The sequence below is a fragment of the Lentimicrobium saccharophilum genome, from assembly GCF_001192835.1.
Lineage (GTDB): Bacteria > Bacteroidota > Bacteroidia > Bacteroidales > Lentimicrobiaceae > Lentimicrobium > Lentimicrobium saccharophilum.
Genome location: NZ_DF968182.1, coordinates 3,014,839 through 3,101,385 on the forward strand (window position 1 = coordinate 3,014,839; position 86,547 = coordinate 3,101,385).

Consider the following 86,547-nt stretch of genomic DNA (forward strand, 5'->3'; position numbering starts at 1 on the left):
CCACGGGAGAGTTCCTGAATCAGTGCAAGAAAAAAGGCTATACTGCCACCGGGGTTGAACCAGACGAGCAGGCCAGGGGATACGCCTCCGGGGTTCACGGACTGAATGTGTCGGATACCGGCAACCTGAACAGTATGTCTCCTTCAACCTTTGATGTAATCACCCTGTGGCATGTACTCGAACATGTCGGAGACCTCAATGAGAGAATGGAGCAAATCTACCGCTTGCTTAAACCGGAGGGCTATGCATTTATTGCTTTGCCCAATCCCCGCTCTTATGACGCATCTTACTACGGCAAATACTGGGCTGCCTGGGATGTGCCCCGGCATCTCTTTCATTTTAACCGGAGCTCCGTAAAATATCTGGCCCGAAAACACCGGTTTGAAATTGCAGATATCCGGCCCATGCTTTTTGACTCTTACTATATTTCACTATTAAGTGAAAAATATATGAACCATTCTCTATATTTTGTCCGGGCCGCTTACCGCGGATTTATCTCAAATTTTATGGCCGGTATGGGGAATAACGAATACTCAAGCCTGATTTATATTTTAAGAAAGCCCGGAGTTAAAATAAAGGCCGCTGACGCAACTTAACCCTTCTTTAGTATATTTACCCTCGGAAACAGAAATCGTCCCGTATATGGCCTGATTTTTGCTTGCACTTATTTATTTGATTTTCTGGTATTTATAAAATTTTCGCCATGAAGAATGGTTTAACCCGGAAAATTCCGTTCTGGCTTTTCCCCTTACTTTCACTTTTAAGTATCCTGATCGCTTTGCTGGCTGTTCACTTTTCGGACAGAAGCAGAAGTCCGGAATTACTGGTGAAGCATTTCAATGAAGCACTGAATGAAAATTTCAACAAAGCAGAAGGAATCCTGAAAACTTTTCCGCTTGAAGAGTCCGTTCCGGAAAAAGCGCTTCTTGATTCCGTGGCCGGTGAACTTCCTGAAGGTTTCAGCCTTTACCTGTTCAGGGATATGGCACCGGTATATTGGTCGGATAACGATTTTCTATTCGATCAGATCGATCATGACGCCCTCCCCAACAGGCGCATTCTGAAATTTACCAACGGTCATTATCAGGTGCTCAGCAGAAGCTCCGGCCCGAATAAGCTACTGATCGCTAACCTTATCAAACATGAATATCCTTATGAGAATGACTACCTTCAATCGGCTTTTGGCTCCTCGTATAACCTTCCTGCATCATGGATCATAACGGGTGAAGTCACCCCTTATCCGGTTATTACCGGAGAAGGAGAGACCCTCCTCTATATTCAGCCCTCCCCGGCAGAACGATTGACAAATGCATCAGGCATGATGATATACAGCCTGTACCTGTTTGCCTTTGTCTGCCTTATCCTTGGACTCTATCACCTATACCTGAGATTTGCTCCTTTCGAAAACAAGCGTATACTTATTTTTCTTTTCATCGCTGACGTTGCCATCCTGCGTGCAATACTCCAGTACTTCCGAATTCCTTCAATTCTGGATGAAACGGAACTTTTCAACGCCGTTTATTATGCCTCGTCACGCATATTTCCTTCCCTTGGTGATCTTCTTACAACTGTAACCGGAATGTTTGTTACATCTGTGTTGTTTTACAAATACTATCAGAAAATCTCAAAGCCTGAAAATCAGACAAAACCCGGCACACCTTACCTCATCCTGGCTCTTGCATTCACCATAGCCCTGTTCTTCGTTTCCTGCTACCTGATTGAAACCATATGGGTAAATTCCACCCTTCAGCTTGATTTCAGCAAAATACTTGAATTTACCGTGTTCAGTTTTACCGGATTTCTGATCATCGCCCTGATCCTGGTTTCCTTTTTCCTTATCAGTTTTCCGCTGCTCAGGGATACTTATGCGTACAGCGGAAACAGGTTTATCATGATTACTTCTGTGCTGATTACCATTTTATTCTCACAGGTTTCCTCCATGCTTGACCTGTATTCCCCTGACTGGAAAATTTTTATTCTTCTGCTGATCTACCTTCTATTGCTGATGCGGATATATTCCGGCAGATTAAAACACCCCTCAGTGGTATCTTACTTCTCTGTTATTCTGGTCCTTACTTCTATATCCTCATACAGCTATTACCACAACAGAAAAATCAAGGAAAACAGCCAACGTAAGCTTATGGCTGTCAGGTTATCATCAGACAGGGATAAAATAGCAGAATATCTGTTTACTGACCTTGAGAAAAAAATGGCGGCCGATACCCTTCTCAGGCGTAAAATCAATGAATCATGGTATTCTCCTGCCCGTGAGCCCGCGTGCACCGACTACATCCTTCAGACATATTTCAGAGGTTTCTGGACAAAATACAATTCCCAGGTTACCCTCTGCTTTCCGGAAAAAACACTGATTATAAAACCTTCGAACCTTATCATCAACTGCAATGAATACTTCGAAGGCATTATATCCCAGCTGGGCGAAAGGACTGCTTCGGCTAACTTTTATTATATCAGGGAATCGTATGACGAAGGTAACTATATTGCCAAAGTGCCCATCAGGCAATCTGACAGGGAACCGGCCAGGATATCTGTGGTGATTGAGCTGATAAAAAAATACGCACCTAAAGGACTGGGTTATCCCGAACTGCTTCTGGACCGCTCACAGACCGGTATTGCAGAAACAGGCAATTACTCCTGGGCAATCTATTCAAGAAATGAACTGGTGAAAAATGTGGGTGAATATTCGTACAGCATTTATGAGTCAGCCTATCAGAACAACCGGGAAGATTTCCGGTTCTTTGAAAAGAACGGGTATACTCATCTTTATCATGTGATTGATGATGACAGTTCAATCATTATCAGCAAAAAAGCAGACGGATTGCTCGATATACTGGCTCCTTTCACCTATCAGATTACCTTTCATGTATTCCTTGTTCTTATCATATTCGGTATACTATGGCTTTTCAGAAAAGGGAAAAAGAGAAACCTTGATCTGAGCACCCGTCTCCAGATTATGCTGATTATGCTCATTCTTTTTGCATCTACCCTGATCGGTTTCACGATTCTTGAAAACATCAAAAGCCTGAATGCAAAGAAAAACAGGGATATGCTGAGCGAAAAGGCCCATTCGGTGCTGATTGAACTGGAACATAAACTGGCTGCGATGGATTTGCTGGAAAAGTCTCAGCAACCCTATCTTGAGGAGCTGCTCTCCAAGTTTTCGCAGGTGTTCTTCAGCGATATTAATCTTTACAATGTTGACGGATCGCTGCTTGCATCCTCCAGGTCGCAGATTTTCGAAGAAGGACTGAAGTCGATGCAGATGAATTCCGATGCTTACAAACAACTCGCGATCAACAAACGGACCATGTTCATTACGAATGAGCAGATAGGAAATTACAATTATCTTTCTGCCTACCTCCCTTTCCGAAACGACATGAATAAACTGACTGCCTACATCAATCTTCCCTATTTTGCCAGGCAGCAGGAGTTGCGTCAGGAAATTTCAACATTTCTGGTTGCATTCATCAATATTTACGTTATTCTCACGGCCATAGCAGTGGTTATTTCGCTGTTGGTAGGCAGTTACCTGACACGGCCGTTGCAATTGATCAGGGAAAGGTTCAGCAGTCTGAACCTGGGAAAGAGGAATGAAAAAATAGATTACAACAGGCAGGATGAATTGGGTGATCTGATCAATGAATACAACAACATGGTTGAAAAACTTACAGAGAGTGCTGAAAAGCTGGCCCGTTCGGAACGCGAGAGTGCGTGGCGGGAGATGGCCAGACAGGTAGCCCATGAAATCAAAAATCCGCTTACCCCGATGAAATTAAGCATACAGCATCTTATAAAATCGTGGCAAGAGCAGGCCCCGGACTGGAACAAGCGATTTGAAAGGACCAGCCATACCCTCATTCAACAGATAGATTCCCTTTCATCCATTGCAACGGCTTTTTCGGATTTTGCAAAGCTGCCCCAGGCAAACAACAAAAAGGTTGAACTGATCGAGATAATCCGCTCAACCATGGCTTTGTTCACCGAACATCCGGAAACAGATATCATACTGACCTTACCGGATAAGCCCTGTTATGTATTTGCCGATGAAAAACAGCTATCGAGGGTTTTCATCAACCTGCTGAATAATTCAGTTCAGGCCATTCCTTCCGGAAAGAGAGGGATTATCAATATAATTCTTGAAAATCAGGAGGACAAGCATATTGTCAGTATCAGAGACAATGGAACAGGCATCAGCGAAGAACAGAAATCCAGGATTTTTTCGCCTAACTTTACCACCAAATCGGCAGGAATGGGACTGGGGCTGGCTATGGTGAAAAATATCATCAATTCAACCGGGGGTGATATCAGTTTTACTTCTGAGGACGGCCTTGGAACCACATTTATTATTGAACTTCCTGCGCTGAAAAACTAATTTAAAAGGGGACGCCTTTGAATCCATTCAGGAAACTTGCAGGGCAGACTGCCATCTACGGACTTCCTACCATTGTGGGCCGCCTGCTGAACTATCTGCTTGTCCCGCTTTATACCCGGGCTTTTATTCCAGCCGAATACGGTGTTGTTACCGAGGTTTATGCCTATGTTGCCTTTCTGTTTGTATTGCTCACGTACGGCATGGAAACAGCATTTTTCCGTTTTGCCTCGCGCGAGGAGCAGAATAATACTGTATTTGCTACAGCCATGGCATCTCTGGGGGTCACTTCCGCGCTTTTCTCGGTTGCCGGACTGCTGTTTGCCCCTGAAATTTCGGCCCGTATGGGCTACGGCAACCATCCTGAATACATCAGATGGTTTATCCTGATACTCGCTACAGATGCATTGAGTACCATACCATACGCTAAGCTCAGGCTTGAAAACAGGCCGTTGCGATTTGCCCTGATCAAAATCGTCAACATCGGGGCGAATATCAGCTTCAATCTCTTTTTTATTCTTCTGTGCCCGTACCTGCTTTCAAAACACCCTGATACGGCCATTTCCGGCCTGATCAGCCGTATTTACAATCCGGAAACCGGCATAGGTTATATTTTTATATCAAACCTGATTGCCAGCCTGCTTACCTTTGCGCTGCTGCTTCCGGATATTCTGCATAAAAGCATGAAGCCCGACCCGGCATTGTTAAAGAAGATGCTTTCTTATTCCTGGCCCCTCCTGATTTTTGGCATGGCGGGGATCGTGAATGAAACCTTCGACCGGGTTATTCTGAAACACCTTCTGCCGGGTACTACCACCGAAGCCATGGCGCAATTGGGAATCTACGGGGCCTGTTATAAAGTTTCCATTCTGATGACGTTGTTTATCCAGACTTACAGATACGCTGCCGAACCATTCTTCTTTGATCAGGCCAAAGGTCAGCATCCGCAGGACACCTACGCCAGGATGATGCATTACTTTTTGATCGTTTGCCTTTTTATATTCCTTTCGATCATGTTGTTTCTGGACATCGTGATGCTCTTTGTGGGTGAAGCTTACAGGGAGGGCGCCCCGGTAGTACCCGTATTACTCCTTGCCAATCTTTTTCTCGGCATCTTTTACAACCTGAGCATCTGGTTTAAACTGACCGATAAAACCACCTACGGAGCGATTATATCAGTGATCGGAGCCGTCATCACATTGCTGCTGAATTATGTGCTGATTCCCAAGTTCGGTTATATGGGTGCCGCATGGGCGACCTTTGCATGCTATGCTTCAATGATGGTAATTTCATATTTCCTTGGCCGGAAGTACTATCCCGTAAAATATAACCTTGCGGGAGCGGCAATCTATACCATCATAGCCCTGCTGCTCTATGGGTCATCACTGCTGATTCTGACCGATGATCTGCTGGTCAGGTATGGCAGCAGCGCCGTTTTGCTGCTCTTCTTTATTGTCTTCGTTGCATACAGGGAAAGTAAAGTGTTTCGCCGGGTGATTCACAAAGCCTGATGTTCAGAACCTCAGAATGATTAATTTTGTGCACACCAACACCATGGTGAAAACTAATCCGTTTAGCTGTAATGAAAATCAGAATAGTCAACCACTCAGCCCACCCGCTGCCGGCATACGAAACCTTGGCATCTGCAGGTATGGACCTAAGGGCAAACAATGAAGAACCGGTCGTACTGGCTTCGCTTGAGCGCGCCATGATTCCGACGGGGCTTTATATTGAACTTCCGGATGGTTATGAAGCCCAGATTCGTCCGCGCAGCGGATTAGCCGCTAAATATGGCATCACCATCCTGAATTCGCCCGGCACCATCGATGCCGATTATCGCGGTGAAATCAGGATTATTCTGGTAAACCTTTCCAGGGAACCTTTCACCATAAACCGGGGGGAGCGCATTGCACAAATGATTGTCAGCCGCCACGAGCAGGCTGAATGGGTTGAGGTTGAAGAACTGAACCATACCGAAAGGGGGGCGGGAGGCTTCGGACATACCGGATTACACTGAGGTTACCGTTGCTCATTGCAGATTAACAGGAAATAATTACAACATGCATTATTACAGGATTATAGCGCTGATATTGATTTCGTTCCTTTCTTTCCGGCTGAATGCCCAGGAATTGCCTGAAGGAGGCGAAGATTCCATCAGTAAGGAAGATGCCCGACTTTACAGGGAACAGCAGAAGGCAAGAAATCTCTTTTTTGAAGCCAACAAAGCCAAGCTCACCGGCAACGCTGAAAGAGCGCTGGAGTTGTTTAACGAATGTGTTAATCAGGATCCTTTGAATGATGCCGCCTGGTACGAACTGGCACAGCTCTATTTTCAGAAAAATAATCCTGAAAAATCCATCGAATCTGCCCGTAAGGCTTATGAAATATCTCCCGATAATACCTGGTACAGCCTGACTTTAGCCAGTCTGTATGCAAACAATAACCAGCCTGAACAAGCCGGGCTGATTTATGAGAAACTTCTGCTTTCAGACCCTCAGAATACTGAGTATGCAATAGAACTGGCAAATATATGGCTTCAACTGAACAAGCCGGCCGAAGCCATAAAGATATACGACCAGCTTGAATCGCGCCTGGGAATAAATGAAGACCTGTCGATGCGGAAGCACCGCATCTACCTTGCAACCGGAAAATCGAAAAAGGCCCTGGAAGAACTTGAAAAACTTGCCGAAGCAAACGCCTGGGACAGCCGTATCCTTTCGATGCTGGCTGAATATTACCTGCTTCAGGGAAAGAGTGATGAAGCGCTGGCTACCTATAAAAAAATTCAGCTTGTAGATCCTGACAATGCCTATATCAACATATCCCTTGCCGACTATTACCGTCAACAGGGAGATCTGGAAAAGGCCACAGAATCGCTGAAGGCTGGTTTCGCCAATCCTTATTTGGATGCCGATACCAAAATTCAGGTCATGATGTCCTATTATTCACAGGTTAAAGATTACGATGGCATTGAGGATGATGTGCTTGAGCTTTCAGAAATTCTGGCGGAAATCCACCCCAACGACCCCCGCGCGCTAATGCTCAGGGGAGAAATGCTGATGATGTCAGATGAATACGGGGAAGCCAGGGAAATGTTCAGAAAAGTGAATCAGCTGGATCCGGGAAAATACCAGGTTTGGGAAAATCTGCTGCGCACCAATGCAATTCTTGAAGATTACGGTCAACTGGCCCTGGAAAGCCTACAGGCATCAGAACTGTTCCCCATGCAGCCAATGCCATATTATTTCAACGGTTTTTCAAACTATATGCTGAAGAATTATGAAATGGCTGTGCAGTCGCTTACCAACGGGGTTAAACTGGTCGCCGGAGATAACAGGTTGATCTCGGATTTTTACAGTATGATCGGTGACGCCCACCATGCACTGGGAAATCATGCGGAATCATTCTCGGCATATGAATCATCGCTTAAAGCCAACAGCGAGAATGCCCTGGTACTGAACAACTACGCCTATTACCTTTCGCTCAGGAAAGAAAACCTTGAGAAAGCAAAGGAAATGTCGGAAAAAGCCAACCGGCTTGTTCCGGGAAATGCATCATACCTGGATACCTATGCATGGGTATTGTACCAGATTGGTGATTACAATTCCGCATTGATATATGCAGAACAGGCCCTGAAGGCGGATGGATCTGCAAGCGCCGTGGTTATGGAGCATTATGGCGACATACTGTTCCGTCTTGGTCGTAATAATAAAGCCATAGACGCCTGGGAAAAGGCCAGGGCTGCCGGCGAGGGTTCCGCCCTTCTTGAACAAAAACTGAAAGACGGAAAATTATATGAATAGGCAAATCAGGGGAGCAATAATAAAAATTTTACTGTCAGGCATAGTGCTGCTGATCGCGGGCTCATGTTCATCAACCAAACGCTTGATAAGGGAGCCTTTAAAGGAACAAGGTGCCGAATACCTGTTTGATAACCTGAAACAGAATGAGTTGAAATACAATTACTTTTCGGCCAGGTTTTCTGCCGGTTTCCGGCAGAATAAGAACAGCAATTCCTTCAGCGGACAAATCAGAATACAAAAAGACAGCCTGATCTGGATATCCATTTCACCGGCATTGGGCATTGAAATGGCCCGTGTGCTTATTTCGAACGATTCGGTGAAATATATGAACCGCATTGAAAATACATACTTCATCAGTGATTTCAATTACATCAATTCCCTGATCAACAGCACCCTCGATTTTGATATGCTCCAGGCTTTTCTGACCGGAAACGACTTTTCATTTTATGAAAATTCTTCTTTCAAAGCTTCCATTGATAACCGGGAATACAAACTGGTGACCACCGAACGCAGAAAACTCAAGAAATATCTGAGGCACAACCAGAATATAAGTATTCCCCTGCAGAACATCTGGCTCAATCCCGATAACTTCAAAATCACCAGGGTATTGGTCAAAGAAGTGAACCAGAGCGGCAGAAAGCTGGAAGGCCGTTACGAATACCAGATGACGGAAGGTCAGTTGGTTCCTTCTCACCTGAATTTCCAGCTCGAAACCGCTGAGAATAAAAATGCGGTTGAAATTGAGGTAGATTATTCAAAAGTCAATACAGGCGAGACGCTTCAGTTCCCATTCAGGATACCTGAAAAATATAACCGTGTTAATAAATTCTAAACATAACTTCAATGAACCTGCCTTTTAGCTGTGCGCCCCGTAAATATGTGAATGCATTCATTCTGTCCGTTATGCTGATCTTAACAGCGGGCGTGAATGAATTACAGGCCCAGGACAAAAAGAGCCAGCTTCAGCAGCAAAAGGCAAAAATTGAAGAGGAAATCAGTTACACAAACAGGTTGCTTGATGAAACCAAGAAAAGCAAGCAAACGTCGGTAAATCAACTGGTTTTGTTAAATAAGCAAATCAGCAGGAGGCAGGAGCTGATCAATGCCATCAGCGGTGAAATCAGAAATCTTGACAACCAGATTAATCAGACCAACGACACCATCAGGCACCTGACCAAAACCATCGAACGTTTGAAAAAGGAATATGCATCCCTGATATACTATGCCAATAAAAACCGGAATGCATACTCCCGCCTTATGTTTATTTTTTCTGCCCGTGATTTTAACCAGGCTTATCAACGATTAAAATATTTCCAGCAGTATGCCGGTTACAGGCAAAACCAGGTAAGGGTAATCAGACAGAACCAGGAGGAATTAAATAAAAAACTTCTGCTGCTTGAACAACAGAAGCAAAGCAAACTGGAGTTGAAGCGGATGGAAGAAGGCGAACAGCAGAAGCTGGCAAAAGAGAAAAATCAACAGGATCAAACGGTAAAAAACCTGACCAGGAAAGAAAAAGAGCTGCTGAAAAAGTTGCGCGAAAGCGAGAGGGCAGCCCGCAGGTTGCAAAAGGCCATTGAAGACCTGATTGCCGAAGAGATCAGGAAAGCCAATGAAGCCGCAAAAAAGGCCGGTACCAAACCGGCACCGGAGAACAAATTTGCCCTCACACCGGCCGAGCTGGAGCTTTCATCAAATTTTTCCGGCAATAAGGGACGTCTTCCGTGGCCGACTGAAAAAGGAGTGATTTCTGCTTCCTTTGGTGAGCACCCGCATCCCGTACTAAAGGGCATAAAAACGAAGAATAACGGCATCGACATTGCCACAGAAAGAGGGGGAAAAGCCAGGGCTGTATTTGAAGGGGTGGTAACATCTACTATGACCCTTCCAACCTACAATAATGTAGTGATTGTAAAACACGGTGAATTTCTTACTGTATATTCCAACCTGGATCAGCTGTTTGTTAAAAAAGGCGATAAAGTAAAAACCAAACAGGAAATAGGGGTGATCAATACGGATGAAACAGGGAAAACCCGCCTCCATTTCGAGCTATGGCACGGCAAGAACCTGCAGAATCCCGAGGGATGGATTGTAAGGTCACGATAAACCCGGATTAAGCATTTGACAATGCTTAAACGATTAAGTACATGTAATCAGCACAATCAGCATTGCACTGACAACCAATAATCCGGGTTAAACATTTAAACATAGTTCACCTACAGATCAAGTTAATCATTAACTTTGTAGTAGTATTTAACTGCACCAACATGATGACACAGGTTTTACTGGGCGTAATCGGTCCCTGGCAGGTAGTAATTATTCTGGCAATTGTTCTTCTGTTATTCGGCGGAAAGAAAATTCCCGAACTGATGAAAGGGCTTGGAAAGGGAATTAAAGAGTTTAAAGACGGGATGTCGGGAGAGGACGCTGAGGAGAATAAAAAGAAGGACGAAAAATAGGGTTCACCCAACCGGTACCAATGAAAATAAAAGCCCGTAAATCAGTGATTTACAGGCTTCCTTGTGGAGCGTAGGGGAGTCGAACCCCTGACCTTTAGACTGCCAGTCTAACGCTCTAGCCAACTGAGCTAACGCCCCGGAGATCAGGCTTCATTGCTGAAACGGGATGCAAATTTAGAATATTTTCCTGAAAACAAAGAAATATTTTTCAATTCTTTTCCATCTTTGCAAAGTCAATTCGCGTTACGATGGAAACCAAACGACTTTTCGCAGCAATCAGGATTGAACCGGATGAAGCTTTCTCCGACATTTACCATAATCTCCGGCAGGTCCTTGGTTTTCATATCATTAAATGGGTCGAACTTCATAACATTCATGTAACCCTCCGCTTTTTCGGGGAAACCCCTGATACCGAAATACCGGTTATAACAGAAGCACTGCAGAAAGCTACCCGCGAAATTCCTCCTTTTAACCTTGAACTCGCCAAAACCGGCATCTTCGGCAGCTATTACAATCCCCGTGTTATTTGGTTTGGCATTACCGAAAATCCGGTTCTCACAAAACTCATTTCCAATCTCAATCTTTCTCTTGAAGAGGCCGGATTTATCAGTGACCGGCAAAATTTTGTCCCTCACCTCACTGTCGGCAGAATCAGGGAGATCAGGGACAAAAATCATTTTCAGGAAATCATTGCCCACTTCAGGGACGTGAAATTCCGGGTACAGCGGATAGAGGGTTTTGAACTTTACGAGAGCGTACTGAAAAAAGAGGGGCCTGAATATACCATTTTACAGGAATTCAGGTTCGGGTAATCATCCGAAATTTTCTCCCGCGGTACCGGTACTTTCCTGCTTTTGTTTGTTGTTTCTTTTGGTAATACTCACTTCAAGCATATAATCAATGATGAGGGCAATACCACCAAAGAGTGAAACCAATGAAAAATATGCGGCCTCCCGCTCCATCGCCCCGACTGAAACAAGAATATTTGCCAGGAGCAAACCAAGACCGATACCGGTAAAGAGCAGGCCGTATTTGAGTGAGGAAAAACCGGTTTTGTCCGATTCGAACGATCTTGGATCCAATCCACGGTCGAGCAGGGCCATCCGCTCCCTTTTGCGGATAAACAAGTAAATCACGCCATAGATGGTGGCAAAAACTGTGGCGGGTATCAGAAAGTCATTCATGGCTTAAATGTTTTTGGGTTCGTTGCCAGTTTGACGCAGAATGAATTTGCCGGTTACAGAACCTTGAATAAATCACATGATGAATTGCCAATGAAATGAAATTGTAAAATTTCCTGTCCGTTTGTAACCCCGTCACCTGCCTGACGTCTAAAACACAACGATGAACCAGAACGACGATATAAAAATTATCGGCAGCATACTTGAAGGCAATACTGCAAACTATTCAGTATTGGTTGACAGGTATAAGGACATGGTGTTTTCGTTGATTCTGAAGGTCATCAGAAACAGGGAAGAGGCCGAGGAAGCCGCCCAGGATACTTTTCTCAAGGCATTCCACGCCCTCCCGGGTTTTAAATATGAAGCCCGGTTCAGTACCTGGCTTTTCAGGATTGCATATAATACCGCTGTTTCCAGAACAAGGAAAAAAAGTATTATCACGCAGGCTATTGATGAGCGCATGGTTGAAAACTACAGCACGGACGAGGTAAGGGAGAACGCCGGAATGCTTGACGAACAACAAAAGATTGAACTCATGAATGCCGCGCTGAAAACGCTTCAGAAAGATGAACTGATGCTGATTAACCTGTTTTATCAGCATCAGCAGAGTGTGGAAGAGATCGGAATAATTACCGGACTTTCGGTTTCAAATGTAAAAGTCAAACTTCACCGCATCAGAAAAAAACTTTATGCAGCTATGGCTGAGCGGATGCAGTTAAAAATTGCGTGATAGCATTTATCACAGGTTGATTAAATTTGCAGATTATGACAAACGATAAATTCAGTGAAACGGAAAATGACAGGTTCCTGACACAGCTGATGGCCAATCTGCCGCTTGAAAAGGCTCCTGAAGGTTTCACAAGCGGAATTATGCAGCAGATTCAGTCAGGAATTGAGCCCCTTACCGACACACCGGAATACCGCAGGCAAATGCTATGGGGGTATCTTTCTTTGTTTGCGGCTTTGGTAATAGTTGTAATCATGTTGTTCGCCCAGTGGCCATTTATGAAAATCAATCTTTTCTCAGATACCGACCAGTTGCGGAACCTGCTGAATGCTTCACTGGGAATTCTTGAAGGTTTCAACAGCATCGTTTCATACCTGAAAAATTCTTCAACCATGATCATTATCTTCCTTTCCGTGGGTTTGTTGCTTTTGTTTGAACGACTTATCAGAAACGGATTTCAACAGAAACGTTCCTTTCTTTTCTAAACGAGGTCTCCATGATTCCACCGGCCATCCGGGAGGCAGTTGAGAACTGGTTGGGTAAAGTCCATCCCGGCCACCGTAAAATAACCTCGGTTTCGCCCGTTTCCGGCGGATCCATCAACCGGGCATTCAGTATACGCACAACATCGGCCGTATATTTTATCAAATTCAACGATGCCGCCCGTTATCCGGGCATGTTTGAAGCGGAAAGCAAGGGACTGGAAATAATCCGTAATACTGCCTGTATTAAAGTTCCGGAAGTATTCCTGTGCACGCAGGCCGGTAAATTTTCCTTTCTGCTGATGGAAGATGAGGCTGGCGGTGGAAACCAGCCAGACTTCTGGGAAGATTTCGGGCGCCGGCTGGCCTGCCTGCACCGGGTAAATGCAGGCTACTTTGGCCTGGATCATGATAATTACATAGGTTCCCTCATCCAGCAAAATACGCCCTGTGATCAATGGGCGGGTTTTCTGGCAGAACAACGCCTTCAGCCAATGGTAACTATGGCCCGGAGATCAGGATTACTCAACGGCCAGGATTGTAATTCTTTCGACAAGCTTTTTCTGAAACTTAAAGACCTGATACCGGCAGAACCACCCTCTTTGCTGCACGGAGACCTCTGGAACGGAAATTTTATATGGAGCAAAGATGGTCATGTTTGTCTGATAGATCCGGCTGTTTATCATGGACACAGGGAAATTGACATCGCCATGACCAGGCTTTTCGGAGGATTTGATTCCCGCTTTTATGCTGCATACAACGAGTCATTCCCGCTTGCATACGGCTGGGAAGAACGGATATCGCTGAATCAGCTCTATCCGCTGCTGGTGCATGTAAATCTTTTCGGAGGAGGATACGTTTCAGGTGTTAGGCAGGTACTCAGGCAATATCTCTGAATTCTTTACAGGACACCTTTCTGCTATTTTCTGATTTTTCCTTCCCTGCGTTCTTCCCACAACTGTTTGAAATTATCAGCGGCTATCTCCGGTAATTCCCGTTCAGGACCCCACAAACCGGAAAAAGCCTTTTTAAAAACCATATTTTTCATTTTTGCGCTGCCTGTATCCATCCATTTCCGGTTCAACATGATCTTCTTCCAGGTAAACATGGAAAACGCATCAAACACGGTGTAGCTGCCCTGCTTCACGCTGTCGTTGCGGTTATATAGCAGCAATTCATGAAGATTGATTTTTACCGGACAGACTTCGGTACAGCTTCCGCAAAGGGTAGAGGCGAAGCTCAGGTGTTTGTATTCATTCAGCCCTTTCATCCAGGGAGTGATGACCGATCCTATTGGTCCGCTGTAAGTGGTTCCGTAGGCATGTCCGCCAATGGTTTTATAAACAGGACAGGTATTCAGACAGGCCCCGCAGCGGATGCAGCCCAGCGCACGCCGCTGGTTTTTCCGCGACAATACTTCCGAGCGGCTGTTGTCGAGCAGAATCACGATCATCTCCGCCGGCCCGTCAGATTCGCCTTCCTGACGGGGTCCGCTGATAAGGCTGTTATAGGCAGTCATCTTCTGACCCGTGCCGTGGGTGGCCAGCAAAGGCCAGAAAAGATCGAGGTTCTTTACCGATGGAATCACCTTTTCAATCCCGGCTACTACAATATGCACATCAGGAAAGGCGGTACTCATTAAACCATTGCCCTCATTTTCGGTAAGGCAGACAGAACCGGTATCAGCCACCAGAAAATTGGCACCGGTAATTCCCACCCTGGCATGAAAGAATTTCTCCCTGAGCCTGCTGCGGACAAATGCCGTTACCTGTTCCGGGGTACTTCCCGGAGGAAGTCCGAATTTCTCATTAAACAGCGCTGCAACATCTTCTTTTGATTTGTGCATTGCCGGGGTTACGATGTGGTAAGGCTGTTCGCCCGCCTGCTGCACGATAAATTCTCCCAGATCGGTTTCAATTGCCTCAACGCCGGCTTCGACGAGGTGTTCATTTAACCCGATCTCCTCGGTAACCATGCTTTTGGATTTCACCACATAGGCCGCATCATATTTCTTAACAATTTCAAGAATTTCCCTGATGGCATCCCCCGCATCCTGCGCCCAGATAATTTTTCCCCCGTTTTTTTCAAAGTTTACCTCAAATTCGACGAGAAACTTTTCGAGGTCACCGATTACCTTGTTTTTCAGATAAGCCGCCCGGGTCCGGGCCAGCTCAAGGTTGGCATATTGCTGCTTTCCCGCTTTTACGGCCAAATCATACCGGCTGATATTATAACTTATCTTCCGGTGATGCTCAGTATCGGCAGCCTTTAAGGATGAATCCTTTCTGAATTTGTTGTAAACTTCAATCATCAGCAGAATCAGCCAATTATATTGATTTTGTCCACCCTGGTTTTATGTCTTCCACCCTCAAAATCAGTATTGAGAAACAATTTCACCGCTTTGATGGCATCATCAAAATCAATGAATCTTCCGGGCAAACATAACACATTCGCATCATTGTGCCGGCGGGTAAGTTCTGCCTGTTCACTGTTCCAGCAAAGCGCGCCGCGGATACCCTCATATTTGTTCACAACCATACATACCCCATTTCCGCTTCCGCAGATTACGATACCGCGCGTGTGCAGCCCGGCATGAACCGATTTTGCAAGTTTATGCGCAAAATCAGGATAATCAACACTTTCTGTCGAAAAAGCCCCGTAATCCTGAAATTGATATCCTTCTTCCTTAAGTATTTTTATCAGAAATGACTTTAATTCGAACCCTGCATGATCGCTTGCCAATGCCAGTATTTGTGATTTATCCCACATTGTTAATAAATTTAATCACAAAATTAATCATTAATTGAGGTTATCAGCAGAGCCGGTTAGAAATAAGACACTTAAAAATTACGGTTTACATCTATGACAATTTAATTAACTAATAATCAATAAAATATAGTTTATTAACAAAAATTTGTTAATTTCCGTTTGACATTGTTACAAAATCCTGAAAAATTGCCTGACCTGTTAAGAATTTTCGGGATAGCATGCATTATGAATGAAATTAGTCTTTTTTGTCAAAAACAATTAACAGGCAATCAACAGAAATAAACATCTTTCAGATACTTTTGTACCTGTTGGAATCATATTATCAACAAAATGTTAATAGTTGGCTAAATATTTGTGATACAACATTAATCTGAATTTTTTCCGGTTAACCGGTTGTTGATAAACTACTGATAAGGAAAAAAGCAAGAAGTAAAATCAACAATTTTCCAACAGAATTAACAGCAGTAATAATAATAATGATTTTTATTTAAAGATTTCATTATTAAAAACCGAAATGACCGATTTATTCACAAAACAATAACGGGATGCAAACCAACGAAGAATTGCTGAGTCAGATTGATAAAATGCGGAAGGAAAAGAATGCGGTAATTCTGGCGCACTATTATCAGGTACCGGAAATACAGGATATCGCCGATTTTGTAGGTGACAGCCTGCAGCTTTCGCAAAAAGCAGCGGAAACCAATGCTGATATAATTGTTTTTGCAGGTGTGCATTTTATGGCTGAAACAGCAAAAATACTCAGTCCTGATAAAAAAGTGTTATTGCCCGACCTTGAAGCCGGCTGCTCATTGGCCGACAGTTGCCCTCCGGACGATTTTAAGCGCTTTATTGAGGCTCACCCGGGGCATAAGGTGGTTTCGTATATAAATTGCTCTGCAGCCGTTAAAACGATGTCGGACGTAATATGCACTTCCAGCAATGCAAAAATGGTTGTGGAATCTTTTCCGCAGGATGAAAAACTGATATTTGTCCCTGACAAAAACCTGGGCGCTTACATTAACGGACAAACGGGGCGCAACATGGTTTTGTGGGACGGGAGTTGTCATGTGCATAACCAGCTGAGTGACGAAAAAGTGATACAGCTGAAAATGCAAAATCCGGATGCAAAATTGATCGCACATCCCGAATGCCGGGGACCGGTGCTTGCACTGGCCGAATTCATCGGATCTACCGCCGCTTTGCTCGAATATACCAGAAAGGATTCCTGCAAACGGTATATAGTGGCAACCGAAGGCGGTATCATTCATCAGATGCAGAAAGCTTCTCCCGATAAGGAATTTATTGTTGTGCCATCGGATGAAACCTGTTCCTGTAACGATTGTCCTTATATGAAAATGAATACGGTACAGAAATTGTATCTCTGTCTGAAAAATGAATCTCCGGAAATTTTACTGGATACCGCTGTTATAGAACGGGCCAAAGAACCGATTATCAGGATGCTGGAAATTTCAAAAGCAGCAAAACTGATCAGATAGGAAAAATTCCGCTGATTTGCGTAATTTTACAAAATGCGAAAATCACTGCTGTTTCTGGTTTTAGTGATGATTGCCTTTCTTCTGAAAGCGCAGGACAACACCGTTGTACCCAACGGATTCAACCGCTTTTACCATCCCGATGGCAAGGTTTCCAGCGAAGGGATGATGCGCGACGGAAAACCTGATGGTTATTGGAAAACTTACTGGGAAAACGGCACCCTGAAATCGGAAGGAAACCGTAGAAATTTCGAACTCGACAGCATCTGGAGTTTTTATGACGAAAACGGTAAAACCACCCTGCAGATTACCTATCTGAACGGCAAAAAGGAAGGCATCCGACGCACTTTCAGGGAAAATGAAATTATTGAAGAGAATTTTTCGAATGACGTGAAACACGGACTAACCGTTTATTTTTATCCTGACGGGAAAATAATGCGGACGATTAATTTCGAAAACGGCCTCGAAAACGGGTATGCGCGTGAATACGACCAGGATGGAACGGTGATTACCATGATAGAATACCGGCGCGGTTTTGTGGTGGATCGCGAAAACATCAACCGCCGCGACCGCAACGGACTGAAACAGGGTAAATGGAAATTTTTCTACCCCGACGGGAAAGTGAAAACCGAAGGCAATTACAGGGATGATAAGCGCAACGGCTATTTCAAAGAGTATGACGAAAAAGGCATGCTCATTGATATTGCCAAATATGTGAATGATGTTAAGCAGGAAGAGCCGCCCGAACTGGTCAAACTGGATGTACGCACCGATTATTATCCTGACGGAAAAGTAAAAACCAGGGCCAGCTACAAGGGCGATACCCCCGAAGGCATAAGGCGGGAGTACGATGAAAAGGGACAGGTGGTTGCCGCTTACACCTTTACCAACGGAGTGATTACGGCCGAAGGGATTATTGACGATGAAGGGGTAAAAGACGGGCCGTGGAAGGAGTTCTATGCAGACGGGACACTGAGGTCGGAAGGTGTATACCGGAATGGCAAACGCATCGGCAAATGGCGTTTCTACCATCAGAACAGAAACCTGGAACAGGAAGGCAATTACAACAACCAGGGGAATTCTGATGGTCTGTGGAAATGGTATTACGAAGATGGATTGTTGCTGCGTGAAGAGAATTTCCTGAACGGAAAGTCGGAAGGATTATTTACGGAATATGATGAAAATGGAACCGTGATTATTCAGGGTGAGTATGTTGACGGACTGGAGGAAGGATTCTGGAAATACCAGCACGGCGACCATCGCGAAGAAGGCACCTACCGCAGCGGAATGCGCAACGGTGACTGGAAATATTACTACGACAACGGGGAGTTGAGTTTTCAGGGCGCTTATATCGACGACAATCCCAACGGGCGCCATATCTGGTTCTGGCCAGATGGTAAAAAGAAAGACGAAGGCGAGTACCTGATGGGTATGAAAAACGGCGACTGGATTCAGTATAATACCGATGGAACGGTATTTATGGTGATCAGTTACCAGAACGGCATCGAAAAGAAATACGACGGCGTAAGGATTAAACCGGAACCCCTGGAGTAGATTTCGGATTTTAGATTTATGATTTTAGATTTATGATGCTGTTTTAACAGGGGAAATTGAGGTTAAAAGAATTTCTAATTTCTAATTTTTAATTTCTAAATAGATTGATATTTAAGTATATAGGTGGTAATTTGCATTGAAATTGCCAGTTATTGATTTTAGATTCCGGATTTGGTGATTTGACCGGGCATTTCGTTACATAGATAATTTTAGGCTTTTCAGATGGGCAAGGGACGAGGGACGCCTGAAGAAGGAGAGAGAGGGATAAGGATCCACCTGACAGGTTTTCTTCTGACCTGTTAGGTGTTTAAAAGACGATTAAACCTTGATAAGTTGAATACCGCGCACGGAAGGGACATCTGCGTCAGCGGGAGCGCGTCTTCCCGCGAAAAGTTGCGACAGGGCCTGACGCGTGCCATAGAATGTCAGGTGGATTAATAAACCACATAAGACACAACTTGTCCAGGCTACATTGCCGGGAACAGGCCACAATTGATTGTTTTCAGGAAACTCAGCGTTCAATGATTCGAGGCTTTGAAATCTTATCAACGTTAAATTAATGCATGAACCTAATGTGTTCTAATGTGCCTGCTGTGGTTATTTTTTAGTAGATTTTGGAAAATGTGGCAAGTTTCTTTTCACCACAATAGACACAATAGGACACATTAGATCGTTTTCAGGAAACGCAGAATTCAATGATTCATGACAATGAAATCTCATCAACTTTAAGTTAATGCATGAACCTAATGTGTTCTAATGTGCCTGCTGTGGTTATTTCTTAGTAGATTTTGGAAAATGTGGCAAGTTTCTTTTCACCACAATAGACACAATAGGACACATTAGATCGTTTTCAGGAAACGCAGAATTCAATGATTCATGACAATGAAATCTCATCAGCTTTAAGTTAATGCATGAACCTATTGTGTTCTAATGTGCCTGCTGTGGTTATTTCTTAGTAGATTTTGGAAAATGTGGCAAGTTTCTTTTCACCACAATAGACACAACTTGTCCCGGCTATTTTGCCGGGAATAGGACACAATAGGGTACAGTTTTCCCGGCTACTTTGCCGGAATCAGATAAACTGCATTACCGCATTTTTATGACTTGTCCCGCAACAGGCGGGATTTTTAAATTTACACAATGCTACGCACCTATGCACCTGGTAATCATTGTTAATTTTTTAACTTTCTGTTATTGCAATACTCCGTCCATTCTACGCGCTCAACCTTAACCCTGGTTGCTGAGCGACTTGTGGTGAGCGACGGTGGTCGAGCGGCGGTGGTCGAGCGATTCCGATAGCCATCGGAACGAGACCAGCCGAGACCAGCCGAAGCATAACCTCAACCTTATCCTCCTGCCTCTGTTTGCTAAGTTTCGTTATCTTTGAAAAACCGGAAACGCCTGATCCCGGTTTCAAAAAAATTATTTGTTATGAAAGAATTGTTTTTTTCCGTTTTATTCGCGTTCAGCCTTATGACACCAGATTTTGTCTTTTCCCAGGAGGGGGAGATTCCTTTATCCCCGCCTGATCTGAAATCGGGCAAGCCGCTGATGCAGGCATTGAGTGAACGGAGTAGCCACCGTGAATTCAGTGAAGAGATGCTTTCGCAGGAACATCTGTCTGGATTGCTGTGGGCTGCCTGCGGCATCAACCGTCCGGAAAGCGGAAAACGCACCGCACCCTCGGCCCGCAACTGGCAGGATGTGCAGGTATATGTGTTTCTGAAAGAAGGAATTTATCTTTATGATGAAGCGGGACATAAACTTGTGCAGGTTGTCGCGGGCGATCACCGGAAAGCTTCCGGGATGCAGGATTTTGTAGAAAAAGCGCCTGTAAATCTGGTATATGTTTCCGACTATGACCGTATGAAGGAAGCACAGGATAAATCTTTGTATTCCGGTTTGAGTGCGGGATATATTTCACAGAATGTTTATCTCTATTGCGCTTCCGAAGGACTTAACACTGTGATGCGTGCCATGGTGGACCGTGAGGCTATGCACAGCCTGATGAATCTGAAGCCTTCACAGCATGTGGTGGGGGCCCAGACAGTGGGTTACAGGCCCTAGAAATGGCCTGCATTTTATGGTGATTTAGTACACATAAAGGCCTTGCTTATCATCTGTCATTGCGACATTGATTCCATCTGCACAAGATGTGAACTTCTGCGCAGATAATGTATACCTGTGTGTGTTTACAGGAGTATTCATTTATGATAAAGCTTGTAACTGTGATTATTTTTCCGGGAATTTTATAATAACCGGAAATCCTGGAAAATCAGGCAGGGTGAGAATCAGGACAGGAATATCTGATTCACGGTGGTTTCAAGTTCCAGCGCCATTTTCAGCAACGGGTTTCCGTGTTCGTTTCCCCTTTTTACCAGTACCCCGGCCAGGGAAGAATAGTACCATTTTTGTTCGTCTTTACCTGCTTTAAAACGCGACCAGAGTTCTTCGCCCTTTTCCCGGTAATCGTGCAGAATGGCCCTTGCATTGTCGAGCTTGTCGGCGCAGGATATCATCAGGACCGAAAGGTCGGATTCCTGCTCCAGGTGGTGCAGGGTCCGCTGCTTGCGTACTTTCCAGTCGGGTTCGGGCAGGTGTTTGTCTGTAATTTTATCCTGTTCCGAGGCGCCGGCCACCAACCGGGCCACCCTTTTTCCGAAGTGTTGTTCCACCATTTCAAGGGTAACGGGCGTATCTTCCACCACATCATGGAGAATGCCGGCGGCAATGGTTTCTTCATCACATCCCTGTTGACACAGGGTTTTCATCACATTTACAGGGTGGGAAATATAGGGGATATTGGTGCCCTTTCGGTATTGTCCTGCGTGGGCATCGGCAGCGAATTGAATGGCATTGAAGATCATAGTGCAAAATTGTAGTTTATGTTAGTTTATCCGGTTTGCCTGGTTTGGTGGATGCTGTGAATGATTGATATCTGTCACCGGGTTTGACATACGAAAAGCAATTGTTTTATATATCTTCATTATCATGTTGCATTACAATCAAAGCACAGCAATAAAACTGAATTTATTTCAAGCCTGACGGTTGTTATATCCGGTGTAAGCATACATTGAAATTATATTCTGTCAATCCGGTTTTGAGGGATCAAATTTCCAGACATCATTCCTGTTTGCATAATGACTTCCTGAGAGCCCCAGGAGAATATACCCCGTATTCCCTATTGTAAAAGTGGAAGCATTTCTTCTGTAACCGCCGGCAAATACATTGTCCGAATAATTCCAGGTATTTGAGGCGATGTCGTAATCAATCCAGACATTTGAACCATCAAAGCTGGAAAACAGACCCAAACCGGCATAAATTTTATTATTTATCCTGAATCCGCTCATTTCTCTGCTTCCGATCGGACAATGGGATAGTTCTGTCCAGCTGTCATTCACTTCATCGTATTCCCAGAAATACCTGCTTCCGCCATAGCTTCCGTAATATTTCGCAAGAATATGCGCCGTATTTGAAGAGGAGATCGTGAGCATATCTTCGTTCCAGATGCCATAGTAAATATCGTTTAATTGACTCCAGGTATCCGTAACCGGATCGTATTTCCAGAAATCCATTTTTTCTTCGTAATTACCATAAGCGCCGCCTCCGGCATAACCATAACTGCCGATTGAAAATCCGAATGGACTGAATCTTGCTCCCCCCGGAAAATCATTTTTCCGGGTCCAGGTGCGGGTAATTCCATTAAACTCCCAGACTTCGCTTAAGTTGTAGTCCGGGGTATATTGATTGCCTTTTGTACCACAAATTATATATGCCTTTTCTCCGATTACAAAAGTGGCAAACTTATTTCTTGCATCACCGGGAAAATCTTCAAGCCGGATCCATATATCCGTAACAGGATCGTATTCCCAGAAGTCTTTGTACCAGCTTCCAAATTCACTACCACCTCCCAGTCCAATGTATCCTTTATCGCCTATTGAAAAATACGCACCATATATCCTTGGATTACCCGGGAAGTCCCTCATTTTTGTCCAAGTACTTTTATAATCAACTCTTAACGCTTCTTCCAGGGTAAAGTTCTGATCAAGAACACTTACTGAAACATCCAGGGTTTCAAAAACACTGACTTCCCTGAGAGGAATCAGACTTCTCGGGAATTCAACGACTAATTGGGTGCCGGTTGATGAAATAATTTTTACCTGGTGCTCACCAAAAGAAACTTTGTTTTTCTGAGGTAATGGATTAAAATTTTCACCGGTAATTGTCATATTTTCAACATCGAACGTCTTAATCAGATCGCTATTTATTGAAAAAATTGCTGGTGGTTTAATCAAAACGGATTCGAAAACGGCTTCTCTCCCGCCTAAAACGATCCGGAGTTCATTGGAAGATTTTTCCAGTTCATTAGGCACAATAATCTTTAATCTTTTTTTGGAAGACGTTATAACACTGGCTTGTGTATTCCCAAGAAAGACCTTGTTTGCTTCAATCAACTGGCTGAAACAATCACCGTTTATTTCAATTGTATCTGCAAATGTTACTGATTCAGGATGAACAGAATAAATCAGGGGAGTTGTGATAATGAAAGAATCCGGGAAACCAGCGGAATTACCGGTAACGCTGACTGAAATAATATTGGTCGGAGTGGTAATTTCAGGAACTACAACCAGAATCAGGGAATCAGTGCTTGCTAATGCTTTTGTTTTAAAGTTGTTGAAAAAAATATCGTTGTTTTGGTTAACATAACTGAAGTTTTTTCCCCTGATTGTTAATGTATCTCCTACTGTTCCTTCAAGCGGAAAAACATCCTGTATTTTGGGAGCCTTGCTCCCCAGGCTCAGGAAGCTTATATTCTCCCCGTAAACGATAAAATCCTTTGTTTTAATAAATGCCCGAACATAATAGGAAACATTTTCTTTCAAGGCAGTTTCTATTGTCTCTGTAAAATTTTTAGAATCAATATTATCTGAGTATATGACCCTGTCGCTGTTTTCTATTGCCGGATTTATATATTCACTCCATACAAATCCGTAATTAATTACTTCAAAATTGCCCCGAAAAATTATTTCTGCATTAAACCTTGCACCATCCGGGGTAATTTCGGTAACGGGAAGTGTTTTTATTCTTGGATAATCGCGACCGGTAACCTCATCTTTATTACACTTTACCAGCAAACTCAGCAATGAGATCAACAGAAGGTTCCTTAAGATTGCTTTCATTTTGTGATAAGAATAAGATTTATCATAATGCGATTGTTACTTGCTTTGAAAATTCCGGTACTGTTAAGTGCGGACATTTCAAAATAGCGGACAGCGATGCCGGCTTTAAATTTTGGATATGATTTAAGAATACCAATTCCTGCCCAATATCCGATTTGATTGTTATTAATCTTAAACGCTGATCGCTCAGGATATGTATTTACAACATTTCCCGAAACAATCTCAGTCATCAGTTTCGTCTCTGAATTCAGATGATAATCATAGTTGATCCCACCTTGTAAATACAATCCGTATTTTTTTTCAGGGAAAGAGTACTTTAATGAAAGGGGCATTGATAATGTTGTCAGGTCAATATAAGTGTCATAATATTCTGTTGATGACTGATTCAGCACAACCAGGGATGAGTAACCGGATTTTATGTAATGAATTTCCCCCTGGAAAGCAAATTTTTCTGTAATTCGGGGTGAAGAAATAGTGAAAAGAATTCCTGCTGAAGGATCAACGGAGCAATAGGAGTCATCAAGATATAGATAATACGTTGAATATTTACTTATTTGAATCTCAGACCTTGCCAGGCCAACAGCAGCTCCCCAATCATAATTTATCCACGGTTTTTTTGTCTTGAATTCTTTAAACGCTGAACCTTTGCATTGATTATATTCGACAACTAAGTTTGTTAAACTCTTCTCATTCAGATTAATATTCGAAATAATATCAGTCGTATTATAATAACAATCGCTAATCAAAGCAGATATTATACCACGCCATTTATTGCTTTCCCTCACATAGACTTTCCTGCCTATTTTCACTTCTTCACGGGAAGATTCCAAATCATAAATGCTCGTGTCTTTTTTTATATGATATTTATCTTTGGATTTGTAAAGGCTGATATCACCAATTACTAATGCTTCCACAAAAGAGCCTTCAATAATTTGAGATGCGAAGAATTTATCATTATTATATCCAAATCCTTTAATTTCATGCGGATAGTACTTCCTGCCTTCTTGTTCACCTATGAATATACAAGATTTATAATTATTCAGGTTTGACCGATAATTTACCTGACCATAAATCGTATCATTCTCCGGAGTTATTATAAATCCGTTCCGGAAGTCACTCTGGCTGAAAGAACTATTAGCCAGTAATACAAAAAATGTAATTACAAATATGATTTTATTTTTCATTATAAAACTAGTTATAATTTTCAGGTTATTCTTATATGTATTCTCGGCTTTACCACTTTAATAACTTTCAAAAATACATATTTTTAATAAGGAATTGTTTTTGATGTATTTTAAAAAAACTTACTGTGATTCGGCTAAGCACCGGGCATCGGCAGCGAATTGAATGGCATTAAAGATCATATTGCAAAGATGGAGTTTTTTAGCTTATCCGTTTGTGTGGTTTTTTGGATGGTGTGAATGATATTCAGACTCCGGCGCCTTGCCCAAAAAACTTTCTGTTTCAATTCCAAAGATGGTGCGATTGATAGTGAAAGCGGATCAGCTGATAAAGGAGCTGAACGAAGTTTCAATTCCAAAGATGGTGCGATTGATAGCTGTTGCTTACTTCTGACCTGTCGTAGTAGTTCAGTTTCAATTCCAGAGACGGTGCGATTGATAGCGCTTAGGTCGGTGGCCTCCGGAAGCTCAACACCTTCGTTTCAATTCCAGAGATGGTGCGATTGATAGATCGAGCTGTTGATGAGTCAGAGCAAAAACCATGTGTTTCAATTCCAGAGATGGTGCGATTGATAGGCGGGATTGCGGTCGAGAAAAACATTGCCATCCTCGGGTTTCAATTCCAGAGATGGTGCGATTGATAGCGTGAAACGCCTGTTTTTTGTCCCGTCAGGGAGATGTTTCAATTCCAGAGATGGTGCGATTGATAGAACTTACTGCTACTCAACAACCTTGTCAATTTTGATGTTTCAATTCCAGAGATGGTGCGATTGATAGCTCATCGATGGAATCCAATGCGGTTGTTGCATTGGTAGTTTCAATTCCAGAGATGGTGCGATTGATAGGCATTGAAGGCAATCACAACAGAGGTTGCATTCGGAAGTTTCAATTCCAGAGCTGGTGCGATTGATAGGCCGCCCGGCAAAAGAGGCCGTTCAGCAGCTTTACAGTTTCAATTCCAGAGATGGTGCGATTGATAGACTCAACCTGGGCAGAGAGCCAAAAGGATGTGGATCGTTTCAATTCCAGAGATGGTGCGATTGATAGTATAGTTCCAATCCTGAACATACTTCATCAGGGTTGTTTCAATTCCAGAGATGGTGCGATTGATAGTCCTTGAGTTCCGCGCTAACTGGATGAACCGCAATATGTTTCAATTCCAGAGATGGTGCGATTGATAGAGCGACAGCGGCAGGCCGAGGTATGCGGCTTTAACCAGTTTCAATTCCAGAGATGGTGCGATTGATAGCCCAATCCCGAAGAGCTGTTTGAGATTGTAAAACGTGGTTTCAATTCCAGAGATGGTGCGATTGATAGTATGAAGCGCTTGGCGCATCGGTAGGTCTGTATCAAGTTTCAATTCCAGAGATGGTGCGATTGATAGTTAGCCTCCCCTGTTGCTACAAAAAGACCTATCAAGTTTCAATTCCAGAGATGGTGCGATTGATAGAAGATTATAGAGAAGGGTGAGTTCTCGCTCGACTTCGGTTTCAATTCCAGAGATGGTGCGATTGATAGAAGGACCTCTTTCACGAGCCTGATAGCCCGCTGCCTGGTTTCAATTCCAGAGATGGTGCGATTGATAGACTGCCGCTACACTTAAACAGGCTGAAGCAGATCTGCGTTTCAATTCCAGAGATGGTGCGATTGATAGGCGTAACCCCTTCGAGGATCCCAACATCGTCCAGTTCGTTTCAATTCCAGAGATGGTGCGATTGATAGCAAGTTTTTGTAACGTAGCCAAAGCAGATATAACACGTTTCAATTCCAGAGATGGTGCGATTGATAGAATCTCCTGAAGCCTCAATTCTTTTTGTTCTTCTGTAGTTTCAATTCCAGAGATGGTGCGATTGATAGACAAGGACAAGGTTTCCAACCATGCCGCCAAACATCTGTTTCAATTCCAGAGATGGTGCGATTGATAGTATCGTAACCCTGATTCCGCAGGTCGTGAATCCTTCGTTTCAATTCCAGAGATGGTGCGATTGATAGCTGATCAATCTTTTGTAGTATAATTTCGTGTTCGCTCAGTTTCAATTCCAGAGATGGTGCGATTGATAGTATGAAGCGCTTGGGGCGTCGGTGGGGTTGTATCAGGTTTCAATTCCAGAGATGGTGCGATTGATAGTTCACTTGAATCTGAAATAACATGAAGTACCTTTTTCGTTTCAATTCCAGAGATGGTGCGATTGATAGACTGGCGTGCTTATAAGTCAAAAGAATATGTTCTTAAGTTTCAATTCCAGAGATGGTGCGATTGATAGCTCCACTGATTATTATCAGGACTTTCTTGATACCGGTTTCAATTCCAGAGATGGTGCGATTGATAGTTTCCCACCGCACCCAACACAATCAGCATTATTCTTGTTTCAATTCCAGAGATGGTGCGATTGATAGATATGACGAGGTTGGGCTTCGACCACAAGTTTGTTTCGTTTCAATTCCAGAGATGGTGCGATTGATAGTAAACCCTATAAACTTCCTGACCATCACAATCAATTGTTTCAATTCCAGAGATGGTGCGATTGATAGCTTTAATTCACGGGAGCAGTGTGGGCTTTTAACGCTGTTTCAATTCCAGAGATGGTGCGATTGATAGGATGTAGTGTTTCCCTTAATGAGTAACACCGACACCCGTTTCAATTCCAGAGATGGTGCGATTGATAGCAGAAGCATCTCATCCCTTACTACTCATCCATAAAGTTGTTTCAATTCCAGAGATGGTGCGATTGATAGTGTATTTGAATTATAAACCCAACTCACTACTTTATCGTTTCAATTCCAGAGATGGTGCGATTGATAGTCAGGCAGAATAAAAGTATTTTGGAAATTGTTGAAAGTTTCAATTCCAGAGATGGTGCGATTGATAGGAGCTGCTGCGAGAATGATTCGAATGCTTTCTCCTTCGTTTCAATTCCAGAGATGGTGCGATTGATAGCGAAGCCATCATTCCAGGGGGCGTAGCCAAATTCAATCGTTTCAATTCCAGAGATGGTGCGATTGATAGTCAATAAGTACTGGTATGCTTACAACTCATCATCGTTTCAATTCCAGAGATGGTGCGATTGATAGTCGCCTGTTCCTGCCCGGTGGCGTCGAGATCCATCACCGTTTCAATTCCAGAGATGGTGCGATTGATAGTTGCTGATCCGGTTTCCGCGATTATCGCGCTTATCTCGTTTCAATTCCAGAGATGGTGCGATTGATAGGTTGAGACTTGCTACTTTTAAAATACTTGATTTGATGTTTCAATTCCAGAGATGGTGCGATTGATAGTTTAACCGGGAGAGCCGGCTACTCGGAGGCATGTTTAGTTTCAATTCCAGAGATGGTGCGATTGATAGACTCGCGGCAGAAGGTACCTATCAGGCCGGACTTCTGTTTCAATTCCAGAGATGGTGCGATTGATAGGAAGTCCAGGGGCCATCCTGATAGTGGTAGATGTAGTGTTTCAATTCCAGAGATGGTGCGATTGATAGTTAAACTTTCCCATGTTTCAAATTATATAGTATGTCGTTTCAATTCCAGAGATGGTGCGATTGATAGTCGGTCAGTATCAGTCAGCCTTCCCTTTCGACATGCGTTTCAATTCCAGAGATGGTGCGATTGATAGGCTTGTGCTTAACAACATAAAGCTATACAACACCCGTTTCAATTCCAGAGATGGTGCGATTGATAGACTTGATGCAGCCAACTGCCAGGCATTGTGCTTCGTTTCAATTCCAGAGATGGTGCGATTGATAGCCCGGTTAAGGTTGTGCCCTACCCGGTTTTTGCTCGTTTCAATTCCAGAGATGGTGCGATTGATAGGCATCTTTTAAAGTGAACTGAAGCAGGGTGTCATTCGTTTCAATTCCAGAGATGGTGCGATTGATAGATAACCTCTCCGGAAAGGAAAGGGTAAAGGATGCCAGTTTCAATTCCAGAGATGGTGCGATTGATAGACAGGCTTGGTTGTCAAACTCATTACATAATTACCAAGTTTCAATTCCAGAGATGGTGCGATTGATAGACGAACCCACCGCCGACGACGACCGGTATACCTACGTTTCAATTCCAGAGATGGTGCGATTGATAGGATGCCGTCTATGGTGTAGTTGATGATGTCGATGATCGTTTCAATTCCAGAGATGGTGCGATTGATAGGCATTACTATTTCGTAACTGAGGTCGAGCTTCAGCAGTTTCAATTCCAGAGATGGTGCGATTGATAGGTTCCGAGGTCCTGTTGAGGCTGTCGGTATTAATGATGTTTCAATTCCAGAGATGGTGCGATTGATAGTTAATCAAGTGGAATGTAGTGAGCCGGTTTCTTTCGTTTCAATTCCAGAGATGGTGCGATTGATAGTCACTTTAAAAGATGCCATCCGACAGACCTGGGAAGTTTCAATTCCAGAGATGGTGCGATTGATAGATAGCGATTTTGCTGTTATGTCGAAAATCTTGTCTGGTTTCAATTCCAGAGATGGTGCGATTGATAGTCCTTTATGATGCAGGGTGAAATTAATGCTGTATTTGTTTCAATTCCAGAGATGGTGCGATTGATAGTGCGTATTGCTTCCAGTTTTTGCGCTTGCCTCCTATGTTTCAATTCCAGAGATGGTGCGATTGATAGTAATGAGCAAATCAAAGAGCTTGTTGATAGTAGTGTTTCAATTCCAGAGATGGTGCGATTGATAGGGTGACCAGCATATTTGCGAACCTTTCAAAAATTACGTTTCAATTCCAGAGATGGTGCGATTGATAGTTAGTGCCATCAAGGCTCTGAGCTGCTTTAAGCGGTTTCAATTCCAGAGATGGTGCGATTGATAGTTGATCATTTCATCATCTTTGGCACCTTCGCCAAAATGTTTCAATTCCAGAGATGGTGCGATTGATAGAAAAGACAAGCAGATAATAAGACCATTCTTTCCTGGGTTTCAATTCCAGAGATGGTGCGATTGATAGCCCGGTCTTATGAGTGCGAAAGTCAGGTGATCGCTTGTTTCAATTCCAGAGATGGTGCGATTGATAGTTAAGGTTGTTGAAAAAAGATTTATTCCGCTTGTTGTTTCAATTCCAGAGATGGTGCGATTGATAGCAGCTATGTGCTGGATCTAAATGCTTCCGCGGCAGTAGTTTCAATTCCAGAGATGGTGCGATTGATAGGCAAGGCGGTTGATTTTGACGTTAAGGGCATGACAGGTTTCAATTCCAGAGATGGTGCGATTGATAGGTTAAATTTAAAGTAATGGAAGCAGGAACAAAAGAAGTTTCAATTCCAGAGATGGTGCGATTGATAGATACATACTCGAGAAAGTTGCTGAAACCCTAACCGGGTTTCAATTCCAGAGATGGTGCGATTGATAGAAGACAGCATTATCAAGGAAAAGGAAACTATCTACGTTTCAATTCCAGAGATGGTGCGATTGATAGACTCCAAAGATTTTGCACAATGGTTTGAACTTAACTGGTTTCAATTCCAGAGATGGTGCGATTGATAGTGTAAGGTTGAAAAACCTGACCCGCAATGTCCTGAAGTTTCAATTCCAGAGATGGTGCGATTGATAGATTCAATGTCAATCATTAAAATGCACCTGAAAAGCAAGTTTCAATTCCAGAGATGGTGCGATTGATAGTCTGTAAAAGAATATCAACGGCTTTGCGGTATCACTGTTTCAATTCCAGAGATGGTGCGATTGATAGATTGTTCTTTTGCCTGTGTCCTTTGCCCGTTTATTAGTTTCAATTCCAGAGATGGTGCGATTGATAGTAGGCCAATCTATTCAAGCAGGTAAGTGGAGTAATAGGTTTCAATTCCAGAGATGGTGCGATTGATAGCCTGCATTAGCGACATAACACCATTGCCCCATTGTGTTTCAATTCCAGAGATGGTGCGATTGATAGGAGAACAGACACAGCAGGATGTATAAAAGTAGTTTCAGTTTCAATTCCAGAGATGGTGCGATTGATAGGTTCAGGTAAACGCTGTGGGCTGCTGCGGCTGTTAGTTTCAATTCCAGAGATGGTGCGATTGATAGGTGTATTGATTTTGCTGAACAAATGCGGTGCTATCAAGTTTCAATTCCAGAGATGGTGCGATTGATAGAAAGGATACGGGCTGTGGAAGGACGATTTTGTCAGCAGTTTCAATTCCAGAGATGGTGCGATTGATAGCCGGATCTCAAAGAGCGTAGCCGTTTTGTCAACATCTGGTTTCAATTCCAGAGATGGTGCGATTGATAGATTTTATAAAGTGCTGATAATTAAAGATATAAAAACGTTTCAATTCCAGAGATGGTGCGATTGATAGTTTATTCCGCTTGTTTGGAAAATATTTGCTATATTGTTTCAATTCCAGAGATGGTGCGATTGATAGTTATGTAAATATAGAAAGAAGCGCAAATACCAAGGGAGTTTCAATTCCAGAGATGGTGCGATTGATAGCTATACTGCCTATCGTGATGACAGCCGGAATTTGAAGTTTCAATTCCAGAGATGGTGCGATTGATAGCGAGGCACAGGGAATGTTATTGACATCGAGTACAAAAGTTTCAATTCCAGAGATGGTGCGATTGATAGACTTTTGAAAATAAATGATTATATTTATACCTCGTAAGTTTCAATTCCAGAGATGGTGCGATTGATAGACTGTGTTTGTAGCCTGTAAATCTTTGGTAAGACCAGTTTCAATTCCAGAGATGGTGCGATTGATAGCCGTCCAAAATTTTAAAATTACGCTCTGTTTATCAGAACTTTACCTTTATAATTTTGTACTTTTTTGTCATCGGTTGTAGTCGATCGCCAATGACTGCTTTTTACCCTTTCTTCGACTACATTAATAATATGCACATTTTCAGCGTACTAACAAAATTCTAATGTCCTGTCGATCACGTTATATGCATCTAATGTTAATGTATTGCAGGCAACGACAACCCTCAAATGATAATATCTAAATTACTCCGCTCATTTCCAACTATTTCCTTGTACAGCCATTTGCTGTCACGCGATTTAAAAAATATCAAACTGTCGCACTCTTCATCCATAAATGCCCTGGCCTTACTTTTTAACTCTTCCAGCTTTACTTCGCTAATCTCACCTTCAAATACCGAATTCTGAATCCAATTCAAATATTTGCGACACAATTTAAGCATTTTTCCAACACGTTTCTCACCAACATCATAAACCAATATCACATACATGCAATTTCTCCTTCCTACCACCAGGCTTTAAATGGTTTATACTCCTCAATTTCAAGTATATGTTTGCTTAGCTTGTAACATTCCAGCTTGATCAGATGCCGGTAACTTACACTCCGCTTTAACGTTCTGTGCTGAATGGTCTCATTCAACTTCTCCTCAAAAGAGGAAATAAATGTCTTTTTCCCCTTTTCGTTCAGGATAACACGGTTAAGCTTCTGATCAAAATCTGTGCTTTGTATCTCTCTTTTATTCAGCACTTTAAAAATCACCCGATCAACCAACAGCGGCTTAAATACTTCGGCAAGATCAAGAGCCAGCGAATACCTGCGGTCGCCCGGACTATGCAGATAGCTTATCGTAGGATTCAATTGTGTTTGATGTATCGCCCTTAAACATTGGGAATAGCACATCATATTGCCAAACGAAATCAACGCATTTATTTCGTTTTGTGGAGGTTGCTTTGTGCGGTTTCCCATCTCAAAATTATTGATAATGAGATTAAATGCTTCGTAATAGTATTGCCTGATGTTGCCTTCTAACCCCATCAGTTCATCGGTCTTTTTACATAAACCGATTGAAGATGCAAGATTTTCAATCGCGGAAATTATCTCTGAAAGATCCTTGCCCCGGTTATGATAGTACTTCAGGTTTTTTATCATATTGTAACTGGCCCCATCAATAAACTTGCGGGCAATTTCAATCCTTTTGGCTGAATTGGTGTATGTCTCCACCTGCTTTACAATCATTCTGCCTGATAATAATCCGTCGCGAGGCATAAATGAACCGGTGTAGTTTTCGTAATAATCGAAAAAGTGAACACTTATTCCATTCTTACCCAAAAAGTTATACAAACTGCTATTGGCCTGAAGTGAACCGAAAGTGTAAAACTCCGCCACGTTTTCTACCGGAAGATAGCGGGGCGGACCTTCGTTGCCTTCTTCATCCGTAGGAACAAATTGCAGGGTGTTGTCTTTGCGCGACAGATTCCCGGGATTAAACAAGTAGTAGGTCTTCTTCATATGAACAATATAAACCGGTTCTCAGCATCCTTGCTAAGTTGATAATTCTGTACTGCGCTGAAAAAATACAATGACAATACCGCAAAAGAACGTTCCTGCATCATCATTCTTCACCACTCCAGCAAAAATCATAATAAGAGCAATGTTTGCAAATGCTCATTTTTTCTTTTTCCGGGCAATGTCCTCTCTGGCATATTTCCTCAATTTCGGCCATAATGCCTGGAAACTCCGCCCTGTCAACATCACTCAGAAATATTTCTTCCGTTTTTCTGAGTTTGGGGTATTCAAGTATTCCGTGACTGGCTTTGATGCCATGCTGCTCAAAAACCCACAAGTAATACCTGAGCTGCATTTCATGTGCAGCTTCAATTTTGTCTGACTTTTTTATTTCGTGAATCACCCCTTGCCGTGCATCGTAATAATCTACCTTAATTCCACCGATTTCTACCTCTTCGTAACGGTTGCTGCGGGAAGGATAGGATGTTTCATGGATAAGTTTTCCCATTTCAACCAGCTCTGAGGTATGTTCCATTTGCATACCGTTGGCAAATAACCACAATTTGCGGTGGCAGATGATGTAATAGCTAAAGTGGGTACCGGTGATGCGCATCTTTTATAACAGGATTAGCAGGATTCATTTCTTTAAAGAGGACCTACAGGATTAACAGGATTAGCAGGATTCAATTTTCTTTGGTACCATGACTTCTTGTGGAGGGACTGAAGTTTTGGGATAAAAAAAAAGATACTTTCAGGGGCAATCATTTTCTTCGTTTTCTTCAAAGGCGCCGCATTCAAACTCATCGCTGTCTTTCTGATCGTTGCGGTTAAGGGTGCACAGTATATTGTCTTCCCAGTCATCAGAAAGGTAATTGCGGCAACGGAGGCAAAGGTCCGGAATGGGAATTTTCAGCGGATCAATGCGTGTGCCGTCATCGTTGAAAAATCCGCCAATAAAAGGCTCCGGCATTTCATCATCTTCCGGTTCAGGGGCATCCGGACCACAAAGAAAGCAATCGTCACCATAAGGACAGGTTTCGTTGTCCCCGGTACACCACTCCATTTCAAACCCACCCAGCGGCAGATACTGAATGGTATCATCCCAATGGAATATAATCTGATCGATAAATGCATCATCCGGAAAATTATCCGGCAAATCGATAATATCTATATTCAGCGCTATAAACAGCCTTTTAAAAGCATCGGCAAGCGCCGGCCAATCCTCATAGGTTAACTCAAAGGATGGCGGGAATTCTTCATACGAAATCCCGGTAAGCGCTTCCAGGGTGGTAAAGGGCGATAACGCCAGTTCCGCCATATCCGGCATATCTTCCAAATGCGGGGGCACTTCATAATATGGCGCGGGAGGCGGATCATTGATCAACGCCTCAATGTCGGACAACAGGTGGGGGAGGTAGGGGTGCATGAGGGGGCGAGATTAAACTAAGCCAACTCTGCATAAGTGAAAATATGCAGAGTTGACCTTGGAATAGTGTTAATCATTATAATTGATTTTCGTAATCGAAAGCCATCATCAGGTCGATGAGTTTTTGCTTGGCTTTTTCCAATGCATCGTAGGTTTCTGATTTAGTTCGGATGTAGCCACCCGCCGCAAGTGAAACATAAGTAGAAACGCCATCCAATTCTTCTTCAACAATCGGATAGGCTTTGTTTTCTTCCTCCTCTGATAGTTTGGCACGGATGCTGGCAGCAATTTTGTTGGCATTATCGCTGATGGTTATGGCTAAAGTTTCCATCAAACTAAATGTACGTGCCTGATTTGATGTAATGCTCCATTCTATAATGGCTTCGGCCAATGCTGGTATTAATTTTTCGCGAACAGTCACTGGCGCAACCAAACAAGGTCCAAAAATATTAGCCGATGGTATCCATTCTGCTTCGCGTAAACGGGCTTCGGTTTCTGGTGATATTTCGGGTTCAAAAGTATTTAAGGTTACAGAAAATAACCGGCGCAAGTCGATAGCAATATCCTGAACGAATAAACCTCCAGCACGACGGTTGTCAGGAATCCATTTACGGCTCAAACTACGATCTTTTCCGGTGAGCAATGCTTCAATTTGTTCAGTCGTCAATGCTTCTCCTTTTTCATTCCGAACAATTACCTGATTATTTGGGCGGTCACTACGATCAAAAGAGATGTTTTCACTATCAACACCAGCCAAAAGCGGATGCAATCCACGCATTGCCGAGATTGAAAGTGGACTTCTACGTTTTACAGTTTTTTCATTTCCTCCTTTTGCCGCTTTCATCCATCCGCCAAATAATTGATCTGGATATGCGGGATCGCATGTTGTAAAAACTTCCCCTTCCTTCAATTCACCTTTGGTATTGACATCGAATAGAAAGGTAGTTGGAGCAGGTTGCTCGCTAATCAAGTTGCTCAGTTTATCGAGAACCGAACGTTTTATTTGTTGACCACTTGAATAGGGAATGCGGCGGTTAAACTGTGAGTCGTAGTAATATTTTTGTCCGTCCTGAACACAAAAAACAGTGTGTTCTGCTCTTTTAAGCGTTCTGATGTAAATAGTTGTCATGATATTGATTTTTTAAATGATTTATGAATTCTTTTCCTGATAAGCGTAATCGAATTTTAGCAGTACAACAAAGTAGCCAAAATCTTCAGCAGTCATTAAGTGTACCTTGTCGCGCAAGGTTTTGAAGGTTTCCAACAATTTTGGATCAACATCTTTTATTAATGTTGCCAATCCATCTAAAAACTGTTTTTTTGTTTTTGCCTGAAGCAACTCATTTTCTAATAAGTTAGCCCTATCCCGTTTTTTTGCATCAGCTCTGTATTCTTTCAGAGCTTTTGCCACCTCCTCGGAATAATGGAGGTCTTCTTGTTTGTTTTTTGTAATCATTGCTAATAGCCAAGTTTTATAGGTTCGAAATGAAATTATATTCTCGTAATTTTTTTGATTTGCTTTTTGCTTGCGCTCTTCAAATGCATCGGGTCCTTCGCCATTTTTCTCTGTTACGGAAGTTGTTGAAAAATTAGGCATTTTGGCCTTATCAAAATATTCACGAAGACCGTGAGGTTCCAAAGCTTGTAGCCCTACTGTCCCCAATTCACAAGCGCGTTTAATATGAATCCCGAACATGTTTTCGTAGTCTTTCTTTTGGGTAAGAGCATCGCTTTCACCAAAAAGAATTTTGTAAATGCTCAAAATAGATCTTCCTTGATAAAACCGGAAAGGAATAAATCCCATGGTTTTGTTGGTTTGACCTAAACTATAGATATATGCGGTAACTGTTTCATTGCTTAGTTTTTCGGTAAGGTTAAAATAGAGCTTTGCCCAAAAAATTGTATTTATTACTATCTCTTTTTCGTCTTGTTTAAAGAAGTTGCAATTCGATAAAAATCCAAAATCGGGATTTTCTTCATAATCAAGACTGTATGCAAAACTTAACCATTGCCCATTCCATGAGTTAATTTTGTTTCCAGCAAGTTTATCCAAAGTAGGGTCATTTAAAAATTTTCTATAAATTTTCCAGCCATCATAAATAGTTAGCAAGATATGAGGATGATCGAAAAAAATAGAATACCCGCCAGCGACACCAACCCCTAAACCACCACCTATCCAGGATAAATAAACCTCTTCGGCATCGGTTTGTAATTTCAGATCGGTTACCAAGCCAGATGTTGTAGCAAACTCCTTTTCTTCAGAAGCGGGAAAGCCAATGGCTATACTCGCATCTCTGTATCCTGAATCGATGTTGTCATGCAGGTTTTTAAGTTTTTCTAATCGCTCATTGTGTGTTAAAAGTTCTGGCTTTTGTCCTTTTTTCATCTGAACAAATGGTGAATTTTGAACCCATAACAGGTATTTCGGATGATCATAGAATAGTCGGAAGAATTCTTCATCAAAGAACTCTTTGGCCGCGTATTCTTTCTGATATTTTTCATTCCAGGCGTTCAGAAACGTTCGCCCAATGGATGCTGCAATCATAGTTTATAGTATTTGATAGTTTATATCTGATTTAGATGTTTTCAATGTTTCCAAATTCAGCCCGGCTTCTTCAGAATAGGCCGAATCGGGTACAATAAACGGTTTGTTCCCTTCCCTCAATTGATTAAACTTATGTACCGACCAGTATCTAATAGGTATTTCCATTTGCATCCGAACCTCGAAGTTGGCCGTTAGATAGGGTTGTTCATCGGCTTCCACAATACAAGTTACACTGTCAATCTCCAACCGTTCAAGTAAAAACGATTTAGGGCGGTGGGTCAGGCGGTTGATCGTCCATTCTCCAGTTTTCTTAAAAATGGCATGTTCTTCAATTTCGGGCATTTCAATCTTAGGGAACACATTATCTATTTTTCTCTGAATGTCACGTTCGTGCAGAACTTCACCATTGGGTAGTTGGCCAAAGCTATCTTGCAGAATTTTCAAATCGTAGGGTTTGGCTTCATCAGTGGTTTCAGGGGGTTGTATCACATACACTGGTTTCCGAATATCTTTTGTTTTTTCATTTCTTATCCGGTTGATCCGCCCAAAACGTTGGATTAAGGCATCAAGTGGGGCGCACTCTGTCACCATTAAATCGAAACTAATGTCGAGGCTAACTTCAACAACCTGTGTCGCAACCACAATACAAGTTTTGGTAGAGGTGTTGAATTCCCCTGTTGTTCTGCCATTTTTATCTTTTCCAATCAGTTGCTTTTCCTTTTGTTCACGAGCCCCACGCTTAAAGCGGCTGTGTAAAAGAATAGCCGGTATATTTGGATGCAATTGTGTAATGGAATAAAAAGCCTGTTGTGCCGACTGCACCCTGTTACAAACCAACAAAACCTTTTTATCTTCATCGATTGCCTGATTGATCAACGGGAAAGCCGATTCCCATGAATCAAGTTTATGAACGGTGTGCCTATCAAATTTGTCCAGTTCTTCATCGTCAAGTTGCACTTCAAATACATTCTCTTTCCCCAATAATTCAAGAATCTGATTGTACAGGAAAGTGGGCATGGTGGCTGTTCCAATGTGAACGCGGCATCCCAAATCTTTCAGAACATGAACGATCTTTAAAACAATAGCCCGGGTAATGTCGGTATAAGTGTGGATTTCATCCAAAATCACATCGCACCCTTTGATGTCGATTAATGTAGCTTCGTATCCGCTTGTTCCGAAAACGATCCCGGCAATCTGATGTGGGGTTAATATTTTGATGGATGAACCAATATGTCCTTGTATGATTTTCTCCTCAATTGAATTTCCTTTAATCGCCAAAGTAGAAGCAGAGTGCAGCAATCGGATATCCAGTTCCGGGTTATCACTAGCCAGATCGTTCGAAATCCGGTAAAACATGGCATTAATTGAAGCCTGAAACGGAAGCGTATAAAACACACGTCCTTCGCATCGCCGAAAAAGAAAATCAGTTTTCCCCGCTCCGGTGCAAGCTACCACAATAGTATGAGGTTTATCAGATTCTGCCGATTTTAACGAAAGCGGATAAAGCGGATGAGTACGGGCGAAAAAATTTAAATTGGGCTTTTTAAACAACCGTTTTGAATAAATTTCTGTTTTATCGATTAGTGCTGAAGCAAAATGGTCGGCAGCCTGCAACAGTCCACGATTCATGGAATAACCTTTTTGCTTAAAGATCTTCAGGCAATAGTCGTACACAAAGAAGAATTTCGTTTTTGCTTCCTGTTTTGAGATTGGGTTTACAACAATTCCTAACTCTGCAAGAATATCCAATGCCTTAGTACTCCACCCCTCCCAATCTCCAGCATGAAATTCGAATATTTCTTCCGGCTCTCTTTCTTCGGTTAAATCCAACAATCCTTTATCACGAGCGTCTTTTCTGATAGACTTGTGATGGGCAATTACCATATCAATCATGGCAGGTTGCATCTCATCAGGAAACAAAGACAGGAACAGGCAAGAGCTGATTTCGTGGCGAAAGGGCAAATCACCCATGCGGAATTCTCCATCCATCCTTCGTTGAAATTCAGGATGGGCTTTGCCAATGTCATGAAGAATGGCGCCATAACGAGCTAAAATAGGATCAACACCTACTCCAATAGCTACTTGTTCAGCAACAACAGCTACCTGTTGCAGGTGGGTAACCAATGGGGTAAAGTCAGGTTTCCCTTTTGCTTTGATTTCAGGCCAAATCATTTGAATTCGTTTTTAACCGGATTGCCAACTATCTTCAGCCAACCATACATTGGTTTGTTTCCATCCATTCGGTTATAGCCCACTAAAAAAGATTGTTCGTTCTTTTCCACAATTAGCTCGAAGCCATAAAAGAGCTCATCATTGGTGTCGAATTCTTCTTCTGGAACCTCAATTATTTCGTCTTGAGGATAAAGTACATCTTCATTTCGAGCCAAACAGATGTGTTGAGCTGAAGCCTTTTCAGCATCTTCCAACATTTCGAAAGCAAGAAAAAGAACGGGGTTCACCATCACGCCACGAGTTAATATGGAATAAGGACGTTCAATTGTCCGATTGTTTGGTTTTCCTTTTTCATTCCACCCACGTGGTTGAGTTTGCTCCTGTTGTTGTGATATCTGTTGATAGGTCAGTCGGTGTCGTTTGATTTTGTAGATACCGAAATCAGTGTTCAACAATTCAGGAAACAGTTTTCGTTCAATACCTGCTAAAATTGATGGAGTCAAAAACTGCTGACTATATGTTTCGCTATCTCTTACTGCTGTCCAGGGCTTTATAAAACCGAATGGCCCAGCATATTTCACAACGTATAACATTTTTCTCCTTTTTAAATGATTCATTTGATTGCCCCAAATCCGATTCCGGTTGAATTACCCAATCCGACGTTCCAGGCAAACAGTTTTGTTTCCGATTTTCCTTCAATGATTACAGGACACCAGTTGGCCCGGTTTTTAATACCGTTATAATTTACCAACTTAGATGAAGCCTTGTTATATGTGCTGTCAAACTTAATGTTCAGTGTATCGTCGCTTATCCCTGCTTTTTTCATCTTTGTCTGTAAGGTATGCTCCAGATATTCTCCCGATTTGGGATCAGTATATAGAATATGTTCAACCTTATCTGATACCTGCCTTTTAATGAAAATCGGACTGGCAACGAAAAAGTGATTTCTATTTTTTAAATCAGGATCTTCCTGAATAACTATTTCAACTACTGATAAGCCATCGAATATCTGTGGGTCTGACTGTATTCCAGAAATCATTTTCTTGATCAAATCAATACTGTGGCTGCTAAAAAAGAAGGATGTTCCATTTTGAAATAGTAATCCTTTTGAAGTCGCTTTCCCATTTTCTAAATTGGAAAATGAATAGAATGATAATTTCCCGTGTTCATCATTCAAGCCCAGCCATTTATGAATTGTTCCAACAAGTTTGGGCTGATGATCAAATGGCACAAAGATTCCATTTCCATCTACTTTTAAATGTATTCTCATGATTTTATAGTTGTTAACAAAAATTTACCTCAAACACTCACCTCCACCCAAACCCTTCCTTCTTCCTCTTCCTCTTCATTAACGTATGCAATGGTTGCGCTTACGTTTGCTTGCTGATCCATCATTAAGGCAATCACGGGATTATGCCGGCGTGGGATGTATCCGATTTTTTGCCCCATAATGTAAACAGCTATGGCATCGCGGTCGTACTTATTTTCGGGTTCACGCTTCAGCCGGGCTTTATCCCCGGGTTTTATCCTGTTTTCAATCTTTTTTCCATCATAGTACCTGTAACCGGCTACCGGCATTATACCGAGCGAACCGGGTTCCGGTTTCTCCGCCGGTTTTTCATCAGCACGCTTTCCTGCCAGCCAGAATCCGCCGGATACTGCCAGAATCTGTTTCAAAAATTCCAGTCTGTTCATACATCAGGGCATTTATTACGGTACAAAATAATACCCTGATTTTGACAATTTCTGTCACGAAATGTCTTTTTTCAGATTATTTTTCAAATTTATCAGGTTGTTTTCCAATTTACTGATGATGTGTTGTTTAAATTCATCGGGTTCAATCTGAAAAATTTCGCCCAGCAATCCCGAAACAAAGCGGCCAACGCCGTCGTAACTGCATACCCCGGCTTCAAATACCCAGTGATTGTCATTTATACATTGCAGATACTTTTCGGCCAGAGGGTACTCTTCTGTAAGCAGGCTGGCCGCCCTCAGACTCATGGTAAGCTTAACCGGAAGTGATTCGGTGCTGCTGATCCTGAAAACATCAATACGGGCAGTTGCATGCCGCGCCTTTGATTGCCAGGGTGTTTCACAAACTTCCACACCGTTCATGCGCGAAATTTTAAACAGTTTATTGGTTTCAGATACTGTATCGAATGCCCACACCTGAATGTAATTGGTGGTAAAGGCAAATGGCTCTATCAGTCTGTCGCTCACCCTTTTGCTGTTGGCAGAACTGTATCCCCTGATAATTACCTGTTTTTCTTCTTCCATGGCTTCTACCAGGGCATTGATGTTTCTGGCATTTTTTCCCTTTGAAACCGTATCGGCCAGGATACGGTAATTGTAGACTGTATAGAGTTTCTTTTTCAGGTTTTGCTTGATCAGGTTATTTTCGTCAATGCTTTCTATGGCGCTTTTAAGCACCCAGGCTTCTTCTTCGGTAAAATGCACCAGGTTGCTGATCTCTTTAAAATATGGCGAGGATTTATCAATTCTGAAATAACTGCCGTCTTTCTTAAGCACAAATCCTGCTTCACGCAAGGTATCAATGTACCTGTAAACGGACCTTTCTGTGATCCCGAGCCTACCCGACAGATCAGAAACCGTATTGCTCCGGTTGGAGGTCAGAAGCATCATCAGTCTGAGCAGTCTTTCCACTTTTGGCTGATCCATTTTATGACAGGTATTTTACAGAATAATATTCATTTTCTTTAATTTCCATCTATCTTCACACATCCGAGGCCCAGGGCGTTTTTCTCACCAAACCCGGCTGTATAACCAGTATAGATCAATGGCTGAGGTGCGGTAATTTCAAAATCGAAGGTATATCCCTTTATTTTAGTCTGATGGGGAGTCCCCGCTTTTATCGTGATCAGGTGACTCCGGGGTGTATTCAGAATTTTTAACAGCATGGCTGAATCATCCTCTGAGTTTGCTGTCATTGCTCCGATAAGTCTGTGTGTCAGCGCTGCAGTATATTTGTTGATCAGGTTGTCAAAGAATATTTTCTGAAAATCATTGTGTTCCGGGGAAAGATATTCAGCATTCCGGCTATCATGTCTCTCTTTTGATACCAGAATCGGCGATATACATTTGAATTTCATGGATCCGCTGAAACCGGGATTTGGAAGAATCTCAACCGATTCCACCCTAAGGCCGGCCGCCGATAATTTATCTCCTATACGAAATCGCTGCCCTCTGAATAACCCTGCAATAAACGTTTCCAGGGCAAGCGGAGCCATAAATGAAATTTCCAGCCGGCATTCTCCCTTCAAAATTGAAAGCCTGTCACCTTCTACTTTGAATCCTTTTTCAGGAAACTGAAGCTGAGAGAAACAAAACAGCTTGTACTGTTTGAGACCTGTTTTAAAACCTGAATCGTGCAGAAAACCTGCAAATTCATGATTGCCCGAGGCAATGGTCCGGTAGATCCAGGCACTCAACGGATAGGAGTAGTTAACCGGAATTACATTCCCATGTGGTTCGTCGGTTCTAATATTCAAGCGGATACGCATACTGTTATAACTATAATTTTCTGTTATATTTCTTTGATCGGTAAGCCCGGGAGAGAATGTCCTTTCTGAAGTTCCCGTATTTATTGCATCTCCTCTATTGCTTCCTTATGAATAGTGAAAGCCAAATTTAACTAAATATTATATTTCAGCGAATAATTATCTGCACAAAAAATTTTAATCTTCTCAATTTTTTACTTTATACCTCAATGCCCCCGGATAAACTACCCGGATCTCTTGTTGGCTTGATTTTAAAGGTTCGGAATTACTTTGCATCTGCAAGTTAATTCATACTTATTCTTTTGCCTCCGTAGCGGAATAAAGGTTTAATCCGGATCCAGGGGAATTTATCAGGAATGGAGGCAGAGATGTCGGTGACTTAACCTGTTTATATATATTTATTCCACCGTCACCACCGGCCAGGGCCGGGCGGTTTTCCAGGCGCCCCGGGTGAAGTCGGGAATGTCCACGCTTCCGCTGCGCTGATTTACCGATTGTTCGCTCAGGGGCACTATGCACGACCAGGCGGCCGCATCATAAACATCCTGATCAAGCGGAAGTCCGTTGCGCAGACAATAGATCAGCCGGTAGTCCATAATAAAGTCCATGCCGCCGTGGCCACCGACTTTTTTCGCTTTCTCACCGATCTGTTTTACCAGTGGGTGCTCATATTGAGCGATCAGCTGATCATAGGCTTCGGGTTTCAGAAACTGATGGGCGTTGGGTTCCAGGGCAATGGCGGGGCGGGGCCATTTGCGGGCCATGCCTTTGGTTCCGCTGATCAGGTGGAGGCGGTCGTAGGGCCTGGGACTGGTGGTGTCGTGCTGAACCATCAGGGTGCGGCCGTTAACCGTCCGGATCAGGGTGGTGTTCATATCGCCGAGCTTGTATTCTGCCAGTGCTTCGGGTGAACCGGCACCGAACTTATCCTCCGCATAAAGGCTTAATCCGGCCTGTTTGGTCGACATGGAGGTAAGGTAATCGAAACGGTCGCTGCGGTTGATGCCCATGATCTGGGCGATGGGTCCCAGTCCGTGGGTAGGGTAGAGGTTTCCGTTGTGTTTTTTGCTGTATTCCAGGCGCCAGAAATTGTAATAGCCGCCCTCGTTTTGTTTCAGGAATTTCAGCGACCTGAGGTCGTGGATATAGGCGCCTTCGGCATGGAGGATTTCGCCGAAAACATCATTGCGCGCCATATTGAGGGTGGCCAGTTCAAAAAAGTCGTAGCAGCAGTTCTCGAGCATCATACAATGCCGCTGCGTAGCTTCGGCTGTATCCACCAGCTGCCAGCACTCTTCCATGGTCATGGCGGCGGGCACTTCCAGGGCCGCATGTTTGCCGTGTTTCATGGCGTGAATGGCAATGGGGGTATGCAGATACCAGGGTGTGCAATTGTAAACCAGGTCAATGTCGTCGCGTTCGCACACTTTCATCCAGTCGGTTTCACCGGTGTATTCCGCGGCGGGTTTATGCCCGGCTTTGGTGATTTTATTGTTGGCTTCCTGCACAAAGGCCGGCACCAGGTCGCACACGGCATTGATTTTCACTCCTTCGATCTGAAGCAGACGTCTAACCGCATCTTCACCGCGCATGCCCAGACCGATCACGGCGATACGTACCGTTTCGAGCGGTTCGCAGGCAAGATCCATCACGGATTTATTCCCCGAAGGTCTGATTTCAGCATATCCTTCTGGTTTTCCTGCAAAAAGTTTGCCCGTGGTTCCGAGTCCCAAAGCGGCGGTTCCCAATGCGGCAAGGCGCAAAAATTCGCGGCGGCTGTTGTCGTGCTTCTTCATAAAATATTTTATTAAGTAGCAAATGTACTAAAAATCCCGGCTTATACAATCAGGGCCGGAATTCTTTCAAAAATATAGAATAATCAGTGAATTAGCGGTTTATTCGGATGCCGGAATCCCGGGTTATTTCCATTTCAGGGTTTCGAGCATATGTTGGATATCGCCTTTAAGGAATTCAATGACCGGCGCCAGGGAGTCGTTGTTGGGCAGCACGTTAAAGTAGAGGGCTCCGCGGATAAAATGGCGGGTGCTGTCGGTGGCAAAAAACTGATAGGGGGAGGCGGCCCCGGCCCCTTTGATGTCGTAGATCAGACCGTGAACCTCTAAGGCTTCGTTGTCAATCCTTATTTCGTCTATGGCGCTGGCCTTAGGGATGTGCTTCATCACCAGCTGATGGGCATCTTCGGTAAAGGTGCTCAGGTTATTGTCAACGGCTTTATAGCTCAGGTGAATGCGGCCTTTATATGCCGGAAAGTCGATATTGATCCAGTAAGGTTCTTCACCGGCATTCGGATCACCGGTAATTTTCGCGTAAACAGGGATTTCAAACGTATAGGGATAGATGCTGTCGAGCAGGCGGTATTCCCTTTGGGGGAGGTCGATGCGGAAGTAGCCCCTGGGCTTGGGAACCGGAGGATCGCCGCATGAGGTCATCATGGCTGCGAGCAATACTGCAACCAGCAACTGAAGGGTTATCCCGGTTTTATGCATTGTGCTGTTCTTTGGTTTTAATCTGTAACAGGCAATTCGGTGATGATTACCTTAACCTTTTTGATCCGTCTCTTATCAACGGTTTCGGCCTGAAAAACGTATTTGTCGAAGGGGAAAGTTTCAGTGGTTTCAGGGATTTTCCCGGCAAGTTCAAGCATCAGCCCGGCCAGGGTATCCGATTCCCCCTTGGCTTCGTCAAAAATCCGGTCTTCGATGCCCATCGTCTTGCAGAAGTCGTTGAGCAGGGTTTTTCCCTCAAAGATATAGGTGGAATCATCAACTTTCGTGTAATGGATGGCATCGCTTTCGCTGTCGAATTCATCGTTGATTTCGCCCACGATTTCCTCGAGGATATCTTCCATGGTCACCAGTCCGGAGGTGCCTCCGTATTCATCCACTACGATGGCCATATGGATTTTACGTGACTGAAATTCATGCAGCAAGTCGCTGATCCGTTTGTTTTCAGGTACGAAGATAGCCGGACGCTGCAGTTCCTGCCAGCCGAAGCCGTTGTCTTTTTTCAGGTGAGGCAGCAGGTCTTTAATGTAAAGGATACCGGTAACATTGTCGAAACTTTCGCGGAATACCGGCACCCGGGAGTAGCCGGCGTCGAGGATGATGGAGATCAGCCGGTCGAAGGGCGTTTTTTCATCCACGGCAGTGACATCCAGGCGTGAGCGCATGATTTCCTTTACCGCGATGTCGCCGAATTTTACGATGCCTTTCAGGATTTTCTTTTCTTCTTCAGGGGTCTGATCATCGGCAGAAGTGATGTCGAGGGCTTCCGAAAGATCGTCAATGGTGATTTCGTGTCCTTTGCGTTCAATCCTTTTGTCGATCAGGTTGGTTGATTTCACCAGCAGGGAACTCAGGGGGGAGAATATGCCCCTGAGGACCAGCATAGGCTGAGCCATAAAATATGCCACTGCAACGGCATACTGGGTGGCAAAGATCTTCGGCATGATTTCTCCGAACATCAGAATCAGCGCCGTAACAACGACTACCTGAACCAGAAACCCCAATACCGGGGAACCACTGAAATCGAACAGACCCATCATCAGGTAGGAGGAGATGATGATGATGGCTACATTCACAAAATTGTTGGCTATCAAGATGGTAGCAAGCAGTCGTTTGGGCTTTTCCAGCAATTCACGGATGATGCGGCTTTTCTTTCCGGTATCCGTCTTAAGGTCGTTCAGCTGATTGGGACTCAGGGAGAAGAATGCAATTTCGGATCCGCTGATGGCAGCCGACAGGATCAGAAGAAGAATGATGAGGATGAATCCGGCAATGATGCCGGGGCTGACGGGGCCTTGAAAAGCGCTGAGTAATAAGGTAAACGCCTGTAAAGAAGGATCAAGATCAGGATCTTCCAATGCTTGTGTATTTAAATGACTGATTTGTTGATCAGTGCTGCAAAATTAATAAAAATTCATGGAGAATTTAAAAATGGTTATCAGGGGAGGTGCTGAAATTTGTTTCCTTTTCTAAACTGGATAGCGGGTTTTGGAAATATGGGAACTCCTTTGATGAGGTAATTAAATATAATTCTTTATTGAAAGAGTTATTTTTATGAACCGCAGCGGGCTGTGGAGAAGGTGAGTAATGGGGAAGGGGAGAGGGAGGGAAAGGGGAAAAGTTTCTGGTTAAGGACGTCCGCGCCAACCGTTTCAAGGAACCACCTAACAGGTTTTCTTTTAACCTGTTAGGTGTGAAAAAGACGATTAAACTTTGATAAGTTGCAATTTAAGCACGGACGGGAAGTCCGCGCCTGCGGTTTCCGGGATTCACCTACCAGGTTTTCTTTTAACCTTTCAGGTGTAAAAAAGACAAATCAGCAGAAGTAAAAGATGCCTTAAAGTTCCATCATCAGAAAGTCTCTCAGGTTTAAATGTTTAATTCCCTCGTGATTACCTGTTGCATATTCATCGAGCGTTACAACATATTTAGGGTGATTGTCCCGGATCAGCAAAAGATTCCCGAATTCCCGTTCAAAGGTTTTCGGTTCGGAAACAGATAGGGCCACCTGAATATAGATTACTGAATCGCCTTTCCATCCTATAAAATCAATTTCGCGGTCGCCGAGTTTGCCGACAAATACCTGGTATTCATTATTGAGTAAGTGTTTAAATACAAGATTTTCGATGTATTTATTGGTTTCTTTCGGGTTATAAGGCCGGAGCGTGTGACGCAAACCAAGATCTTCAAAGTAATACTTGTCATTTATTTCAAATATTTTATGTCCATTGATATCGTAACGCTTTAACCGGTGAACCAGGTATGAGGACTCAAGAAAATGGAGGTAATCGAGTATGGTAACGGTTGACACATTAAGCTTCTGTGATTTCAGGTATTCATTGATCCGGTTTGCTGAAAGCAGGCTTCCAGTGTTGTCTGCAACATAAACCATCAGGTTGTGAAGGAATGTAAAATTCCTCACATTGAACCGCTGTACTATGTCTTTATAAAGGATGGTGTTCAAAACATTGCGAAGATATTCCTGCCTTACCAGGTCGTTGTCTTCAAGATGAACCAGAAAAGGCATTCCCCCTTGAACCATGTATTTGGTGAGCGAAGAAACAGACTTATCGAGTTGGTGAAACCGGAGAAATTCGCTGAAAGACAAGGTATGAACATTGATTTCTATATACCTGCCGGATAACAGTGTGGCCAGTTCTCCGGACAACATTGTGGCATTGCTGCCTGTACAGTAAATATCATAATCTCCTGCGGCAAGTAATCCCCTGAGACTTTTTTCAAATAGGAATATTTCCTGAATCTCATCTATAAATACAAATGCTTTTTTTCCCTCCTGATGCTGACTTTTGATAAATGACCATAGGGTTTCATCATCTTTAATAAAGTTAAAATCAGGAAGTTCTTTGTTAATATAAATCGAATTACTGTCAGGATAATTTTTACGGATGTAATCGATGGTTTGCAGCAAAAGATAGCTTTTCCCTGATCTGCGCTGACCGGTGAAAACCTTTATAACCGGTTTATTGATAAAGGGAACAACCTTAGTCAGATAGGCCGGACGTGAAATATAACTTTGCAGATCCATATTATCAGTATGTTAAATGAATATACAAAGATACCATTTAATTTTCATCATGATATATAAATGCATGATCTTGTTTGATTATTTTCAACATGATAAAAATAAATTTTCAGGATCCACCTAACAGGTTTTTTTCTAACCTGTTAGGTGTGAAAAAGACGATTAAACTTTGATAAGATACACTTTAAGCACGGACGGGACGTCCGCGCCTGCGGTGAGGGGGAGAAAGGGGACAAGGATCCACCTAACAGGTTTTCTTCTAACCTGTTAGGTGTGAAAAAGACGATTAAACTTTGATGAGTTGCAATTTAAGCACGGACGGGACATCCGTGCCTTCCGTTGTTTTGGACCGGGAGCGATCAAAAAGGGAAGCATTCGCCCCGATCATAATCCGCTAGCTATACTGCAACACTTCAATTTCGCCTTTCATCACGCCAATGGCATTCATCGCCAGAGCGTCCACTTCATTTTCATCGGGATACAACGCGATGGGGGCGATTTTCTCAATCTTGCGGCTGAGGTCACGGGTAAAGTTGCTGTTGTTGAACAACTCTCCCGACAGTATGATGGCATCGGGTTTGCCATCAAGCACCGTGCACATGCCACCGATCTCCTTCGCAAGCTGGTAAGCCATGGCATACATGATGAAAGCCGCTTTTTCGTCGCCTTCGGCAATGCGCTTTTCGATGGTGGTAAGACTTGTAGTGCCGAGGTATCCGTAAAGGCCGCCCTTAGCGGTGATCATTTCCATAACCTCCTTTTCGGAATATTTGCCCGAGAAGCAGAGTTTTACCAGATCGCCTGCAGGCAGGGTTCCGGCACGTTCAATGGAGAAGGGGCCGTCGCCGTCGAAAGCCTGATTGGTATCCACCACTTTTCCGTTTTTGTGCGCGCCCACCGAAATGCCGCCGCCTCCTGCATGTACCACCAGCAATCCCAGTTCGTCGTATTTCCGGTTGATGGATTTGGCATACTTACGGGCAACCACTTTCTGGTTCAGGGCATGGAATATTGATTTCCGTTCAAACAAAGGATGTCCCGAAATACGGGCAACCTCTTCGAGCTCATCCACCACCACCGGATCGGCGATGATGGCCTTCGCGTTGTTTAATGCGGCGATATCGGCGGCAATGATACCCCCCAGGTTGGTGGCATGCATGCCCATCACCCCTTTCAGCAGGTCCTCGCGCATCCTGTCATTGACCTCGTAAACCCCCGATTTTACCGGTTTGACCAGCCCGCCCCGCGCGATCACGATTTTCAGCTTGTTGATGTTGATGTCGTTGTCCTTCAGCTCCTGCAGTATGGCATTTTTCCGCATCTCGAGCTGCCCGGGAATGGTTCCGCAGGCCGCAATCTGCTCGTCGGTGTATTTGATGGTCTTCAGGAAACAAAGTTTGGAATCTTTGTAAACCGCGATTTTCGAAGAAGTGTTCTTGGGATTGATAACCAGGATAATGCCAAGTGTCATAACGGTCGTATTTGTTGATTTCAGGTGTAAAGTTAGCGAAGTTTGTTAACAAAAACAGCCGTTGGCGCGCTTTGTTTAACAATTAACCGTGGTAATTTATTTGAAAGAAACTTCCAACAGAGAAAACAGAACCATTTCGTTATTAAATGTGCTGAAATTTACTTTGAGACTTTACCTTAAGAAAGATGCCACAAAAGCACAAAAACACAAAGAATATTTTTTTGCATGTCTGGATCTTTCTGTACTTTCTGATCATGCAAAAAATGGAGAAAACATTGAATGGTCCTGAAGTCAGGGTAATGAGCGAAGGTTAGCTGACTACGAAAAGCTGAATGGATTCAACCTCCGGTTTATGATAGAATGTAACTCTATATTCGTTTGATTTCAGGCATGCCACAAACGGAATGGGCCAGCCTGACCATTCTTATACTTTGAGATTTGGAAGTGTATAATATTCAATTGCAGGCCCGAAACATCAGGTGTTAATTAAAACCGGCTCAGCAGCGCGGTAATCTGCTCAAGAGAAGCGGCATCGGTCTCATCAAAGGAGTTCAGTTCTTTGCTGTCGACATCCAGCACAGCGGTAATCCTGCCATTCGCATCCCTCACGGGCACAACGATTTCGCTTAGCGAGCGGGAGTCGCAGGCGATATGGCCGGGAAACTTATGCACATCGGGCACCACCAGCGTCTGATTCTGCTCCGCGGCAGCCAGGCAGACGCCCCTGCCCTCAAGCACCTGGCAGGCCGCCGGACCCTGGTACGGACCCACAATCAGCCGCTGTCCATCCACCCGGTAAAACCCGCACCAGAAGAAGTATTCCATTTTATGATAAAGCACCGCGGCAATGGTCGCCATGGCCGCCGTCTGGTCGGGACTTTTCTGAAGCAGTTGTTCTATCTGGGTAAAGAGGCGCTGGTAGCGGCCTTCTTTTTTCTCTTTGTCCATTTGGAAAGCTGTTTGTTGTATTAAATACTGAAAACAGTAAGACCTGTTTTTGGTTTGCCAAAATTATTGTTTTTCCGGTTTATGCCGACACCATCATACTCAATTGGTATCGATTGGCATGCTTGATGAAAAACACGGTAAACTTCAATCAGATCAATGAAATTTCCTTACTTTTACCCCTCCAAATCCACCGGGAATGTAGATAATAATCATTGATATCAAAGCGGGAGGGCTTATGATTGAAACCATCACAACAGGGACCGTTAAGTGGCACCATATACTTGACCCTTCCGACCAGGACCTGCAGTTCCTGAAGGACAATTTTCACTTTCATCCCCTCGATATCGAGGATTGCCGCAGCAAGACCAACCAGCGCCCCAAAATCGACATTTACGACGATTATTACTTCCTGATTCTTCATTTCCCCTATTTCGACCGCTGGAACCGTTTTCTGAAGGTAAAAGAGGTGAAAATTTTCTGGGGAAAGGATTACATCATCACCATCGGAAAGTCGCACTGGGTAGTGAAAAACCTCTTCAACAGCGGACGCGAACCCGACGATACCTACCAGGTGCGGCAGGTGACCACCAGCGATGCGCTGCTCTATAAAATCCTCGAACACCTGATGCTGGAGTCGCTCTCTTTGCTGAGCAAGCTGGGGGTGGAAGTGGAGCTGATCAACCGGGACCTTTTCAACAAGAAAGCCGAACGCACCATCGAACGGATTTCGCTGACCCGGAAAAACATTATCCTGGTAAACACGGTATTCAAGCCACAGCTGAGGCTGTTCCACAAGTTTGAGTCGGGCGATATCGCCGGATTTGCAGAGGATATGGAAGATTACTGGGGCAATATCCTCGATTATTACCAGAAGATGTGGGATATGACGGAAGACTACCAGGAGATTGTGGAAGGACTGTCAAAGACCTTTGATTCGCTGCAGACCAACCGCACCAACGAAATTATGAAGGTGCTCACCCTGATCTCGTCCATACTGCTGCCCCTGACGTTTATCGCCAGCCTCTACGGCATGAATGTGGGACTGCCCTTTCAGAATGACCCTAACTCATTCTGGCTGCTGATGATTTTTATGGTGTTGCTGGCAGGATCTATGATCTTCCTCTTCAAGCGGAAGCGGTGGATGTAAGCCTGATGATTTAATCATGCCATTTTATTTTCACGCTGAAAAAACGGTTGCACACTTGCTCCGCATAAAGATAACCATGAATGTGGTTCCGCATGATTAGCCGGAAAGATGAACGGGTGTTGCTTTTAATTGAATATTTTTTGGACCTTAAATCAGGATTATTCATCGCCTTGTGATGGCAAACCCGGAATTTTTCAAATCAGATACAACCCTCTTTATACCAGGCGGGGTCTTTTGATTTTTTGAAAAATTACGCAGATCAGGGTTTATTTAGATTATTATCCCTGTAAATGGAGATTTTTACCGGGGATTAACCGGGTTTTTGATTATATAGCACAGAAAAACAGGAGTCTAACCTTGTTGCCGGCTATACTTTGATCGAAGTTTTCTGATTTTTATTGATGCATTAATGAAAGAAAGATTTGTATTTAATATCTGTATGTACTTTAAAATGAGTTTATTATAAGTTATTAACAATTTTTGAGGGATTCTTGCTGGTGTAATTTATCCGGGAGGAAGAGTAATTGTTGCTTACTTTTGGATTGCATTGCTTCGATATTCTGCAAAATATTAATTGTCAATCAGATATAATATTCAATGACATAATTGAAAACAAGACCGAAGCGACAATCTAATTTAGAATCGAAATAAATAACTATATCAAGAGCAGCATAGTTATTTTAGCTTCATATTAAATCACCTAAGCCGGTCAGTATCGGATTATATTCAGATAAAGCTATGTATATCATTGCCTTAGAAGGCAGTACTGTCTCAGGTATCTTTTTAAGGTAACATTGTGGCAAATTTTTTAATGGTTTGTAATATAGTGAATTAAATAGCTTAGAGAAGCCATTAAGCAGGCAGGTAAATTTTTTTACATATTTATGGAAATATGTTTTAAACTGGATCTGTTGTTTACATACTTGCTACTTCGGCTCTATAATAGTAAGAACCAAAATTTAATTTCTTAACAACCAGATAAACAGTGATATAAGAATTCAGGATTTGAAAAAGTGAATATTTGATTGTTTTACCGTTAAGGGGGAAAAGGGAGAAAATGGAGTTGTTTTAGTCCTTATCAACAATTTAGTGTTTAAAAGTTACAAAATGTGTAAAAAAATATAAATACCTGACACAATATCTTTACAAAAATTGCCATCAATCAGTTGAGTAAATGTTAAGACTCGACTATCGGATGAGTAAAATAGGGATATTAAATCATTGGCTTCATCAAAACAGGGATTTTGATTTTGTCTGTAAACAATATAATGAACTTTGCTGACGGAAAGTTATAACAGAGTTATAATAAAGGTATGTAAACCAGACAGTTTACATACCTTTATTTTTGTAAACCACTAACTGTCTAACAGATAGATAATTAGTGAAATTTTGGATCCGGGTAACACAAAACACTATGGCGATAAAATTACATTCAGTGAACAGGTGGAAGAATTATGCAGCAGTTGACATTCGCGCTTTAACTGCTCTTTCTGTTTTGGTAATTATGCTGCTGTCTGCAAAGCTAGCGTCAGCTCAGGCCACGATATCAGAAAACGGTCCGACCTCGGTTTGCGCCGGTGAAAGTACAACCATTGATGTGGTCATCTGCGCGGGAGCTGCGCCCTGGACTGTAGTTTATACTGATGGGGTCAGTAATTATACTGTAAATAACTACAACAGTAATTGTGATCCGGATGCGGGTCCGGTGCAGGGTGATCCTATCACGGTTTCACCTGCAGTAACCACGACCTATACCCTGGTGAGTGTTACATTTGGTGATCCGGCCGTGAATGTGACTCCCCTTTCGGGATCGGTGACCATTACCGTTAACCCTTTGCCATCTTCTGTTTCAGTACTTCCATCCACCCGGCAATGCCCGGGGGCAAATTTCACCATTTCGGCAACTGCCACCAACGGCAATACCTATGAGTTGTGGAATGCCGCCAACACCAGCAAGATTGCAGACCTGCCCTATGAGACATCAATTACAGCCAATACAAATTACACTGTGCGCGCCATCAGCGGTTCAACTCCTGCCTGTACCACTGCTGTTTCCTATACCGTTCTGCTCGAAAACACCCCGCCCAGCATTACCTGCCCGGGTAATCAAACGCTGAATCCAAATCCAACCACCGGTTGTTCGGCCGCCCTTCCCGACTACCGCAGCCTGGCCACTGTTTCTGATAATTGTACTGCATCTGGTTCAATTACTGTAACTCAATCCCCCTCTCCGGGAACAACCATATCTAATCACAACACAGTTCAACAGGTAACCCTAACCGCAACCGATGAAGCAGGAAATGAGGCCAGCTGCAATTTTGACGTTACCCTGATTGATAATGTAAATCCTACTATAAGTTGTGTAGGTAATCAGATAGTACCCGCCGCTGCAGGTTGTATTTATACCCACTCAGGAACAGCATGGAATCCTGCGGGTGCCGACAACTGCTCGGTAGCTTCTGTAACTTATTCAGCCAACAACGGCGCTTCTCCTGCTACCGGTACCAATCTTAATGGAGTCGTTTTCCAGCCCGGAACCACCACAGTTACCTGGACTGTAACCGACGTAGCCGGAAACACAGCACAATGCAGTTTTACCGTTTCAATTCAAGATTCACAAAACCCAACTATTACTTTCTGCCCAGGCAATCAAACTGCCACCACCAACAACGGACTTTGTTCTTATACCCACAGTGGAACAGCATGGGATGTAACCGCTACCGACAACTGTACTGTAGGATCCATTGTATATACACTTTCTGGTGAAACCACCGGCACCATAAATTCTACGTTAAATGGCGCAGTCTTTAATTCAGGGGTTACTACGGTTTCGGTACTGGTTTCTGACGGAGCCTCTCCGGCAAACACTGCCAGTTGCAGTTTTACGGTTACTGTAACCGATGACGATGCGCCTTCGGTTACCTGTCCTTCAAACATCTCCGTAAATACTGATGCTTCGGAATGTACAGCGGAAGTAACCATTCCAAACATTGTATTTGGCGATAACTGCAGCAGTCCTTCCCTGGCATGGAGCACGACCGGTGTCACCCTGCTAAGCGGAACCGGACAACCCGGCACACAAATATTCAATACCGGAGAAACCACCGTAACCCTTACGGTAACTGACGGTGCTTCCCTGACAGCAACCTGCTCCTTTACGGTTACAGTTACCGATAATGAAGATCCTACGGTGAGTTGTCCCGCCAATCAATCGGAAAACAATACCCCGGGTTCATGTTCGGCAAGTGTGGCGATACCGACGGTAGTTTTTGATGATAACTGCAGTGGATCTTCACTTGCCTGGAGCACAAGCGGTGCAACCACAATAAATGGCACAGGCCAACCCGGTGTACAAACCTTTAATGTGGGATTAACTACGGTTTTACTTACGGTAACAGATGCATCGCTGAATACCGCGACCTGCACCTTTACCGTAACAGTGAATGACACCGAAAATCCCACGGTTACCTGCCCGGACAACATTGCTGTCTCAAATACACTGAATCAGTGTTCGGCCGGTGTGGCAATACCAACGGTTGTATTTGGGGATAACTGCAGCGGCTCCTCACTTTCATGGAATACAACGGGAGCTACTATTCTTAGCGGAAGCGGCCAACCCGGCACACAGACATTTAATGTAGGAACCACCACAGTTCAGCTGACGGTAACCGATGCTGCCAGCAATACCGCCACCTGTTCGTTTACAGTTACGGTGAGCGACACCCAGGCCCCGGTAATCAGCGGATGTCCGGCCAATATTACCCGCACCGCAGGATCGGGATCATGCTCTGCTACGGTGAGTTGGACGGAACCCACCGCCACCGACAACTGTACTCCTTCGGGCAGCCTGATATGGAACAAATCGCATACACCCGGTTCAGTATTTAATGTGGGTAGCACCACAGTAACCTATACCGCCTCCGATGCTGCCGGCAACATCAGTGCGGCCTGTTCATTTACGGTTACAGTCAACGATCTGGTAAAACCAGTTATCAGCGGGTGCCCTTCCAATATTTCGGCAGTAACCGGTCCCGGAGCCACCCTCTGCGAAGCAGTAGTAAGCTGGACTGAGCCGACGGCTACCGATAACTGCACACCCTCGGGAAACCTGGTGTGGACGAAGTCACATTTACCCGGTTCGGTATTCAATGTAGGGACTACTGCTGTTACCTATACTGTTACTGACGGTTCTGGCAATGTGAGCAACCCATGTACCTTTAATGTCACCGTTTCCGATAACACCCCCCCGTCAGCGCTTTGTCAGGATGTAACGCTTACGCTGAACAGTTCCGGACAGGCAACGCTGACCACAGCCCAGGTTAACAATGGTTCTTCCGATAACTGTACGGCTGATGGCAGTCTAATCCTTACACTAAATAAAACAACCTTTAATTGTTCCAATATAGGATCCAATACAGTAACCCTTACAGTGAGGGATGCCGCAGGCAACACCAGCACATGTACATCAATCGTTACAGTTGAGGACAATCTGGCTCCTGCCATTACGCCCACTGCCACGACTGTAAGCGGTAACAGGAACACCACCTCAGGATACTGTTACTATATAATTAATGGTACAGAGTTTGACCCCGCAGCGGTGGACAACTGTTCGGGGGCTACCTTATCATATTCGGTAAGCGGGGCAACCACTATAAGTGGCACCGGATCATTGGCCGGAAAACAGTTGAATGTTGGCGCCAATATAATCAGCTGGTCGGCAAGCGATGGTTCGGGCAACACCACTGCAGAGCCATTAACTTTTACTATAACTGTTGCTGATAACCAGGCTCCGGTTATTGTGGGTATCGGTAATCAGATACGCGGAACCGACAGCGATGCCTGTGGATATACAGTGGTTGGCGCTGAGTTTGATCCCACGGTAAATGATAACTGTTCAGGGAATATTATCCTGACCTGGTCGGTTACGGGTGCCACTGTGGCAAATGGTTCAACCACGCTTGCCGGGCAACTGATGCTTAAAGGGGTTAACATCATTACATGGACTGCGGGCGATGGCACCAACACCAGTACCAGCACCTTCAGGCTTACGGTAAATGATGATGACCCTCCGGCCATCACTCCTATATCTGATATAATTGTTAATATTTCCGAAGGTTGTTCAGCAGTGGTTTCCTGGACAGAACCAACGGTTGATGATAATTGTCCGGGTATTATTTTTAGTCAGGTTGGCGGATTAACAAATGGTAGTAATTTCCCGGTAGGAACTACATTGATTCGTTACCGGGCAGAGGATGAAGCTGGAAATATTTCCCTGATGAGTTTCAATGTGATTGTGAATGACCTTACACCACCTACCATTATTTGTCCGGAAGGAAGTCCTTTTGCAAGGAATACTGACGCTTCTTATTGCTTTTATACGGTGCAGGGTCTTGAATTTGATCCCACCACTGATGACGGCTGTCCGGTAACCGCTACCAATTCATTTGATGGCACCAGTACATTGCAGAATAAACAATTGCCAGCCGGAACACATAATATTGAATGGACGGTAACCGACGGATCTAGTAATACCTCAAGTTGTACAATTGTTGTAGTGGTTACCGATAACCAGAATCCTACGTTTACCCAGCCCGATCCCGGTCCTCATGCCAAAAATACAGATCCGGGTCAGTGTTATTACACCATTCCCGATATCAGTTTTGATGTCACCAATCTTCAGGACAATTGCAACCTGATTCCCCCCGCCTATCTGATAACCAATGATGGTGATGTTGTAGGTAGCGGAACCAATACACTGGCTGGCGTTCAGTTACCGAAATCGGCCTTTCCTTATATAATTACCTGGACAGTAAGTGATGTGAACGGAGGAATTACAACTGCTGCTCCGGTACTTATTAATGTATCCGACAATCAGCATCCTCAGTTTGTCTGTTACGGAAACGAAATTCGCACTGCGCCAGGCAGCGGATGTACTTACACCGTATCGGGAACCGAATTTGATCCGACCAATTTATCAGACAACTGCGATGATGTTGTTGATCTCGATCTTGAGTATTTTGTTGATGGTGTTTCGGGGGGAGCTTCCACCTCTTTGGCGGGCACCGTGCTTTCGGCCGGCCCGCATACCATTGAATGGACCATTACTGACCTTGCCGGTAATACCAACATCTGTACTTTTATTGTAACCATCAGGGATATAATCCCTCCTTCGTTTACCTCCACCATAGGCGATCAGACCCGAAATGCTCCTTCAGGTGTTTGTTATTACACCGCCGTGGGAACTGAGTTTGATCCAGCCGTAACCGATAACTGTCCTGACCCAATTCTGGTTAACAATCAAAATTCGGGTAGCTCTCTTGAGGGATTCGAATTCCCTGTAGGTATTACTGTAGTGGTGTGGACATTGAGCGATGCTTCAGGCAATAGCGTTACCCAGCAGTTTGAAGTAGAAGTACTGGATGTTACCCCACCTACCTATACATTGACTTCCAATACCACCAGAGATGCTTCAACAAACAGCTGTAATTACACTGTTTCAGGAACTGAATTTGATCCCCAGCTTCCGGATGATAACTGTACCGAGGAAAATTTATTTATCCGGAACGATTACAACAATTATCGTTCTCTGAACTATGCCGTATTCCCGGTTGGTACAACTGTTGTTACCTGGACTGTGCGCGATTTTTACGGCAATACCAATACCCAGACGATGAATATTACCGTGATTGACAACACCGATCCGGTAATCAATTGTCCGGCGAATGATTATGTAAGGGTTGTGGATGATGGACAGAATTATTATACGGTTGGGACAGGGGAATTTACTCCGGTTGCTACGGATAATTGTGCAGTTACTTCTTATGTAAACAGTTATAACGGATTGGGTTCACTTAACGGAGTACAGCTACCGGTTGGTGCCCACACCATTACCTGGACAGCCGAAGATGCTGCAGGAAATTCAACCACCTGTACTTTTGATGTGATTGTGGTATCGGAATTGTATCCGCCTATTAGTTGCGGAGGAGATCAGTTATTTGATGCAGGTAGCGGATGCACCTACACTGTTTCGGGTACAGGATTAGATGCAACATCCACTTCACCAGCGGCAACTATAACTCATAATTTTGCCGGAGCACCATTAAACACAACACTCGACAATGCAGAATTTCCACTTGGAGGAACCCTCGTTACCTGGACTGCTTCGCAAACAATTAATGGAATTCCTTACAGCAATACATGTAGTCAATACATTTGGGTTGAAGACAATCAGGCACCTTCTATTGTGGCGCCTCCTGATATCAATACCACTACCAATTCAGGTTGCTGGGCAACAGGAGTAAACCTTGGAACTCCGGTTACCTCTGATAATTGTGAAGGTTCAATTATTATTTGGAACAACATTGATAGTTACTACGGATACTGGGGATTTCCAATTGGAAGCACACCTGTTACATGGTATGCAGAAGATCAATATGGAAATGTTGCATCCGATACACAAATTGTAACTGTTACTGATGATGATGCTCCTGCATTAAGTTGCCCCGGTTCATTGTGCCGTCAGCAGGATTTTGGCCAGACCTATTATACAGTGCGTGATCATGAGTTTGATCCGTATGCTATTTTTGAATGTTCATATCCAATAACCATAACTTACAGCTTTAACGGAGGTGCGCCGGTTACTGGAACCACTCTGGCCGGAGTTCAGGTTCCGAATACGGTTACCACTATTACCTGGACAGTTACCGATAATGCCGGGAACTCAAGCAGTTGTACCATTAATCTAGACATTCGTACCGCTGATCCCCCACCAGTAACCTGCCGCGGAAACCAATACAGAAATACTGACGAAGATGAATGCTCATACACAGTGGTTGGAACAGAATTTGATGTCAGCAGCACACAATCCTCTCCCACTGTAACCTTAACCCACAATATTCAAACCGGAGATCCGGGAACACTTCCTTATGCAATCAGTTCTACCACCCTGGCCGGAGCTGTTTTCCCGGGTGATGTTGCTACTACAGTAATCTGGACTGCTACCGAAAGTGCAAACGTAAACACCTGTTGTGAGTTTGTTGTTACTGTTGAAGACAACCAGGACCCGGATGTTACCTGGCCGGCCAATGTTACTGTAAATGTTAACGCTGGAAGTTGTCAGGCTACCGGAGTTGTTGTAGGCACGCCTACACTGTCAGATAATTGTACTGCCAGCGGAAGTATTTCTGCAACCCGTTCACCCTCAGGAACAACATTTAACATTGGCACTACCAATGTTTACTGGACTGTACACGACCAGAACGGCAATTATATATATCACACCCAAACCGTTACCGTAGCAGACAATATTCCTCCCACCATTGCATGTCCGGCCACTATCTATTACCGTCAGTTCGATAATCTTGAGGTAAGTTATTACACCGTTATTGGTGATGAATTTGAACCTACTCCGTCGGATAACTGTCAGTTGCAGTCATATTTGAATAACCGGAACAATAGTTCCACCCTTAACGGAACCCAGCTTGGAATTGGCAACCATGACATTACCTGGACTGCCACCGACCTGAGCAGCAACACCGCTACCTGTACGGTAAACATTACAGTGGTGGATTCATTTGATCCCCTGCTTGGCTGCCCGGAAAATGCTACATTCAGTGCCGGGCCGGCAAATTGTGATTATATAATAGGTAATGATGATCTGAATCCGACGTGGGAGAATCTTTCAATAATCCCGGGCCGCACCCTTACCCATAATATTCAGACCAGTAATCCGGGAGTCAGGCCATATGCCCCGTCAAATACGACTTTAAACGGTGCCATTTTCTCCACCGGAACAACCACAGTAACATGGACAGCCAGCCAGGAGATAGGAGGCAATACATACAATGAAACTTGTGTTTATACTGTAACGGTGATTGATACCGAGGCCCCGGTTATGAATCTGCCTTTTCCGGATGTAACCTATAATGTAGATCCGGGAACCTGCATATCAACGCAGATACCCGATTCACCAACAGCTGCCGATAACTGTACTTTACCCGGAGACATTATTATCGCCAATGACCTTGGATTGGTAATGCCTTTTGACGTTGGGCCCAACAATGTTCGCTGGACCTTTACCGATGCCAGCGGAAATACCTCAGTTCATACTCAGGTAGTAACTGTTGTGGATAATGAAGGGCCGGTAATACAAAACTGCCCTGCTTCTGATGTTACGGCGGAAGCACAGGGGGAGGACTGTACAGCGATTGCCACATGGCCTAGTCTCATTGCAACTGATGCCTGTTCAGGCGTAGCCAGTTTTATCTCCACACACTCTCCCGGCCAATTGTTCCCAGTGGGTACAACAGAAGTAACTTATACTGCAACTGATAATTCGGGGAATATTTCCACTTGTATATTTAATGTGGTGATTACTGACACCCCGCCGACAATATCCTGTGTAAGCGACAAAACCCGCAGCACCAATGCCGGTACCTGCGCATATATCGGGTTAGGGAATGAACTTGATCCGACAGCTTTCGACGATAATTGTTCCACTCCAAATATAACATGGAGTTTTACCCATCCTGAAACTCTGGAATTGATTTCAGGGAGCAATACACTTTCGGGTGTCTCTATTCCAAGGGGTAGTAATAATGGCCCTGGTACCGGACAAATCCCCATCACCTGGACAGCTACTGATGGAAATGGAAACGCAGCGTCCTGTTCATTTACACTGACTATTGAAGATCATGAAGCCCCGGTAATTACCGTTCCCGGTAATCAGACCCGTAGTACTGACCTGCACCAGAATTATTACACTGTTCAGGGCAATGAGTTTGACGATGTTGTTGCTGTTGACAACTGCGGTATTGTTACAAAATTGGTTAATACATTAAACCTGCCAACGCTCAGCGGGTATCAGTTTCCCCTGGGAGAGAATGTTGTTACCTGGGTTGCCGAAGACGACAGTGACAATGAGAGTTCTGCCAACTTTTATGTGTATGTTATTGATACTGAGCCCCCCAGGGTAACTAATCTTCCTGAAAATATTACAGTTCCGGTGGTAAATGGTTGTTCTGCAGCAGTAAATTATACCCCGCCCGTAATTGTTGATAATGTTTCTACAAATCTGACTTTAATATACACTCCTGATTATGCGGTACCCGGATATGTTTTCCCGGTTGGGGTAACCCCGGTAACCATCTCTACGGTTGATGAGGCCGGCAATGCATTTAGCTATACATTCGATGTAACTGTATTGGATGAAATTGCGCCAACGCTTGTGTGCCCGGTCGGGACAGGTACCGGCTTAAATGAGTTTGTCCGTAATACAGACGAAGGAGAACCATATTACTCAGTTTCAAATACTGAATTTGATCCCACAGATTATGGAGATAACTGTAATTATACTTTAAGCAATGATTGGGACAATACTACCAGTTTGCAGGGAGAGCAGTTTGAAATCGGAACACACAATGTGAACTGGACTGTTACCGATGCCAGTGGTAATATAACTTCATGCACAATTATAATTATTATTGAGGATGATGAAAATCCGGTAATTACAAATTGTCCTGCTGCCACTGTTGATAAAAATTCCGATCCTGGTGAGTGTTTCTATACAGTCCCCGGTTCTGAATACGACCCCTATGGTTTCGATGATAACGATGATGTATGGAAGCTTACCTACCAAATAAATAGCGGAACAGAAGTCGGTTCTGATTTACTTACAACCCTGGCGGGCGTGCAGCTTCCCGTGGGCACGAATGAGGTAATCTGGAGGCTTTATGATATGAGCGGAAATGTCAATGCTACCTGTGTTACAATTTTCACCATATCCGATCCTGAACCTCCGGTGGTGGTCACTGTGGGTACACAAACCCGTTCTACTGATCCGGGAGAGAATTATTACACTTCGAATATAATTGCTGATGCTGACTGGGATCCTGTTATTACTGATAATTGTGAAGTACAGCTTGTAACTTATACCATTGATGGTGGTGCACCTGTCGGAATTGATCCAAACACCTCAATTATGGGTGTTCAGTTTGGTATTGGTACCCACACGGTGGTATGGAGCGCCACCGATATCCACGGCAACGGACCAACTACCGGAAGTTATCAGGTAATTATTACAGACGAAGAAGCACCGACTGCGGTTTGTAACCCATTAACCATTGATCTGGATGCAACCGGAAACTACACCCTGGATGAAGATGATATAGCCGCCATCGGTGCCGGTTCAACTGACCCCAGCGGCCCGGTTACTCTTTCCGTTTCACCAAGTGTTTTCGACTGTGCCGATGTAGGAACCAATACCGTAACCCTCACCGTAACCGATGGCAGCGGAAATACTGCTACCTGCGATGCTGTGGTAACTGTACAGGATGTTACCCCGCCCACTGCCGTATGCACCAGCGCTACCTTAACACTTGATGCTCTTGGACAGGCAGTTCTCAATCCCGCCAGCCTGAATGCCGGCAGCAGCGATGCCTGCGGTATTTCCGGATATTCAGCCAGCCAGACTGATTTTGATTGCAGCGATGCAGGCACCCAAACTATTACGCTTACCGTTACCGACAACAACGGAAACACTTCAACCTGTGATGCTTCAGTAACTGTGGTTGACAATACTCCTCCCAATGCAGTATGTAACCCCATCACCGTAGCGTTGGATGCTTCGGGCAACTGGGTGCTGGACCAGGATAACCTTAATGACCTTTCATCAGGCTCAGCAGACAACTGTGCTACCTCCCTTACCACCACTGTTACTCCCGATACTTTCGATTGTTCTGACATTGGCGGTAATACCGTCACCCTAAGGGTAACCGACCCGGGCGGGCAATTTGACGAATGTACCACCACCATAACCGTGGTGGACAACCTGCCACCAGTGGCCCGTTGCAAGGATATCACCGTTAACCTTGATGCTGCCGGAAATGCAAGCATTACGGCTGTTGATGTTGACAACGGTTCAACCGATAACTGCGATGCAACACCTGCACTCAGCATTGATATTTCATCGTTCACCTGTGCCAACCTGGGCCCCAACACCGTAACCCTGACCATAACAGACGATTACGGCAACAATTCTACCTGTACTTCTACCGTAACTGTGGTGGATGCTGTAAATCCGGTGGTTACCTGTCCGGTAGAAAACCAGATTGTCAGCACAGATACCGATGTTTGTACCTATACTCATTCAGGAACAGGCTGGGATGCCACCGCCACCGATGGTTGTGCAACGATTGCCAGCCTGAGCTATACCCTGACGGGTGTAACAACCGGCTCGGGCAGCAGCCTGGCCGGAGTTACTTTCAACAGAGGTGTTACCACAATAACCTGGACCGCTACCGATGGTTCAGGAAATACCGGCAATTGTTTCTTCACAGTTACAGTAAATGATACTCAAGATCCTGTTGCTGTTTGCCAGGATGTAACAATACAGCTTGATGCAGCCGGAGGTGCAGGCATTACCGCTACAGATGTAAACAATGGTTCAAGCGATAATTGTGGTATTCAGTCATTGGCGGTTAGCCCCGATACCTTCGATTGCGACGATCTGGGTGCCAATGCCGTTACCCTGACAGTGACTGACCTGAGTGGAAATGTTTCTACCTGTGAGGCAACTGTAACGGTTGAAGATAATATTGATCCTGTTGCAGCATGCACTCCCATCACTATTTCATTGGAATCAAATGGTAGTTATACTTTATCAGCTGCCAATATCAATGCACTTTCTGTAGGATCAAGCGACAATTGCAGTATTGTAAGCAGGGTTGTAAGCCCTGATAGTTTTGATTGTGGCGATATTGGTTCAAATACAGTAGTTCTTACAGTGGCGGATGCTGCCGGAAATACCAGTACCTGCACCACCACGGTTACTGTTGAGGACGATACCGATCCGAATGCTGTTTGTCAGGATATTACTATTCAGCTGAACGCATCAGGAGCAGCAACCATTACTGCCAATGATATTGATGACGGTTCTACAGATGCCTGCGGAATTGCTTCACTGGCAGCCAGTCAAACCAGTTTTGACTGCGGTGATTTGGGAGACAACACCGTAACCCTTACCATAACCGACAACAATGGCAATGTTTCTACATGTAATGCCACAGTAACCGTTCAGGATCAGATTGCACCTTCGTTTGGAGTGACCTGCCCCGGTAATCAGTCGGTAACTACCGATAATGGAGTTTGTACCTATACACATTCCGGTACATTATGGAATCCGACAGCTACAGATAACTGCACAGTATCCTCATTAACCTATTCAGCCAATAACGGAGCTTCACCTGCAACCGGTACCACATTAAATAATGTTGTATTCCAAAATGGAGCTACCACAGTAACCTGGACAGCCACCGATCAGTCGGGTAACAGCCAGACGTGTGTCTTCACGGTAACGGTAACCGATGATGAAGATCCCAATGCCATTTGCCAGGCATACACCGCTGCCCTTCAGCGAAACGGAGAAGCAGAGGTTACCCCTGCGAATATTGATAATTTATCCAACGACAACTGCGGCATTGTATTGTATGAAATCTCAAAAACCGGAACAGCCGGAACATGGGCTTCTTCCGTAACTTATGATTGTTTAGAAATCGGAACACCAACTGCTTACCTGCGTGTAACCGACGCTGCCGGAAATACTGCCACCTGTTCGAATACAATTACTGTGGTTGATCAGCAGGCTCCAACCCTGGATGATCTGGATGACCGCAACGAGGTAACAGATAACGGAGTTTGTACATATACTCATAGCGATATCGATTGGGATCCAACGGATAACTGCGATAACAATCCAACTATTACATATTCAGCTGATAACGGGGCTTCACCAGCAACAGGAACAAGTCTTGATGGTGTTGTGTTCCAACAGGGAACCACCACCGTAACCTGGACTGTGGCTGACCATGCAACCGTTCCCAATACAGGAACCGTTACATTTGATGTTGTGGTAACGGATAATCAGAATCCGGTGGTGAATTGTCCTTCGAATATTACTCAAAATGTTGCTAATGCAGGTGATCTGAATGCAGTAGTATCAGGCATACCCAATTCAACTTACAGCGATAACTGCGCAGTTACCGAACTTACCTACGCCTTAAGCGGAGCTACAACAGCAGCGCATCAGGTATCGGGTATCAACCAATTGAACAGTGCAACATTCAATGTAGGAACCACCACAGTAACATACATTGCTTATGATGCAGCCGACAATTCACACACCTGTTCATTTACGGTTACTGTGAATGCGTTACCTTCTGGCGCAATAACTGTATCAGGGGGACCGGTTGAGACTTACGAGAATCAGGCGCAGGGTCCCGATTCGTTTACCGTTGTGCTGCCAGCTGCTCCGACAGGGGATGTGTGTATCATTGCCACAAGCAGTGACAACACCGAAACAATAGTTGATACTGACAATACACGTCCGGGAGCGGCAACAACCAAAACCATCTGTTTTGATGAAACCAACTGGGACGTTCCCCAAACCATCTATGTATTCGGCGTTGATGATCTGGTTGATGATGATGATATCGTCTATACAATTGAATTGATAATAGATCAGGCCAACACTGATTTACTGTCTGGTTATTACAATGCCAATCCCGATGATGTAGCCGGCACCAATATTGACAACGATGTAGCCGGTATCACTGTTACGCCAATCGATACCGAAACCACCGAAACCCTGCAAACCGGTTCATTCAGTGTGGTACTTGATACTGAACCAACAGCCACGGTTACCATTACCCTTTCGAGCGACGACCTTACCGAAGGCGATGTTACCTCAGCCACTACCCTCACCTTTACCCCGGCCAACTGGAATGTAGCTCAAATTGTTACTGTTACCGGAATAGATGAGTTTATTGTTGACGGTGATGTTGAATATGATATTGTTACCAGCGCAGCTTCTTCAGCCGATCCGAAGTACAATAACATGGCGGTTGATGATGTTACCTTGACCAATATCGATAACGACGTAGCCGGATTTATTGTAACTCCAACTTCGCTGACTGTAAGTGAGAACGAGACCACAGCCACCTTTACCATCAGGCTTACCAGCAAACCGGCCACCGATACAGAGAATTTTGTGGTGGTTGTAAATGTTGCAAGCAATAATACTGCCGAAGGAACAGTGGATATTTCACAACTGACATTTGACCATGATGATTGGGATTTACCTCAAACCATTACTGTGACCGGAGTTGATGATATCGTTGTAGACGGAACAATTGCATTTACAATTGTAAATACAGTTGATGAAGACCTTACCACAGACCCCAACTATGATCCGCTTGATCCGGATGATGTATCGGTTAACAATACGGATAATGATGCAGCCACAGTGGCAATAAACGATGTAACTGTAACAGAAGGCAGTACAGTTCCGGGAACCACAGCTGTTAATTTCACGTTAACCCACAGCGGAGCGCAGGTAATGGGAGGATATGGTGTAACCTGGTTTACACAAAATACAGGAACGGCCAAAGCGCCTTCAGACTTTTCAGGAACAGGGGGTACAATAACTTTCACCGAGGCTGAAGCTGTTAACGGAGGTACCAAGATCTTAACCGTTTTGGTGAATCAGGACATTATGGTTGAACCAAATGAGACTTTCCCGGTAAGGTTAAGCGGCATTACCGGAGCGACCGGGAAAGACATTACCATTTCGGATAATACCGGTACCGGCAACATTACCAACGATGACAGTTCAGTGCTATCAATCAGCGACGTTTCAATAACCGAAGGCAACTCGGGTACCTCGCTGATGACCTTTACCGTGACCCTAAGCAACGCCGTTGAATTGGGAGTTACCGTAGATTATGCTACCAGTGATGGCACTGCTACCGATGCTGACAATGATTACGAACCAGCCTCAGGAACCCTGACTTTTGTGGGTACACAAGGCGAAACCCAAACCTTCAGTGTGACCATTAACGGCGATCTGAAAGTAGAACTGGACGAAACCTTTACTGCAATCCTAAGCAATGTATTGGTCGCCGGCGTAGCCAATCCCAATGTAACCATCTCTGATGGTACAGGTATTGGTACCATTGAAAACGACGATGCTGCAACCCTGGTTATCACAGGATTTACAGTGAACGAAAATGCCGGAACGGCGAGCTATACAGTTACTCTAAGCGGGGCAGTTCAAACCCCGTTTACGGTTGATTTTGCCACCAGTGATATTACTGCTCTGGCAGGAAGTGATTATGAAACGGTGAATTCGACTCTTACATTCGGAGGGGCCAATCCTTTGGTTCAGACCATTTCAGTCCCGATAACAGATGACATCTTCGATGAACCTACCGAAACACTCCGTGGCACCATCAGCAACCTCAGCTCAGGAGGCCAGGATGTTACGATAACCACCGCTACCGCTACCGGGACCATTAACGACAACGACAATGCCAGCCTTGCCATTAACAATGTCACTGTGGATGAATCGGCTGGTACCGCTACCTTTACAGTAACGCTTACCGGAAACACCCAGGATGCCATTTCGGTTAACTTCGCCACAGCCAACAATACCGCGCTTTCTACCAGTGATTTTTCAAGCAATTCCGGTACAGTTACTTTTGCAGCAGGCTCAACAAACGGAGCAACGCAAACCATCACCATTGACATAACCAGCGATGCAATCTGCGAACCAACAGAGACTTATTTTATAAACCTTAGCGGGCTTGTAACAACCGGAAATGCAACCATAGCTGATAATCAGGGATTGGGAACCATTACCGATGATGATACAGCTACACTTGCTATCAGTGGATTTACCATCACCGAAACCGAAGGAACACAAACCGCCAACTTCGTGGTGACTATGACTGCAGAAGCGCAGGAAAATGTGGTGCTGAGTTTCGGCACTGCCAATGTAACTGCCACTTCAGGAAGCGACTACACTGCACAAACAGGCACAGTAGTTACCCTTGCCGGTGGTTCCACCACAGTAAATGTGCCTGTTAGTGTGTTGGGCGATTTGATTGCCGAACCAACAGAGACCTTAACCGGGACCATTGCCATTACCACTGTGAACGGACAGCAGATTACCATTGCAACCCCAACAGCAACATCTACCATCAATGATAACGATATCATTACCATAGATCTGGCAGGTTTTACTGTTACCGAAACCGAGGCTACCCAGGTTCGGAATTTCAGGGCCAGTATGAATACAACGGCTCAGGAAGATATTATCCTTGAGTTCTCAACTGCCGATGGAACAGCCCTTGATGGCAGTGATTATTCGTCCCGTACAGCCATAAGTGTGACCATTCCGGCCGGTACCTTATTTACTGATATACCAGTAGATATTCTTGGAGATAACATCCTGGAACCCACAGAGTCATTCACAGGAACAATTACGTTAACAGAAGATAATGGCCAGCAGGCAACCGTGGGAGCGCTTACAGGTACTGCAACCGGTACTATTGAAGACAACGATGCTGCCAGCATTGCCATTGCCGATGTTAGTGTTGATGAAGATGCAGGCACTGCCACCTTTACAGTAACACTTACCGGTAATATTCAGGATGCCTTCAGTGTTGATTTTGCCACCAGTGATAATACAGCCCTTGCGGGATCAGATTATGGCACAGCCACAGGTACGCTCAATTTCAGCGCCGGCTCTGTGTCGGGCGCAACCCGTACCTTTACTGTTAATATTACCAATGATACTTACACCGAGCCTACCGAAACCTATAACGTTACCCTGAGTAACATTACCGGTGGTTTGGTAACCATCAGCGATGGTACTGCCGTGGGAACAATCGTGGACAACGATGCCGTAACCTTTGCTATTGACGATGTAACTGTAGCTGAAGATGTAGCTGGCGGAGTTGCAGTATTTACAGTAACCATGTCGGGCGACAACCTGCAGGATGCACTTACCATGAGTTTTGCAACCAGTGACGGTTCTTCACTATATCCTGCCACCCCGGCTGAAGAACCCTCTGACTATCTTGAAGCCTTTGGCACATTGACTTTTGAAGCGGGATCACTGAGTGGTACAACCAAAACCATCACTGTTACCATAATGAATAATGCCATTGCTGAGCCAGTTTCAGAATACTATGAAGTTACGTTGAGCAATATTTCAACCACCGGTACCGCTTCATTTACCGATGCAGTCGGATTGGGAGAAATAACAGATGACGATCCGTTAAATACCATCAATCTGACAGGTTTCACAGAGTCGGAACTTGATGCCAATACAACTTACAATTTTGTAGCTACCCTGGATTATATTGCACAGGAGCCGGTTGTAATTTCATTCACAACAACTCAGGGCACAGCCTTACATGGCAGTGATATAACTCAGCAAACTACTGTAGAGTACACAATACCTCCTTTAACACGTTCTATTAATATTCCGGTTGTTGTTGTGGGGGATCTTGTTTCAGAACCAACAGAAGCCTTCACTGGTACCATTGCCCTTGTCAATGCAAACAGTCAGCAGATTTCTATCGGTGCTACCCCAACCGCTACCGGAACCATCAACGACAACGATCTGGCAACCCTGACCATTACAGGATTTACAGTTAACGAAGCAGATGGAACCGGCTCATTTACAGTAGCATCCGACAGGGTAATACAGAATGCCATCTCTGTTGATTTTGCAACTTCCAACGGAACCGCACTTACAGGATCAGATTACACAGCATTTTCAACTACCCTCAACTTTGGTAACGGAGCATCGCTTTCACAAACCGTGCCCATTACCATACTTGAAGACCTGATTGTTGAACCCACCGAAACCTTAACCGGTACATTGAGTAACCTGGATGCCAACAGTCAGGATGTGATTTTGAACGGGGGAGGGGCTACTACAACGGCAACATCAAATATTGAGGACAACGATGCCGCCACCCTTTCCATCAACAATGTAACCAATACAGAGCCTGACAATGGAGAAACCCTGGAGTATGTGTTTATCATCACCCACAGCGGTCGCGCCACTGATGGTCCGTATACCGTTACCTATCAAACAGCTGATCTCCTGGCAGCCGGAGGTTCTGACTATACAACTGCTACCGGAACACTTACTTTTAATGGTACCATTGGTGAAATAAAAACCTTATCTATCATCGTAAACGGTGATCTTGTGGTAGAACCCACAGAAACCTTTACCGTAGATTTGGGCGAAGACAACTTTGGCGGAAGGAATATTACCTTCACCGACAATTCGGGACTTGGAACTATTCTCAACGATGATGCTACCAGCGTTTCAGTGGTTGCCAGCGATCCGGCAGCCGCCGAACCGGCAAACAATGGCCAGTACACTGTCAGCATGGGTCTGACTTCGTCAACAGACACAGAAATCAGTTACACCATTTCAGGTGATGCCACAGCAGACATTGATTACACTGCCCTTTCGGGGACGGTAACCATTCCGGCCGGCAGCACCAGCGCCACTATTTCAGTGCCGGTGATTGATGACAATATTCTTGAAGATGACGAAACGGTAACCATCACCCTTTCTGCCATCACATCCGGTAACAGTGGCATTTCTATCGGTGCACCTTCCTTTGCTACTGTAACTATTTCCGACGATGATGCAGCTACAGTCAGTATTTCTGCAACAGACGCATCGGCAGCCGAACCAGATAATGATGGTGAGTTCACCATAACCATGTCCAATGCAGCCGATGTTGCCACCGTAATTACATATTCTGTCAGCGGAACTGCAACTCCTGGCTCTGATTATACAACTCTTACCGGAACAGCTGTCATACCTGCCGGAAGCACATCGGTTACTATTCCGGTTGAAGTAATTGATAATCTTATCATGGAATCTTCCGAAACAGTGATTGTTACCTTAATTTCAATTTCTTCGGGAGATGCCAATACTTCAATAGATACCAATAATGATGAAGCCACAGTAACCATCGCCGACAATGATGTTGCAACAGTAAGCATCACTGCGAGTGATGCAACAGCTGCTGAACCTTCCAATGACGGTGAATTCACAGTTACTATGACTCAGGCATCGGATACCGATACAGAGATATCCTATACCATTGGAGGAACTGCAACAGCAGACAGTGATTACAATACACTTTCAGGAACAGTAACCATTCCTGCCGGTAGTACAACAGCTACCATTGATGTAGAGGTAAACGATGATGCCATTCTTGAGTCAACAGAAACCGTTATAGTGACTCTTGCAGCCATTACTTCAGGTAATCCGAATATTAGTGTAGGATCGCCGGATGCTGCTTCCGTCAATATCACCGACAACGATGCCGCCAGCTTAAGCATTGCTGATGTAACCATTAACGAGGCTGATGGAACAGCAACATTTACCGTTACCCTCAATGGCGCAGTGCAAGGTGGTGTTGGCATTGATTATGCAACAGCCAACAATACTGCCATAGCAGGAAGCGATTACACAGGAACTTCAGGTATCCTGACTTTTGCCGGAACAAATGGCGAAACGGAAACCTTTACTGTAAACATCATCGACAACAGTATTGTAGAAATTACAGAAACCTTCTATGTCAACCTTTCCAACATCAGCAATGCGTTGGTAACTTACGATGCACAGGCCATTGGAACTATTACCGATGACGATGCAGCCACCCTGAGTATCAATAGTGTAAGTGAGGATGAAGGAAACAGCGGTACAACAGCATTTACCTTTACAGTAAGCCTGAGTGCAGCCAGCGATGCTGCAATTACGGTGAATTACGCCACCGCCAACGGCACTGCCACTACTGGTGATAGTGATTATTCAACAGCTACCGGCACATTAACATTTGCAGCCGGAGATACTGAGGAAACTATCACAGTTTTAGTAAATGGTGATACCAGAATTGAAGACGACGAAACCTTTATCGTTGTACTCAGCAATCTGGTTAATAACGGTCGCGCTGTTTCGCTGGGCAGCAGTTCTGGTACAGGCACCATTCTGAACGACGACAATGCCACCATCGCCATAAATGATGTAAGCATTGCCGAAGGGAATGCAGGTACTTCCAACCTTACTTTTACGGTAACCCTGTCATCCGTAGTAGGCGGAACAGTAACCGTGGATTATGCATCAGCCAATAATACAGCCACCATAGCAGACGGAGATTACATCTCAGTAGCCGGTACGCTTGTATTTACAGCCGGCCAAACCAGCCGCACGATCATTGTACCGATCAACGGCGATACCAAAGTAGAGGCAAATGAGACCTTCTACATGAATCTGAGCAACCTCTCGAATGGAGGATATGCAGTTACTCTTGCTGATGATCAGGGAGTGGGCACCATCACCAACGACGATGCCGCATCCATCACCATCAACGATGTAACAGTCAGCGAGGGCAATAGTGGCACCACCAGTTTTACCTTTACGGTTAGTATGAGTGCCGCCAGCGATGCTGCAGTAACAGTTGATTATGCAACTGCAGACGGTTCAGCCACTGCAGCTGACAGTGACTATAGCACTGCAACCGGAACACTTACTTTTGCAGCAGGCGAAACCAGTAAGACCATTACAGTGTCAGTTAACGGTGACACTAAGGTGGAAGCCAATGAAACCTTTACTGTTGAATTAAGCGGGCTGGACAACAATGGAAGAAATGTTTCAGTAACCGATGCAAGTGGTTTGGGCACCATCACTAACGACGACTCGGCCACGCTGAGTATCGGAGATGTAACCCTGGCGGAAGGCAACAGCGGCACCACCAGCTTTGATTTTACGGTAACGTTGACTGCAGCCAGTGATGCTGCAGTAACAGTTGACTACGCAACTGCTGATGGCACTGCAACTATTGCCGACAGCGACTATGGCACAGCCACAGGTACGCTTACATTTATTGCCGGCGAAACCAGTAAGACGATTTCAGTTCTGATAAATGGTGATACCAAAGTAGAGGCTGACGAAACCTTTACAGTTGAGTTGAGCAATTTGGTTACCAACGGCCGCAACATTACACTTGCCGATGGTAGTGGACAAGGTACCATCACCAACGACGACAATGCACCTGTTCTGGAAGATATAACCAAATCAGGTACTGAAGATCAAACCATTACATTTACTGAATCAGACTTTACCAACGCATTTAACGATGCTGACGGAGATGATCTTGTTACTGTTGAGGTTGTCAGCCTGCCGGCAAATGGCGATTTGTATCTGAATTCAGTTTTAGTTACCCCGGGACAACTGATACCACTTGCAGATCTTGATCTGCTGACCTTTGTACCCGATGGAAACTGGTTTGGCACCACAACATTTGATTACAATGCAACCGATGGTACCAACTGGGCTGTTGAAGATGCACAGGTAATAATAACTATTAACTCCTCGAATGACGCGCCTGTAGCTGTCAACGACGAGGTTACGACACCGGAAGATACCCCCGTAGCTGGCACAGTTTTGACCAATGATTCAGATCCCGATGGTGACCAATTAACAGTTACTCAATTTGTTATCGGTTCAACCACTTATTTGGCTGGTGTTACAGCAACCATTCCGGGAGTTGGAACACTGGTAATCAATTCAAACGGTTCATTCCAGTTTGTACCGGTTCTCAATTACAATGGAAGCGTACCGGCAGCAACCTATACCATTACCGATGGTAACGGCGGATTCGATACAGCTGACCTGTTGATTACAGTTACAGCGGTGAATGACCCACCGGTGCTGGTTGATGATGCTTATACACTTTGCAGCAGTACAACATCTTCAGGAAATATTCTCACCAATGGGGATGCTGATCCTGATGGAACAGCATTAACAGTCAATACGGTTCCTGTAACGGATGCTTTACATGGTACATTCACCATCGAAAGTGATGGGGATTACACATACGATCCGGACAATGGCTATAACGGTACTGACTTCGTGGTGGTTGAAATCTGCGACAGCGGTGTCCCGGGTATTGAATGTGCCAACAGCACTATAACATTCACTGTAAATCAGGCTGTTACAGCTGCTGCGGGTGCAGATCAGAGTCTTTGTGACGTAACTACAGCCACTCTTGCAGGGAACGATCCATCCCCGGGCACGGGCTTGTGGACATTAATCAGTGGACCGAACGTACCGGCCATTACCACGCCATCGGCCTACAACAGCACAGTTACCGGCATGATCCCGGGTACCTATGTATTGCGGTGGACTATCAGCAACGGAGTTTGTGCATCCAGCAGTGATGATGTATCGCTGATCAATTACGACAGTCCCACCATAGCATCAGCCGGTTCAGATCAGGAAGTATGCGGACTGGAAGCAACCCTGGCCGGCAATACAGCAACATCAGGAACAGGAACCTGGACACAGACCGATGGTCCTGTAGGAGGCACTGCAACCTTCAGTTCAGCCAATTCACCGACCTCAACCGCAACGGTAGATGAATACGGGACCTACGAATTTACCTGGACGATCACCAACGGGACATGTCCGTCAAGTTCAGATGTTGTCAACGTAACCTATACTGCTACACCGAGCACAGCTACTGCAGGGGCAGATCAGGATATCTGCGGCAGCCTGGTAAGTGCAGCTTTGGGTGGTAATACTCCGGTAACCGGTACCGGTGAATGGAGCATTGTAAGCGGAGGAACCGGAACATTTGATGATGATACAGATCCGGATGCGATATTTACAGCCGATGCCTATGGTACTTACGTATTACGCTGGACCATCAGCAATGGTGTTTGTACCCCAAGTACGGCCGATGTCACAGTTAATTATTACGAAACACCGACAACCGCAACCGTAGGTTCGACGCAGAACCATTGCGCAACCTTAACCAGTACCGGATTAGGTGGCAATACGCCTTTGGTTGGCACCGGCGCATGGAGCATCACCAGTGGCGGAACCGGAACCTTTACAGCACCGACATCAGGGAACTCCAACTTTGTAGCCAATGCCTATGGAACCTATGTATTAACATGGACCATCAGCAACGGCACGTGTACACCAAGTGCAGCCAGCATAACAGTGAACTTCTACGAAACCCCGACACCGGCGACCGTTGGAGCAGATCAGAGCCTTTGCGGCACCCTTACCAGTGGTGCATTGGGAGGCAATACCCCAACAGCAGGCACGGGCGCATGGAGCATTGTCAGCGGTGGTACAGGAAGCTTCAGCAATAGTGCCAGTGGCAGTTCAACCTTTACAGCCGATACCTATGGCACCTATGAGCTAAGGTGGACCATCAGCAATGGCACCTGTACACCAAGTACAGCGGATATAACAGTCATATTCTACGAAACCGCACCGGCAGCTGCTGCAGGTGCAGATCAGAGTCTTTGTGACGTAACTACAGCCACTCTTGAAGGGAACGATCCATCCCCGGGCACGGGCTTATGGACCTTAATCAGTGGACCGAACGTACCGGCCATTACCACGCCATCAGCCTACAACAGCACAGTTACCGGCATGATCCCAGGTACCTATGTATTGCGGTGGACTATCAGCAATGGAGTTTGTGCATCCACCAGCGATGATGTATCGCTGATCAATTACGACAGTCCTACCACAGCCTCTGCCGGTTCAGATCAGGAAGTATGCGGACTGGAAGCAACCCTGGCCGGCAATACAGCAACATCAGGAACAGGAACCTGGACACAGACCGATGGTCCGATCGGTGGCAATGCAACCTTCAGTTCAGCCAATTCACCGACCTCAACCGCAACGGTAGATGAATACGGGACCTACGAGTTTACCTGGACGATCACCAACGGGACATGTCCGTCAAGTTCAGATGTTGTCAACATAACCTATACTGCTGCACCGAGCACAGCTACTACAGGAGCAGATCAGGATATCTGCGGCAGCCTGGTGAGTGCAGCTTTGGGTGGTAATACTCCGGTAACCGGTACCGGTGCATGGAGCATTGTAAGCGGAGGAACCGGAACATTTGATGATGATACAGATCCGGATGCGGTATTTACAGCCGATGCCTATGGAACCTATGTTTTGAGGTGGACCATCAGCAATGGTGTTTGTACCCCAAGTGCGGCCGATGTAACGGTTAACTATTACCAGAATATTTCAGCTGATGCGGGCGATGATCAAACCCTTTGTGCTGCGACTTCAACAGTACTTATCGGAAATACACCGTCATCAGGTTCCAGTGGTTGGTCATTCATTTCAGGGCCCAATACGCCTGTAATACTTCCTACCAGTGGATCAATGGCATTGGTAAGCGGAATGATTGCCAGTACTACACCGTATGTATTCCGTTATACAATTACCAATGGTACCTGCACTTCAACGGATGATGTTACCGTTACAAACTATAACAGTCCTACTCCAGCTTTTGCCGGAAATGATCAGACAATCTGCAGTACAACTCCGGCGACAGCTACGATGGATGCCAACACACCTGTTTATGGTACTGGCGAATGGACTCAGGAAAGCGGAGCTGCAGCTACCATTACCACTCCTTCAAGCCCATCAACAACCATTACAGGTTTGAATACAGGAACCTATGTATTCCGGTGGACTATTTCCAATGGAGTATGTGCTTCAAGTTCTGACCTCGTGACGATTACAATTGCTTCTCCTGCAACTGTTGATGCCGGAACGGATCAAACTATATGCGAAGCTGGAACGGCAACGATGGCTGCAACTGCAAGTGGATATGTTTCATTGTTGTGGACGACTTCTGGTACTGGAACTTTCAACAGTGCTATTACAGAAGATCCTGTATATACACCAGGTCTCAGTGATATTGCAAACGGATCTGTGGTTCTGACGCTAACAGCCACTGCAACAACAGGCTGTCCGCAGGTCAGTGATCAGATGACCCTGACGATCAACCCGCAGGCCATTGTCAGCGCCGGCGATGATGCCACCATCTGTGAAAGCTCAAGCTACGCCCTGACCACGGCCACGGCTACTGAATACACCAGCCTGCTCTGGACATCAAGCGGATCAGGTACGTTTGATGATGCTACCATCCTTGCTGCGACCTACACCCCGAGTGCTGCGGACATTACCGCCGGAAGCGTCACCCTGACGCTGACCGCCCAGTCAGCCGCCCCGTGCGTAGAGGCCAGTGATGATATGGTACTGACGATCAGCCTGCAGGCCACGGCCGATGCAGGAACCGATGCAACCATCTGCGAAGGATCATCTTACACACTGACAACTGCCTCAGCCACCAATGCTACTCTAGTCACCTGGAGCAGCAACGGTACGGGCTCGTTCGATGATGTAAGCCTGGTCAACGCCACCTATGCCCCAAGTGCAGCCGATATCCTGAACGGAACAGTAACACTCACACTCACCGTGACCAGTGCTACTGGATGTGTTGATGCCACTGACTTTATGGTATTAACCATCAACCCGCAGGCCATTGTCAGCGCCGGAACCGATGCTACCATCTGTGAAGGTTCAACCTACACCCTGACCGCGGCCACCGCTACCGATTACACCAGCCTGCTCTGGACTTCAAGCGGCACGGGCACATTTGACGATGCTACCATCCTTGCTGCCACCTACACCCCGAGTGCTGCGGACATTGCCGCCGGAAGCGTCACCCTGACGCTGACCGCCCAGTCTGCTGCTCCGTGTGTTGAGGTCAGCGATGATATGGTATTAACGATCAGCCTGCAGGCCACGGCCGATGCAGGAACCGATGCAACCATCTGCGAAGGCTCTGCATACACATTATCAACAGCTTCAGCCACCAATGCTACCCTGGTTACCTGGAGCACCAATGGTACGGGCTCGTTCGATGATGTAAGCCTGGTCAACGCCACCTATACCCCAAGTGCAGCCGATATCCTGAACGGAACAGTAACACTCACACTCACCGTGACCACAGCCGCTCCGTGTGCCGGAGACATCGATCAGATGACCCTGACTATCAACCCGCAGGCCATAGTGAGTGCCGGCGATGATGCCACGATCTGTGAAAGCTCGACATACACCTTAAGCACCGCCACCGCTACCGATTACACCAGCCTGCTCTGGACTTCAAGCGGCATGGGCACATTTGACGATGCTACCATCCTTGCTGCCACCTACACCCCGAGTGCTGCGGACATTGCCGCCGGAAACGTCACCCTGACGCTGACCGCCCAGTCTGCCGCTCCGTGTGTTGAGGCCAGCGATGATATGGTACTGACGATCAGTCTGCAGGCTACCGCCGATGCCGGAGTTGACGCCACGATCTGCGAAGGAAGCAGTTATAGCATTGATGCAACAGTAACCAACGCCGTGAGCATCCTCTGGACAAGCAACGGAACAGGCACCTTCAGCAATGCAGGCATTGAAGATCCGACCTACACGCCAAGTGCAGCCGATATCCTGAACGGAACAGTAACGCTGACACTCTCCGTGACCAGTGCTACAGGATGTGTTGATGCCACTGACTTTATGGTATTGACGATCAACCCGCAGGCCATTGTCAGCGCCGGCGATGATGCCACGATCTGTGAAAGTTCAACCTACACCCTGACCACAGCCACCGCTACCGATTACACCAGCTTACTCTGGACCAGCAATGGCACCGGCACGTTCGACGATGCCACCCTCCTTGCTGCGACCTACACCCCGAGTGCTGCGGATATTGCCGCTGGAAGCGTCACCCTGACGCTGACCGCCCAGTCTGCTGCCCCATGTGTTGAGGCCAGCGATGATATGGTACTGACGATCAGCCTGCAGGCCACCGCCGATGCAGGAGTTGACGCCACCATCTGCGAAGGCTCAACCTATACACTGAGTACCGCTGTAGCCACGAATGCCGCTACCATCCTCTGGAGTACCAGCGGGACCGGCTCATTCAGCAGCACCACAGTTCAGAACCCGGTTTACACACCAAGTCAGAATGACATCGACGATGGATCAGTAATCCTTACCATGACGGTCACTTCAGCCGCTCCGTGTGCCGGAGACATCGATCAGATGACCCTGACGATCAACCCGCAGGCCATAGTAAGTGCCGGCGATGATGCCACGATCTGTGAAAGCTCGACTTACACATTGGCAAGCGCCACGGCTACCGATTACACCAGCCTGCTCTGGACATCAAGCGGCACAGGTACCTTTGACGATGCTACCATCCTTGCGGCTACCTACACCCCGAGTGCTGTGGACATTGCCGCCGGAAGCGTCACCCTGACGCTGACCGCCCAGTCTGCCGCCCCGTGCGTATCTGCAACCGATGATATGGTATTGACGATCAGCTTGCAGGCCACGGCCGATGCAGGTGTTGACGCCACGATCTGCGAAGGCAGCAGCTATAGCATTGATGCAACAGTAACCGATGCAGCCACCATCACCTGGACATCAAGCGGAACAGGTTCATTCAGCAACGCCACCATTGAAGATCCGACCTACACACCAAGTGCAGCCGATATCCTGAACGGAACAGTAACACTNGGATGTGTTGATGCCACTGACTTTATGGTATTGACGATCAACCCGCAGGCCATTGTCAGCGCCGGCGATGATGCCACCATCTGTGAAAGCTCCACCTACACCCTGAGTAACGCTACTGCTACCGATTACACCAGCCTGCTCTGGACAAGCAGCGGCACAGGTACATTCGACGATGCTAGCATCCTTGCTGCCACCTATACCCCGAGTGCTGCGGACATTGCCGCCGGAAACGTCACCTTGACGCTGACTGCCCAGTCTGCTGCTCCTTGTGTTGAAGCCAGCGATGATATGGTACTGACGATCAGCCTGCAGGCCACGGCCGATGCAGGAACCGATGCAACCATCTGCGAAGGATCATCTTACACACTGACAACTGCCTCAGCCACCAATGCTACCCTGGTTACCTGGAGCAGCAACGGTACGGGCTCGTTCGATGATGTAAGCCTGGTCAACGCCACCTATGCCCCAAGTGCAGCCGATATCCTAAACGGAACAGTAACACTCACACTCACCGTGACCAGTGCTACAGGATGTGTTGATGCCACTGACTTTATGGTATTAACCATCAACCCGCAGGCCATTGTCAGCGCCGGAACCGATGCTACCATCTGTGAAGGTTCAACCTACACCCTGACCGCGGCCACCGCTACCGATTACACCAGCCTGCTCTGGACAAGCAGCGGCACAGGTACATTCGACGATGCTAGCATCCTTNCAGCCGATGTACTGAATGGTTCAGTCATCCTGACGATGACGGTCACTTCAGCCGCTCCATGTGCCGGAGACATCGATCAGATGACCCTGACGATCAACCCGCAGGCCATTGTCAGCGCCGGCGATGATGCCACCATCTGTGAAAGCTCCACCTACACCCTGAGCACCTCCACGGCTACCGACTACACCAGTTTGCTCTGGACCAGCAGTGGCACAGGCACCTTTGATGATGCAACCCTCCTTGCAGCGACCTACACCCCGAGTGCTGCGGACATAGCTGCCGGAAGCGTCACCCTGACGCTGACTGCCCAGTCTGCCGCCCCGTGTGTTGAGGCCAGCGATGATATGGTACTGACGATCAGTCTGCAGGCCACGGCCGATGCAGGCGTTGACGCCACCATCTGCGAAGGATCAACCTATACTCTGAGTACCGCTGTTGCCACGAATGCCGCTACCATCCTCTGGAGTACCAGCGGAACCGGAACATTCAGCAGCACAACGGTTCAGAATCCGGTTTATACGCCAAGTCAGAATGATATTGACGACGGATCAGTGATCCTGACCATGACTGTAACCTCAGCCGGTCCGTGTGTTGGTGATACAGACCAGATGATCCTGACGATCAACCCGCAGGCCATTGTCAGCGCCGGCGATGATGCCACCATCTGTGAAAGCTCCACCTACACCCTGAGCACCGCCACCGCTACCGACTATACCAGCCTGCTCTGGACATCAAGCGGATCAGGTACGTTTGATGATGCTACCATCCTTGCTGCCACCTACACCCCGAGTGCTGCGGATATTGCCGCCGGAAGCGTCACCCTGACGCTGACCGCCCAGTCTGCTGCCCCGTGTGTTGAGGTCAGCGATGATATGGTACTGACGATCAGCCTGCAGGCCACGGCCGATGCAGGTGTTGACGCCACGATCTGCGAAGGCAGCAGCTATAGCATTGATGCAACAGTAACCGATGCAGCCACCATCACCTGGACATCAAGCGGAACAGGTTCATTCAGCAACGCCACCATTGAAGATCCGACCTACACACCAAGTGCAGCCGATATCCTGAACGGAACAGTAACGCTNCCGTGTGTTGAGGTCAGCGATGATATGGTATTAACGATCAGCCTGCAGGCCACGGCCGATGCCGGAACCGATGCAACCATCTGCGAAGGCTCAGCTTATACATTATCCACCGCCTCGGCTACCAATGCAATTTCAGTAACCTGGAGCAGCAGCGGCACCGGTTCGTTTGACAATGTGAACCTTGTCAATGCTACTTATACCCCGAGTGCAGCCGATGTACTGAATGGTTCAGTCATCCTGACGATGACGGTCACTTCAGCCGCTCCGTGTGCCGGAGACATCGATCAGATGACCCTGACGATCAACCCGCAGGCCATTGTCAGCGCCGGCGATGATGCCACCATCTGTGAAGGTTCCACCTACACCCTGAGCACCGCCACCGCTACCGATTACACCAGCCTGCTCTGGACAAGCAGCGGCACAGGTACCTTTGACGATGCTACCATCCTTGCTGCCACCTACACCCCGAGTGCTGCGGACATTGCCGCCGGAAGCGTCACCCTGACGCTGACCGCCCAGTCTGCCGCCCCGTGTGTTGAGGTCAGCGATGATATGGTATTAACGATCAGCCTGCAGGCCACGGCCGATGCCGGAACCGATGCAACCATCTGCGAAGGCTCTGCATACACATTATCAACAGCCTCAGCCACCAATGCTACCCTGGTTACCTGGAGCAGCAACGGTACGGGCTCGTTCGATGATGTAAGCCTGGTCAACCCCACCTATACCCCGAGTGCTTCGGATGTCCTGAACGGATCAGTGATCCTGAGCATGACGGTTACTTCAGCCGCTCCGTGTGCCGGAGACATCGATCAGATGACCCTGACGATCAACCCGCAGGCCATTGTCAGCGCCGGCGATGATGCCACCATCTGTGAAGGTTCCACCTACACCCTGAGCACCGCCACCGCNTGCAGGCCACGGCCGATGCAGGTGTTGACGCCACGATCTGCGAAGGCAGCAGCTATAGCATTGATGCAACAGTAACCGATGCAGCCACCATCACCTGGACATCAAGCGGAACAGGTTCATTCAGCAACGCCACCATTGAAGATCCGACCTACACACCAAGTGCAGCCGATATCCTGAACGGAACAGTAACGCTGACACTCTCCGTGACCAGTGCTACAGGATGTGTTGATGCCACTGACTTTATGGTATTGACCATCAACCCGCAGGCCGCAGTAAGCGCCGGAACCGATGCGACCATCTGTGAAAGTTCGACCTATACCTTAAGCACCGCTACCGCTACCGATTACACCAGCCTGCTCTGGACAAGCAGCGGTACAGGTACCTTTGACGATGCTACCATCCTTGCGGCTACCTACACCCCAAGTGCTGCGGACATTGCCGCCGGAAGCGTCACCCTGACGCTGACCGCCCAGTCAGCCGCCCCGTGTGTATCAGCAACCGATGATATGGTACTGACGATCAGCATTCAGGCCACGGCCGATGCCGGAACCGATGCAACCATCTGCGAAGGCTCAGCTTATACATTATCCACCGCCTCGGCTACCAATGCAATTTCAGTAACCTGGAGCAGCAGCGGCACCGGTTCGTTTGACAATGTGAACCTTGTCAACGCCACCTATACCCCGAGTGCAGCGGATGTAATTAATGGATCAGTGATCCTGACCATGACGGTAACTTCAGCATCACCGTGTATTGGCGATGTTGACCAGATGACCCTGACGATCAACCCGCAGGCCGTAGTAAGCGCCGGCGATGATGCCACCATCTGTGAAGGTTCGACCTATACTTTAAGCACCGCCACTGCTAACGATTACACCAGCCTGCTCTGGACCAGCAGTGGCACAGGCACCTTCGATGACGCCACCATACTTGCTGCGACCTATACCCCAAGTGCTGCGGACATTGCCGCCGGAAGCGTCACCCTGACGCTGACCGCCCAGTCAGCCGCCCCGTGTGTATCAGCAACCGATGATATGGTACTGACGATCAGCATTCAGGCCACGGCCGATGCCGGAACCGATGCAACCATCTGCGAAGGCTCAGCTTATACATTATCCACCGCCTCGGCTACCAATGCAATTTCAGTAACCTGGAGCAGCAGCGGCACCGGTTCGTTTGACAATGTGAACCTTGTCAATGCTACTTATACCCCGAGTGCAGCCGATGTACTGAATGGTTCAGTCATCCTGACGATGACGGTCACTTCATCCGCTCCGTGTGCCGGAGAATTCGATCAGATGACCCTGACCATCAACCCGCAGGCCATTGTCAGCGCCGGAACCGATGCTACCATCTGTGAAGGTTCAACCTACACCCTGACCGCCGCCACCGCTACCGATTACACCAGCCTGCTCTGGACTTCAAGCGGCACGGGCACATTCGACGATGNTGCAACCATCTGCGAAGGCTCTGCCTATACATTATCAACAGCCTCAGCCACCAATGCTACCCTGGTTACCTGGAGCAGCAACGGTACGGGCTCGTTCGATGATGTAAGCCTGGTCAACCCCACCTATACCCCGAGTGCTTCGGATGTCCTGAACGGATCAGTGATCCTGAGCATGACGGTTACTTCAGCCGCTCCGTGTGCCGGAGACATCGATCAGATGACCCTGACGATCAACCCGCAGGCCATTGTCAGTGCCGGCGATGATGCCACCATCTGTGAAAGCTCCACCTACACCCTGAGCACCGCCACCGCTACCGATTACACCAGCCTGCTCTGGACCAGCAGCGGCACAGGTACCTTTGACGATGCTACCATCCTTGCTGCCACCTACACCCCGAGTGCTGCGGATATTGCCGCCGGAAGCGTCACCCTGACGCTGACCGCCCAGTCAGCCGCCCCGTGCGTAGAGGCCAGCGATGATATGGTTCTGACGATCAGTCTGCAGGCCACGGCCGATGCCGGAGTTGACGCCACGATCTGCGAAGGCTCAACCTATACCCTGAGTACCGCCGTTGCCACGAATGCCGTATCAGTTACCTGGAGCAGCAATGGCACAGGCTCGTTCGACAATGTGAACCTTGTCAACGCTACTTACACACCTAGTGCCGCCGATATCATCAATGGTTCAGTTATCCTGACCATGACGGTCACATCAGCTTCACCTTGCGTGGGCGATGTTGATCAGATGACCCTGACGATCAACCCGCAGGCCATAGTGAGTGCCGGCGATGATGCCACGATCTGTGAAAGTTCGACATACACCCTGACAAGTGCCACGGCAACTGATTATACCAGTCTGCTCTGGACATCAAGCGGCACAGGCACGTTCGACGATGCTACCATCCTTGCTGCGACCTACACCCCGAGTGTAGCGGACATTGCTGCCGGAAGCGTCACCCTGACGCTGACCGCCCAGTCAGCTGCCCCGTGTGTTGAGGCCAGCGACGATATGGTATTGACGATCAGCCTGCAGGCTACGGCCGATGCCGGAGTTGACGCCACGATCTGCGAAGGCAGCAGCTATAGCATTGATGCAACAGTAACCGATGCAGCCACCATCACCTGGACATCAAGCGGAACAGGTTCATTCAGCAATGCCACCATTGAAGATCCGACCTACACACCAAGTGCAGCCGATATCCTGAACGGAACAGTAACACTCACACTCAGCGTGACCAGTGCTACAGGATGTGTTGATGCCACTGACTTTATGGTATTAATCATCAACCCGCAGGCCACAGTTAGCGCCGGAACCGATGCTACCATCTGTGAAGGCTCCACCTACACCCTGAGCACCGCCACCGCTACCGATTACACCAGCCTGCTCTGGACTTCAAGCGGCACGGGCACATTTGACGATGCTACCATCCTTGCTGCCACCTACACCCCGAGTGCTGCGGACATTGCCGCCGGAAGCGTCACCCTGACGCTGACCGCCCAGTCTGCCGCCCCGTGCGTAGAGGCCAGTGATGATATGGTACTGACGATCAGTCTGCAGGCCACGGCCGATGCCGGAGTTGACGCCACGATCTGCGAAGGCTCTGCATACACATTATCAACAGCCTCAGCCACCAATGCTACTCTGGTTACCTGGAGCAGCAACGGTACGGGCTCGTTCGATGATGTAAGCCTTGTCAACCCCACCTATACCCCAAGTGCAGCGGATGTACTGAATGGGTCAGTCATCCTGACGATGACGGTCACTTCAGCATCACCGTGTGTTGGCGATACAGACCAGATGACCCTGACGATCAACCCGCAGGCCATTGTCAGCGCCGGCGATGATGCCACCATCTGTGAAAGCTCGACCTACACCCTGAGCACCGCCACCGCTACCGATTA

Annotated in this window: 41 protein-coding genes, 1 tRNA gene and 1 CRISPR repeat array (1 of these 43 only partly in view); of the genes, 17 read left to right on the plus strand and 25 right to left on the minus strand. The window is 45.7% G+C overall.

What is annotated here, in order from left to right; all coding sequences use genetic code 11:
* From TBC1_RS11625 to TBC1_RS11660, 8 genes are all read left to right on the plus strand, one after another.
* A protein-coding gene (locus TBC1_RS11625) for a class I SAM-dependent methyltransferase (protein ID WP_262490427.1) crosses the window boundary here: on the plus strand, positions 1–596 show its 3' portion. Its footprint begins 196 nt before the window's first position; only the last 596 of its 792 coding nucleotides appear in the window; the start codon falls outside the window, past its left edge; it ends in the stop codon at positions 594–596.
* A 107-nt stretch (positions 597–703) separates the two neighbouring features.
* Positions 704–4,390 carry a sensor histidine kinase gene (locus tag TBC1_RS11630; protein ID WP_062042479.1) on the plus strand — a complete coding sequence of 1,229 codons (3,687 nt, stop codon included), beginning with the start codon at positions 704–706 and terminating at the stop codon, positions 4,388–4,390.
* Between the two features lie 17 nt (positions 4,391–4,407).
* Positions 4,408–5,898 carry a lipopolysaccharide biosynthesis protein gene (locus TBC1_RS11635; protein ID WP_062042482.1) on the plus strand — a complete coding sequence of 497 codons (1,491 nt, stop codon included), beginning with the start codon at positions 4,408–4,410 and terminating at the stop codon, positions 5,896–5,898.
* Between the two features lie 71 nt (positions 5,899–5,969).
* Complete coding sequence (gene dut / locus TBC1_RS11640) at positions 5,970–6,404, plus strand: dUTP diphosphatase (protein ID WP_062042485.1); 435 nt, start codon at positions 5,970–5,972, stop codon at positions 6,402–6,404.
* A 43-nt stretch (positions 6,405–6,447) separates the two neighbouring features.
* The gene (locus TBC1_RS11645; RefSeq protein ID WP_062042487.1) at positions 6,448–8,190 is read left to right on the plus strand and encodes a tetratricopeptide repeat protein; all 1,743 of its coding nucleotides are present in this window, start codon (positions 6,448–6,450) and stop codon (positions 8,188–8,190) included.
* Complete coding sequence (locus tag TBC1_RS11650; protein ID WP_062042490.1) at positions 8,183–9,022, plus strand: DUF4292 domain-containing protein; 840 nt, start codon at positions 8,183–8,185, stop codon at positions 9,020–9,022. The genes TBC1_RS11645 and TBC1_RS11650 overlap by 8 nt, the downstream gene beginning before the upstream one ends.
* An 11-nt stretch (positions 9,023–9,033) precedes the next feature.
* Positions 9,034–10,296, plus strand: coding sequence for a murein hydrolase activator EnvC family protein (locus tag TBC1_RS11655; RefSeq protein ID WP_062042493.1), 1,263 nt, complete (start codon positions 9,034–9,036; stop codon positions 10,294–10,296).
* A 161-nt stretch (positions 10,297–10,457) separates the two neighbouring features.
* Positions 10,458–10,649 (plus strand): Sec-independent protein translocase subunit TatA/TatB, encoded by a 192-nt coding sequence (locus tag TBC1_RS11660; RefSeq protein ID WP_201781662.1) that lies wholly within the window; start codon positions 10,458–10,460, stop codon positions 10,647–10,649.
* Between the two features lie 64 nt (positions 10,650–10,713).
* Here the strand turns inward: TBC1_RS11660 and TBC1_RS11665 are convergent.
* Positions 10,714–10,787: transfer RNA gene (locus TBC1_RS11665), tRNA-Ala, on the minus strand.
* A 110-nt stretch (positions 10,788–10,897) separates the two neighbouring features.
* Between TBC1_RS11665 and thpR the strand changes: the two genes are divergently transcribed.
* On the plus strand, positions 10,898–11,461 hold the full coding sequence (thpR, locus tag TBC1_RS11670; protein ID WP_062042496.1) for an RNA 2',3'-cyclic phosphodiesterase: 564 nt from the start codon (positions 10,898–10,900) through the stop codon (positions 11,459–11,461).
* Here the strand turns inward: thpR and TBC1_RS11675 are convergent, their stop codons facing one another.
* Positions 11,462–11,833, minus strand: a complete 372-nt coding sequence (locus TBC1_RS11675) for a DUF6249 domain-containing protein (RefSeq protein ID WP_062042499.1) — start codon at positions 11,831–11,833, stop codon at positions 11,462–11,464. It lies immediately after the preceding gene.
* Positions 11,834–11,993: 160 nt separating this feature from the next.
* Between TBC1_RS11675 and TBC1_RS11680 the strand changes: the two genes are divergently transcribed.
* From TBC1_RS11680 to TBC1_RS11690, 3 genes are read left to right on the plus strand one after another with little or no spacing between them, the layout of a single operon-like run.
* Entirely contained in the window at positions 11,994–12,560 is a 567-nt protein-coding gene (locus TBC1_RS11680; protein ID WP_062042502.1) for an RNA polymerase sigma factor, read from the plus strand.
* Positions 12,561–12,595: 35 nt separating this feature from the next.
* On the plus strand, positions 12,596–13,042 hold the full coding sequence (locus TBC1_RS11685; RefSeq protein ID WP_062042505.1) for a hypothetical protein: 447 nt from the start codon (positions 12,596–12,598) through the stop codon (positions 13,040–13,042).
* A gap of 11 nt (positions 13,043–13,053) precedes the next feature.
* On the plus strand, positions 13,054–13,935 hold the full coding sequence (locus TBC1_RS11690) for a fructosamine kinase family protein (RefSeq protein ID WP_062042508.1): 882 nt from the start codon (positions 13,054–13,056) through the stop codon (positions 13,933–13,935).
* 23 nt (positions 13,936–13,958) lie between these two features.
* On the opposite strand, the gene TBC1_RS11695 is transcribed toward TBC1_RS11690, so the two are convergent.
* The gene (locus tag TBC1_RS11695) at positions 13,959–15,350 is read right to left on the minus strand and encodes a LutB/LldF family L-lactate oxidation iron-sulfur protein (protein WP_062042511.1); all 1,392 of its coding nucleotides are present in this window, start codon (positions 15,348–15,350) and stop codon (positions 13,959–13,961) included.
* An 8-nt stretch (positions 15,351–15,358) separates the two neighbouring features.
* Positions 15,359–15,808 carry a ribose 5-phosphate isomerase B gene (gene rpiB, locus TBC1_RS11700; RefSeq protein ID WP_062042514.1) on the minus strand — a complete coding sequence of 150 codons (450 nt, stop codon included), beginning with the start codon at positions 15,806–15,808 and terminating at the stop codon, positions 15,359–15,361.
* Between the two features lie 545 nt (positions 15,809–16,353).
* Between rpiB and nadA the strand changes: the two genes are divergently transcribed.
* The 3 genes from nadA (at position 16,354) to TBC1_RS11715 (ending at position 20,922) form a co-directional block, all read left to right on the plus strand.
* Positions 16,354–17,304, plus strand: a complete 951-nt coding sequence (gene nadA / locus TBC1_RS11705) for a quinolinate synthase NadA (protein ID WP_062042517.1) — start codon at positions 16,354–16,356, stop codon at positions 17,302–17,304.
* Between the two features lie 33 nt (positions 17,305–17,337).
* Positions 17,338–18,855: a toxin-antitoxin system YwqK family antitoxin gene (locus TBC1_RS11710; RefSeq protein WP_062042520.1), complete on the plus strand. Its 1,518-nt coding sequence runs from the start codon at positions 17,338–17,340 to the stop codon at positions 18,853–18,855.
* A 1,431-nt stretch (positions 18,856–20,286) separates the two neighbouring features.
* Positions 20,287–20,922: a SagB/ThcOx family dehydrogenase gene (locus TBC1_RS11715; RefSeq protein WP_137305618.1), complete on the plus strand. Its 636-nt coding sequence runs from the start codon at positions 20,287–20,289 to the stop codon at positions 20,920–20,922.
* A 224-nt stretch (positions 20,923–21,146) separates the two neighbouring features.
* Here TBC1_RS11715 and TBC1_RS11720 read toward each other — a convergent pair whose 3' ends face one another.
* The 21 genes from TBC1_RS11720 to TBC1_RS11825 all read right to left on the minus strand — a co-directional run bounded on the left by TBC1_RS11720 (position 21,147) and on the right by TBC1_RS11825 (position 51,060).
* Positions 21,147–21,722, minus strand: coding sequence for an HD domain-containing protein (locus TBC1_RS11720; protein WP_062042523.1), 576 nt, complete (start codon positions 21,720–21,722; stop codon positions 21,147–21,149).
* 222 nt (positions 21,723–21,944) lie between these two features.
* Positions 21,945–24,035, minus strand: coding sequence for an IPT/TIG domain-containing protein (locus tag TBC1_RS11725; protein ID WP_062042525.1), 2,091 nt, complete (start codon positions 24,033–24,035; stop codon positions 21,945–21,947).
* Positions 24,032–25,219 (minus strand): outer membrane beta-barrel protein, encoded by a 1,188-nt coding sequence (locus TBC1_RS11730; RefSeq protein ID WP_062042527.1) that lies wholly within the window; start codon positions 25,217–25,219, stop codon positions 24,032–24,034. Before TBC1_RS11730 ends, TBC1_RS11725 begins: the two co-directional genes overlap by 4 nt.
* Positions 25,220–25,496: 277 nt before the next feature.
* Positions 25,497–31,911: direct repeats of the CRISPR family, unit length 31 nt; unit sequence GTTTCAATTCCAGAGATGGTGCGATTGATAG.
* Positions 31,912–32,132: 221 nt separating this feature from the next.
* Positions 32,133–32,396, minus strand: a complete 264-nt coding sequence (gene cas2, locus TBC1_RS11735) for a CRISPR-associated endonuclease Cas2 (protein WP_062042530.1) — start codon at positions 32,394–32,396, stop codon at positions 32,133–32,135.
* Between the two features lie 14 nt (positions 32,397–32,410).
* Positions 32,411–33,415 carry a type I-B CRISPR-associated endonuclease Cas1b gene (gene cas1b / locus TBC1_RS11740; RefSeq protein ID WP_062042533.1) on the minus strand — a complete coding sequence of 335 codons (1,005 nt, stop codon included), beginning with the start codon at positions 33,413–33,415 and terminating at the stop codon, positions 32,411–32,413.
* A gap of 103 nt (positions 33,416–33,518) precedes the next feature.
* A complete protein-coding gene (gene cas4 / locus TBC1_RS11745) occupies positions 33,519–34,025 on the minus strand; it encodes a CRISPR-associated protein Cas4 (RefSeq protein ID WP_062042536.1) in 507 nt (168 codons plus the stop codon).
* 138 nt (positions 34,026–34,163) lie between these two features.
* Positions 34,164–34,838, minus strand: a complete 675-nt coding sequence (locus TBC1_RS11750; RefSeq protein WP_062042538.1) for a hypothetical protein — start codon at positions 34,836–34,838, stop codon at positions 34,164–34,166.
* Between the two features lie 76 nt (positions 34,839–34,914).
* On the minus strand, positions 34,915–35,967 hold the full coding sequence (locus TBC1_RS11755; protein ID WP_062042541.1) for a CRISPR-associated protein Cas7: 1,053 nt from the start codon (positions 35,965–35,967) through the stop codon (positions 34,915–34,917).
* Between the two features lie 21 nt (positions 35,968–35,988).
* On the minus strand, positions 35,989–37,383 hold the full coding sequence (locus TBC1_RS11760; RefSeq protein WP_062042544.1) for a hypothetical protein: 1,395 nt from the start codon (positions 37,381–37,383) through the stop codon (positions 35,989–35,991).
* Positions 37,384–37,386: 3 nt separating this feature from the next.
* Positions 37,387–39,555, minus strand: coding sequence for a CRISPR-associated helicase/endonuclease Cas3 (locus TBC1_RS11765; RefSeq protein WP_062042547.1), 2,169 nt, complete (start codon positions 39,553–39,555; stop codon positions 37,387–37,389).
* Positions 39,552–40,148: a hypothetical protein gene (locus TBC1_RS11770; RefSeq protein WP_062042550.1), complete on the minus strand. Its 597-nt coding sequence runs from the start codon at positions 40,146–40,148 to the stop codon at positions 39,552–39,554. The genes TBC1_RS11765 and TBC1_RS11770 overlap by 4 nt, the downstream gene beginning before the upstream one ends.
* Before the next feature lie 20 nt (positions 40,149–40,168).
* Positions 40,169–40,825 (minus strand): CRISPR-associated endoribonuclease Cas6, encoded by a 657-nt coding sequence (gene cas6 / locus TBC1_RS11775; RefSeq protein ID WP_062042553.1) that lies wholly within the window; start codon positions 40,823–40,825, stop codon positions 40,169–40,171.
* Positions 40,826–40,854: 29 nt separating this feature from the next.
* Complete coding sequence (locus TBC1_RS11780) at positions 40,855–41,250, minus strand: HIRAN domain-containing protein (RefSeq protein ID WP_062042556.1); 396 nt, start codon at positions 41,248–41,250, stop codon at positions 40,855–40,857.
* Positions 41,251–41,304: 54 nt separating this feature from the next.
* Positions 41,305–42,234, minus strand: coding sequence for a helix-turn-helix transcriptional regulator (locus tag TBC1_RS11785; RefSeq protein ID WP_062042559.1), 930 nt, complete (start codon positions 42,232–42,234; stop codon positions 41,305–41,307).
* A gap of 38 nt (positions 42,235–42,272) precedes the next feature.
* The gene (gene cas6, locus TBC1_RS11790) at positions 42,273–43,076 is read right to left on the minus strand and encodes a CRISPR-associated endoribonuclease Cas6 (protein ID WP_062042562.1); all 804 of its coding nucleotides are present in this window, start codon (positions 43,074–43,076) and stop codon (positions 42,273–42,275) included.
* 395 nt (positions 43,077–43,471) lie between these two features.
* The gene (locus TBC1_RS11795; RefSeq protein WP_062042565.1) at positions 43,472–44,869 is read right to left on the minus strand and encodes a Gfo/Idh/MocA family protein; all 1,398 of its coding nucleotides are present in this window, start codon (positions 44,867–44,869) and stop codon (positions 43,472–43,474) included.
* Positions 44,870–44,992: 123 nt separating this feature from the next.
* Complete coding sequence (gldD, locus tag TBC1_RS11800; RefSeq protein WP_062042568.1) at positions 44,993–45,580, minus strand: gliding motility lipoprotein GldD; 588 nt, start codon at positions 45,578–45,580, stop codon at positions 44,993–44,995.
* A 17-nt stretch (positions 45,581–45,597) separates the two neighbouring features.
* Positions 45,598–46,956 (minus strand): gliding motility-associated protein GldE, encoded by a 1,359-nt coding sequence (gene gldE / locus TBC1_RS11805; RefSeq protein ID WP_062042570.1) that lies wholly within the window; start codon positions 46,954–46,956, stop codon positions 45,598–45,600.
* 479 nt (positions 46,957–47,435) lie between these two features.
* On the minus strand, positions 47,436–48,644 hold the full coding sequence (locus tag TBC1_RS11810; protein WP_082189577.1) for an ATP-binding protein: 1,209 nt from the start codon (positions 48,642–48,644) through the stop codon (positions 47,436–47,438).
* 391 nt (positions 48,645–49,035) lie between these two features.
* On the minus strand, positions 49,036–50,112 hold the full coding sequence (buk, locus tag TBC1_RS11815; protein ID WP_062042572.1) for a butyrate kinase: 1,077 nt from the start codon (positions 50,110–50,112) through the stop codon (positions 49,036–49,038).
* A 486-nt stretch (positions 50,113–50,598) separates the two neighbouring features.
* The gene (locus tag TBC1_RS11825) at positions 50,599–51,060 is read right to left on the minus strand and encodes a GAF domain-containing protein (protein WP_062042578.1); all 462 of its coding nucleotides are present in this window, start codon (positions 51,058–51,060) and stop codon (positions 50,599–50,601) included.
* 235 nt (positions 51,061–51,295) lie between these two features.
* On the opposite strand from TBC1_RS11825, the gene TBC1_RS11830 reads away from it, so the two are divergent.
* Positions 51,296–52,207 carry a magnesium transporter CorA family protein gene (locus tag TBC1_RS11830; protein ID WP_062042581.1) on the plus strand — a complete coding sequence of 304 codons (912 nt, stop codon included), beginning with the start codon at positions 51,296–51,298 and terminating at the stop codon, positions 52,205–52,207.
* A gap of 1,504 nt (positions 52,208–53,711) precedes the next feature.
* Positions 53,712–83,270 carry a Calx-beta domain-containing protein gene (locus tag TBC1_RS17830; protein ID WP_449405310.1) on the plus strand — a complete coding sequence of 9,853 codons (29,559 nt, stop codon included), beginning with the start codon at positions 53,712–53,714 and terminating at the stop codon, positions 83,268–83,270.
* Positions 83,271–86,547 lie beyond the last annotated feature (3,277 nt).

Coding starts and splice junctions, on each gene's coding strand:
- TBC1_RS11765 (WP_062042547.1), bottom strand. CDS start 39,555: ATGATTTGGCCTGAAATCAAAGCAAAAGGGAAACCTGACTTTACCCCA.
- TBC1_RS11655 (WP_062042493.1), top strand. CDS start 9,034: ATGAACCTGCCTTTTAGCTGTGCGCCCCGTAAATATGTGAATGCATTC.
- TBC1_RS11675 (WP_062042499.1), bottom strand. CDS start 11,833: ATGAATGACTTTCTGATACCCGCCACAGTTTTTGCCACCATCTATGGC.
- TBC1_RS11795 (WP_062042565.1), bottom strand. CDS start 44,869: ATGAAGAAGCACGACAACAGCCGCCGCGAATTTTTGCGCCTTGCCGCA.
- TBC1_RS11730 (WP_062042527.1), bottom strand. CDS start 25,219: ATGAAAAATAAAATCATATTTGTAATTACATTTTTTGTATTACTGGCT.
- cas2 (WP_062042530.1), bottom strand. CDS start 32,396: ATGTATGTGATATTGGTTTATGATGTTGGTGAGAAACGTGTTGGAAAA.
- TBC1_RS11720 (WP_062042523.1), bottom strand. CDS start 21,722: ATGATCTTCAATGCCATTCAATTCGCTGCCGATGCCCACGCAGGACAA.
- TBC1_RS11650 (WP_062042490.1), top strand. CDS start 8,183: ATGAATAGGCAAATCAGGGGAGCAATAATAAAAATTTTACTGTCAGGC.
- TBC1_RS11680 (WP_062042502.1), top strand. CDS start 11,994: ATGAACCAGAACGACGATATAAAAATTATCGGCAGCATACTTGAAGGC.
- TBC1_RS11770 (WP_062042550.1), bottom strand. CDS start 40,148: ATGTTATACGTTGTGAAATATGCTGGGCCATTCGGTTTTATAAAGCCC.
- TBC1_RS11755 (WP_062042541.1), bottom strand. CDS start 35,967: ATGACAACTATTTACATCAGAACGCTTAAAAGAGCAGAACACACTGTT.
- TBC1_RS11725 (WP_062042525.1), bottom strand. CDS start 24,035: ATGAAAGCAATCTTAAGGAACCTTCTGTTGATCTCATTGCTGAGTTTG.
- nadA (WP_062042517.1), top strand. CDS start 16,354: ATGCAAACCAACGAAGAATTGCTGAGTCAGATTGATAAAATGCGGAAG.
- cas6 (WP_062042562.1), bottom strand. CDS start 43,076: ATGCGTATCCGCTTGAATATTAGAACCGACGAACCACATGGGAATGTA.
- TBC1_RS11715 (WP_137305618.1), top strand. CDS start 20,287: ATGAAAGAATTGTTTTTTTCCGTTTTATTCGCGTTCAGCCTTATGACA.
- TBC1_RS11695 (WP_062042511.1), bottom strand. CDS start 15,350: ATGATTGAAGTTTACAACAAATTCAGAAAGGATTCATCCTTAAAGGCT.
- TBC1_RS11830 (WP_062042581.1), top strand. CDS start 51,296: ATGATTGAAACCATCACAACAGGGACCGTTAAGTGGCACCATATACTT.
- dut (WP_062042485.1), top strand. CDS start 5,970: ATGAAAATCAGAATAGTCAACCACTCAGCCCACCCGCTGCCGGCATAC.
- buk (WP_062042572.1), bottom strand. CDS start 50,112: ATGACACTTGGCATTATCCTGGTTATCAATCCCAAGAACACTTCTTCG.
- TBC1_RS11710 (WP_062042520.1), top strand. CDS start 17,338: ATGCGAAAATCACTGCTGTTTCTGGTTTTAGTGATGATTGCCTTTCTT.
- cas4 (WP_062042536.1), bottom strand. CDS start 34,025: ATGCGCATCACCGGTACCCACTTTAGCTATTACATCATCTGCCACCGC.
- TBC1_RS11645 (WP_062042487.1), top strand. CDS start 6,448: ATGCATTATTACAGGATTATAGCGCTGATATTGATTTCGTTCCTTTCT.
- TBC1_RS11750 (WP_062042538.1), bottom strand. CDS start 34,838: ATGCACCCCTACCTCCCCCACCTGTTGTCCGACATTGAGGCGTTGATC.
- TBC1_RS11810 (WP_082189577.1), bottom strand. CDS start 48,644: ATGGATCTGCAAAGTTATATTTCACGTCCGGCCTATCTGACTAAGGTT.
- TBC1_RS11630 (WP_062042479.1), top strand. CDS start 704: ATGAAGAATGGTTTAACCCGGAAAATTCCGTTCTGGCTTTTCCCCTTA.
- TBC1_RS11685 (WP_062042505.1), top strand. CDS start 12,596: ATGACAAACGATAAATTCAGTGAAACGGAAAATGACAGGTTCCTGACA.
- TBC1_RS11660 (WP_201781662.1), top strand. CDS start 10,458: ATGATGACACAGGTTTTACTGGGCGTAATCGGTCCCTGGCAGGTAGTA.
- TBC1_RS11690 (WP_062042508.1), top strand. CDS start 13,054: ATGATTCCACCGGCCATCCGGGAGGCAGTTGAGAACTGGTTGGGTAAA.
- TBC1_RS11760 (WP_062042544.1), bottom strand. CDS start 37,383: ATGATTGCAGCATCCATTGGGCGAACGTTTCTGAACGCCTGGAATGAA.
- rpiB (WP_062042514.1), bottom strand. CDS start 15,808: ATGTGGGATAAATCACAAATACTGGCATTGGCAAGCGATCATGCAGGG.
- TBC1_RS11825 (WP_062042578.1), bottom strand. CDS start 51,060: ATGGACAAAGAGAAAAAAGAAGGCCGCTACCAGCGCCTCTTTACCCAG.
- cas1b (WP_062042533.1), bottom strand. CDS start 33,415: ATGAAGAAGACCTACTACTTGTTTAATCCCGGGAATCTGTCGCGCAAA.
- cas6 (WP_062042553.1), bottom strand. CDS start 40,825: ATGAGAATACATTTAAAAGTAGATGGAAATGGAATCTTTGTGCCATTT.
- TBC1_RS11785 (WP_062042559.1), bottom strand. CDS start 42,234: ATGGATCAGCCAAAAGTGGAAAGACTGCTCAGACTGATGATGCTTCTG.
- thpR (WP_062042496.1), top strand. CDS start 10,898: ATGGAAACCAAACGACTTTTCGCAGCAATCAGGATTGAACCGGATGAA.
- gldD (WP_062042568.1), bottom strand. CDS start 45,580: ATGCATAAAACCGGGATAACCCTTCAGTTGCTGGTTGCAGTATTGCTC.
- TBC1_RS11780 (WP_062042556.1), bottom strand. CDS start 41,250: ATGAACAGACTGGAATTTTTGAAACAGATTCTGGCAGTATCCGGCGGA.